The 112586-nt window shown below is 62.8% G+C and carries 107 protein-coding genes, 2 pseudogenes and 1 riboswitch (1 of these 110 only partly in view); of the genes and pseudogenes, 47 read left to right on the top strand and 62 right to left on the bottom strand.

The features are described 5' to 3' along the window. A protein-coding gene (locus ACIPZ5_RS10940; protein WP_261940052.1) for a quinone oxidoreductase crosses the window boundary here: on the bottom strand, positions 1–685 show its 5' portion. The gene continues 296 nt to the left of window position 1, outside the view; the window shows 685 of its 981 coding nt (coding positions 1–685); it begins with the start codon at positions 683–685; the stop codon falls past the left edge of the window. Between the two features lie 219 nt (positions 686–904). Here ACIPZ5_RS10940 and ACIPZ5_RS10935 point away from each other — a divergent pair, with 219 nt between their 5' ends. Then, positions 905–1111 (top strand): hypothetical protein, encoded by a 207-nt coding sequence (locus tag ACIPZ5_RS10935; protein WP_400808521.1) that lies wholly within the window; start codon positions 905–907, stop codon positions 1109–1111. A 63-nt stretch (positions 1112–1174) separates the two neighbouring features. On the opposite strand, the gene ACIPZ5_RS10930 is transcribed toward ACIPZ5_RS10935, so the two are convergent. Then, positions 1175–1600, bottom strand: coding sequence for a MerR family transcriptional regulator (locus ACIPZ5_RS10930; protein ID WP_261940054.1), 426 nt, complete (start codon positions 1598–1600; stop codon positions 1175–1177). Between the two features lie 100 nt (positions 1601–1700). Here ACIPZ5_RS10930 and ACIPZ5_RS10925 point away from each other — a divergent pair, with 100 nt between their 5' ends. Next, positions 1701–2936 carry an NADH:flavin oxidoreductase/NADH oxidase family protein gene (locus tag ACIPZ5_RS10925; RefSeq protein ID WP_400808519.1) on the top strand — a complete coding sequence of 412 codons (1236 nt, stop codon included), beginning with the start codon at positions 1701–1703 and terminating at the stop codon, positions 2934–2936. Positions 2937–2975: 39 nt separating this feature from the next. Continuing rightward, positions 2976–3341 (top strand): osmotically-inducible lipoprotein OsmE, encoded by a 366-nt coding sequence (gene osmE, locus ACIPZ5_RS10920; protein WP_400808516.1) that lies wholly within the window; start codon positions 2976–2978, stop codon positions 3339–3341. A 16-nt stretch (positions 3342–3357) separates the two neighbouring features. Here osmE and ACIPZ5_RS10915 read toward each other — a convergent pair whose 3' ends face one another. Together ACIPZ5_RS10915 and ACIPZ5_RS10910 are read right to left on the bottom strand one after the other, a co-directional pair. Then, entirely contained in the window at positions 3358–3687 is a 330-nt protein-coding gene (locus ACIPZ5_RS10915; protein ID WP_400808514.1) for a hypothetical protein, read from the bottom strand. A 219-nt stretch (positions 3688–3906) separates the two neighbouring features. Then, complete coding sequence (locus ACIPZ5_RS10910; protein WP_400808512.1) at positions 3907–4275, bottom strand: hypothetical protein; 369 nt, start codon at positions 4273–4275, stop codon at positions 3907–3909. Positions 4276–4523: 248 nt separating this feature from the next. Between ACIPZ5_RS10910 and ACIPZ5_RS10905 the strand changes: the two genes are divergently transcribed. Next, a complete protein-coding gene (locus tag ACIPZ5_RS10905) occupies positions 4524–4838 on the top strand; it encodes a hypothetical protein (RefSeq protein WP_400808511.1) in 315 nt (104 codons plus the stop codon). Between the two features lie 64 nt (positions 4839–4902). Here the strand turns inward: ACIPZ5_RS10905 and ACIPZ5_RS10900 are convergent, their stop codons facing one another. Further along, positions 4903–5064 (bottom strand): hypothetical protein, encoded by a 162-nt coding sequence (locus ACIPZ5_RS10900; protein ID WP_261940060.1) that lies wholly within the window; start codon positions 5062–5064, stop codon positions 4903–4905. 498 nt (positions 5065–5562) lie between these two features. Here ACIPZ5_RS10900 and ACIPZ5_RS10895 point away from each other — a divergent pair, with 498 nt between their 5' ends. Continuing rightward, positions 5563–5799: a hypothetical protein gene (locus ACIPZ5_RS10895; RefSeq protein WP_261940061.1), complete on the top strand. Its 237-nt coding sequence runs from the start codon at positions 5563–5565 to the stop codon at positions 5797–5799. Between the two features lie 46 nt (positions 5800–5845). Beyond that, on the top strand, positions 5846–6232 hold the full coding sequence (locus tag ACIPZ5_RS10890) for a hypothetical protein (protein ID WP_400808626.1): 387 nt from the start codon (positions 5846–5848) through the stop codon (positions 6230–6232). On the opposite strand, the gene ACIPZ5_RS10885 is transcribed toward ACIPZ5_RS10890, so the two are convergent. From ACIPZ5_RS10885 to ACIPZ5_RS10855, 7 genes are all read right to left on the bottom strand, one after another. Continuing rightward, on the bottom strand, positions 6186–6341 hold the full coding sequence (locus ACIPZ5_RS10885) for a hypothetical protein (protein WP_400808509.1): 156 nt from the start codon (positions 6339–6341) through the stop codon (positions 6186–6188). The two genes, ACIPZ5_RS10890 and ACIPZ5_RS10885, sit on opposite strands and share 47 nt — an antisense overlap. 181 nt (positions 6342–6522) lie before the next feature. Further along, positions 6523–6789, bottom strand: coding sequence for a hypothetical protein (locus tag ACIPZ5_RS10880; RefSeq protein WP_400808507.1), 267 nt, complete (start codon positions 6787–6789; stop codon positions 6523–6525). Positions 6790–7527: 738 nt separating this feature from the next. Next, the gene (locus ACIPZ5_RS10875) at positions 7528–7911 is read right to left on the bottom strand and encodes a hypothetical protein (protein WP_400808506.1); all 384 of its coding nucleotides are present in this window, start codon (positions 7909–7911) and stop codon (positions 7528–7530) included. A gap of 484 nt (positions 7912–8395) precedes the next feature. Then, entirely contained in the window at positions 8396–9619 is a 1224-nt protein-coding gene (locus tag ACIPZ5_RS10870; protein WP_400808504.1) for an amidohydrolase family protein, read from the bottom strand. Positions 9620–9661: 42 nt separating this feature from the next. Beyond that, positions 9662–9919 carry a DUF2790 domain-containing protein gene (locus tag ACIPZ5_RS10865; protein ID WP_400808503.1) on the bottom strand — a complete coding sequence of 86 codons (258 nt, stop codon included), beginning with the start codon at positions 9917–9919 and terminating at the stop codon, positions 9662–9664. A gap of 61 nt (positions 9920–9980) precedes the next feature. Next, the gene (gene cynS / locus ACIPZ5_RS10860) at positions 9981–10451 is read right to left on the bottom strand and encodes a cyanase (protein ID WP_400808501.1); all 471 of its coding nucleotides are present in this window, start codon (positions 10449–10451) and stop codon (positions 9981–9983) included. A gap of 31 nt (positions 10452–10482) precedes the next feature. Continuing rightward, a complete protein-coding gene (locus ACIPZ5_RS10855) occupies positions 10483–11142 on the bottom strand; it encodes a carbonic anhydrase (RefSeq protein WP_400808498.1) in 660 nt (219 codons plus the stop codon). Between the two features lie 111 nt (positions 11143–11253). Between ACIPZ5_RS10855 and cynR the strand changes: the two genes are divergently transcribed. Continuing rightward, positions 11254–12153: a transcriptional regulator CynR gene (cynR, locus tag ACIPZ5_RS10850; RefSeq protein ID WP_400808497.1), complete on the top strand. Its 900-nt coding sequence runs from the start codon at positions 11254–11256 to the stop codon at positions 12151–12153. A 55-nt stretch (positions 12154–12208) separates the two neighbouring features. Here the strand turns inward: cynR and ACIPZ5_RS10845 are convergent, their stop codons facing one another. Further along, a complete protein-coding gene (locus tag ACIPZ5_RS10845) occupies positions 12209–12493 on the bottom strand; it encodes a hypothetical protein (RefSeq protein WP_400808495.1) in 285 nt (94 codons plus the stop codon). Positions 12494–13010: 517 nt separating this feature from the next. Between ACIPZ5_RS10845 and ACIPZ5_RS10840 the strand changes: the two are divergent. The 3 genes and pseudogenes from ACIPZ5_RS10840 to ACIPZ5_RS10830 all read left to right on the top strand — a co-directional run. Then, positions 13011–13679, top strand: a pseudogene (locus tag ACIPZ5_RS10840) (tyrosine-type recombinase/integrase); the annotation flags it as partial. 20 nt (positions 13680–13699) lie between these two features. After that, positions 13700–15286: an ABC-F family ATPase gene (locus ACIPZ5_RS10835; RefSeq protein ID WP_261940082.1), complete on the top strand. Its 1587-nt coding sequence runs from the start codon at positions 13700–13702 to the stop codon at positions 15284–15286. Positions 15287–15536: 250 nt separating this feature from the next. After that, complete coding sequence (locus tag ACIPZ5_RS10830; protein WP_400808493.1) at positions 15537–16730, top strand: MFS transporter; 1194 nt, start codon at positions 15537–15539, stop codon at positions 16728–16730. Here ACIPZ5_RS10830 and ACIPZ5_RS10825 read toward each other — a convergent pair. Together ACIPZ5_RS10825 and ACIPZ5_RS10820 are read right to left on the bottom strand one after the other, a co-directional pair. Next, a complete protein-coding gene (locus ACIPZ5_RS10825) occupies positions 16701–17735 on the bottom strand; it encodes an alpha/beta hydrolase family protein (protein WP_400808491.1) in 1035 nt (344 codons plus the stop codon). The genes ACIPZ5_RS10830 and ACIPZ5_RS10825 overlap by 30 nt on opposite strands. Positions 17736–17867: 132 nt before the next feature. Further along, on the bottom strand, positions 17868–18479 hold the full coding sequence (locus ACIPZ5_RS10820) for an FMN-dependent NADH-azoreductase (RefSeq protein ID WP_060507230.1): 612 nt from the start codon (positions 18477–18479) through the stop codon (positions 17868–17870). 133 nt (positions 18480–18612) lie between these two features. Between ACIPZ5_RS10820 and ACIPZ5_RS10815 the strand changes: the two genes are divergently transcribed. Both ACIPZ5_RS10815 and ACIPZ5_RS10810 read left to right on the top strand, forming a co-directional pair. Then, positions 18613–19515, top strand: a complete 903-nt coding sequence (locus tag ACIPZ5_RS10815) for a LysR substrate-binding domain-containing protein (RefSeq protein ID WP_313710987.1) — start codon at positions 18613–18615, stop codon at positions 19513–19515. After that, positions 19508–19867 (top strand): MmcQ/YjbR family DNA-binding protein, encoded by a 360-nt coding sequence (locus ACIPZ5_RS10810; RefSeq protein WP_400808489.1) that lies wholly within the window; start codon positions 19508–19510, stop codon positions 19865–19867. Before ACIPZ5_RS10815 ends, ACIPZ5_RS10810 begins: the two co-directional genes overlap by 8 nt. On the opposite strand, the gene ACIPZ5_RS10805 is transcribed toward ACIPZ5_RS10810, so the two are convergent. Both ACIPZ5_RS10805 and ACIPZ5_RS10800 read right to left on the bottom strand, forming a co-directional pair. After that, positions 19868–20296 (bottom strand): DUF1294 domain-containing protein, encoded by a 429-nt coding sequence (locus tag ACIPZ5_RS10805; protein WP_261940088.1) that lies wholly within the window; start codon positions 20294–20296, stop codon positions 19868–19870. Between the two features lies 1 nt (position 20297). Next, positions 20298–21128, bottom strand: a complete 831-nt coding sequence (locus ACIPZ5_RS10800; RefSeq protein ID WP_400808487.1) for an undecaprenyl-diphosphate phosphatase — start codon at positions 21126–21128, stop codon at positions 20298–20300. A gap of 260 nt (positions 21129–21388) precedes the next feature. On the opposite strand from ACIPZ5_RS10800, the pseudogene ACIPZ5_RS10795 reads away from it, so the two are divergent. The 11 genes and pseudogenes from ACIPZ5_RS10795 to ACIPZ5_RS10745 all read left to right on the top strand — a co-directional run. Continuing rightward, a pseudogene (locus ACIPZ5_RS10795) lies at positions 21389–22189 on the top strand (cache domain-containing protein); the annotation flags it as partial. A 138-nt stretch (positions 22190–22327) separates the two neighbouring features. Further along, a complete protein-coding gene (locus ACIPZ5_RS10790; protein ID WP_400808621.1) occupies positions 22328–23062 on the top strand; it encodes a methyl-accepting chemotaxis protein in 735 nt (244 codons plus the stop codon). Between the two features lie 122 nt (positions 23063–23184). Then, positions 23185–23751, top strand: coding sequence for a nicotinamide riboside transporter PnuC (gene pnuC, locus ACIPZ5_RS10785; RefSeq protein ID WP_261940091.1), 567 nt, complete (start codon positions 23185–23187; stop codon positions 23749–23751). Then, entirely contained in the window at positions 23748–24299 is a 552-nt protein-coding gene (locus ACIPZ5_RS10780; protein WP_400808484.1) for an AAA family ATPase, read from the top strand. The genes pnuC and ACIPZ5_RS10780 overlap by 4 nt, the downstream gene beginning before the upstream one ends. Before the next feature lie 298 nt (positions 24300–24597). Beyond that, positions 24598–25029 carry a hypothetical protein gene (locus ACIPZ5_RS10775; RefSeq protein WP_261940093.1) on the top strand — a complete coding sequence of 144 codons (432 nt, stop codon included), beginning with the start codon at positions 24598–24600 and terminating at the stop codon, positions 25027–25029. Between the two features lies 1 nt (position 25030). Then, positions 25031–25609, top strand: a complete 579-nt coding sequence (locus ACIPZ5_RS10770; RefSeq protein ID WP_261940094.1) for an adhesin — start codon at positions 25031–25033, stop codon at positions 25607–25609. Between the two features lie 52 nt (positions 25610–25661). Next, positions 25662–27152, top strand: coding sequence for a heme utilization protein (locus ACIPZ5_RS10765; protein ID WP_400808480.1), 1491 nt, complete (start codon positions 25662–25664; stop codon positions 27150–27152). A gap of 68 nt (positions 27153–27220) precedes the next feature. After that, the gene (locus ACIPZ5_RS10760; protein ID WP_400808477.1) at positions 27221–27901 is read left to right on the top strand and encodes a C39 family peptidase; all 681 of its coding nucleotides are present in this window, start codon (positions 27221–27223) and stop codon (positions 27899–27901) included. A 44-nt stretch (positions 27902–27945) separates the two neighbouring features. Then, entirely contained in the window at positions 27946–28692 is a 747-nt protein-coding gene (locus ACIPZ5_RS10755; RefSeq protein WP_400808475.1) for a hypothetical protein, read from the top strand. Between the two features lie 47 nt (positions 28693–28739). Then, positions 28740–30020 (top strand): hypothetical protein, encoded by a 1281-nt coding sequence (locus ACIPZ5_RS10750; protein WP_400808472.1) that lies wholly within the window; start codon positions 28740–28742, stop codon positions 30018–30020. A gap of 122 nt (positions 30021–30142) precedes the next feature. Continuing rightward, positions 30143–32344 (top strand): LTA synthase family protein, encoded by a 2202-nt coding sequence (locus tag ACIPZ5_RS10745; protein ID WP_400808470.1) that lies wholly within the window; start codon positions 30143–30145, stop codon positions 32342–32344. On the opposite strand, the gene ACIPZ5_RS10740 is transcribed toward ACIPZ5_RS10745, so the two are convergent. Further along, complete coding sequence (locus tag ACIPZ5_RS10740) at positions 32345–33670, bottom strand: sigma-54 dependent transcriptional regulator (RefSeq protein ID WP_261940100.1); 1326 nt, start codon at positions 33668–33670, stop codon at positions 32345–32347. A 344-nt stretch (positions 33671–34014) separates the two neighbouring features. Here ACIPZ5_RS10740 and ACIPZ5_RS10735 point away from each other — a divergent pair, with 344 nt between their 5' ends. After that, a complete protein-coding gene (locus tag ACIPZ5_RS10735; RefSeq protein ID WP_400808468.1) occupies positions 34015–34281 on the top strand; it encodes a hypothetical protein in 267 nt (88 codons plus the stop codon). 116 nt (positions 34282–34397) lie between these two features. On the opposite strand, the gene ACIPZ5_RS10730 is transcribed toward ACIPZ5_RS10735, so the two are convergent. Genes ACIPZ5_RS10730 through cobW form a run of 4 tightly spaced genes read right to left on the bottom strand, consistent with a single transcriptional unit; the run spans position 34398 to position 40904 of the window. Beyond that, complete coding sequence (locus tag ACIPZ5_RS10730) at positions 34398–35030, bottom strand: VWA domain-containing protein (RefSeq protein WP_400808465.1); 633 nt, start codon at positions 35028–35030, stop codon at positions 34398–34400. Between the two features lie 35 nt (positions 35031–35065). Then, positions 35066–36070: an ATP-binding protein gene (locus ACIPZ5_RS10725; protein ID WP_400808463.1), complete on the bottom strand. Its 1005-nt coding sequence runs from the start codon at positions 36068–36070 to the stop codon at positions 35066–35068. 1 nt (position 36071) lies between these two features. After that, on the bottom strand, positions 36072–39833 hold the full coding sequence (gene cobN / locus ACIPZ5_RS10720; protein ID WP_400808461.1) for a cobaltochelatase subunit CobN: 3762 nt from the start codon (positions 39831–39833) through the stop codon (positions 36072–36074). 3 nt (positions 39834–39836) lie between these two features. Beyond that, on the bottom strand, positions 39837–40904 hold the full coding sequence (gene cobW / locus ACIPZ5_RS10715) for a cobalamin biosynthesis protein CobW (protein WP_400808459.1): 1068 nt from the start codon (positions 40902–40904) through the stop codon (positions 39837–39839). Positions 40905–41003: 99 nt separating this feature from the next. Further along, positions 41004–41211: riboswitch (cobalamin riboswitch) on the bottom strand. A gap of 707 nt (positions 41212–41918) precedes the next feature. Here cobW and ACIPZ5_RS10710 point away from each other — a divergent pair. The 3 genes from ACIPZ5_RS10710 (at position 41919) to ACIPZ5_RS10700 (ending at position 43854) form a co-directional block, all read left to right on the top strand. After that, entirely contained in the window at positions 41919–42833 is a 915-nt protein-coding gene (locus tag ACIPZ5_RS10710) for a LysR substrate-binding domain-containing protein (RefSeq protein WP_400808620.1), read from the top strand. Positions 42834–43175: 342 nt separating this feature from the next. After that, positions 43176–43418 (top strand): hypothetical protein, encoded by a 243-nt coding sequence (locus ACIPZ5_RS10705; RefSeq protein WP_400808456.1) that lies wholly within the window; start codon positions 43176–43178, stop codon positions 43416–43418. Positions 43419–43584: 166 nt separating this feature from the next. Next, positions 43585–43854 carry a DUF3077 domain-containing protein gene (locus ACIPZ5_RS10700; RefSeq protein ID WP_400808454.1) on the top strand — a complete coding sequence of 90 codons (270 nt, stop codon included), beginning with the start codon at positions 43585–43587 and terminating at the stop codon, positions 43852–43854. Between the two features lie 218 nt (positions 43855–44072). Here the strand turns inward: ACIPZ5_RS10700 and madM are convergent, their stop codons facing one another. Genes madM through mdcA form a run of 9 tightly spaced genes read right to left on the bottom strand, consistent with a single transcriptional unit; the run spans position 44073 to position 51332 of the window. Continuing rightward, positions 44073–44837, bottom strand: a complete 765-nt coding sequence (madM, locus tag ACIPZ5_RS10695) for a malonate transporter subunit MadM (protein ID WP_099814062.1) — start codon at positions 44835–44837, stop codon at positions 44073–44075. 2 nt (positions 44838–44839) lie between these two features. Next, positions 44840–45262: a malonate transporter subunit MadL gene (gene madL, locus ACIPZ5_RS10690; RefSeq protein ID WP_261940106.1), complete on the bottom strand. Its 423-nt coding sequence runs from the start codon at positions 45260–45262 to the stop codon at positions 44840–44842. Positions 45263–45322: 60 nt separating this feature from the next. Continuing rightward, positions 45323–46243 (bottom strand): malonate decarboxylase subunit epsilon, encoded by a 921-nt coding sequence (gene mdcH / locus ACIPZ5_RS10685; protein ID WP_400808450.1) that lies wholly within the window; start codon positions 46241–46243, stop codon positions 45323–45325. Next, positions 46240–46854, bottom strand: coding sequence for a malonate decarboxylase holo-ACP synthase (locus ACIPZ5_RS10680; protein ID WP_400808447.1), 615 nt, complete (start codon positions 46852–46854; stop codon positions 46240–46242). The genes mdcH and ACIPZ5_RS10680 overlap by 4 nt, the downstream gene beginning before the upstream one ends. A gap of 1 nt (position 46855) precedes the next feature. Continuing rightward, complete coding sequence (gene mdcE / locus ACIPZ5_RS10675) at positions 46856–47647, bottom strand: biotin-independent malonate decarboxylase subunit gamma (RefSeq protein ID WP_400808444.1); 792 nt, start codon at positions 47645–47647, stop codon at positions 46856–46858. Then, positions 47647–48492, bottom strand: a complete 846-nt coding sequence (locus tag ACIPZ5_RS10670) for a biotin-independent malonate decarboxylase subunit beta (protein WP_400808442.1) — start codon at positions 48490–48492, stop codon at positions 47647–47649. The genes mdcE and ACIPZ5_RS10670 overlap by 1 nt, the downstream gene beginning before the upstream one ends. Further along, a complete protein-coding gene (locus ACIPZ5_RS10665) occupies positions 48485–48784 on the bottom strand; it encodes a malonate decarboxylase subunit delta (protein WP_060484751.1) in 300 nt (99 codons plus the stop codon). Before ACIPZ5_RS10665 ends, ACIPZ5_RS10670 begins: the two co-directional genes overlap by 8 nt. Position 48785: 1 nt before the next feature. Next, complete coding sequence (locus ACIPZ5_RS10660; protein ID WP_400808438.1) at positions 48786–49670, bottom strand: triphosphoribosyl-dephospho-CoA synthase; 885 nt, start codon at positions 49668–49670, stop codon at positions 48786–48788. Then, the gene (mdcA, locus tag ACIPZ5_RS10655) at positions 49671–51332 is read right to left on the bottom strand and encodes a malonate decarboxylase subunit alpha (RefSeq protein ID WP_400808436.1); all 1662 of its coding nucleotides are present in this window, start codon (positions 51330–51332) and stop codon (positions 49671–49673) included. A 328-nt stretch (positions 51333–51660) separates the two neighbouring features. On the opposite strand from mdcA, the gene ACIPZ5_RS10650 reads away from it, so the two are divergent. Continuing rightward, entirely contained in the window at positions 51661–52731 is a 1071-nt protein-coding gene (locus ACIPZ5_RS10650) for an enoyl-CoA hydratase/isomerase family protein (protein ID WP_400808433.1), read from the top strand. Between the two features lie 16 nt (positions 52732–52747). Further along, positions 52748–53899, top strand: a complete 1152-nt coding sequence (locus ACIPZ5_RS10645) for an acyl-CoA dehydrogenase family protein (RefSeq protein ID WP_400808431.1) — start codon at positions 52748–52750, stop codon at positions 53897–53899. 6 nt (positions 53900–53905) lie between these two features. Here the strand turns inward: ACIPZ5_RS10645 and ACIPZ5_RS10640 are convergent, their stop codons facing one another. From ACIPZ5_RS10640 to mntP, 4 genes are all read right to left on the bottom strand, one after another. Next, the gene (locus tag ACIPZ5_RS10640) at positions 53906–54862 is read right to left on the bottom strand and encodes an AraC family transcriptional regulator (RefSeq protein WP_400808428.1); all 957 of its coding nucleotides are present in this window, start codon (positions 54860–54862) and stop codon (positions 53906–53908) included. Positions 54863–55540: 678 nt separating this feature from the next. Beyond that, positions 55541–56272 (bottom strand): hypothetical protein, encoded by a 732-nt coding sequence (locus ACIPZ5_RS10635; RefSeq protein ID WP_400808425.1) that lies wholly within the window; start codon positions 56270–56272, stop codon positions 55541–55543. Between the two features lie 225 nt (positions 56273–56497). Then, a complete protein-coding gene (gene hisN / locus ACIPZ5_RS10630; RefSeq protein WP_400808423.1) occupies positions 56498–57289 on the bottom strand; it encodes a histidinol-phosphatase in 792 nt (263 codons plus the stop codon). Between the two features lie 54 nt (positions 57290–57343). Beyond that, positions 57344–57910: a manganese efflux pump MntP gene (mntP, locus tag ACIPZ5_RS10625; RefSeq protein WP_261940118.1), complete on the bottom strand. Its 567-nt coding sequence runs from the start codon at positions 57908–57910 to the stop codon at positions 57344–57346. Positions 57911–58211: 301 nt separating this feature from the next. On the opposite strand from mntP, the gene ACIPZ5_RS10620 reads away from it, so the two are divergent. Together ACIPZ5_RS10620 and ACIPZ5_RS10615 are read left to right on the top strand one after the other, a co-directional pair. Beyond that, complete coding sequence (locus tag ACIPZ5_RS10620) at positions 58212–59102, top strand: universal stress protein (protein WP_261940119.1); 891 nt, start codon at positions 58212–58214, stop codon at positions 59100–59102. 244 nt (positions 59103–59346) lie between these two features. Beyond that, on the top strand, positions 59347–61482 hold the full coding sequence (locus ACIPZ5_RS10615) for a TonB-dependent siderophore receptor (protein WP_400808418.1): 2136 nt from the start codon (positions 59347–59349) through the stop codon (positions 61480–61482). A gap of 31 nt (positions 61483–61513) precedes the next feature. Here ACIPZ5_RS10615 and ACIPZ5_RS10610 read toward each other — a convergent pair whose 3' ends face one another. From ACIPZ5_RS10610 to ACIPZ5_RS10595, 4 genes are all read right to left on the bottom strand, one after another. Then, complete coding sequence (locus tag ACIPZ5_RS10610; protein ID WP_261940121.1) at positions 61514–62035, bottom strand: acyloxyacyl hydrolase; 522 nt, start codon at positions 62033–62035, stop codon at positions 61514–61516. Positions 62036–62216: 181 nt separating this feature from the next. Further along, positions 62217–62963: a phytanoyl-CoA dioxygenase family protein gene (locus ACIPZ5_RS10605; protein WP_400808415.1), complete on the bottom strand. Its 747-nt coding sequence runs from the start codon at positions 62961–62963 to the stop codon at positions 62217–62219. Positions 62964–63018: 55 nt separating this feature from the next. Then, positions 63019–63471: a carboxypeptidase regulatory-like domain-containing protein gene (locus ACIPZ5_RS10600; RefSeq protein WP_400808412.1), complete on the bottom strand. Its 453-nt coding sequence runs from the start codon at positions 63469–63471 to the stop codon at positions 63019–63021. Positions 63472–63531: 60 nt separating this feature from the next. After that, positions 63532–64398 carry a LysR family transcriptional regulator gene (locus ACIPZ5_RS10595; RefSeq protein WP_400808617.1) on the bottom strand — a complete coding sequence of 289 codons (867 nt, stop codon included), beginning with the start codon at positions 64396–64398 and terminating at the stop codon, positions 63532–63534. 107 nt (positions 64399–64505) lie between these two features. On the opposite strand from ACIPZ5_RS10595, the gene ACIPZ5_RS10590 reads away from it, so the two are divergent. After that, entirely contained in the window at positions 64506–65891 is a 1386-nt protein-coding gene (locus ACIPZ5_RS10590) for an aldehyde dehydrogenase family protein (protein ID WP_400808410.1), read from the top strand. A 36-nt stretch (positions 65892–65927) separates the two neighbouring features. Here the strand turns inward: ACIPZ5_RS10590 and ACIPZ5_RS10585 are convergent, their stop codons facing one another. Beyond that, positions 65928–67841, bottom strand: a complete 1914-nt coding sequence (locus tag ACIPZ5_RS10585) for a hypothetical protein (protein ID WP_400808407.1) — start codon at positions 67839–67841, stop codon at positions 65928–65930. A gap of 182 nt (positions 67842–68023) precedes the next feature. Continuing rightward, complete coding sequence (locus ACIPZ5_RS10580; RefSeq protein ID WP_261940126.1) at positions 68024–68923, bottom strand: helix-turn-helix domain-containing protein; 900 nt, start codon at positions 68921–68923, stop codon at positions 68024–68026. A gap of 152 nt (positions 68924–69075) precedes the next feature. Between ACIPZ5_RS10580 and ACIPZ5_RS10575 the strand changes: the two genes are divergently transcribed. The 6 genes from ACIPZ5_RS10575 (at position 69076) to ACIPZ5_RS10550 (ending at position 75457) form a co-directional block, all read left to right on the top strand. Next, entirely contained in the window at positions 69076–70434 is a 1359-nt protein-coding gene (locus tag ACIPZ5_RS10575) for a glutamine synthetase family protein (RefSeq protein ID WP_400808404.1), read from the top strand. A 67-nt stretch (positions 70435–70501) separates the two neighbouring features. Then, entirely contained in the window at positions 70502–71590 is a 1089-nt protein-coding gene (locus tag ACIPZ5_RS10570; protein WP_400808402.1) for a polyamine ABC transporter substrate-binding protein, read from the top strand. A gap of 14 nt (positions 71591–71604) precedes the next feature. Then, a complete protein-coding gene (locus ACIPZ5_RS10565) occupies positions 71605–72900 on the top strand; it encodes an NAD(P)/FAD-dependent oxidoreductase (protein ID WP_400808399.1) in 1296 nt (431 codons plus the stop codon). A 573-nt stretch (positions 72901–73473) separates the two neighbouring features. Then, positions 73474–74151: a DUF3313 domain-containing protein gene (locus tag ACIPZ5_RS10560; RefSeq protein WP_261940132.1), complete on the top strand. Its 678-nt coding sequence runs from the start codon at positions 73474–73476 to the stop codon at positions 74149–74151. 249 nt (positions 74152–74400) lie between these two features. Further along, positions 74401–74982, top strand: a complete 582-nt coding sequence (locus ACIPZ5_RS10555; protein WP_400808396.1) for a DUF1842 domain-containing protein — start codon at positions 74401–74403, stop codon at positions 74980–74982. A 19-nt stretch (positions 74983–75001) separates the two neighbouring features. Then, on the top strand, positions 75002–75457 hold the full coding sequence (locus ACIPZ5_RS10550; RefSeq protein ID WP_400808393.1) for a DUF1842 domain-containing protein: 456 nt from the start codon (positions 75002–75004) through the stop codon (positions 75455–75457). A 48-nt stretch (positions 75458–75505) separates the two neighbouring features. Here the strand turns inward: ACIPZ5_RS10550 and ACIPZ5_RS10545 are convergent, their stop codons facing one another. Continuing rightward, complete coding sequence (locus ACIPZ5_RS10545; protein WP_400808390.1) at positions 75506–76882, bottom strand: L-serine ammonia-lyase; 1377 nt, start codon at positions 76880–76882, stop codon at positions 75506–75508. Between the two features lie 146 nt (positions 76883–77028). Between ACIPZ5_RS10545 and ACIPZ5_RS10540 the strand changes: the two genes are divergently transcribed. After that, a complete protein-coding gene (locus tag ACIPZ5_RS10540) occupies positions 77029–77973 on the top strand; it encodes a LysR substrate-binding domain-containing protein (RefSeq protein ID WP_400808387.1) in 945 nt (314 codons plus the stop codon). Here ACIPZ5_RS10540 and ACIPZ5_RS10535 read toward each other — a convergent pair whose 3' ends face one another. From ACIPZ5_RS10535 to ACIPZ5_RS10480, 12 genes are all read right to left on the bottom strand, one after another. Beyond that, a complete protein-coding gene (locus ACIPZ5_RS10535) occupies positions 77974–79593 on the bottom strand; it encodes a phosphoethanolamine transferase (RefSeq protein ID WP_400808385.1) in 1620 nt (539 codons plus the stop codon). It abuts the gene before it with no gap. Between the two features lie 75 nt (positions 79594–79668). Next, complete coding sequence (locus ACIPZ5_RS10530; RefSeq protein ID WP_261940138.1) at positions 79669–81093, bottom strand: undecaprenyl-phosphate glucose phosphotransferase; 1425 nt, start codon at positions 81091–81093, stop codon at positions 79669–79671. A 184-nt stretch (positions 81094–81277) separates the two neighbouring features. Then, positions 81278–82039, bottom strand: coding sequence for a WecB/TagA/CpsF family glycosyltransferase (locus ACIPZ5_RS10525; RefSeq protein WP_400808381.1), 762 nt, complete (start codon positions 82037–82039; stop codon positions 81278–81280). Continuing rightward, a complete protein-coding gene (locus ACIPZ5_RS10520; protein ID WP_400808378.1) occupies positions 82039–83226 on the bottom strand; it encodes a glycosyltransferase family 2 protein in 1188 nt (395 codons plus the stop codon). Before ACIPZ5_RS10520 ends, ACIPZ5_RS10525 begins: the two co-directional genes overlap by 1 nt. After that, complete coding sequence (locus tag ACIPZ5_RS10515) at positions 83220–84425, bottom strand: glycosyltransferase (RefSeq protein ID WP_400808377.1); 1206 nt, start codon at positions 84423–84425, stop codon at positions 83220–83222. The genes ACIPZ5_RS10520 and ACIPZ5_RS10515 overlap by 7 nt, the downstream gene beginning before the upstream one ends. Before the next feature lie 22 nt (positions 84426–84447). Next, positions 84448–85395 (bottom strand): DUF535 family protein, encoded by a 948-nt coding sequence (locus ACIPZ5_RS10510; RefSeq protein WP_400808614.1) that lies wholly within the window; start codon positions 85393–85395, stop codon positions 84448–84450. A 7-nt stretch (positions 85396–85402) separates the two neighbouring features. Next, positions 85403–86380 (bottom strand): glycosyltransferase family 2 protein, encoded by a 978-nt coding sequence (locus ACIPZ5_RS10505; protein WP_400808374.1) that lies wholly within the window; start codon positions 86378–86380, stop codon positions 85403–85405. A gap of 28 nt (positions 86381–86408) precedes the next feature. After that, complete coding sequence (locus ACIPZ5_RS10500; RefSeq protein ID WP_313710931.1) at positions 86409–86933, bottom strand: serine acetyltransferase; 525 nt, start codon at positions 86931–86933, stop codon at positions 86409–86411. Positions 86934–86941: 8 nt separating this feature from the next. Further along, positions 86942–87898 carry a glycosyltransferase family 2 protein gene (locus tag ACIPZ5_RS10495; RefSeq protein ID WP_400808371.1) on the bottom strand — a complete coding sequence of 319 codons (957 nt, stop codon included), beginning with the start codon at positions 87896–87898 and terminating at the stop codon, positions 86942–86944. Beyond that, positions 87891–88508, bottom strand: a complete 618-nt coding sequence (locus ACIPZ5_RS10490) for an acyltransferase (RefSeq protein ID WP_261940145.1) — start codon at positions 88506–88508, stop codon at positions 87891–87893. The genes ACIPZ5_RS10495 and ACIPZ5_RS10490 overlap by 8 nt, the downstream gene beginning before the upstream one ends. A 127-nt stretch (positions 88509–88635) precedes the next feature. Next, positions 88636–90102, bottom strand: a complete 1467-nt coding sequence (locus tag ACIPZ5_RS10485) for an FAD-dependent oxidoreductase (RefSeq protein WP_400808368.1) — start codon at positions 90100–90102, stop codon at positions 88636–88638. Next, positions 90099–90308 carry a hypothetical protein gene (locus tag ACIPZ5_RS10480; RefSeq protein WP_400808366.1) on the bottom strand — a complete coding sequence of 70 codons (210 nt, stop codon included), beginning with the start codon at positions 90306–90308 and terminating at the stop codon, positions 90099–90101. Before ACIPZ5_RS10480 ends, ACIPZ5_RS10485 begins: the two co-directional genes overlap by 4 nt. A gap of 293 nt (positions 90309–90601) precedes the next feature. Here ACIPZ5_RS10480 and ACIPZ5_RS10475 point away from each other — a divergent pair, with 293 nt between their 5' ends. The 4 genes from ACIPZ5_RS10475 to ACIPZ5_RS10460 all read left to right on the top strand — a co-directional run bounded on the left by ACIPZ5_RS10475 (position 90602) and on the right by ACIPZ5_RS10460 (position 96129). Continuing rightward, on the top strand, positions 90602–92128 hold the full coding sequence (locus tag ACIPZ5_RS10475; protein WP_400808364.1) for an O-antigen ligase family protein: 1527 nt from the start codon (positions 90602–90604) through the stop codon (positions 92126–92128). A gap of 4 nt (positions 92129–92132) precedes the next feature. Then, entirely contained in the window at positions 92133–94733 is a 2601-nt protein-coding gene (locus ACIPZ5_RS10470) for a glycosyl hydrolase family 5 (protein ID WP_400808361.1), read from the top strand. 75 nt (positions 94734–94808) lie between these two features. Continuing rightward, the gene (gene galE / locus ACIPZ5_RS10465) at positions 94809–95771 is read left to right on the top strand and encodes a UDP-glucose 4-epimerase GalE (RefSeq protein WP_400808358.1); all 963 of its coding nucleotides are present in this window, start codon (positions 94809–94811) and stop codon (positions 95769–95771) included. 46 nt (positions 95772–95817) lie between these two features. Continuing rightward, positions 95818–96129 carry a hypothetical protein gene (locus ACIPZ5_RS10460; protein ID WP_400808355.1) on the top strand — a complete coding sequence of 104 codons (312 nt, stop codon included), beginning with the start codon at positions 95818–95820 and terminating at the stop codon, positions 96127–96129. 66 nt (positions 96130–96195) lie between these two features. On the opposite strand, the gene ACIPZ5_RS10455 is transcribed toward ACIPZ5_RS10460, so the two are convergent. The 7 genes from ACIPZ5_RS10455 to ACIPZ5_RS10425 form a co-directional block, all read right to left on the bottom strand. Further along, a complete protein-coding gene (locus ACIPZ5_RS10455) occupies positions 96196–96999 on the bottom strand; it encodes a CpsD/CapB family tyrosine-protein kinase (RefSeq protein WP_400808353.1) in 804 nt (267 codons plus the stop codon). Positions 97000–97010: 11 nt separating this feature from the next. Beyond that, entirely contained in the window at positions 97011–98576 is a 1566-nt protein-coding gene (locus tag ACIPZ5_RS10450) for a GumC family protein (protein WP_400808350.1), read from the bottom strand. Positions 98577–98596: 20 nt separating this feature from the next. Next, complete coding sequence (locus tag ACIPZ5_RS10445; protein WP_400808348.1) at positions 98597–99715, bottom strand: hypothetical protein; 1119 nt, start codon at positions 99713–99715, stop codon at positions 98597–98599. Positions 99716–99740: 25 nt separating this feature from the next. Continuing rightward, positions 99741–100286: a polysaccharide biosynthesis/export family protein gene (locus tag ACIPZ5_RS10440; RefSeq protein ID WP_085679806.1), complete on the bottom strand. Its 546-nt coding sequence runs from the start codon at positions 100284–100286 to the stop codon at positions 99741–99743. Positions 100287–100576: 290 nt separating this feature from the next. Further along, entirely contained in the window at positions 100577–100753 is a 177-nt protein-coding gene (gene eppA / locus ACIPZ5_RS10435; RefSeq protein ID WP_261940155.1) for an EPS-associated small membrane protein EppA, read from the bottom strand. A gap of 234 nt (positions 100754–100987) precedes the next feature. Beyond that, on the bottom strand, positions 100988–102106 hold the full coding sequence (locus ACIPZ5_RS10430; protein WP_400808345.1) for a glycosyltransferase family 61 protein: 1119 nt from the start codon (positions 102104–102106) through the stop codon (positions 100988–100990). A gap of 74 nt (positions 102107–102180) precedes the next feature. Then, on the bottom strand, positions 102181–103338 hold the full coding sequence (locus tag ACIPZ5_RS10425; protein ID WP_261940157.1) for a GNAT family N-acetyltransferase: 1158 nt from the start codon (positions 103336–103338) through the stop codon (positions 102181–102183). Positions 103339–103682: 344 nt separating this feature from the next. On the opposite strand from ACIPZ5_RS10425, the gene ACIPZ5_RS10420 reads away from it, so the two are divergent. Beyond that, on the top strand, positions 103683–107297 hold the full coding sequence (locus ACIPZ5_RS10420; RefSeq protein WP_400808342.1) for a dermonecrotic toxin domain-containing protein: 3615 nt from the start codon (positions 103683–103685) through the stop codon (positions 107295–107297). Here the strand turns inward: ACIPZ5_RS10420 and ACIPZ5_RS10415 are convergent. After that, entirely contained in the window at positions 107294–108895 is a 1602-nt protein-coding gene (locus ACIPZ5_RS10415; RefSeq protein WP_400808340.1) for a putative bifunctional diguanylate cyclase/phosphodiesterase, read from the bottom strand. The two genes, ACIPZ5_RS10420 and ACIPZ5_RS10415, sit on opposite strands and share 4 nt — an antisense overlap. A 138-nt stretch (positions 108896–109033) precedes the next feature. Between ACIPZ5_RS10415 and ACIPZ5_RS10410 the strand changes: the two genes are divergently transcribed. The 3 genes from ACIPZ5_RS10410 to ACIPZ5_RS10400 all read left to right on the top strand — a co-directional run bounded on the left by ACIPZ5_RS10410 (position 109034) and on the right by ACIPZ5_RS10400 (position 112483). Beyond that, complete coding sequence (locus tag ACIPZ5_RS10410; protein ID WP_261940160.1) at positions 109034–110653, top strand: NADP-dependent glyceraldehyde-3-phosphate dehydrogenase; 1620 nt, start codon at positions 109034–109036, stop codon at positions 110651–110653. Positions 110654–110764: 111 nt separating this feature from the next. Further along, positions 110765–111232 (top strand): VOC family protein, encoded by a 468-nt coding sequence (locus tag ACIPZ5_RS10405; protein ID WP_400808338.1) that lies wholly within the window; start codon positions 110765–110767, stop codon positions 111230–111232. Between the two features lie 63 nt (positions 111233–111295). After that, positions 111296–112483 (top strand): hypothetical protein, encoded by a 1188-nt coding sequence (locus ACIPZ5_RS10400; RefSeq protein ID WP_400808335.1) that lies wholly within the window; start codon positions 111296–111298, stop codon positions 112481–112483. The last annotated feature ends 103 nt before the right edge of the window (positions 112484–112586 follow it).

The following is a 112586-nucleotide window of genomic DNA, read 5'->3' as shown; positions in this document are numbered from 1 at the left end:
AATCGAGCGAACCCATGAAGGTGTTCTTGCCAACGCTGTCGAACACCACGTTTACGCCGACGCCATCGGTGAGCGCGCGCACGCGGCTGGCCACGTCCTCGACGCTGTAGTTGATGATGTGATTGCAGCCATGGGCGCGGGCGACCTCGGCCTTGGCCTCGGTGGACACCGTGCCAATCACGTTCAGCCCCAGCAGCCGCGCCCATTGCGCGACGATCAGGCCGACGCCGCCCGCAGCGGCATGCAGCAGCACGGTGTCGCCGGGCTTGAAGGCGTACAGCCGGCGCATCAGGTAGGCCGCGGTCAGGCCACGCATGGTCATGGCGGCGGCGGTTTCGAAGGCGATGGTTTCCGGCAGCTTGATCAGCGCCGCAGCGGGGATCAACCGCTCGGTGCAGTAAGCGCCGAGCGTATTGAGAAACCCGGTGTAGGTCACCCGGTCACCCACCGCCACCTGGGTCACACCCTCACCTACCGCCTGCACCACGCCGGACGCTTCCACGCCGATGCCATTGGGCAGCGGGATCGGGTAGGTACCATTGCGAAAGTAGGTGTCGGCATAGTTCAGGCCAACCGCCACCTGACGCAAGCGCACCTGCCCCGGGCCGGGCTCACCGACCTCGGCATCCTCGTAGCGCAGCACTTCGGGGCCACCGGTCTGATGGAAACGTACGACTTTGGACATGCTTGTCTCTCCAATCATCGATCTGGACGCAAGGCGTCAGTTCTGGGTAATTGGAATGTAAGCGCTCGGGGTACAGGATGCTTCGCATCGGGCGACAGCGGGTTTTCATTTGATGACAGATTGCCGCGCCTGACGCTGCAATCTTTTCTTCATGAGCCGCCTTGATGGCTATCAATGGCCCGACTAATACTTAGGTCTCTGCCTGGGGAGGCACGAAAAATGCAACCGAGATTCGTTATCGTTCCAGCTGTGCCCGTCGAAAAGACGTCCTTTCGCATCGGCAGCCGGTACTACGCGGCGACCGTTTGCGGCGGTTTCGACATCTATGACAATCAGGAAAAGCAGCGGCTCAAACCCAGTTATCCGAACAAGACGGACGCCGAGGCGCAGTGCCGCAGCCTGAACATGGCAGAGCGCGTCAGGTAGCCCGCGACCTTGCCCGCCATGCGTGAGGGCCGGCAAACCGGCTCTCGCTGCAGAACGCCCGCATCAGCACTGCGCCTTGTCGGCCTCTCCTTCCTGCCACCCGGCAATCAGGCGCTGGGCATTTTCGGCGCAATCCATGCCCTGCGGTTTGCTCTGCATGCCTGCGATCACTGCCAGCAATTGCGCACGGTTCTGCGCCAGGCGCAGCTGCATCGCTTCGATCTCGGCCACCTTGCGCTTGAGGCTCGCCAGCAACAGATCATGCCGAGCCGACTCGTCGCCAGAGGCGCTGGTCAGTTTGCGCATTTCCTCGAGGCTGAACCCGGCCTGCTGGCCACAGGTGATGATTTCCAGCGACCTCACCACCTGTTCCGGATAATCCCGATAACCGTTGCCCAGGCGCCGGGCCTCGATCAGCCCGCTGGCTTCATAGAAACGGATGCGCGATGCGCTAAGGCCCGTGCGCCGGGCCAGTTCGCCTATTTTCATGCTCTGTGAAATTCCCTGTTGACCTTAAGGTTTACTTTAACCTTAGCCTTCTCCAAAACCCAACCCGCCCGACGCCTGGCGCTAACTTGGAGAACCCCCCATGTCCCCGTTCCAGCCCCTGCGCTTGCCCAATGGCAGTGTCATCCCCAACCGCATCGCCAAGGCGGCCATGGAAGAAAACCTCGCCAACCAGGATCAGACCCCTTCCGATCAGCTACTGCGCCTGTATCAGGCCTGGGCCGAAGGCGGCGCGGGCCTGCTGCTGACTGGCAACGTCATGATCGACCCCAGCGCCATGACCGGCCCGGGTGGCGTGATGCTCGATGACAGCCAGCAGTTGCAGCGTTTTCGCCAATGGGCCAACGTCGGCCGCGCCCAGGGTGCGCAATTCTGGATGCAGATCAACCACCCAGGGCGCCAGATGCAGGCCAACCTCGGCCAGCCAACCGTGGCGCCCTCGGCCGTAGCGCTGGACATGGGCGGGTTGTCGAAGCTGTTTCCGCAACCCAAGGCCCTGGACGAAACCGAAATCGCCGCGCTGATCCAGCGCTTCGCCAGCACGGCGGCACTTGCCGAACAAGCCGGCTTCAGTGGCGTGCAGATCCACGCTGCCCATGGCTACCTGCTCAGCCAGTTCCTCTCGCCGCTGACCAACCGGCGCCAGGACCGCTGGGGCGGCAGCCTGGAAAACCGAGCGCGGCTGCTGCTGGAAGTGGTCAAGGCCGTGCGTGAGGTGGTGTCACCGGGTTTCAGCGTGGCGGTCAAGCTCAACTCGGCCGACTTCCAGCGCGGCGGCTTCGAACCTGCGGATGCACGCCAGGTCGTGCTGTGGCTCAACGAACTGCCTGTGGACCTGGTGGAGCTGTCCGGCGGCAGCTACGAAGCACCGGCCATGCAAGGTGATGCCCGGGACGGCCGCACCTTGGCGCGGGAGGCCTATTTCCTCGAGTTCGCCCGTGAGATCGCCGCGATCGCCCGCATGCCGGTGATGGTCACCGGGGGCATCCGCCGCCTGCCGGTGGTCGAGCAGGTCCTCGCCAGTGGCGTGGCCATGGCCGGCATCGCCACCGCGCTGGCTGTCGAGCCCAACCTGCCCCGGCGCTGGCAAGCTGGCGAAACCAAGGCCCTGGCCGAGCTGCCGCCGATCCGCTGGAAGCGCAAGGCGTTCGCCGCCCTGGCCTACATGGCGCTGGTGAAGTTGCAGATGCGCCGGCTGGCTGCAGGCAGCAAACCCAAGGCCAAGGCCTCGCCACTGCGGGCACTGCTGCTGGAGCAGTGGTGCACGCTGCGCCGGGTGAAGCAATACAGGCGTATGATGAATAGCCGACTGGATTGATGCTGTTCCGTAACGGCGTTCTCTGACGGGAGCCCTGCCATGAACAAATCAACTTGTGCGCTGATGCTGGTATTGGCAGCGCTCACGGGCTGTTCAAGCAATTCATCGCTCTACCATGACCAACCGTTGGTTGCCAAAGTCGAAACCGGCATGAGCAAAGCGCAAGTACTGAAAATTGGCGGCAAACCGAGCGCCGAGTCCGAGCGCACGGCAGTGCCGGGTACTTGCTTCGATTACATGCTTACCCAGCCTGGGCAAAAGCAACAGCCCTACATGGTCAGCTTCGACCAGGCCGGCAAGGTCGACAAGACCAGCTTCATGACCTGCGCCGAATGGAGCAATGCGCAGCACACGTCCCGGCAAGCGTTGCCCAGCATGGGCGGCATGGGAGGTGCCGGCTACTGATGCCATTGACAGCGGGTTACTCCAGGCACTCTTTAGCGGCCATGCGCAACTTGTCACTCGACAGGAAACTCCCTTTATAGAAAGTTGCGCGGCTGCCTTCGTGATATTCAACGACTTCCAGCACTTCGTCTGAAGTCACCGCACTGGGCGCGGTCAACCGATACCCGTGGTTGATGGACTTTTGCGTGGTCTGGGGGGACAGCGCCTGCCACTTTGGCAGGACACACGCAGCGTAATCTTCCGGGGATTTTGCAGTCAGCTTGCTGGCGGTAGGCTTGCCTGGGTTTGCGCAAGCGGCAAGACTGGCAGCGAGTACAGAACACAACAGGATGCGAAAGGTTGGCATTTGCAATTAACCAGAATGGAACTTGAGCCATTCTAGCCGGGATCGAGCCGCAGAAGTAATCCACCAAGGTCGTGTCCTGGGCTGATGGCGATGGCGCAAGACTTCAGTCGAATGGGCAAGCCGGCTGGTTCCCTTAGAATGAAAAACGCTGATGGATCAGCGCCCATCGCAAAAAGCCCGCTCTCATGTGCGGGCTTTTTGCTCTTGCAGATCAACACGTCAGGCTTTTTTGCACATCAACGCAGCGTCGAGCAGCCTGCCATGGTCGTACCAGGCATCGCGCTGGTAGGCGGTGAACTGGCGCTGGGCTCCCGTGCCGCTTAGTTCGACCAAGCCATCAGCCTTATTGGGGTCGGTACTTTCGACATACAGTTTTACCGAGTTGTCGCCGTCGACTTCATAGGTTTTCACGTTGCCTTGAAGTTCGCCTTTGACGCACCCCAGATAGGCTGGCGTGCTTCTATCGGTGGTGCCAGACGTATAATCATGGCTATTTCGTACATCCGGGTTCTGTGCGCACCCGGCCATGAACAACGTGGCGAAAGTGGTAAACAGTACTGCGCCTGCGACCGATCTTGAGCTCTTCACGCGACACGCTCCTGCTGCCCCATCTGGAACTTAGGAAAGAGTTGCCAAGCACGCGCCCTTTTTTGGTTTTCATTGGCCCATGGTACTGCGCAATCTGCGCAGCACCATAGGCTTGTTTGCTATATGGGAGAGGGTCGGTTACCGGCCGCTTTTTTTGCTTTCGCGTTATTTCTTTAGCCGAGCGGAACGATTTCAACTCGCCATGATTCTGATGCGTATCGACCGTTACAAACGCTCAGGAGACAACCATGGTGTGGTGGCTGGAAATACTCGCCCAGTACGTGACCTCCACCGGCCTCGCCGTGTTTTGCATCTTTGTGTTCTGGGCCTACACGCTGGCGTTTGGCAGGACATACATCAAGTTGCTGTCGGCTGCGCTGGCCGTGGCATTGCTGGGTATTGCCGCCGTTCCCCACGGGGCGAGCTTCGCCTTAAGCCACAAGACACTGCTGGGGGATGGCAGCGAATTCCTGTTGCTGATCGCAGACGCAATGGGTGTGATCAGTGCCGTGATAGTTGCATCGTTCTTTTACGACCCTGGGCGGTTGCTGGATGAAGCATGACTGCCCGGCAGGCTATTCGCCCAACCCTTGGTCGGTGAGCGAATAGCCGTCTATTTCAGTGCTATCAGCGTGGGCCGCCACCGTGCCCGCCACCCATCATGCCTGGGCCGCCATGCCCACCACCATGCCCACCACCGCCACCTGGCGGCATGAACATCCAGCAACCTGCCAGCGTGGATACCAGGGCAACCACCACGGCTGCACGCACTACCTGCTTCAACTTCATACAACACTCCAAAAGGCAAAAACCGGTGCCCTGCCTGATTCCAGGCAGGGCAGCGCCGCCAGTGTAATTTCCCGACCGGCCAGCCTGTGCGAGCTTTTCCATTTCTTTACAGTTGCGTGAAGCCAATGCGGCCTTGCGTCAGTAGCGACGATAGTCCTGGTGCCCCCCACGATCTTCATCGTAGTAATGCCGGTGATGATGGCCTCCGTCGTGCCAGTACGGCCAGCAGCCACTGAGCAACAACAACCCTGACAACACGACAACCCATGCAGTCTTGCGTTTCATGTGCATACCTCCGGCCAGGCGAAGCAAGGCCTTGCATACGTTGGACTGCGCCAGGACGCAAGGTTCGGGCCGGGGGCCGGCCGCTGATCTTGTTTCATGAAGGCATGCCAAAAGCGGTTGGCTGTCCACCCATCCAGCGTGGATAAAAATGCAGATAACAAACCGATTTCGGCGGTAGTACTGTCAGGTCTCGTCCATTCCAGGGAGAGAAACATGAGCATTCGCAGCCTCGCCAAAAACCTTCCAGCAGACCCTGACAATGAGGGCTGTGTGCTTGGCTGGGGTGTTCTACGCGCCGTACATCCGTGGCACTTTGTCGACGTCTATGCCGACCAGAAGACCGCCAGGGCCGAGGCACAACGCCGTGGCGATGGCTACGTGGTGGAATTTGGCTCGCACCGGCTCGGCTCGGATGAATTTGTCTGTGGGGTAACGCTGCCGGAAGGATGACAAGGCGCTCGTCCAGTGCCAGCGCCTTGAAACCTGTGTTGATCTCGTGTTGATTCGTTGTTCAGGCTTCATCTGGCTGGCGGGCATCGCCAGGCGCCCGCGGGGCCCTCAGCAACAAGGTAAAGCTGCCAGTAAGGTGCTGACGCAGCTCTTTGGGCATGAAGAAAGCAAAATGCACAAGCCACGAACCATCGCCCAGCAAGAACGCTTCACGGCGATAAAGAGTGACTTGTTGTTCGGAAACACCGATGCACGCGGCTATAAACGAGTCGCTTGGTTCTTCGTCCACTGGGGAACCCCCGAGCCTGCGCAGTCAATGACGCTGTATGGTATGGCCATGTCCGGTAGCAAGCGCCGGCACTGTTCATCACATCTTTGCTGTTCGCTCATTTTTTCCACTGAACCTTGGAAACGCCATCAGGAGAACCGGTGACACCGGATGCAACGTGCTGAATGTGGCCGCCATGCTGAAGGAAGATTTCGATTTGCTCGCAGAGGCGTTGGTGGGCTTTGTGGGCCGCGCTGGGGTACGTCTGGTACATGTTGGCGTCTCGGTTGTGAGCCACTGAAAGACAGTCACCCGAGCAATGACTATACACCCTGTTTTGAAGTCAGGGGCTGTACCGAGGCAACCCCCTGTGTTTATCGACCAAAGGCAGGTGGGAGATGCACTCCAAGTTCGCTGGTGACAGACCACAGCGCAGACCTGACAAGCAACCAAACTCAAGGTTTGGGCAGGTAATAATGGGGGTACAGCGCCATGTCGCGTTCCAGCTTTTCAGCGTCAGTCACTCGCTTGCGGACCTCGGCATAGAATCGCTGGCTCTGGTTTTGAAAATGCCTGAAATCTTGCTCAGCTGTCTCAATGGCTCCCTTCAGCGCTTGCCCCCTCAGCCCGTCGGTAAGCCGCTGCGATGAGATATACCTCTGCCAGCAGGCCTCGACCTGCAACAGCCCTTGCGCGAAGACTTCAGTGTCGATAGTCGCCATTGGTGCACCCTCTTTGGGCCATTCAAGGCCCGTCGGTGTGAATCGCCAGAGCGACGATAGCTTGATGAAGCTCGGTCACAATCAGCTTCGGCTCGAAGTGTAGTCTATCTCGGGCCAGGCACAGGGCCTCATTGCCTTGAGCGCAAGGCGGGAGCGTTCCCCGTGCTCATGGATCTGACCGGCCACACTCGTGGATCGATGAGCGATCAGCGTCGATGGCTCTTCCGATTGACCCCGTAACCGCAGCGACTTGACCAGCCGACTTGTCGTTGGCCGCCAATCATCACTTTCGTTGTTTGACAGGCAGCGAAATCTACCACCCCTGTGCAACGGTCATGCCTCCCTGGCGAGGGCGATTACCTGGTACTCGGGTGCTTGCTGGCCTCCAAACGCTGCGCATCTCTGGCGAACCATATACCTACCGCAATCACCATCAGGCAAATGAACACCACATCCCATGCCCTGTGCTCGATGGCCGCCAGGATCGCGAAAAATTGCAAGGCGCCAGCCCACCAGAGAAACGGCCTGATTTTTGAGTAGCGCATGACTCACCTCGCAGTCCCCTCCATTCCAATTCTAGTCGAGCCGGCGAACTGGAACAGCGCACGGCGAAGACCCGTCGCGTTAAACCTCAATCGAGGACTGCAACCAGGACGCAACGATTTTGTCGATAAGGAACATTTCAAACTCAGGTTGCCGGCAGCGGTGCGAGGTTTTGTTGTGTCTGGCGCAAGATATTCATCGCTGAAGGCTGAGGCCCTGACCGCAGGAAGCGCTGCCTGATCCTGCCCTTGAACTACCCAGCCTATCGGCTCTAAGGGAGCTGCGATGAGCAAGGGCTGAATGAACCTTTTGACGAATGATCTGGATTCCAATCACTGGGATCAATGCCGACAACGCCACCAAGAACCAATCCTGCTGGTCGCGGGCTAATGTCTCAAGCAAGGTCAGCAATAAACCCATTACTGTTGTTAGGATGCATGCGGTAACCAGGGCCGTCATTTTTTGGCCATTCATCGGGGCAAACAGAATGCTGCGATACCCCATGCAGAGCAGCCAAAAGAGCAGCCACAACACCGAGCCAATCATGTAGAACCCCAGAACCAGCAGATCACCGGCCAACCCTGCTCCATGCATTCGCACATCCCGCCCTGAAAATGTTTATCGTGCTTGTGGCTCCATGCGCCGTGCTTCAGCATCGCCTGCAAACCCACTGAGAGCAATCCCTTCCCCCACTTATCAAGGCCACCGACATGCGCGGGCATGGAGCGCTATTGCCATGTCGCAAGAAGCACTCGCGAGCGTGCCTGCGAAGGTTCGCATTGCGATCGAGGCCAGTTAAGCCACAGCGGCTGCGTTGGGACTGCAGTACCTGGCCTTCGCGCCAGCCAACTGCCGGGGGCTGCCTGGCTATGTACAGAAGAAAAGCCACAACGACGGCGCGGTGTTCACCTGGAGTCGCTTGACCAGGCCAGGGCAACAACCCGCTCAGCGCCGGCGTGCAAGCAATGCACAAGTTGTTGACGGACCAGGGCGTCAACTGCTGATATCCGAGGCTCTGCGAGCGTCTGAAGCGGGTCAATGAGGTCAGCGCTGACTGCGAGCCTCAGAATACAACCGAGCGACGCTGCTCGGATGTCGCCACGACTCTACCGCGCTTGAGCACCATCAGCCGTGCCGGTAGATCGAGAATGACATCACGGACCGCCTGGGTGTCCAGCAGCACCAGGTCCGCATCGTTGCCCACTGCCAGGCCGTATTGGTTCAACCCCAAGGCTTTTGCCGGGTTTGTGGTGAGCATGGGGAGCACCGTGGCCTGATCATCCGCACCGCCCAGATGGCAGACAGGCAGGGCAAGTTGCGCGATGTTCAGCAGATCGCCAGTGCCAAAAGGAGTGAACGCATTACGAATGTTATTGGTTGCCAGGCAGATGTTCACGCCGCCATCGCGCAGTGCCCGCACAGGGGTCAAAGTGCGGCGCACGTTGTGACTGTCGCCGCGGGCGCCCAGATGCAGATCGGTGGCGGGCAGGCACATCACACTGATACCGGCCTTGCGCAGCAACTCGATGATGGCTGCCTGGCGCTCGGGTACGACAGCCGCCAGACTTGTGAGGTGACCAACACAGACGCGCCCTTGATACCCCTCGAGGAGGGTCTTGCGAGCAACATATTCTATGGTCATGTGCTCGGCGTCATCAGCGAAATCCTGGTGGAAATCGATACTCTTGCCGTAGCGCTTGGCCAGGTCGAAAACGAAGTCGATGTGCTCAAGGGGTGAAATATCATTGTAAGGGATGCCGCCAACGACATCGGCGCCCTTTTCCATGGCTTCGACCATCATTTCCTTCATGCCGGGCAGCTTCAAGATCCCTTCCTGGGGAAAGGCGACCACCTGGATATCAATGAAGTCTCGGAACCTTTCGCGCAGTTCCAGCACCACATCCAGGCCGGTGAAACCCTGTGCCGGATCGAACTCGGCGTGGGCACGGACATGAGTGGTGCCAGCCTGCACCAGTGCGCGCAATACCTGGATCGAACGCTCCCGGATGTCTGCGCGGGTCAGCGTGGGCTTGAGTGCTGAAGTCACCGCAATGGCTTCATTCAAGGTGCCCGAGCGATTGGCCCTGCGGTGCATGACATTGGCTTTTTCCAGATGCAGATGGCCTTCGACAAAACCCGGAATCAATACATTCCCGTTGCCTTGGACTTCCTGCCTTGCACGCGCCGCGATGGCAGGGGCAACCGCTGCGATCTTGCCTTGCTGTACACCTACGTCCACCAACGGTTGCGCATCATCGATGCGTACGTTTCGAAAGATGATATCCATGCGCTTGGTTCCTCACACCGGTCTGTGCGATGCAGATTGGGATCAGTTGTTGGAGCACCCATTGCCCAGGACGCGATACTCGAGAACATGTCGATGGCCATGGGAGTCGTCATAGGTCATGCGTGCGGGCACTACTTCACAGACATCTGGAACAGCGCTGATGGAGACCACGCGTGCAATATCCAGGTGTTGGGAGTAGCTGTAGTGCTCAACCGGCGTCTGCACAACATCGGCCGAAGGCTCATCTGCCATTGCGTGTGCGCAAAGGCCGCAGAGAAGAACAGTCAGTAACGCTTTCATCGGTGTCTACCTGAGATCGGGTGCCCGGGCGCCGTCAGGCGCCGGGCCGCTTACCGTGGTCTTAGAAAGGCTTGGTCGGCAGGTACTTGCCATCCAGCGTGATCACCGCGCGGGAGCCGCCTTCCGGATCTTCGACTTTCTTGATGTCCAGCTTGAAGTTGATGGCGCTGATGATGCCGTCACCGAACTTTTCGTGTACCAGCGCCTTGAGCGTGGTGCCGTAGACCTGAAGCATCTCGTAGAAGCGGTAGATCGTAGGGTCGGTCGGCACACCGCGCTCCATGCAGCCGCGCACGGGTACGGTTTGCAGCAGTGCGATGCCATCGACGTCAAGGCCGAGCTTTTCACCGACGACCTGAGCGGCGGTAGCAGGGAGCGGGTGCTGCCCCAGCAGCGCGGCAGTGACGAAGGCTTCGGACAGGCCGGTACCCTCGGTGATCTGGGCATACGACAGGTCTTTGCGAGCTTTGGCCATGAGGATGACTTCGGTCAGGGCCTGGCGAACGCTCTGGGTGGCTTGCGACTGGATCATGGGGATGTCTCCTTGGGTTGAGTAGCCGTGTTCAGGCAACGTTTTTGGGTGGGTGGGAAACAGCATGTACTTGCGGGTTGTCTGCGAGTGACACGAACTTGCCCGTGCTGCCATCGAAAGCGTCGATGCAGCCGCTCTCGATGTCGTAGATCCAGCCATGCAGGGCGACGCGCCCCTCTTCAAGGGCGAGGCGTACAGACGGGTGGGTCTGGATATTGGCCAGCTGGGCAATGACGTTTTCGCGCACCATGGCCCTGACCTTGCTGTGCTGGTCCTCATGCTGGCGGGCTTCATTGACGACCCGGGCAGAGTCGGCGTAGCGCAGCCAGCCGGCCACGGCAGGCATGTGGTCCAGGCATTTGCAGGTGGCAATGGCGGTCATGGCGCCGCAGTCGGAGTGCCCGCAGATCACAATGTCCGCGACCTGAAGCGCCGCGACGGCATACTCGACCGAGGCGGATATACCACCTGGCTCAGGGCCGTAGGACGGCACGATGTTGCCGGCATTGCGGATGACGAACAGGTCGCCTGGCTCGCGCTGGGTCACCAGCTCCGGCACCAGACGGCTGTCCGAGCAGGAAATGAACAATGCCCGTGGGCTTTGCTGGCTGGCCAGGTCCTTGAACAGTTCGACCCGTTGCGGGAAGACGTTTCGCTGGAATTTCAGGAAGCCGTCGATGATCTCTTTCATGGCTGTTGCCTCTGTCTCGCGGTGTGTTGAGGCAAAGGTTACGGAGCGCATTGCATAAGGTAAAAGTCTTATTTATTATCCTGTCGATCAGATAATCTTATGCGACTAGCCATGCTTGCCCGACACATCCAGTACTTCCTCGCGGTGGCGGAGCATTTGAGCTTCACTCGGGCCGCAGCGGCGTTGCATGTATCGCAACCTGCCTTGTCGCAGCAGGTCAGGCAGTTGGAAGAAAGCCTTGGTGCGCAGCTGTTCGACCGCTCGGGGCGAACGACGCGACTGACCGATGCAGGTGAGGTCTACCTGCGCTATGCACGCCGGGCAGCTCAGGAGCTCCAGGAGGCCAAGCGCGCCATCCATGATGTCAGCGACCTCAGTCGGGGTTCACTGCGGATGGCTGTCACGCCAACCTTCACGACCTACTTGGTAGGCCCTCTGGTCGAAACCTTTTACAGCCACTACCCCCATATCACCCTGGACGTGCGTGAGCTCTCCCAGGAGCGCATGGAGGATGAGCTGCTCGCCGATCAGCTGGATGTGGGAATCGCGTTCGAGGATGTACAGGCTCAGGACATTGAAGCCAGCCCGCTGCTGGTCGAAACACTGGCGCTGGTGGTCAACGACCGGCACCCTTTGGCCAAGGCGCAGTCCATCGGACTGGAGGCGCTGAGCGCGCAATCGCTGGTGCTGCTCAGTACTGAATTTGCCACCCGCGAGCAGATTGACCGCTTCTATCGGCAACACGGCATTCAGCCCCAGGTACGTATGGAAGCCAACGCCATCGGTGCGGTGATCGAGATTGTGCGAAGGACCACACTGGCTACCCTGCTGCCCGCGAACGTAGCGCTGGGGCATGAAGGGCTGGCGGCCGTTGCGCTCGATCCTGTTCGTCTCCAGCGCACTGCCGTGCTGATCAGGCGCAAGGGTGCTTACCAGAGCGCCGCGATGCGGGTTTTCATTGAGCAGGCTGTGGAAGTGGCAGCGCAACTGGAGAAGTGTCAGAAAGAATAAGCGACTGCCCACCCGCTCGCTCCCAAACTTGGGGAGGCTGGACTCCAGCCAGCAGTTACCCCTCTCCCACAGGGGAACACTCGTAAGCAACTCGACGCGCTCGACCAATACCCCAGGCTAACGAGCGGTACATCGATTCACCGGGTCTGGTTTCGTAAGCCTCTTCATGCAGTGCCATGCCGGAATGTGCATAGACACCTAGAAAAAGTTGGGTGCCGCCCGTGCGCGAAAGTCTCACCTGGACATCGATGAGGGTGCCGCCCTGCAGGGTCTCTTCGTGGGACCGGTGATGAAGTGTGGGGTCTGACCAAGCCCAGTACACGCCGCCTCGTCTTCGCATAGTGCTCTCCTCCACCGCCGGTGGCTTGTTGGTGAAACCAGGACGGGCAGGCCATTCATTTATAATTAGGCCTATCCAACTAGCTTGACCACCGGTAACGGGCAAAAGCTCCATTTTTGTTTAACCCTCTCCTCTCTAATCATTAGCGCGATATGGCGGCCAGGGGATCAGCTTTACACGCGCTTCACTGCTCCAGCAGCCATGAGGGCGGCGCCGGGTATCCAGAGGCCTGGCATTGAAGTGCCCAAGCCGACAGCAAACAGTGCGATACCAACAGCAAACATAGCGTTCTCCTTAACCGAAAGATCCATTTCGAAACCCCGGCAATTACAGCATAAGCAGGTCCCAGGACCGGCCAAGGAATCGTCATGTCTGAAAAAACTACCCGCTGGAGGTGCAAAAAGTCGACAGCGACACCTACATCGCGATGAGCGAGGGTCACCACGACCATAAAGCGTTCATGGCCGCAGGATGAGAATGCCCAGGCTGGTTCTTGGGCGGGCCGCAGCCCAAAGGTGCAAGTCGGATTCAACTGCACGCTCGCTCAAGGAAAAAGGTCGACCCTTTCACCTGGACGAGGCGAACACGATCATTGCAGAGCTTTACAAGCACCCTCATTGGCCGAGCCAGATCTATGCAGCATTTCACTGGGCTGCGCTTGTCCGAAGGCCTGGCATTGAGATGAGATGCGGTCGACACGACCAAGAAGACCGCCCACGTGCGCAGAACGTTTGCACTCGGGGTGGTAGAGGAAAGGACGAAGACTGGGAAGGATAGGTTCGTGCTGCTCGACGACAGGGCCTTGCACGCCTTGGAGTTCGCCAAGCAGTACGCAGAACGCCGCAGGCTGGGCAAAGGGCAATTCACCTAATCGCCGTTCGTCTTCCCGTCTGGGAAGAATGGGGAGCACGTCAAGCTGACGTCGGATCTGCACCATCAGTGGCGCCCGGTCCTCAAAGGATTGGGGATCAGATACCGCCCCCCGTATAACTGCCGCCACAGCTATGCGACAATATGCTCAATGTCTGGTCTCAACCCCGCATTTATCGCCCAACAGCTCGGGCATAGCGTGCAGATGCTCTTGTCGACTTATGCGCGCTGGATTAACTCGTCCAACGACTGGCAGGAGCTGGAAAAGCTCCAGATTGGTCCGAAATGGGTCCGTAGCTGCGAAGAAGCCACGTAAGTTATTGATAGGTAAGCTCCTTGATCTCCACCGCTAATATCACCATGCAGTTCGGCTCCAAGCCGCTGTTCGAAAACGTTTCGGTCAAATTCAACAACGGCAACCGCTACGGCCTGATCGGTGCCAACGGTTGCGGCAAGTCGACCTTCATGAAGATCCTCGGCGGCGACCTGGAGCCGTCCGGTGGCCAGGTCATGCTCGAGCCGAACACCCGCCTGGGTAAACTGCGCCAGGACCAGTTCGCCTACGAAGAATTCACCGTAATCGACACCGTGATCATGGGCCACGGCCAGCTGTGGAAGGTCAAGGCCGAGCGCGACCGCATCTACTCGCTACCGGAAATGACCGAGGAAGACGGCATGGCCGTCGCCGAGCTGGAAACCGAATTCGCCGAAATGGACGGCTACACCGCCGAATCCCGCGCCGGTGAACTGCTGCTGGGCCTGGGTATTCCGCTGGAACAGCACTTCGGCCCGATGAGCGAAGTGGCACCGGGCTGGAAGCTGCGGGTGCTGCTGGCCCAGGCGCTGTTCTCGGACCCGGACGTGCTGCTGCTGGACGAACCGACCAACCACCTGGACATCAACACCATCCGCTGGCTGGAAACCATCCTCACCGCGCGTAACAGCACCATGGTAATCATTTCCCACGACCGGCACTTCCTCAACAGCGTCTGCACGCACATGGCCGACCTGGACTACGGCGAACTGCGCGTGTTCCCAGGCAACTACGACGAGTACATGACCGCCGCCACCCAGGCGCGCGAGCAACTGCTGTCGGACAACGCCAAGAAGAAAGCCCAGATCGCCGAGCTGCAGACCTTCGTCAGCCGCTTCTCGGCCAACGCCTCGAAGGCCAAGCAGGCCACTTCGCGGGCCAAGCAGATCGACAAGATCCAGCTCGCCGAAGTCAAGCCGTCGAGCCGCGTGAGCCCGTTCATCCGCTTCGAGCAGACCAAGAAACTGCACCGCCAGGCCGTCACCGTCGAGAAAGTGGCCAAGGCCTTCGACGACAAAGTGCTGTTCAAGGACCTGGGCTTCACCATCGAGGCTGGAGAGCGCGTGGCGATCATCGGCCCCAACGGTATCGGCAAGACCACCCTGCTGCGCACCCTGGTCGGTGAAATGAGCCCGGACAAGGGCGAAGTGAAGTGGACCGACAGCGCCGAAGTGGGCTACTACGCCCAGGACCACGCCCACGACTTCGAAGACGACATGACCCTGTTCGACTGGATGGGCCAGTGGACCAGCGGCGAACAGGTGATCCGCGGCACCCTGGGGCGCATGCTGTTCTCCAACGACGAGATCCTCAAGTCGGTGAAGGTGATTTCCGGTGGTGAGCAAGGCCGCATGCTGTTCGGCAAGCTGATCCTGCAGAAGCCGAACGTACTGGTGATGGACGAGCCGACCAACCACCTGGACATGGAATCGATCGAAGCGCTGAACCTGGCGCTGGAAAACTACCCGGGCACCCTGCTGTTCGTCAGCCATGACCGCGAGTTCGTGTCGTCGCTGGCCACCCGCATCATCGAGCTGAGCGCCGATGGCGTGGTGGACTTCAGCGGCACCTATGACGACTACCTGCGTAGCCAGGGTGTCGTGGTCTGAGATAGCTGATCTGGCCCGGCCACCTTGTGGTGGCTGGGCCGGCCTCTTCACGGGTGAACCCGCTCCCACAGGTTCAATGCTTACCTCAAGGCATGCGCAATCCCTGTGGGAGCGGGTTTACCCGCGAAGAATCCACCGCCTACTCCACGGGCAGGCACTCTGCGACGAATAATTCGTTAGCCTGCTTTCATTTCCTTCGCCCAGCGGCCATGATGAGGGCACGCCCAACCGCCCGCCCGCGAAAGAGCCCATGACCGCGCCACAGCCCGCCCCCGCCAGCAGTAACTTCAGCATCACCCTGCAGATCCTGTCGATCGTCTTCTACACCTTCATTGCCTTCCTCTGCATCGGCCTGCCGATTGCGGTGCTGCCCAGCTATGTGCACGACCAGCTGGGCTTCGGGGCGGTGATTGCCGGGGTGACGATAGGCCTGCAATACCTCGCCACCCTGCTCAGCCGCCCCTTCGCCGGGCGCGTGGCGGATACCTTGGGGGGCAAGAAAGCGATTGGCTATGGCCTGCTGGGCATTGCCGGTTGCGGGGTGCTGACGCTGTTCTCGGCCTGGTCGCTGCAACTGCCACTGCTGAGCCTGGCACTGCTGCTCGGTGGCCGCGTGCTGCTGGGGCTGGCCCAGGGGCTGATCGGCGTCGCCACCTTGAGCTGGGGCATCAGCCAGGTCGGCCCTGAACACACGGCGCGGGTAATTTCGTGGAATGGCATCGCCTCGTACGGCGCTATCGCCATCGGTGCGCCGGTCGGTGTGCTGGCGGTCGCCGGGCTGGACTTCAGCGTGCTCGGCCCTGCCCTGCTGGTGCTGGCCGTGCTGGCCTTGCTGGTGCTGCGCAAACGCCCGGACGTGGTGGTGACGCGTGGCGAGCGCCTGCCGTTCTGGTCGGCGTTCGGCCGTGTCGCACCTTGTGGCCTGGGGCTGACCCTGGCATCGATCGGCTACGGTACCCTGACCACTTTCGTCACCCTGTATTACCTGGAACGCGGCTGGGTCGGTGCGGCATGGTGCCTGAGCGCCTTCGGCCTGTGCTTCATCATTTCCCGGCTGTTGTTCGTCAATGCGGTCAACCGCTTCGGTGGCTACAACGTGGCCATGGCCTGCATGGCCACTGAAGTGCTCGGTTTGAGCCTGCTGTGGCTGGCTCCCTCACCGCCCTGGGCACTGGTGGGTGCCGGCCTGACCGGCTTCGGCCTGTCGCTGGTGTACCCTGCACTGGGTGTCGAGGCGATCAAGCAGGTGCCGAGCAGCAGCCGCGGCGCGGGGCTTGGGGCTTATGCAGTGTTCTTCGACATGGCCCTGGCCATCGCCGGCCCGGTGATGGGCGCGGTTGCGGTGCACCTGGGCTATGCCTCGATCTTCTGCGTCGCTGCCCTGCTGGCCTTGGCCGGGGTCGGGCTGACGTTGCTACTGGCGCGGCGCGGCCGTCGCGGCTGAACGCTCGGCCGGTTCTGGGGCGCCCAAGGCCTGGGTAAAGAAGGCCGCCGTGTCGCGCTGCAGCGAATGGTGGATGTGGCGGCGGTCGACGCCATCGGCGTCCTTGCACAATGCCGGCATGCGCGCCCGCTGCTCCTCGTCGCAGCGGGCCATGAACACGAAGTGCCCGGCCCCGGCCAGCAAGCGGTAGTCCGGGGTGATCGGCAGCTTGCGCGCCAACTCCTCGGCATTGCGGTCCACCGCCACCAGTTGGTCGCTGTCGCCGCTGTAGATCAGCGCAGGCACCTTCACACCGGCCAGCGCATGGCGGCCGAACATCAGGCTCAGCGGTGCCATCAGCATCACCGCGCCTACCCGTGAGTCGGCCTTGGGCGCCAGCTCGCTGCGGTCGGCAATCAGCACGCCGTGGGTCTTGCAGGCATCGGCGTCCCCTGGGCGCTCCAGGCAGTAACGGCGCAGGCGGTCGAGGTCAGGCTGGGCGCCAGACAGAATCAATGCGGTTTCGCCACCGGCCGAATAACCGATCACACCGACCTTGCCGTCATTCAAGTAAGGGCCAAGCAACGTATCCTCACGAGCGGCGGTGATCGCCTCGCTGACCTGCAAAGGCCGGCCATAAAGGTTGCTCAGCGTGCCCAGGCGGCTGTGGTCACGGGCGTTGTCGCCTGGGTGCACGACCGCCACCACGACGAAGCCCTGGCGGGCCAGGGAGGTAGCCAGGTAATGCAGCGCCAGCGGGCTGCCGGTGTTGCCGTGGGACAGCACCAGCAACGGAAACTGCCCGAGCGCTACCGGGGCCTCTTCAGCGACGTCGATGGGGTAACCGTCGATGCGGATATTGCGCGGTGTGCCTTGGGACGGATAAAACGCCAGGGCTTGCATCGGCCTGGCATCGACCGGGTCGTCGAGGGTCATGTGATGCAAACCGGCCACCCAGGGGGCGGCCTCGGCATGGGCCAGCAGGCCACCGAGCAGCAATGCCAGCAAACAGCGGGGAGTGTTCATCGGTCAGCTATCGCGCAGCAGGCATCAGAATAGCGTCAGCATAGAACCGGGCCGGCCGCTGGCAGATGAAAACTGGATGAAAAAAACCGGCTGGTGCACGGGGCGCCAGCCGGTTTTCTTGAAGCCAGGGGATCAGGCTGCAGCGAACAGCTCGTTGGCAATCTGCGCCTGGGCGGCATCGATGGCCTGGGTACGGTGCTCTGGGCCATAGGCCAGGCCGTGGGCACGCACGACTTCCAGGTCGGTGATACCGATGAAGCCGAGGAACACCTTGAGGAAGTCCTCGTGGCCAACGCCGGTCGGCTGGCCAGCGTGCAGGCCACCGGCGGTGGACACCAGTACCACTTTCTTGTTGCCGCACAGGCCTTCTGGCCCGGCTTCGGTGTAACGGAAGGTCTTGCCGGCTACGGCAACGCGGTCGATCCAGGCCTTGAGCTGGGTCGGCACGCTGAAGTTGTACATCGGCGCGCCAATCACCACGGCGTCGGCGGCGAGGAATTCTTCGAGGGTTTCGGCACTCAGCTTGGCTTCGAAGGCCTGGGCGGCGTCGCGGGCTTCTTCAGGGGTGCCAGCGGCCACCAGGGTGGCGGACGAGAAGTGGGCGATGGCGTCGGCGGCCAGGTCACGGTAGACCACTTCGATGCTCGGATCTGCGGCTTTCCAGGCTTCGACCACTTCACGGCTCAGTTGGCGAGAGGCGGAATTGTCGCCCAGGATGCTCGAATCGATATGCAACAGTTTCATGGGACTCTCCAGTGAGTGAAGACCGCAGCGGTGGGCGATCACGATGGAGAAAATCCTACCGGGGTGTCGAATGGCTGATAAGGCGGTAAAAATGCGTTAGTTTGTCCCACAGGTAGAACAATGAGACATTTCGATGCAAGACCTCAATGACCTCTTCTATTTCGCCCGGGTCGTCGAAGCCGGCGGCTTCGCTGCGGCCGGGCGCCAGCTGGGCATCCCCAAGTCCCGCCTGTCACGGCGCATTGCCGAACTGGAAGAACGCCTCGGCACCCGCCTGCTGCAGCGCACCACACGCCAGCTCAAGCTGACGGCCGTCGGTGAGCGCTACCTGCACCATTGCCAGGCCATGCTGCTGGAGGCCGAAGCCGCCGACGAAGTCGTGGCGAGCATGAGCAGCGAGCCGCGTGGGCGGCTGCGGGTGTCGTGCCCGGTGGCGCTGGCCCATGCGTTTCTTCCCGATGTGATCAGCCGCTTCCTTGAGCAGTATCCACAGGTGCAACTGGACATGGTCCTGCTCAACCGCCGTGTCGACCTGATTTCCGAAGGTATCGACGTGGCTCTGCGGGTACGTGACCTGGGCGACGAAGACCCGGCACTGGTCACCCGCCGGTTGCGCCAGGCGCAGATGCAACTGGTGGCTGCACCAGGCTTTGCCGAGCATATCCGCGAGCCGTCCGAGCTGGCCACGTTGCCGGTGCTGGGGGCCGCCGAGGCCGACCGCCTGGTGCACTTTCGCCTGTTCGGCCCCGATGGCCGCCAGCAGGAGATCGCCCTTGAGCCGCGGCTGGCGATTGACGATTTTGTCGTGCGCAACGCAGCCGTGCGTGCCGGCCTGGGCTTCACCGCACTGCCCAGCATGTTCTGTGAAGAAGAACTGGAACGTGGCGAGCTGGTGAGGTTGCTGCCCGACTGGTCGTTGCCAGGCGGTTACCTGCAGGCAGTCTACCCTCATCGACGTGGCTTGCTACCGGCGGTACGGGCATGGATAGACCACCTGGCGGCGTCGTTCGAGGCGTGTGGAGAGCGTTATGTCTAGGCAGAAAATGACCGAGGAACAGGTGGCAGCCTTCTGCCTGAGCCTGCCGGGTGCGCGGGAAGACTACAAATGGGGCGGCATCCGGGTGTTTTCCGTGGCCGGCAACAAGATGTTCGCCGTGCTCGACCTGGCCGGTGCGGGGTTGTCGTTCAAGGTCGCCGATGAGCTGTTTCTGGGCTATTGCGACCGGCCTGGCGTGCGGCCGGCGCCTTATCTGGCTCGTGCCAGGTGGATCAGCATGGAGCCGCCCTACCCCATGGGCCGGGATGAACTGTGCGAACTGCTGCAGCGCTCGCACCAGCTGGTGGTGCGGCGGCTGCCGAAACGGCTGCAGGCAGGCCTGCTGTGCTGATCAGTTGAACGGCAAAAATCGGCTGCCCAGGAACAGGTAGTCGAGCCAGAACACCTGATGCAGCAGCACGATGCCCCAGAACACCAGCTGGTAGGACAGTTTGCGCGTCTTGTGGCGCAGCAGCTGCTGAGCGACCAGCGCGCCGGGCCAGCCCCCCAGCAGCTCGCTGGCATGCAACACTTTTTCGGGCGTGCGCCAGGCATCGCCCTGAGCCTGTCGCTTGTCCTGCCAGTACAGCAGCAGGCTGATCAGGCTGACCAGCGGGTACAGCGCCAGTGGCACCCAGGTCTGCCCGCTCCAGCCCATCTGTGCCGCGCCAACCCCGGGCAACAGGCACAGTGCACCCAGCAGCAACAGCTTCAGGCGCGCATTGCGCACGCCCGTTGTGCGTTCGGCGCCGCGTGGCGCCGTGCCCTGTGCGCGCGCCATGTCAGCTGTGCGCCGTCGACCAGTCGACCCAGCCGAACTGCCAGGTCGCCAGAATCAACAGACCAAAGACGATGCGGTACCAGGCAAAGGCGGCGTAGCTGTGGTTGGCGATGAACTTCAGCAGCGCCCGCACGGCGATCATGGCGAAGATGAACGACGTCACGAACCCGATGGCAAACACCGGCAGGTCGCTCGGCTCGAACAGGTGGCGGTACTTGTAGCCCGAATACACTGCCGCACCGACCATGGTCGGCATCGCCAGGAAGAACGAGAACTCGGTGGCCGCCTTGCGCGACAGGCCGAACAGCAGGCCGCCGATGATGGTGGAGCCGGAGCGCGAGGTGCCCGGGATCATCGCCAGGCACTGCACGAAACCGATCTTCAGGGCGTGGGTCCAGCGCATGTCGTCGACATGGTCCACGGCCACGGTGTGCTGACGGCGTTCGGCCCAGAGCATGATCACGCCACCGATCACCAGCGCCGTTGCCACGGTGATCGGGTTGAACAGGTAATGGTGAATCAGGTCGGCGAACAGCACGCCCAGCACCACTGCCGGCATGAATGCCAGCAACAGGTTGCCGGTAAAGCGCCGTGCCTTCGGCTGGCGGGTCAGGCCGAACACCACTTCGAGGATCTTGCCACGAAACTCCCACATGACCGCCAGGATCGCTGCCAGCTGGATGATGATGTTGAACGCCATGGCCCGTTCGCCGCCAAATCCGATCAGGTCGGCGACGATGATCTGGTGGCCGGTACTGGAAATCGGCAGGAACTCCGTAAGTCCCTCGACCACACCTAAGATGATTGCCTGGAAGGCAGTCCAAAAATCCATTCTTCCCCCGATGAAGCACTGCTGCTTGCAGGCCCCTTATTCTTGGTTTGCTTGTGATTGCCGCACGCGGCGCGGCCTTTTTACAGCGACTTCTGGGACCGGCGCCAGTGGAAAAGTTCAGCCTGGCTAAAGGTTTCATCTTGCCCGGCCGAAATCCTATCAAAGCGGCATGGCAAAGGCTCGTGCGGCCTGTGGCAGAGTAGCCAATAACTAGCACTTAGCCATTAGTCGAGTGCCTGCCGCCTGCAAAGCATGCTTGGATGCAGCTTAATAAAAAGAACAATGCGGGAGTGGATTCGATGAAGGCATTGCGGTCAATGTCGATCAGCCGGCGTCTGTGGCTGATTCTGGTGGTTGCGGTGGGCATGCTGGCGGTGCTCGGTTTGCTGATGCTGCGCCAGATCCATGGCGACCTGTACCAGGCCAAGGCGGAAAAGACCCGCCACGTGGTACAGACCGCCGCTGGCGTGCTGGCCTACTACCAGGGCCTGGAGGCTGCCGGCACGCTCAGCCGCGAAGCGGCCCAGCAACAGGCCCTGCAAGTGGTGCGGGCGCTACGCTACGACCAGAACGACTATTTCTGGATCAACGACCTGGGGCCGAAGATGATCATGCATCCGGCCAACCCCAAACTCGACGGCCAGGACCTCTCTGCGATCCGCGATCCGGACGGTTTCGCCGTGTTCAACGAAATGGTCGCCCTCGCCCGCAGCCAGGGCGCCGGCCCGGTCGACTACCGCTGGCCCAAGCCTGGGGCCAGCGAGCCGGTAGCCAAAACCTCCTATATCCAGCTGTTCAAGCCTTGGGGCTGGATCATCGGCTCCGGCGTCTATGTCGACGATGTACAGGCTGAATTCGCCCGCCAACTGCGTGATGCTTCACTGGTCGGCCTGGCCATCGCCGTGCTGATGGCGCTGGTGGTCATGCTCATCGCCCGCAGCATTGCCCGCCCGTTGCAGGAAGCCGTGCAAGCCATGGGCAACATCGCCAGCGGCGAAAGCGACCTTAGCCGGCGCCTGGACACCCACGGCCACGACGAGATCACCCACCTGGGCCAGCACTTCAACCAGTTCAACGGCAAGCTGCAGGGGGTGGTCAGCCAACTCCAGGGCGCAGCCCACGCCCTGGCGCAGTCGGCCGGGCACGTCGGCGACAATGCTGGCGCCGCACAGCAGCACAGCGCCCAACAGTCGCTGCAGATGGACCAGGTGGCGACAGCGGTCAACGAAGTCACCTATGCCGTGCAGGATGTGGCCAAGACCGCCGAACAGGCCGCCACGGAGATGCGCGCCGCGCAGCAGCAGGTCGAGCACGGCCAGCAGGCCATTCACGGCAGCCTGCAGCAGATCGACCGCCTCTCGGTGACCATTGAGCAGGCGGTGCAGGTAATCCGCGAACTGGCTGGGCACAGCACCAAGATTGGCGGGGTACTGGAGGTGATCCGCGCCATCGCCGAGCAGACCAACCTGCTCGCCCTCAACGCCGCCATCGAAGCCGCTCGCGCCGGTGAACAGGGCCGCGGCTTCGCCGTGGTTGCCGACGAGGTGCGCCTGCTGGCGCAACGCACCGCGCAGTCGACTGCCGAAATCCACACCATGATCGAGCACCTGCAAGGCCAGTCCGATGCTGCGGTCAAAGCCATCGACACCAGCAGCGAGGCCTCGCGCCAGACCGTGCAGCAAGCCCGCGAGGCCGGCGCCAGCCTGGATGCCATCAGCCAGGCGCTGCACAGCCTCACCGCCCTCAACGCCTCGATCGCCAGTGCCACCTTGCAGCAGTCGCATGTGGTCGAGGAAATCAACCGCAATGTGCTGGACACCGCCGGGCTGTCGCAACAAACCGCCGACGCCGCACGCCAGTCCAGCGACGCCGGCATGGCCCTGGGCCGGCTCAGCGAGGAGCTTGAACAACTGTTGCGCCAGTTCCGGGTCTGAACCGGCCGTGATCACTGGCCCCCGCGCCGCCAAGCCGGCGCATGGGCCGGTGCAGGTTGCGCGCTACACCTCCTGCCCTGCACAGGCTACAATCGCCGCCCTTTGCCAACCAAGGATCGCCGATGTCCGGCCTCGAACTCATCGCCGCCGTGCTCGGCGTGACCGCCGTGTGGCTCACCGTCAAACAGAACGCCTGGTGCTGGCCGATTGGCCTGGTCATGGTGCTCATCTATGGCTGGCTGTTCTACGAGGTGAAGCTTTACTCGGGCATGCTGTTGCAGTTGGCCTACGCCGTGCTGCAGCTGTACGGCTGGTGGCAGTGGAAACGCCCGGATCGGGTAGAGGACGCTCGCCAGGTCTCGCGCCTGCCAGTACGCTCGCTGCTCGGCGGCTTGGCGGCTGGGCTGCTGCTGAGCGTGGCACTGGGTGCGGCGATGGCCGGCTGGACCGATGCCGCCCTGCCCTGGCTGGATGCCACGCTGACCGGCTTCAGCCTGGTCGCGCAACTGTGGATGGCGCAGAAGCGCGTGCAGTGCTGGCCGCTGTGGATCGTGGTGGATGTGGTCTATGTCGGCCAGTACCTGCACCAACAGCTGTACTTCACGGCCGGTTTCTTTGCCGTGTTGACCCTTATCGCAGTGCGCGGCTGGCTGGAATGGCGCCGTGACCCTGCGCTGGTGCACCCATGAAGGTCCTAGTCCTGTGCGGCCCCGAGTCCAGCGGCAAAAGCTGGCTAAGCGGTGAAATCCAGGCGCATTTCGGCGGTATCGTGGTGGCCGAATACGTGCGCCACTTCATCGACCAGGAGTGCCGCGACACCTGCTATGCCGATATTCCCACCATCGCCCGCGGCCAGTTGGCCTGGGAAGACCAGGCCCGCCAGCAGGCTCCCGAACTGCTGATTCTCGATACCCACCTGCTCAGCAACATGCTGTGGAGTCACGCCCTGTTCGGTGCTTGCCCACCCTGGCTGGAACAGGCTTTGCTTGCCCGCCGATACGACCTGCACCTGCTGCTCAGTCCACAAGGGGTGGGCTGGGTCGCCGATGGTCAGCGCAGCCAGCCGGACCTGGCCGACCGCCAGGTGTTCTTCGAGGACAGCCGCCGCTGGCTGGAGCGCCATGGGCAACCGCTGCAGATCATCGAAGGCGACTGGCCGCAGCGCAGCGCAACGGCCCTGCTTGCCGTGCAGCGCCTGTTGGCAGGCAAAACCCCGGTTTGCCCAACCGAGTGTTAATCCCATGACACACCCAGGTGAGGCCAAGCCCCCGTTTCTGTGGGCTCACATCCAATTGCGGGGGGCAGTGTCAAGGTTATGAAACATTCGTTGAAAAGCCCCTTCGAGTAACGCAAATGCTGGGCCAAACGCCGATTCATTGAAAATTTGTCTCAGCGCTGATACAGCAAATTCACAGTTGGTTCAGACAGTGCGTCCAACGCTCTGATTTAAAAGAAATATCCAAAAACGGCACGGCTTTCGCTCTCCTCCTTCGCAACGCTGAACAAGACCAGCGCATCAAGAAGGAGTAGCCGTCATGGGGAAACTGGATAAAGGCATTTTTCGCCTGCTGCTGGTCGGTTGTGCACTGGGTTCGGCGCTGCCCGTACACGCCGACAACGGCATCATCGTAATCACCCGCGATGTGCAACCGCGCATGGCCATTCGAGCGCCGCTGGCGCCCGACCCCTACCCTACCACCGCCAACGCCAACCCCTCCGCGCAAGTCCTCAAGCAGACCAACGAACTGAGCGACGGCGATTTTGCCAGCATCACCAGCGGCACGGGGATTTCCTCGCTGGTCACCCAGCAGACCGACAACCTGGGCGGCCACATCGGTAACCAGACGCAATTGGCGAACCAGGCTGCCGGCCGTGGCACAGGCTCAGGCAACGGTATTTCCAACATGGTCAACTCAAGCGTCCAGCGCGGTCTTGCCCCACTGCAGATCCTCACGGGAGGCAAATGACATGAGGCAGACGCTGTTCATCCTGGCCCTGCTGGGCAGTGCCACGGCCCTGGCGCAGTCACCGGTTCCGGTGATCAACGACGCCAACATCGACAGTTCCGGCGCGCAGTACCAAGGCAACTTCAGCGTCAACCAGGCCGCCGGTGATGGCCAGCAACAAGCCAACGCCCGGGCGCTCGCCACAGGCCACGAGGCCACTGCAACCACGCTGATCCGTCAGCGCCAGTTGTCCATCGTCGACCCCAACATGGGCGCCAGTGCCAGCATCCAGGGCAACGCCTTCAGCCATGGCAGCGGCGCTCTGGGCGTCAACCAGAGTGCGGGCGCTGCCACCCAGCAGGCCAATGCCCTGCGCATCAGCATCAGTACACAACCGCAAAGCATCGATGACAGCGTCCTTCTGCAACAGAACGTGGCGCTGATCAACAGCTCCGATCCATCTGATACCTCACCCGGCTATCGCCACGTCACCACCGGTGACCAGGCATTCACCGGTAGCCGCGGGGTCATCCAGCTGAATCAGAGCGCCGGGGTGGGTAACCAGACGGCAAACACCCTGAGCGTACGGGTCGCGAACTGACCCAGCAGGTAACAGGTAAGAACAACACTTAACCTAAAGACGGAGAAACACCATGAAACCCTCGATGGCAATCAAGCCTCTGGTTTTCGCAATTGCTGCGGTCATGGCTGTTGCTGCACAAGCGGATCAGAACAATCGTCGTGGTCACGACAACCACAATAACCACCACCGGCAAATGGACAGGGCTGTTTTCACCAGCGCCTCTGCTGAAGCGACTGACTCGCAAAGAAGCACCGGCAATACCATCTACAACGAAGGCACCGTCAACGAAGCTGAAATGAGCAGCTCGGGTGCCGGTGCCAGCGGCAACGTGGGCGTGAACGTGGCGGCCGGTAACGGCAACCAGCAGGACAACGCCGCGGCCATCGCCAACACGTCGTCCGACAATGCCGACATCGACAACAGCTTCGTCTTCGGCACCGCCACTGCGAACGCTGAAGTGACCCAGCGCAGCAACAACAACACCGTCAACAACTGGGCGACCCGCAGCTCCGCCGTCATGAGCGGCTCGGCCGACGGCAGCAGCGGCAACATTGGTATCAACATTGCTGGCGGCGACCTGAACCAGCAGAAAAATACCATGGCGATCGCCAACAACGCCGCGCCTATCGGTAACTCCAGCGCTACGGCTTCGGCCGACCAGAACGGCCCTGGCCTGACGGTGAACAACCGTGCCGACCGGACCTACACCATCGATACGCTGAGCCTGACCGTTTCCAAGAGCGGTTCGGCCTCGCGCAGCGGTTCGTTCGATGCCAGTGTCGACAAGAGCTCCAGCTCGAGCTGGAGCGCGTCGGGCAGCAAGAGCGCCAGTGCCAGCGGCAGCAAGAGCAGCAGCGCCAGCGGTTCAACCAGCATGACCGCCAGCGGCTCCAACAGCAGCAGCTCCAGCGGCAGCAACAGCATGAGCGCCAGCGGTTCCAACAACTACGCAGCAAACGGCAGCGCCAGCAACAACCACAGCTCGTCGTCCAATACCACGGTTAGCGCATCGCTCGATGCCAGTGCCAATGGCAGTGCATCGTCGTCGCAAACCTTCGGCAACTTCACTCGCTCGCGCAGCTCCGACTTCGACGCATCGCTCAGTGCATCGCTGGATGCCTCGATCGACAAGTCCCACGAGTCGGCCAGCAACTCGTCGTTCGACAAGTCGTTCAGCTCGTCCTTCGACAAGGCCTACGATTCTTCGTATGACCGTAGCCATGACTCGTCCTATGACAAGTCTCGTAATACCTCGTACGAGAAGGCCAACCAGTCGGCATGGGAAAAAGCCAGCGCCTCGGCCTACGAGAAAGCCGGCGAGAAAGCTTCGCAATCGTCGGACAGCATCTCGAAGAGCTTCAGCGAGTCTAGCGAGTATGCCCTGAGCAACACCGTGTCGTGGCAAGTGCTGACCCCGACCGGCTGGGCCAACCCTGTGACCAACACCGCCACCCTGAGTGGTTCGGTGAACGGTGGCAGCGGCAACCTGGGCGTGAACGTGGCAGCCGGTGTAGGCAACCAGCAAAGCAACTCGCTGGCCATCTCCAACACCTCGATGTAACAACGGCGGTCTGGAGGCTCCCTTCGGGGAGCCTCTTTCTAACAAGAAAAAGGCAGGGGGCGTCGAACATGCGCATTATCGCCTTGGCATTTCTGCTGTGCATCGCCAGTGTCGGCGAAGCCTCGCAGATGCCGTTGTCCGTGCTGCCAGGTGGTGCAGTGATCTACAAACCGGTCCAGAGCATCCGCGAACGCAAGTTCGCCGACCTGGTCCAGCAGAAAACCGACTTCAGCTGTGGCGCGGCATCCCTGGCGACCATTCTGCGCCAGGCCTACTGGCTGGACGTGGATGAAAACCAGGTGATCGAGGGCATGCTGGCCCACGCCGACCAGGACCTGGTACGTACCCAGGGCTTCTCCATGCTCGACATGAAGCACTACGTGGAAAGCCTGGGCATGCGTGCACGCGGCTACAAGGTAGCCCCCGACACGCTGCAAAGCATCCGCATTCCCGTGGTCGTGCTGATGGATATCCGCGGCTACAAGCACTTTGTGGTGATGCAGAAGGTCGACAGAGGCTGGGTGTATATCGGTGATCCGGTACTGGGACACAAACGCTTCAAGCTCGACGATTTCATCAAAGGCTGGAACGGCATCATCTTCGCCGTCATTGGCAAGGGCTACGACAAGAACAACATCCTGCTCGACCCGCCGCTACCGTTGAGCGCCAGAAACCGCGTCAGCAATTTCACGCCGGTGCCGGATGCAGAGCTGATGGACTTCGGTTTCATTCAAAGCGACTTCTTCTAATGACTTTCTTAACGACGTAGGGCAAGACGCTCCGGGAGAACCCCATGAAGACTTCCCTCTGGCTGGCAGTGGTTTGCCTGGCCGCCAGCCTGCCAACCCAGGCAGAAACGTTCAAGCCGATCGAATTGAAAGACCAGGAACTGGCCGGCCTGCGTGGGCGTTATGTGATGCCAGGGCGGATCGTGAGCTTTGGCGTGGTCATGACCAGCACCTGGCAGAACGCCAACGGCGAAGTGATTGGCGCGACATCGGCGATGCAGATCCAGCAATCGACCATCAAGCCACAGTTCTATGTCTCGATGATCGATGAAAAGGGCACCGGCAGCGCGCAGACTCGCAGCACCGGCACCGGCACCGTCAGCGGCGGTAGCGGCCTCAACACGACCCAGGGCGTGACCCAGGTGGTACGTGCGGCGGGTGACTTCAACGCGGCCAACAACAATGTCGACATCAACGTCACCAAGGGCAACGAGGCGCCATCCGGGCAACCCCAGGGCCAGGCCCTGGCGGCTGGCTCCACCCTGGTGGGGAGCAATGGCGCGGGCTCGTTGAGTGTGTCGTCGACCAGCAGTGGCGTGCAGATGAATATCGTCGCCAACGGCAACCAAGGTAATTCAATGCAAAGCCTGGGCCAGGGCGGACTGATGCAGAACACCACCCTGCTGGGCGCCAGCAACCGTGTCAGCAACCTGACATCCCTCAATGTCGTGCTGCGCGACAATGCGCCGATGGCCGGATCCGTGGGTGCCAATCTCGAACAACTCAAAGGCATTCGCAATCTCGGATACTGATCTACGCTCAAGTCTCATCGTATGTAGTCAGAAGGGACGGCTAATCCATGCACCGTTTGTTGACGTTCAGAGCTATCGTTTGCATTACCACACTGGCCCCGGCCACTCTGCTACAGGCGGCAACCGACCCACAGGTCGAAGCACTCAAACAGGAACTGATTGCGCTGAAACAGCGCTACGAAGCCCAACAGAACGCACTGATGGTGCTGGAACAGCGGCTCAAGCAGGTCGAGGAGGCCCCCGCCCAGCCAGCACCGAAACGCCTGACCAAGTCCCCAGCACAGGGGGTAAAAGGTGGCCAGACCGTTGCCACCGGTACGCCGGGCAGCAGTGGCGCTTCTTACGGGCAGTCACTGCAGGACAACTCGGAACCGGCGCAGAGCGTGTCCAACCTGTATGACGAAGCGAGCGGTTTCTTCGGTGGCGGCAAGTTCAGCGTCGAAACCGGGCTCACCTACACCCACTACGACACCCGCGCCCTGGTGCTCAACGGGTTTCTGGCGCTGGACTCGATCTTCCTCGGCAACATCAACATCGACCGCATCAAGGCAGACAACTGGACCCTGGACCTGACGGCGCGCTACAACGTCGACCAACGTTGGCAGTTCGACATCAACGTGCCCATCGTCTACCGCGACTCCACCTACTCGTCAGGTGGTGCAGGCGGGGCCGCCGGGACCACGTCCGACGCATCGGTTACCCGCGACCCGACCATCGGCGACGTCAACTTCGGCATCGCCTACAAGTTCCTCGACGAGTCGGAGAGCTGGCCAGATGCCGTCGCCACCTTGCGCGTGAAGGCGCCAACCGGCAAAGACCCCTACGGCATCAAGCTGCAACAGGTGGCGGGCAACGACAACCTGTCGGTGCCCGAGGACCTGCCGACCGGCAACGGTGTCTGGGCCATCACGCCTGGCATCTCGCTGGTCAAGACCTTCGACCCGGCCGTGCTGTTCGGCAGCCTGTCGTACACCTACAACATGCAGGACTCGTTCAGCGACATCAGCCCGCAGGTGAACACCAAGGTGCCGGGTGACGTGAAACTCGGTGATTCCTGGCAGATCGGCGGCGGTATTGCCTTCGCCCTCAACGAGAAAATGAGCATGTCGTTCTCGGTCACCGACCAGTTCGCCCGCAAGAGCAAGATCAAGCCCGACGGCGGCGACTGGCAATCGATCACCAACAGCGACTATAACGCGGCCAACTTCAACGTCGGCCTGACCTTTGCAGCCTCCAACAACCTGACGATCGTGCCGAACTTGTCGATTGGCCTGACAGATGATGCGCCGGACTTTTCCTTCAGCCTGAAGTTCCCGTATTACTTCTGACAGCCGGGGCGCATCGCGCCCCCAATTGGTTACCAACCTTGTAGCCAACGGCTTTCCTGGTATCGGCCTGTTATCATCGCGCACAAATATGTGACGATTTCATGGCAAGAAGGAAAGTTTTCGTGAAGAACCTGCAAGGCCCGCCACGCACCCGGCTACTCGCCCTGATTACCCTGGTGCTGGTGATCCCTCTGGTCGTGCGCGCCCTGTTGGGTTGGTCCAACCCTTATGGCTACCTGTCGGACCTGGCGTTGGGCTGCCTGCTGGTGCTGCTGTTGCAGCGCCGCCCGTGGTGGCTGGCGCTGCCGGTTCTGCTGGCCTGGGCCACCCTGTGGGTAGCTTCGGCCGAACTGGTCAGCGCCGTTGGCAGGCTGCCGAACAGTGCCGACCTGGGCTACCTGTTCGACCCGCAGTTCATGGAAAACTCCACCGGTGGCGGTCTGGCCCATGCCTGGCTGCCCGTGTTGCTGGCGGGCGGCCTGCTGGTCTGGCTGGGCAGCGCCTGGCACAGCCGCAGGCAACCCGGAGCGAAATTCGCGCGCAAGGCCTGGGCTATCCCGGCGCTGCTGTTCGCTGCCCACTGGGGCAGCCAGCACCTGGCGCCCAGCGAAGCCGACCAATGGCGCCAATACAACCTGACCCATCAGTTGCTGTCTGCCGCCGCCGGCGACCTGCAACGTCACGTCCAGCACTGGGCGGGCCACGCCCCCACGGTCACGCCACTGCCAAGCGCTGGCCTGACCCAACATGACTTGAGCGGGCAAAAGTTGCTGACAGCGCCAGGCCAGGCCCGCAACCTGCTGGTGATCACCCTCGAAGGCATCCCCGGCGCCTATGTGCGCCCCAACCGCCAGGCCCTGCACAGCCGTTTCGATGAAGACCTGATGCCCAGGCTCAGCCAGTGGGCTGAACGCGGCATGAACACCCCGGACTATGTGTTGCACACGCACCAGACCATCCGCGGCCTGTATGCGATGCTGTGCGGCGACTACGACAAGCTCGCCAACGGCACGCCCAAAGGGGTCGAGCTGCTCACCCAGCACCAGCGCAACCAGGCCTGCCTGCCGGCACAGCTGCGTCAGGCCGGCTTCACCACTCACTACCTGCAAGGCGCAGGCCTGCGCTTCATGGCCAAGGACCGGATCATGCCGCATATCGGCTTCGACTCGGTGCACGGGCTGGAGTGGTTCAGCAACAAGAACTACCTGGAATTCCCGTGGGGCAAGGATGATCGGGCGTTCTTCGAAGGGGCCCTGGATTATGTCGGCCAGCTGCGCCAGCAGGGTCGCCCCTGGATGCTCACCCTGCTGACCGTAGGCACGCACCAGCCCTACTCCGCCCCCGAAGACTACCTGCAGCGTTACGACACCGCCAAGCAGGCAGCGGTCGCCTACCTCGATGATGCAATCGGTGCGTTCCTCGACAACCTCGAGCGCCAGGGCGTACTCAAGGACACGCTGGTGGTGGTCACCTCGGACGAATCCCACGGTATCGATGGCGTACGCCTGGCCTCGTCCTGGGGCTTCAACCTGACCCTGGCACCGGAACAGGCACAACTGCCGCGCATCAAGAACGGCACCTACGGCCACATCGACCTGGCCACCTCCCTGCTCGACTACTTTGCCCTGCCGATCCCGGTCGCCCTCGGTGGGCGTTCGCTGTACCGCGATTACGACAACGGCCGGGAGATGATTTCCTACACCAACGGCATGCTGCGCTACCACGATGGCAAGGGCGTCTTCACCGAATGCGACTTCCAGCAGCGCTGCCGGCGCTACGACAGCCCAGGTTTCATCGCCGACCAGGCCAGGTACCTCGGCCCCGGCGACAGCACCCTCGGCGCACAGATCGGTGCGCTGGCCGGGGTGCTCGACCAGTCTCTGCTGCAAACACCGCTGAACCTGCGTTACCAGTTCGGTAGCCCCTCCGCCATTCAATTGCAGGCGCGCATCCGCGACGACTGGGCAGACAACCTGATCGGCGCCCAGTACCTGGAAATGCCCGAAGGCTCGCACACCCGTGTGCGGGTCAAGGTACGGGCGCTGGACCCGCAGCACGCAGCCTATATCCAGCTCAAGGCCAAGGAGCTGGAGCAGGATGTGCCGCTGGGGTTGCCCGAAGAGATCCGGGTGACAACCGACGAACCGCTGGAGATGGAATTCGGCTTCGATAACCCTACCGTGCGCAAGGCATTCTCCTTCCACTTGCTCGGTTATGGCGGCGGTGAAGTCGAGATCAGTGATTTCAGCGTGATTACCGCGCTACCAGGCGAAGAAGAGCCGTTGGATGACCTGTCTGACGGGCATATCGCTCAATCCAGCTGATCAGCGAATCTGGTGCTTGTGCAGCAGCCGGTAGAACGTCGGCCTCGATACCCCAAGCACCTTCGCGGCAATGCTCATGTTGTTGCTGTGGCGGTCCAGCACATCGCACAGCGCCTGGCGCTCAGCCCGGTGCTTGTAGTCTTCGAGGGTGCCCAGCGGCTGCTCTTCCTGCTCCAGGCCCTGCAGGCCAAGGTCCTGGGCCTCGATCTGGCGCCCTTCGGCCAACACCAGGCCACGCCTTACCCGGTTGGCCAGCTCACGGACATTGCCCGGCCAGTTGTGGCGCCCCATTGCTGCCAGCGCATGGTCACTGAATGACCGTGGCCTGCGGCCGGTTTCCAGGCTGTAGAAGTGCGAAAAGTGGTTGGCCAGCATCGACAGGTCGCCATGCCGGTCACGCAGTGGGGCAGTCACCACCTGCAGCACGTTCAGCCGGTAGTACAGGTCTTCGCGAAAGCGCCCCTGTTCGATGGCTTTTTCCAGGTCCATGTGGGTTGCCGCCAGTACCCGCACGTCGACCGGTATCGGCTGGCTTCCACCCACCCGCTCGATGTGCTTTTCCTGGAGGAATCGCAGCAAATTGGCCTGCAACTCCAGGGGCAGGTCGCCAATTTCGTCGAGGAACAAGGTGCCGCCATGAGCCGCCTCGATCCGCCCCACCTTGCGCTGGTGGGCACCGGTAAAGGCACCTTTCTCGTGCCCGAACAACTCGGACTGGATCAGGTTTTCAGGGATCGCCCCGCAGTTTATGGCGATGAACGGCATTTCGCTGCGCTGTGATTGGCGGTGCAAGGTGCGCGCCACCAGCTCCTTGCCCGTGCCGCTCTCACCGCGGATAAGGACAGGGGATTCGGTCGGTGCCAGCTTGCCGAGCAATTTGCGCAATTCCAGGATCGGCCGGCTGTCACCGAGCAGTTCATGTTCCAGCCCATCCACCCTCACCGCGCCCTTGCCACGCAGGCGGGCCATGCCGAACGCCCGCCCCAGGGTCACCAGCACGCGGGAAAAGTCGAATGGCAAGGTATGAAAATCGAAAAACCACTCACAGACAAAGTCACCGACATTCTGCATGCGCAACTGCTCGGCGTTGAGCACGGCAATCCACTCGGTATTGCTGCGCTTGATCATGTCCTTGACCGCGTCCGGGTGCCGCAGGTGTGATGCCTGCAGGCGCAGCAGGCCGATATCGCATCGGTGCTCCAGGGCCAGGTCCAGCCCACAGCTGTGAACCTCCCAGCCGGCACTCTCCAGGCCGGGTAACAGACGGTGGCAATCGTCGCAGGGATCGACGATGAGCAAGCGACGCAGAGCGGCAGTCTCGTGCATGACCGTTCCTTGGCGCCAATTGTTGGTTTTTTACGTGAAAACAGTAAGTTGCGGCGCCGAATTAACAGTAGCAACGAACTTGACGCTACCCACGACCGTCTGTCTGCCCGATTCTGCCGGGCCGGAGCCGTTCGGGAATTTTTCATATTTATTGGCGTCACAGCCGGCGCTGGAAACAAAAAATCTGTAACCGGCAAAAAAATTTACATTACCTGTGTGACTCCACCCCTAACTTGGAGCATCAGTACGAATAACCCCGCGCTGCGGATCGCGATAAAACCTGAAGCGACGTAGCAGTTAAGCGGACCTTATTTCGATGTTTGGGACCATAGAGAGACCGAACCATGAATGCCCCGCTCCGTGTCAACGAAGCTCTGCTGATTGCCGACCACGCGTTCGAACCGTTCCAGTGCGTTGCCTGGGATGCGCCCAACGGTACCGGTGAACTGAGCCTTGCGGTCATCGACCGGACCAACACCCGCATTGGCAGCAAGCAAGTGTCGTCGCGTATCTATTCGGACCCTGCACAATGGGCCAGCCTGATCGAAGAAGTGCGTGCCGAACTGTGCCAGAAGGGTTACGACCTGCAGCCTTGGTCGATGCCCACATAATATCGCTGCGCCCCTGCAAGTGCGTGCCTGGCACGCACTTGAACAACTTTTTCAATGGCCTGCCAGGCAACTTTCATTATTGCGACAAAGTGTCGCGCCAATCCTTTCCACTGCCCTCACACCAATACCTTGAATAGCTCAAGATGCTGATACTCGGCCCGTAGCTCAGTGGCCAACTGTTGTGCCCGCCCCAGGCGAACCGGTGCCAATTCCATGTCCACCAATACAGTGGCGCAAGGTAGCGGTTGCACGGCAGGCCAGCGCTGCAGGCGACCATCGGTGAATACCAGGCAGCGCTGCAATTCATGAGGGTGGGCTTTGTGCCGGGCCTGCAGCCAGCGCCGAGCCTGTTCAAGCGCCGCGATCAAAGGCGTGCCACCGCCAGCCCCCAGCGCCTGCAACCAGGGCTGCAGGCTTGCCGACGCCTTGAGCCCATGACGCTGCCATTGCGGTACACCACCGCTGGCGGTCAGCAAGGCAAGACGTGCGCGTTGCCGATAGGCCTGGTCGAACAGCTCTGCCAGCAGGCCTTTGCACTGCGCCAGCGCCTGATGGCGCCGGGTCGAAGCCGAGGCGTCAACGATGACCAGCCACAATTCGTTGGCCTGGGCCTGGCGCTGCTGCCAGCAAAGGTCCCGGCGCAGCTTCGGGCGCCCCTTGAGCAAGGTCGGCAGCCAGGCCACCCGGCCCGAGGATGCCTCACGGGCGCGGCCACGACTGGCACCGGCCAGGTTACCAACCCGGGGCATGGCATCCGCCATCTTCAAACCTGATTGACGGATGCTCAGGGCTTTTTTGCCCAGTTCGGCACCTCTCGCCGTGCGCCGCTGCTGACGGGCTGCGCCGGCAGCGCGCCCCAGTCGCCCTGCCCGCCTTCGCTCGGCCGGTCGCGCCCATCCGCTGCAGCTGGCGGCGGCGCAGAGGCTGGCGCATCAGGCGCCGTGCGGCGGCGATGGCGCAAGGCAAACTCCGCCACGGCGTCGACATCACCTTCCTCGATCGCCTGCCCGCCACGCCAGGCACAATGGGCACGGGCGGCGCGCAGCCAGACCAGGTCGGCACGCAGGCCATCAACGCCGGCAGCAAAGCAGCGCTCGGTGATCCAGGCCAGGGCCTGATCATCCAGGGCGATCGCCGCCAGCCCTTGGCGCGCCGCCTGGCAGCGTTCGCGCAGTTGCGCCTGGGCGCTGGCCCACTGCTCACAGAACGCCTGCGGGTCGCTGTCGAAGGCCAGCCGCCTGCGAATGATCTGCTGACGTGCCTCAGGGGCTGGCAGGCCTTCGAGCGCCACATTCAGGCCGAAGCGGTCGAGCAACTGCGGTCGCAACTCGCCTTCCTCGGGGTTCATGGTGCCGATCAGGACGAAACGGGCACTGTGCCGATGGGAAATACCATCGCGCTCGATGCGGTTGGTGCCACTGGCGGCCACATCCAGCAACAGGTCAACCAAGGTGTCAGGCAGCAGGTTGACTTCATCGACATACAGCACACCACCATCGGCATGAGCCAGCACACCGGGAGAAAACTGCGCCTTGCCCTGGCCGAGTGCGGCATCCAGGTCCAGTGTGCCGACCAGGCGCTCTTCGCTGGCACCCAGCGGCAAGGTCACGAACGGGCCCTCGCCCAAAAGGTCGGCCAGGCCGCGGGCCAGGGTGCTCTTGGCCATGCCACGCGGGCCTTCGATGAGCACGCCACCGATCTTAGGGTCGATGGCGGTCAGGCACAGGGCCAGCTTGAGGTCGTCGGCACCGACCACGGCAGCCAGCGGAAATTGCACGGGTTCACTCATTTCAAGCCTGTTCCTCGCCGTCGAGCAACTGCGCCTCAAGGGCCTCGCGGTAGTCACCGGGGGCTTCCCAGAGCCCACGCTGCTGGGCTTCCAGCAAGCGTTCGGTGAGGTCACGCAGGGCCTCGGGGTTGTGCTCGCGCATGAAGTCGCGAGTCGCCGGGTCGAGCACATAGGCATCAGCCAGCGACTGGTAGTGATGGTCATCAATCAGATGCGTGGTGGCGTCGAAGGCAAACAGGTTGTCGACCGTCGCTGCCAGTTCGAACGCACCCTTGTAGCCATGGCGTTTCGCCCCGTCGATCCATTTCGGGTTCAGCGCCCGGGCACGGATCACGCGGTTGAGTTCTTCCTTCAGGGTGCGGATCCGCGGCCGGTCGACCTGGCTGTGGTCGCCGTGGTAACTGGCCACTGCCCCGCCGGACAAGGTCTCCGACGCCGCCAGCATGCCACCCTGGAACTGATAGTAATCATTGGAATCGAGCAGGTCGTGCTCGTGGTTGTCCTGGTTCTGCAACACCGCCTGCACCTGGCCCAGGCGCCGGGCGAACTGGGCACGCGCCGGCGTGCCCTCGTCGCTGGCACCGTAGGCGTAACCGCCATGGTTGAGGTACACCTCGGCGAGGTCGTCGCGGATGTGCCACAGGCGACCATCGATGGCATTCTGCACGCCGGCACCATAGGCACCAGGCTTGGCCCCGAACACCCGCCAGCCGGCCTGGCGCGCCGCCTGCTCGGCATCCACGCCCTGTGCCTGCAGGCTGGCGCGTTCGTGACGCACCCGCGCGGCCAGGGGGTTGAGGTCGTCCGGCTCGTCCAGTGCCGCCACCGCCTGCACCGCAGCGTCGAACAGGCGGATCAGGTTGCCGAAGGCATCGCGAAAGAAACCCGACACACGCAGCGTCACGTCCACCCGCGGGCGATCAAGCAGGCTCAGCGGCAGGATCTCGAAGTCGTCGACGCGCTGACTGCCGGTGGCCCAAACCGGGCGCACGCCCATCAACGCCATGGCCTGGGCGATGTCATCCCCCCCCGTGCGCATGGTCGCCGTGCCCCACACCGACAGGCCCAGCTGGCGCAGGTGGTCGCCATGGTCCTGCAGGTGCCGTTCGAGGATCAGGTTGGCCGAGGCGAACCCCAGCCGCCAGGCCGTGGTGGTTGGCAGGTTGCGCACGTCCACGGTGTAGAAGTTGCGCCCGGTCGGCAATACATCCAGGCGACCCCGGCTGGGGGCACCGCTGGGGCCAGCCGGCACGAAGCGCCCGGCCAGCGCGGCAAGCAGGCCGTTGATTTCTGCCGCGCCGCACGCATCCAGATCAGGCGCTACCTGCTCACGCAGGGCTGTTACCACATCGTGCACCGGCTGCCATTCGGGCTGCTCGGGCAACTGCACCTGCCCCTGCAGCGCCTGCTCGATGATGCGCAACGCCAGCAACTCAAGGCGCTCGCGGGTATCGCCACAGGTGCGCCACGCGCCTTCGCTCACGGCTTGCAACAGCGCCGGACGCGGGCCTGACCAGGCTTCACCGAGGTCGCAATCGAGGGGGTCGAAGCCCAGCGCCAGTGCCTTGGCCAGTGTGCGCAACAGGCTGGCATTGCCACCGCGGCCATCGCCACGCTCCACGCGCAGCAAGGCCAGCAAGGTATCGATGCGCAGGCGTGCCTGCGGCGACTGGCCGAAGACATGCAGGCCATCGCGAATCTGCGATTCCTTGAGGTCGCAGAGGTAAGTGTCCAGGCGCGGCAGCCACACCGCGGCATCGTCCAGTTGGCCTTCCAACTGCAACTCACGATCGATGTGGTTGGCCTTGACCAGCTCGAGAATGTCGCGCTGCAGCTCACGTGCGCGGCGTGGGTCGAGCAACTGGGCTTCGTAGAATTCGTCCGCCAGCTGCTCCAGGTGACGCAGGGGACCATAGGTTTCGGCGCGGGTCAGCGGCGGCATCAGGTGATCGATGATCACCGCCTGGGTGCGGCGCTTGGCCTGGGCACCTTCGCCTGGGTCGTTGACGATGAACGGATAGATGTTCGGCAACGGGCCGAGCAGCGCGTCCGGCCAGCATTGTGCGGACAGGCCGACGCCCTTGCCGGGCAGCCATTCCAGGTTGCCGTGCTTGCCGACGTGGATGACGGCATCGACGGCAAAGGCATGACGCAGCCAGAAGTGAAACGCCAGGTAACCATGCGGCGGCACCAGGTCAGGGTCGTGGTATACCGCGCTGGGGTCGACCTGATAACCTCGCGCCGGCTGGATGCCGACGAAGGTCAGGCCAAAGCGCAGGCCGGCCACCATCAGGCGACCAGCGCGGTACATCGGGTCCTGCTCGGGCGGCCCCCAGCGCTCCAGCACAGCCTGGCGGTTGGCCTCGGGCAGGCGTTCGAACGCCGCCTGATAATCCGCCAGGCTCAGGCTCTGGGCGCAGGGGCGCTGGTCGAGGTGCTCGAGGTCGTTGGTCACCCCACCGAGCAACTGGTGAATCAATTGCGTGCCGCTGCCTGGCAGTTGCGCGAGCGGATAGCCCTCGGCCTGCAGTGCCTCGAGAATATTCAGGGCTGCCGCCGGGGTGTCCAGGCCGACCCCATTGCCAATCCGGCCATCGCGGGTCGGGTAGTTGGCCAGCACCAGGGCCACACGCTTCTGCCCATTGGGCAGGCGCGCCAGCTCGACCCAGCGCCGTGCCAGCTCGGCGACAAAATCCATGCGTTCGGGGTGAGCGCGGTAGCAGACCACGTCGGACTGGCTGCGCTCGCTGCGCCAGGCCATGTCCTTGAAGCTCACCGGGCGGGTGATGATGCGCCCGTCCAGTTCCGGCAAGGCGATGTGCATGGCCAGGTCGCGGGCACCGAGGCCCTGCTCGCTGGCTTCCCAGCCGGGCTGGTTGTCCTGTGCGCAGATGGCCTGCAGCACCGGGATATCCCGGCGAAACGGCCGCAAGTTGGGGCGCTCTGGGCTGGACAGGGCAAAGCCGGTGGTGTTGATCAACACCTCGGCGCCCACTTCGTCCAGCCAGGCCTCGACCTGCTCCAGGCAGGCGCTTTCCTTGAGGCTGGCCACCGCGATGGGCAGTGGGTTGAGCCCGGCCGCCTGCAAGCGCTCGCAGAACACGTCGATGAAGGCGGTGTTGGCGGCCTGCAGGTGCGAGCGATAGAACAGCAACGGGGCTACTGGGTATTCGCTGTGCCACTGGCTGTACCAGTCCTCGAGCAGCGCACCGGGTTTGCCCGGGTGATACACCGACGTGCGCGGCAAAGGCTGCGGTTCGTCCCAGCTGTAATCGCGCCCCAGCCACTGGTTGGCCAGGCATTTGAACAGGTTGACGGCATTGCTTTTGCCGCCCTGGCGCAGGTAGTGCCAGAGCCGCTCGGCCGCCTCGCCGGTGACTGTGCCCAGGTCGGTCAATTCCGGGTCAGGGCGATCATCGCCGGGCACCAGGATCAGCTGCACACCGCGCGCGGCCAGTTCGACCAGCTGCTCGACGCCGTAGCGCCAGTAGCCGACGCCGCCGTGCAGCGACACCAGGATCACCTTGGCATGGCGCAGCACCTCGTCCACATACAGGTCAACCGAAGCATGGTTCTGCACCTGCATCGGGTTGGCCAGGCGCAGGCTGGGGAAGTCGGCCGGCAGTTGCTCGGCGGTTTCGGCGAGCAATGCCAGGTGCGAATCGCCGCTGCAGAGAATCACCAGCTCGGCGGGTGTCTGGCCGAGGTCGGCGATGCTGTCGTCCGGCACGAAGCCGCCGGGCTGGGTCCGCAGCAGGTGCATGGGTCAGGCGCCCAGGGCCTGGCGCAGGCGCATTTCCAGTTGCGCGGCATCGAGGTCCTGGCCAATCAGTACCAGGCGGGTGATGCGTGGCTCGTCGGCGCGCCAGGCGCGGTCGAAGTGCTTGTCGAAACGGGTGCCCACGCCCTGCACCAGCAGGCGCATCGGCTTGCCTGGGATGGCCGCGAAGCCTTTGGCGCGCAGGATGCCGAACTCCACCACCAGCTGGGTCAGGGCATCGAGCAGCAGGCTTTCGTCGGCTTCGGGCAGGTCGATGGAGATCGAGTCGAAGGCGTCGTGGTCATGATCGTCATGATCGTCGCCGTCATGGTGGGAATCGTGGTGGGTGCGGCGGCCGTCGATGTGCGCCTCGGACTCTGCACCCACGCCCAGCAACACCTCCAGCGGCAGCCGGCCGCTGCTGGCCTCGATCACCTTGACCGCAGGCGGCAGCTCTTCGGCCACTTCGGCACGGACCTTGGCCAGGCCTTCGGCGTCGATCAGGTCGGCCTTGTTCAGCACCACCAGGTCGGCGCTGGCCAGCTGATCGGCGAACAGTTCGTGCAGCGGCGATTCGTGGTCCAGATTAGGGTCGAGCTTGCGTTGCGCGTCGACCTGCTCCGGGTAGGCGGCGAAGGTGCCGGCGGCCACGGCCGGGCTGTCGACCACGGTAATGACCGCGTCAACGGTGCAGGCGTTGCGGATTTCCGGCCACTGGAAGGCTTGCACCAGCGGCTTGGGCAGTGCCAGGCCACTGGTTTCGATGAGGATATGATCGAGGTCGCCGCGGCGTGCGACCAGTTCGCGCATCACCGGGAAGAACTCTTCCTGCACGGTGCAGCACAGGCAGCCGTTGGCCAGTTCATAGACGCGGCCGCTGGCTTCTTCCTCGGTGCAGCCGATGCTGCATTGCTTGAGGATTTCGCCGTCGATGCCAAGCTCGCCGAATTCGTTGACGATGACCGCGATACGGCGGCCCTGGGCGTTGTCGAGCATGTGGCGGAGCAAGGTGGTCTTGCCCGAGCCGAGGAAGCCGGTAACGATGGTGACGGGGAGCTTGGCCAGTGTTTTCATGTCGCGTTGCCCTTGGCAGGTTGGCGCGGGCACACGGGACGAAAGCCGCAGGCCAGGCCGGCCGGGCTCGTTCGCCACCGGATCACCCCGCCCGGTTGAAAGTCGAAATCGTCTCGAGGCAGGTCTCCTGGCTTGCACCGTTCCAGCTCTTTGCAAGAGGCTGGCGGGATGACGCCTTCCCGCGCGTTGGCGCAGTGGCTGTGTCGATCCGTTATGGGTGCCTACAGTTGCGGGGGCAGCCGCGGCTTGAACCGCGTTCCCGTCTTAGCTTCGGCCTGGCCGAAGAACCTCGAAGTCGCAAGGCTACGCGGGGGGTGGCGGGGGGTCAACTGTTGCCTGGCAGGTGTTTGCCGAAAGTGTTGCAGCGCCTATGAGATCGAGCGCCGCCCGCGCGGCGCATCGCGGATAAATCCGCTCCTACGGTTTGTTTCGGGCCAATCCCTCCTGGAGGTCACCGCTGTCCGCCTTGGTTGTCCCATTCATAATCGAATGGTGTCGCTGCTGCCGCTCCACCTATCTCCGGCCATGCGCCAAGGGTGCGCGCGCCAATGGCGCAGGAATTACTGGCCCGAAACAGATGTAGGAGCGGATTTATCCGCGATGCGCCGCGCGGGCGGCGCTCGATTTGTGCATCACCAAAAAACTCAAGTCAGACACCCCAAAGCCCACACCTCCAGGCCACCACGTCCCTGCCACAACATCTTCACCGCCTGTGAGATCGAGCGCCGCCCGCGCGGCGCATCGCGGATAAATCCGCTCCTACAGTTTGTTTCGGGCCAATCCCTCCTGTGAGGTCACCGCTGTCCGCCTTGTTTGCCCCATTCATAATCGAATGGTGTCGCTGCTGCCGCTCCACCTATCTCCGGCCATGCGCCAAGGGTGCGCGGGCTTCTGTACAGGCTCGCGCAACCTCGCGCAGTTGCGCCGGGCACGCTTGCTGCCGAGCCACCTGCCACCGCCATGAGGCCTGTTGCTGTGGCATGATCAGTGCCCCCTTCCCGCTGGCGCATCGGCATGCTGATCGACGAAGAACTGACCCTGAAAAAGCTCGAAACCTTCCTCGCCTTCATGCGCAGCGGCAACCTCGGCCGCGCCGCCGCTGAACTGTCCACCAGCGCGGTCAGCGTGCACCGCGCCATCCACTCCCTGGAAAGCGCCCTTCGCTGCCCGCTGTTCAAGCACGAAGGCCGCCAGTTGATCCCGCTGGAAAGCGCCTACGTGCTGGAAAAGAAAGCCCGCCAACTGATCCAGGACGCCGAGCAGATGGTGCGCCAGACCCGCGAAGCCGCCGGTTTCTATGCCGAGCGCTTCCGCCTCGGCGCGTTGTATTCGCTGACCGTCAAAACCGTGCCAAAGCTGGTGATGGGCCTGAAGCTGCGGCGCAGCGAGCTGAACATCGACCTGACCCTGGGCTCGAACGTCGACCTGCTGCAACGCCTGAAGAACCACGAGCTGGAAGCCATCCTGGTGTCATTGGACGAGAGCGTGGCCGACCCGGCCTGCGAACAGCTACCGCTGTTCTCCGACGACATCTTCCTCGCCGTGCCGACCGATTCACCGTTCGCCGAGCAGCAGGAAGTGGACCTGGCCGACCTGGCCGACTCCACCTTCATCACCCTGACCCAGGGCTTCGCCACCCACCGTGATGGCGCACGGGTGTTCCAGCAGGCGGGGTTCGAGCCCAAGGTGGCGATGCAGGTGAACGACATCTTCACCCTGCTGAGCATGGTCAGTTCCGGAGTGGGGTTCGCCCTGCTGCCGGGGCGGATCGCAGCGGTGTACGAGAACCGCGTGAAGCTGATTGCGCTGCAGGCGCGCTATCGCTTGCAGCAGCATATCGGGGTGGTGTTCCTCAAGGCCCGGGAGCGGGAGCCGAATTTGTTGGCGTTGTTGGCTGAGTGCCGGATGTATAGTCGACAAGTTGAGTAAACTCTCCGCCTCAAACGTTACATGCTGTTACGCCTAGCCGGTGAAAAAATCAGATTTAGTCCCTTCCTCGTAGGACGTTTCCCAAAGATACTGCCGACGCCCATTTTTCGTTGCACATGCTCAATGTGGATTCTAGTCTCGGCCGGTCGCTGCCAATTCAGCGATCGGTTTTGACAGACCGTCGATTGTTGTCCGTGTGCACACGCTTATGGCGGCTGTACGTGCGGGCACATTATTGTGCGCCGAGTGCCAACAATCTCGGTCTGTCAACCCGCGTACAGCTGCCACCCTCCCGTTTGACAGCGAGGTGGATCGCAGCTCAACCATTGTTGAAGCGTAAGCATGCTGAAGATAGTTCCAGACCCACCCCATATTCTCCACTCCCTCGAAGACACGCTGATGATGGCGGCTGACTACGCACTTTGTGCGGAAGTCGTTGCCCAGCAGGCTATGTTGATGCAGCCCAAGTCACCCGTGTCGCTGTTGATCATGACCTCAATGCACGAGCTCGAAACCCTGCGCAAATTGCTCGAATCAGCGCTGGTTCAAATTCAAAAGCCAGCCGATCCGCAGACGCTGCATTAATCCGCATCATGACTTGCCTGGCCTGACGCTTTCGTAGGCTAACGCCCTCGCACAGCACCAAGCCTGAGGTTGTAGACGACCCTTAGGCGTGAGGTGAACCTGTGGGATCCCGGCTTGCCGGCGATAGGGCCAGCCCAGGCAGTTACAACTTCAGGGAGATCAACCAATGGCCACAGAAGAAACCAAATTCACAGTCGGCAAAACAACCTTCTACCAAGGTGAAAACCAGTCCCATCCCCTCTTCCGCATCGAACCCGGCATCCCTTGCCAAAGCGCCCGCGAACAGGCCTCTGAACTGATGGGCTACGTCCGCGACCTGACCATCGACGGCCTGATGGAAGACAAACCCCAGCTGCTCTGGGCCTCACACTATCTCAGCGCCCTGGCCAAGGCACTACTCGATGATGCCGAACTGGGCATGATGAAGACGCCTTGAATCTCAGGATTATCACCAGCTTCCAGGCATGCGCTGTACCTGTGGGAGACGCGCTTGCCGGCGATGGGCCGCGAAGCGGCCCCGGCGATATTTGCAACAACCTTGAAGTCTTGGGGCCGATTTGCGGCCCATCGCCGCGGTTCGTCGCCACGACAAGCGCGGCTCCCACAGGGCTGGATCGCGCCAGCTTTGAACATTTAGCCGCGATGAGGCCAGTACTAGCCAACCAATCCCCTGACGCAGAAATACAGCACTGAAGGTCCCATCAAGCACCCAAGCCCAGTATGGAAGGTCGCTGTCAGCGCACCATAGGGCACCAACCTGCGATCCGTCGCCGCCAGCCCGGCTGTAACACCCGACACCGTCCCCGCCAACCCGCCAAACACCATCGCCGAGCGCGGGTTGTCCAACGCCAGCAGCCGCGCCGAAACCGGCGTGAATACCATCACCAGGATCGCCTTGATCAAGCCGGTGGCAATCGACAGTGCCACCACATCCGAACTCGCCCCCAGCGCCGCCCCGGTCACCGGCCCGACGATATAGGTCACCGCCCCGGCACCGATGGTGGTCATGCTCACCGCATCCCGGTAGCCAAAGGCGTAGGCCACCGCGCAACCGACGATGAACGGCAGCACCGTCCCCAGCAGCAGCGACACCGCACCAATCAGCCCGGCCTTGCGCGCTTCGGTGGCCTGCACCTCGAAGGCCGTGGCGACGATGGCGAAGTCGCGCAGCATGGCCCCGCCCATCAAGCCGATGCCGGAGAACAGCGCCATGTCGGCCAGGCCCTTCTGCCCGCCGGTCACGGTGCCACCCACCCAGGCCAGCACCAGGCCGATGACGATGGCGATGGCCGAGCCGTGAACCCGGCCAAAGGTCAGGTACTTCGACAGCAGCACCGACAACCACATGATCCCGCCGACCACCGCAAAGGCAGTGATCAGGCCATTGTGCTCCAAGGCATTGTCAATGATCGGCCACATGATCAGCGCCCTCCTGCAGGGGCGACCTGCGCATTGGAGACTTCTGGCGCATCAGGCGCCGGCAAGGGCTCGCCGCGATGGCTACGGCTGATCACGGCAATGGTCAGCCCGCACACCAGCACCGCACCGATCGCCGCCAGCACTGCCACCGGCCCGCCGTGCAGTGCGGTGACCACGTTCTGCTGGGCGGCCATGGCCACCACCACCGGGATGTACATGGCGCCCCAGAAGCCGACGCCGAACTCGCACTCCTTGCTCATGCCACCCTTGCGGTGCATGTACAGCCGTGCGCAGATCAGCAGGATCATGGCGATGCCAACCCCGCCCACATTGGATTTGACGCCCAGCAGCACGCCCAGGAAGTCGCCGACGATTACGCCGGCCAGCGTGCATACCGCCAGCAGAGCCACACCATAGATGATCATTGTTGTTGTCCTCAGCTTGAGTCGAAGTTGCTTGTTGTTGTTCTTCGAGTTGCAGCGCCGTCATCGGTTGTCGGCCACCTCCTGGCGCAACAGCGCATCGACGGTGTCCCAGCGGGTGGCTTCGAGGGCAACCACCCTGCCCTGTTCGAACACTGGGCGGGCCAGGCCGCTGAGCACGCTGCCCGGCGGCATCTCCAGGTGCAGACGCACGCCGCGTTCATAGGCGTTGCGCAACGTAGCACGCCAGTCGACCAGCCTGGCCATGTTGCCGGCCAGGTCATCGCGCAGGCGTTGCGGGTCGAAGATCGGCCGCGCACAGCTGCCACTCAGGTAGCTGATGCGCGGGCGGCGCAGCTCGACGCTGGCAAAGGCTGCGGCCAGTTCGGCAGCCGGGCCGTCGAGCAATGAGCAGTGCGACGGCACGCTCACCGCCAGGCGCCGGGCCACACCCTGGCCGCGAGCACGCGCCTTGGCGGCGACCGCGGCCATGGCGGTGTCGCTACCCGCGATGACGATTTGGTTATCGCTGTTGAGGTTGGCCAGGTACACCTCACCGCCCACTTCAGCCAGCAAGCGTTCAACACTGCTCAGGTCGAGGCCGCTGAGGGCGGTCATGCCGTAGCCCTGGGGGTAGGCCCGCTGCATCAGTTCGCCCCGCAGCGCCACCAGGCGCAGCGCATCGGCGAACGCCAGTGCCCCGGCGGTGACGGCGGCCGGATAAGCGCCGATAGACAGCCCGGCCACATAATCCGGTGCCGGGCTGCGCTGCAGCAGCCATTGCGCCCAGGCCACCCCGGCCAGCAGCAGGCAGAGCTGCACGGCACGGGTCGACTGCAACGCCTGGGCACTGTCCAGCGCCAGTACCTGTTCGCGCAGCACATCACTGGCCTCCTCCAGCAGCAATGAGCCGCCCTCAGGCAGGTGCTGCAGCATCCCTGGCTGTTGCGCGCCCTGGCCTGGGAAAGCGAACAGGCTGCTCACGCTGCGCACTCCAGCGCGTTCCAGGGGTCAGCGACAAGGCGTGCGCCGTGGGCCGATTTGAGCAAGACCCGGCGCGCCACGCCGGCCCACTCGCGCAGGGCCACCGCGCCCGCCGGTGTCTCCAGCTGCACATCGATACGGCACGGGCCGCAATCGAGGATATCCAGCAGCTCGTGTGCTTTTGCCCGCGTCATGATGAGTGGCGTGCGCACCAGCAGATCGAGGTCACTGGCGCGATGCACGACCTCGCAGCCGGTGGCCAACTGGTAACCCACACTGCCCGTCGGCCCCCAAGCCAGCCCGCAAGCATCGAGCACGGGCGTCACCGAGGCCAGCGCCTGCAGGGCTGGCCAGGGATTCTGCGCCGCCCAGCGCAGTGCCTCTGGGCGCACTTGCCGCTGGATATCCCGCAAGCGCATCAGCACGCCCAGGCGCTGTTCCCGCCCCTGCCCGCGCACGCCTACCGCCACCCAGCCGGGGGCGCAGGCGGCACGTCGCACCACCACCGGCTGCCCGGCAGCCAGTGCCTGCACGGCCCAGGCAGGCGCATCGGCAGGCAGCTCGGCTGCGGGCATGCCCCAAAGCAGGTCATGTGGCTGCGGCAGGTTCATCTCAGGCCTCCTGCCACTGGCTGCGCAAACGTGCGCGCACGTCCCGGGAGGCGCTGCGGTTTTCACCGCCCAGCCGCGATTGCAGGTCAGTCGAATGGCCGATATCGCGCACCGCCTCGGCCAGGCAGGCGCGAACCTGCGCAATATCGCTGGCACTCGGCGCGTCGGCGCTCTCGACCTGGAGGCTCCGCCACAGCAAGCCCAGCGAGGCATAACTGGCGAGGTCATAGGCCATCGGTGGCACCTCGGCGGCCAGCGCCTCGAGCTGTTCGACACTGCGCAAGGTAATGCGCGCCGCCGCCGCCTTGCCCATGGCGTGCACCATCACCCCGCTGTCATCCAGCGCGATCAGCCGTTGCGCCTGGTAGCCATGGGCCAGGAAGGCGCCGGACATGGCCTTGCCGACCAGCAGGCCTATCACTGGGTGCCCCGCCAGGCGCGCCTGGGCGTAGGCCTGCACGGCAGCGGCCAGTGCCTGGTGGATACCCAGGGCTTCTTCACGGCGGCCATAGGCCTGGCTCGGCACATCGATGATCGCGACGATGGCCCGTTTCTCGCCTTCGCGGTCCAGCGCCATCGCATCGCTCACGGCCTTGGCCAGGCCCCAGCCTTCCAGCAGGCCGACCTCGCCCGTACGCGCCCGTGGGAACGGGTTGTGCGCGTCCGGTACCACGGCGATGAAGCGCGCCAAGCGGTTATCCAGTTCGCCGTCGACCACCTGCAACGAGGCGGGATAACCCGCCAGCGGTTCGCCACCGGCCATGCCCGGCAGCCAGTTCAGGGCACGGTTCATCAGGCTTCTCCTTGATAGAGGGCACGCACGGCAGCAGCGTCCAGTTGCGGGCAATCGGCGCCCAGGCTGGCCAGGCGCTCCAGGTACCAGGCATGGCGGCCAGCGCGGTTGGCCGATGGGCTGTCCAGCAGTTGCAGCAACTGCTGGCGGATGCGGTCGACGTCGTCTGCCACATAGGCATCCACCAGGCCGCTGGCATAACGTTGTTCGCCACCGGTCAGGCTCCAGATGAAGGGGCGGTCCTTGGCGTCGTACTCGGCGATACCCGCCTCCTGCTCGATCACTTGCGGGCCGTTGAGGCCCAGGCGTGCTTCACGGGTAACCAACAGGTGGCTGCACAGCCCGGCCGCAATGGACATGCCACCGAAGCAGCCGACCGAGCCTGCGATCAGGCCGATCACCGGTTGATGGGCGCGCAGCTCGACGATCGCTGCCTGGATTTCGGCAATCGCCGCCAGCCCGAGGTTGGCCTCTTGCAGGCGCACGCCACCGGTCTCCAGCAACAGTACGGCGCAGGTGGGGATGCCGTTGCGGTTGTCCTCGATGGCCAGCTCCAGGGCGCCGGCAATTTTGGCGCCGCCCACCTCACCCATGCTGCCGCCCTGGAACGCGCCTTCGATGGCGGCGATCACCGTGTGGCGGCCAGCGAGCAGGCCTTTGCCGATGACCACGCCGTCGTCGGCCTGGGGCACGATGCCCTGGCGCGGCAGCCACGGCGACATCAGGCGGTCGAATGGGCCGAGCAGTTCACGGAAACTGCCTGCGTCGAGCAAGGCGCGGGCACGCTGGCGGGCGCCGAGCTCGACCAAGCTGCGGCTTTGCAGCAGGCGGGCGGTGTCAGTCATGGGCAATCTCCTCGAAACCTTGCTCCAGGCGCAGGCGCACGACCCCCGGGGTGGCGCCAAAGTCGTGAATGTCGATCTTCACCGCGGGCAACGTGCGGCCATCGAACAGGCGCTGAAACAGCTGCTGCCAGCGTGCGCTGCTGCCGTTGACCGAAGTGACCACCTGGATGTCCAGGCGGCCGGCGCTGCCGGGCTCGATCAGCACTTCCAGGTCGCCAGAGCTGACGCAGCCGACCAAGGTGCGGCCACGGCCTGGCTCGGCGGCGGGGAATTGAAAGTTCAAGGTTTCCATTTCACAGGCTTCCGGCTTTGTCGAGGAACAGGCAGGCAGCCAGCAGATCGGCGGCGCCGCCCGGTGAGGCGTTCAGTTGCAGGAGTTGCGCTTCCAGTTGGCGTAGCTGGCGGCGGCCGTCGAGGGTGGCGCTGCCACCGGCATCGAGCACCGCGCGGGCGCCCGCTTGCAGGGTTTGCAGGCCTTGCGGGCCGGCGCGCCAGAGCACGCAGGTGTCGCTGAGCGCGGCCATGATCGCCAGCAAGGCATCCAGCCGAGCATGGCTTTCGCTGGCACCGTTGGCGCGGCTGCGGCGCAGCTGTGGCAGGCCGTGTTCGAGCACGGCGGGGAAGCCTTGCTGGGCCTGTTCGCGGGCACCGCTGGCGCCGTAGCGGTGGCGGACCTGGGTGCCATGGCTGTGCTCGGCAGGCGCCACCGGGTCGTCGATCAAGGCGATGCGCCCGGCACGGGCGGCAACTGCCAAGGGATCGGATTTGGCATCGAGGGCTTGCGCGGCCACCAACAGGCCAAGGGCCCAGATCGCACCGCGATGGGTATTGATGCCGCCGGTGGTGGCGAGCATGGCCTGTTCGCCTTCGCGGCCGATACGACCCAGGTCGGCGCGCAGCAGTGCTGTGATCTCGCCATGGGCCTGCGCGGCCTCGGCCATCTGGCGCAGACAAGGCCACAGGGCCAGCGCCGACGCGTGCATCAGGGCCAGGGTCATGTCGCTGTGGGCGCCACTGCTGCGGCGATCGACCAGGCCGGGCTTGGGCGACAGGTCGGCTTCGTCGATCAGGGCCTCGGTTGCCAGATCGGCCAGGCGCTCAGCCAAGGAGAGCTGGGTTTGCTGGGCTGGCCTTATCGCGGCTGAAGCCGCTCCTACAGGGGTTGCGTAAGCCGTCATTTACCAGCTCCTGAACCGTGCGGGCGGGTTGTAGAGGCCGCCGGACCACTCGACCAGGTCGGCAATGCTGCGCGCGGCGAGCAGCTCGCGGCTGGCGTCGGTGCGGCGGATGCCAAGGTCCTCGGGCAAGGCGATCAGCCCTTGCTGACGCAGGCGCAAGGTGTCCTTGGGATCGTGGCGCAGGCCGATGGCGGTGACGCCGGCCACGGCGGCGATCATCTGTTGGCGCTCCTCCAGGCTGCGCGCCTTGTACAGGTATGCGATGCCTTCCTCGGTGAGCAGGTGGGTGACGTCGTCGCCATAGATCATCACCGGTGCCAACGGCATGCCGGCTTTCTTCGCCACTTCCACCGCGTCGAGGGTTTCGACGAAGGTGGGTTTGCCGCCTTCCTGATAGGTCTCGACCATCTGCACCACCAGCTTGCGGCCACGCTCAAGCAGGGTCTCGGGCACCGTCATGTCGAGCCAGGCCGGGGTTGCATGGCGCCGGCCGCGAGGGTCGTGGCCCATGTTCGGCGCCCCGCCGAAGCCCGCCAGGCGGCCACGGGTGACGGTCGAGGAATGGCCGTCGCCGTCGACCTGCAAGGTGGCGCCGATGAACAGGTCGACCGCGTACTGCCCTGCCAGCTGGCACATCATGCGGTTGGAGCGCAGCGAGCCATCGCGGCCGGTGAAGAATACGTCGGGGCGCTGGGCGATGTAGTCCTCCATGCCCAGTTCGGTGCCGAAGCAGTGCACGCTCTCGACCCAGCCGGTCTCGATGGCCGGGATCAGTGTCGGGTGCGGGTTGAGGGTCCAGTTGCGGCAGATCTTGCCTTTGAGGCCCAGCGACTCACCGTAGGTAGGCAGAATCAGCTCGATGGCGGCGGTGTTGAAACCGATGCCGTGGTTCAGTGACTGCACCCGGTGCTTCTCGTAGATGCCGCGGATCGCCATCATTGCCATCAGTACATGCACCGGCTTGATGTGGCGCGGGTCGCGGGTGAACAGCGGTTCGATGTAGAACGGCTGGTCGGCGACCACCACAAAGTCGACCCAGGACGCCGGAATATCCACACGCGGCAGGTCGTCGACGCGGTCCACCAGCTGGTTGACCTGGGCGATCACCAGGCCGTCGCTGAACGCGGCAGGTTCGACCAGCGCCGGGGTGTCTTCGGTGCTGGGGCCGGTGTACAGGTTGCCCTCGCGGTCGGCCATGAAACCGGCGACCAGGGTGACATTGGGGATCAGGTCGACCAGCAGCCGCGAGTACAACTCGATATAGGTGTGGATGGCGCCGACTTCGAGCAGGCCGTCTTCCAGCAGCTGGCCGATGCGCAGGCTCTGCGGGCCGGCGAAGGAGAAGTCGAGCTTGCGGGCGATGCCGCGTTCGAACAGGTCCAGGTGCTCGGCGCGGCTGACGCTCGGCATGATCATGTGCAGGTCGTGCAGGCGCTCAGGGTCGGCCTTGGCCAGCGAACGCGAGAGGAAGTCGGCCTGCTTCTGGTTGTTGCCTTCGAGTACCACCCGGTCGCCGGGGGCGATCAGCAGTTCCAGGGCTTCGACGATCCGCTCGGTGGGCAGCACCACTCCATCGGCCAAATGGCGGACGCGGTCCAGGCGGCGCTGCTTCTCGGCGCGCCGCCTGGACCATTGCGGCGGTGGATTCTTCGTTATGATCATTGGGTGACTCCACGGGTTCGCTGTCGTGGGGGCACATTAGGGCGGGTGGGAGTGGGGGATCAATCAAGCTGGGGGGGTGATCGTTACGGTCAGGGTAATGAAAGTTAGGCTTCGATGTGTTGGCCTTGGGGTCTTCGGCGCCTTTTAGACCGTGCGCCGCGCGGGCGGCGCTCGATCTCACAGGCGCTGAATGGCTCAAGGCAAAAACGCACGATCCCCCTGCAGATTTGTCCATTGTGCAGGATAATTTCGCATGCCAGGATCCAGCGATCCTCCAGCGCACTCCAGACTTCACTTGGAAAATCAATAACAAAGCAGGGAGAACGCGATGACCGCGCACGCTCATACCTCGGCAACGGCTCATGTACTGGCCGAGGTCCGCAATCAGATTGGCCACCTCACCCTCAACCGCCCAGCAGGCCTCAACGCCCTGACCCTGGACATGGTGCGCAGCCTGCGCCAGCACTTCGACCAATGGGCCGAAGACCCTCAGGTGCAGGCCGTGATGCTGTGCGGCGAAGGGCCCAAGGGCTTCTGCGCCGGCGGTGATATCCGCTCGTTGCACGACAGCTACAAAGCCGGCGAAACCCTGCACGAAGACTTCTTCGTCGAGGAATACGCCCTGGACCTGGCCATCCACCGCTACCGCAAGCCGGTGCTGGTGCTGATGGACGGTTTCACCCTCGGTGGCGGCATGGGCCTGGCCCAGGGCTGCGACCTGCGCATCGTCACCGAACGCAGCCGCCTGGGCATGCCCGAAGTCGGCATCGGCTACTTCCCGGACGTTGGCGGCAGCTACTTCCTGTCGCGCATCCCGGGTGAACTGGGCACCTACCTGGGCGTCAGCGGCACCCAGATCCAGGCCGCCGATGCGCTGTACTGCGGGCTCGCCGACTGGTACCTGACCAGCGACAAGCTCACGGCCCTGGATGAAGGCCTCGACCAGCTGCGCTTCGGCGCCCACCCGCTCAAGGACCTGCAAAACCTGCTGGCCAGGCTCGGCAGCCAGGTGTTGGACAATGCGCCGCTGCAGAAGCTGCGCCCAGTCATCGACCATTTCTTCGCCCAGCCCGACCTGGGGGCGATCATCGAGCAGTTGCGCGCCGTGAGCATTGGCGACAGCCACCCTTGGGCGATAGCCACTGCCGACCAGCTGGAAAGCCGCTCGCCGCTGGCCATGGCGGTTACCCTGGAGATGCTGCGCCGCGGTCGCCATCTGGCGCTGGAGGATTGTTTCGCCATGGAGCTGCATATCGACCGCCAATGGTTCCAGTACGGCGACATCATCGAGGGCGTGCGCGCCCTGATCATCGACAAGGACAAGCAGCCGCGCTGGAACCCGCCGACCCTGGCCGGGTTGTCGCGCCAGCGGGTCGACCAATTCTTCGAAGGCCTGTGAGCCCGGGAGTACACAGATGCAAGACCTGGAACTGAGCGAAGAACAGATCATGATCCGCGACATGGCCCGGGACTTCGCCCGTGGCGAAATCGCCCCGCATGCCCAGGCCTGGGAAAAGGCCGGCTGGATCGACGATGGGGTGGTGCGCAAGATGGGCGAGCTCGGGCTGCTCGGCATGGTCGTGCCCGAAGACTTTGGCGGCAGCTACACCGACTATGTGGCCTATGCCCTGGCAGTCGAGGAAATCGCCGCCGGTTGCGGCGCGACCGGCGCGATGATGAGCATCCACAACTCGGTCGGTTGCGGCCCCCTGCTCGCCTACGGCACGCCCGAACAGCAACAGGACTGGTTGCCGCGCCTGGCCACTGGCGAGGTGATCGGCTGCTTCTGCCTGACCGAGCCCCAGGCGGGCTCCGAAGCGCACAACCTGCGCACCCGTGCCGAGCTGGTCAATGGCGAGTGGGTGATCAACGGGTCCAAGCAGTTCGTCAGCAACGCCCGCCGTGCCGGCCTGGCCATCGTGTTCGCCGTCACCGACCCGGACCTTGGCAAGAAAGGCCTTTCAGCGTTCCTGGTGCCAACCGACAACCCGGGCTTCAAGGTCGACCGCAGCGAGCACAAGATGGGCATCCGCGCCTCCGACACCTGCGCGGTGACCTTCGACAACTGCCGTATCCCGGCAGCCAACATCCTCGGTGAACGTGGCAAGGGCCTGGCCATCGCCCTGTCCAACCTCGAAGGCGGCCGCATCGGCATCGCCGCCCAGGCCTTGGGCATCGCCCGCGCGGCATTCGAGGCTGCACTGGTGTATTCGCGTGATCGCATCCAGTTCGGCAAGCCGATCAACGAGCACCAGAGCATCGCCAACTTGCTGGCCGACATGCAGGTGCAGGTGAACGCTGCGCGCTTGCTGATCCTGCATGCCGCGCGGCTGCGCACAGCGGGCAAGCCGTGCCTGTCGGAGGCTTCGCAGGCCAAGCTGTTCGCATCGGAAATGGCCGAGCGGGTGTGCTCGATGGCCATTCAGGTGCATGGCGGATATGGCTACCTGGAGGACTATCCGGTCGAGCGCTACTACCGCGATGCGCGCATTACCCAGATCTACGAGGGGTCGAGCGAAATCCAGCGCATGCTGATCGCCCGCGAACTCAAGCACTACCCCTTGTAATCCCTCTCAATGGCGCTGCCTGAAGGTTTCCGAAGGCAGCTCGCCAAAGCGCTGGCGATACACCTCGGAGAACCGCCCCAGGTGCAGGAAGCCGTAATCCATGGCCAGCTCGGTGACGCTGCGCACCGCGCAGCTGCCATCGCTCAGGCACGCATGCACACGCTCCAGCTTGCGCTGGCGCACATACTGTTTGGGTGTGGTGCCCAGGTGCCGATCGAACAGTGCATATAGCGAACGCACGCTCATGCAGGCCTGCTCCGCCAGCGCCTCGGCGGCTAGCTCCAGTTTGAGATTGCGGTCGATGTAATCGAGGATCCGCTCCAGGCTCGCCCCCGGCGTACCCAGGCTCTCCCGACGGATATTGGTGCTCATCAGGGTCATCAGCTTGCTGGCGACGATCTGGCTGTAATGGCCCTGTACGCGCGGCAGCGAATCACTGACTTCGGCTTCGTGGCACACCATGGCCAGCAGGTTGACGAAGCCATCCAGCTCGTCCAGCCGGTAGTGGTTGCGCAAGAACCGCACGCCGCCGTCCGGGCGCTGCCAGCGCTGTTCGTCGCAGATGGTGTCGAGCAGCCGAGTCGGCACCTTGAGGATGAATTTCTCGCAGTCTTCGGAATAGGTCAGGTCGACCGGGTCGTCCGGGTTGATCAGCAACAGCTCGCCGGGCACCAGGTGGTGCTCGCGCTGGTGCCCGCGCCACAGGCAGTTGCCGTTGAGCAGCACCTGCAGGTGGTAGATGGATTCCAGCGCCGGCGAGGTGACCCGCACACTGCCGCCGTAGCTGATACGGCACAGGTCGAGTTCGGCGAACTTGCGGTGGCTGAGGCTGGCCTGCGGGTGGGTGGTGCGCGCCAGGCCGATGCAGTGCTGGCCGACGTGCTGGTTGACGTAGTCGGACACCGCATAAGGGTCGGCGTGATGGAACACGCTACTGCGCTCGCTCAGCAGGCGGCTTTCCATAGGCAAGGCACTCGGTATCGTTATTGTTCTGGGCGCCGCTTCCTACTGGCCCCGGGGCCTGTGGATGCGGTCGTTCACGGTCATTCTATCGGGCCGCGGTCGGGAATCTGCGGGCAGCTGACCACTGGCGTACAAGTCACACACTAAGCAAAAAGGCGGGGGTTGGGCAATGAGATGTTCGGATTGGGTGGGCGGATAGCGGACGGCGGCCTAGCATATCCGGGCGATTATCGAACAGCATAAATTTTTTTGTCTTGCATGCAACACCGATATCGAAGGGTACAAACAAGGCGGACACTGTTGGCCTCACAGGCGTAATTGGCCCGAAACAGATGTAGGAGCGGATTTATCCGCGATGCACCGCGCGGGCGGCGCTCGGTCTCACAGGCGCCATAGAACCCAAGGCGTCCACCTTGTCGCCATGATGCAAACTCAAGACAGGCCCCCGGCAGCCCCAACGCAATCTCAATCGCAATCAATCCCCTGTCATCGCACCTTCCCGATTCTTGACTAGCCGCGGCTGTCGGCCATTTGAAGAGGGCCGGCAGGTGCTCGCCGCACCCTGTTCGGCGCCTATGAGACCGAGCGCCGCCCGCGCGGCGCATCGCGGATAAATCCGCTCCTACATCTGTTTCGGGCCATTTATTCCTGCACCTGTTGCGCGCGGCCCCCTTTGCCTCACTGCACCGGCAGGAAATTCATCAACAAAAGGCTCTGCGCGTAATTCAGGCCGATTCGCCGATACCGCTCATCCAGCAGCTCCGCCAGCAGATCCAGCCGCGCCACGATCTTGCCGAATTCCACGGCAAAACTCAGGTTGCTGCCCTCCTCCGATATTTCATTGGAGAACAGCAACAGCACCCCGTTGGCATCCTGGCGCTGGCTGAGCATCCACGTTGCCTTCTCGATATTGCGCGCCGCGTTGTTGACGAACAGCGGGTCGATGGTATCGGTCATGTAGAACTCGGTACGCCCGCCATGCGCGGTGATCAGCATGCTGCCGATGGCGTAGATGAAAGCGCCGACCCGGTCGCCACGAAATTCCGGGCCCAAGGCATAGCTCAGGGCGGCGAGGTCGCGGCGGTTTCCCAGATGCGGCAAGGGCTGGCGCTGTTCGATGGCGATGCGGATCTGCCGCTCGGCCGTGGCGGCGTCGAGGTAGCCGGACATCTTCAACTGGTTGGGGTTGCGCAGGTACAGCTTGTTCATCAGCAGGTACAGGCTCTGCAGGTTGTCACGCATGGCCAGCGTGGCCATACGATCGACACTGGTCTGGAACAGCTCGCTGGGCTTGCCGTCGCCGAACTGGCTGACGATGTCGTGGCCTTGCTGCTGGCTGCAACCAGTCAGGCCTATCAGGGCGCCTGCCAGCAGCAGGCGTGGGAAAAATCGGGGATTGCTTGCAACCATCGGCACCGGGTCGATATTCGGCGGCCGCACCGGGGGTCAGTGCGGCCTGACCAAGCATAGAGCCCGGAAATCGGAAAAAGTGCGGTGATTGGCCATTTGGGATACCTGTGCTGGCCCCTTCGCGGATAAACCCGCTCCCACAGAGACAGCACAGCATTCAGAAACTGTGATGTACCTGTGGGAGCGGGTTTACCCGCGAAGGGGCCAGTACAGCCAACACATCAACTACATGGCGTGACGCAACATCTCCACCACCTGCGCATGCAACACCGGATCACCACAAGCCACCACGCACCCACCATTCTGCGCGCTGCTGCCATCCCAAGCGGTGATCACCCCGCCCGCCCCTTCGATGATCGGCATCAGCGCCTGCACGTCATACGGCTGCAGGCTCGCCTCGACGATCACGTCGACAAAGCCTGAGGCCAGCATGCAATAGGCATAGCAATCACCGCCGTAGCGCATCAAGCGTGCCTTGCCAGCCACGGACTCAAACGCAGCCTTGCGCGCGGCGGTGTCGAACATGTCCGGCGTGGTGCACATCAGCGTGGCCGCAGCCAGGTCGGCGCAGGCACGTGTCTTCAGGGGCGTGCCGCTGCGCCATGCACCTTGCGGGGTGCCCACGAAGCGTTCGCCGGTAAACGGCTGGTTCATCACCCCCACCACCGGCCGTGTCCCATCGTTCAGGGCAATCAACGTGCCCCACAGCGGCAGGCCGGTGATGAAGGCCCGGGTGCCATCGATCGGGTCAAGCACCCAGGTCAGCGGGCTGCTGCCCACCGCCACGCCGGCCTCTTCACCGAGAATGCCGTGCTCCGGGTAACGCGCCTGGATCAGTTCACGCATGGCATCCTCGGCCGCCTTGTCGGCCACGGTCACCGGGTCGTACAGGCGCCCGCCCTTGTCCTCGACCTCCAGGCTGGCCCGGAAGTACGGCTTGATCGCCAAAGCAGCAGCATCGGCCAGCTGCTCGGCGAAGGCTTGGAATTCGCCGATCTGTTCAGCGCTCAGGGACATGGGGCAGGCCTCGTGGAAAATGTCGGGGCTGCATCATACCCGACAACCCGCCAATTACACCGCTGTCAGGTGCTCATAGAGAATGGTCGTACCCACCAGCATCAGCACGATGCCCCCCATGATCTCGGCGCGCTTGCCCACCACCGAGCCCAACGCTCGCCCGAGCATGGTGCCGATCGTCACCATGGTCATGGTTGCCAGGCCGATCGCTGCTGCCGCTACCCAGATGTTCACATCGACGAACGCCAGGCCGATGCCCACCGCCAAGGCATCGATGCTGGTGGCCACAGCGGTCACCGCAAGGATCCAGAACGAGTGCTGGCTCTGTTTCTGTTCCTCTTCGTCATCCGGTTTCAGGCCGGCATGCACCATGTGCGCGCCGAGCAGCAGCAACAGGGTAAAGGCGATCCAGTGGTCCCACTGTTCGACATACTGGCTGGCCGCCTGGCCCAGCAGCCAGCCGATGACCGGGGTGATGGCCTCGATGACGCCAAAGATCAGGCCGGTGCGCAGGGCCTCGGCCAAACGTGGCTTGTGCAGGCTGGAGCCCTTGCCGATGGCGGCCGCGAAGGCATCGGTGGACATGGCGAAGGCGAGAAAGACAAGGGAAATGGGATTCAACGATCAGACTCCAGCCGGGCAACGAGTCAACGACAGACGACCTGCAGGCCCGGCTTGGCTGCAGGAAGGTCGTTGGTCTCGCCAATCCGGGTGGATGCGCTGGCCATGGCAGGTTGCCAAATATGTTGACCAGAGCGCCTTCGCAGGGTGCGAAGGCAGGCTACTCCCCAAAGAGTGGCGCGATGATAGCAGCGCCAGGTGAAAAAAGCATGATGGGTTTTGCCTGGCGCTAGCGGGTCTAGACTGTACAGACCAGATGACATGGCATGAACCGGGGGGCTGCCACACGTGGAGGTGTGCGATGAGCCAGTTCAAGCGTCTGTTCGTCATGCTCGGCCCGCAAATGCGCCATACCCCGGCACTGCAGCGCGCAGCGGCGCTGGCCGAGTCCAGTGGCGCGCTGCTGGATATCAATGTGTTCGTCGACGATGTCGACACCTTCGGCCTGATGAGCGATGGCCACGAGCGTGAGCGGCTGCTCGCCGACAACCGCCAGTGGCTGGCCGACGAGGCCGAGCAGTTGGGCAACGCCGGGCTCGACGTTTCCACCGAACTGCTGCTGACACGCGACCCGCTGGGCAGTGTGCTCGAGCGTATCGAACAGCTGGGTTGCGACCTGTTGATCAAGGACGTGCAGCACGAACCGGTGCTCAAGCGGCTGCTGGTTACCCCACTGGACTGGCAATTGCTCAAGGAAAGCCCGGTGGCCGTGCACCTGGTCAGCGACATCCGCCTGCCACTGCCCCGACAGATTGCGGCGGCGGTGGATCTCAACTGCCACGGTGCGGGCGAACACCTGGACGATCAGGTGATCCACAGCGCCCATGCCCTGGCCCTGCAATGCAATGCCGAACTCCACCTGCTGCATGTGTGTGATGCAGCCAAGACCCATATCGCCGACTTTGGTGCTGGCACCGTCACCATGCCGGGGTTCGATACCAGCGTGCGCACGGCGCAGCGGGCGGCGTTCAACCGACTGGGCGACCACCACCAGATTGCGCTGGAGCGGCGGCATTTTGTGGAGGGTGCGGCGATCCGGGCGATTGCCCAGTTCGTCAGCCACAGCCGGGTGGATGTGATCGTGATGGGCAGCCATCGGCATGATGCGATGCAGACGTTCCTGGGTGGCACCACCGCGCATGTGCTGGAGCATCCGCTGTGCAATGTGCTGGCGATCAAGGGCACCCGCTGAATCTTGCACTGACCGCACTGGCCTTTTCGCGGGTAAACCCGCTCCCACAGGTATACCAACAGCTTGAAGAGCTGCGAGGGCCATGTGGGAGCGGGTTTACCCGCGAACAGGCCGGCAAAGGTCATCACATGGTATCTGGCACACCAGTCCTAATTAAAAAGAATGCATTTGATAATGATTCGTAGTAGTTTTCCGGCGCTTCCCCCACCTTCCTTCAGCGCCCTACTCCAGGATCGTACCGTCGATGCGTCGCACGTTCGTTTCGCTTTGTGTGCTTCAAGCTATCTCCCCGCTGGCCTTTGCCGAGCCTGAACCGCTCCGCGACTCTGCCCAGATCGAACTCCAGGCCCTGAACATCACCAGCAGCGCCGACAGCGAGCGCGCCGATGGCCCGGTGGATGGCTACAAGGCCAGCCGCTCGGCCAGTGCCACACGCACTGACACAGCCCTGCACGAGACCCCGCAATCGATCAGCGTGGTGCCCAAGGATGTGCTCGAAGACACCGGGGCTACCCGCCTGCAGGATGGCCTGGACTATGCCGGCGGCGTCGGCCGCGCCAACAATTTCGGCGGCCAGGGCCTGACCACCTTCACCGTGCGCGGCTTCACCACCGGCGAGTTCTACCGCAACGGCTTCCCGATCAACCGCGGCTACCCCAACGCCCCCGACGCCAACACCGTCGAACGCCTGGAAGTGATCCGTGGCCCGGCCACCAGCCTGTATGGCCGTGGTGACCCCGGCGGCACCTTCAACGTGGTCAGCAAGCAACCGCTGAGCGAGCCCAAGGTCACCCTCGGCAGCCAGTTCGACGACCAAGGCATGCACCGCGCCACCCTCGACGCCACTGGCCCGCTCAACAGCGACGGCTCGCTGGCCTACCGCCTGAACGTGCTGGGCGAAGGCGGCGAGAGCTTCCGCGACGACGTCGAGAGCGAACGCTACGACGTCGCACCGGTGATCAGCTGGCAGGTCAACGATGCCACCAAGGTCATCTTCGAAGGCGATTTCATGCGCAACAACCACCCGCTGGATCGCGGCCTGACCCGCCTGCCTGGCCAGCTCGGCACGGCTTCGCGCGACACCAACATCTGGGAAAAAGGCAGCGACAACCTGCTGCACAACGACAACAACATGGCCCAGTTGCGCTTCGAGCACTTGCTCAATGACAACTGGACCCTGGGCGGCGGCATGCAATGGCTGGACGGCTCGCTCAAGGGCAATGCCGTGGAAGCCAACGGCCTGCAGGCCGACGGCCGCACGCTGGGGCGCAACTTCAACCACCGCAAGCTGGAATGGACCGACCGCGACTACCAACTCAACCTCACCGGCCACTTCGACACCGGAGGCTTCAGCCACACGCTGCTGACCGGCATCGAGTACGAAGACTACGACTACAACTCGATCATCCAGCGTTCGGCCGCAGGCGCCAATGCCTACCCGATCGACATTTTCGACCCAGTTCTGGGCCAGCCACGCCCGGCCCTGACCCGCACCACCACCCATGACAAGGAAAACCTCAAGACCTGGGCGGCTTTCATCCAGGATCAGGTGGCCCTGACCGAGCGCCTGAAAGCCCTCGCCGGGGTACGTTTCGAGCGCTACGAGCATGACTACGACAACAAGCTGAACAATGCCGGTGACTTCAACAAAGGCGAGAACGGCGTCACCCCACGCTTTGGCTTGATCTACGACCTGACCGATACCGTTGCCGTCTACGCCAACACCGCGCGCTCGTTCAAGCCCAACAGCGGCGCCAGCCTGCAAGGCACGGGCTTCGACCCGGAAAAGGGCAAGTCATACGAGTTGGGTGTGAAATGGGAGGCGCTGGACCGTCAGTTGAGCGTGGACGCGGCGATCTACCACATCGTCAAGGAAAACGTGCTGACCCGCGATCCCAACGACCCGAGCGGCACCTACAGCGTCGCTGCAGGCGAAGTGCGTAGCCGCGGCCTGGACATCAACGTCGCAGGCAACCTGACGCCGGAATGGCGAATGATCGGCGGCTATGCCTACGTTGACGCCGAGGTGACCAAGGACAACAGCATCCCCACCGGCACCCACCTGGCGAACATCCCGCGCAACAGCTTCAGCCTGCTCAATACCTATGAGTTCCAGGACGGGCTGGCCAAGGGGTTGGGCCTGGGGGTTGGCGTGAAGTACGTGGATGACCGCGCCGGGCAGACGGCGGCCAGCACCTACACCATGGAGCGCTACAGCGTGGTCGACCTGCTGAGCTTCTACAAGGTCAACGAGCACGTGCGCTTGAACCTGGATGTGAAGAACGTGTTCAACAAGGGGTATGACGAGGGCGCATTCAATACCTACGTCTATCCAGGGGCGCCGCGCACGGTGCAGGCTGGGGTTTCCTACACCTTCTAGAACACTGGGGCCGCTTTGCGGCCCCCCTGCATCAGAAGCCCTTGCTGTAGAACAGCGAGTACGACTCGATGCCGTCGTTCGGCTGTTTGATGCCGGCATTGGAATAGTGAATCACACGCACCCCCACTTTCTGCTCACCAGGCAGCTTCAGGCCAAAGCCGATGCGGTCCTCGAAGTTGACGGCCGAACCCAGGTCATGGTCGCCCACTTCGGTCTTGGAGAAGGCCGCCAGGCCAATGCCCGCTTCGACATAAGGGGTGTAGGTGAAACCACTGAACTCATAGGTGAACACCGGGCTGAACGACAGCGAGTGGGCGCCGCTGGCATCGCCGCCTTCCCAGTAGGTGTAGGCCGCATCCCAATAGCCCGTCACATACCCGATGTCGGTTTGCAGCCACTTCTTGTCCCAGTCGAACGACATGCCAAGACGGTAGGTCATGTCGCCCTGGCCGGTGGCTCCCACGGCACCGGAAACCTGCGCGGCGTGGGCCAGATGGCTGCCGGCGAGGGCCAATAGGGCGGCGGCCAGCGTGCTGGCGAGACGGGTTTTCATCAATGACTTCTCCTGATGGTCAACGCGGGCAAGTGGGGGCTTGGGCCCCTCGATTTTTGCGGTGAACGGTGCATCCAACCGGTCACACGAAGTAATACTTTTCTGATTATTGTCCAGATAATCAGAAAGTTGAAAGTGAATTGCCAGCATTGCTTGAATTTACCCAGCCTAACCAACCGCCTCAGTCGTACTCGGCCTCCTCATGCTCGCCCAACAGCCGCCGCTGCCGCGGCGTAGCCGCCTCCAGTACCCGCGGATTGAACTGCCAATTCAGGTAGGGGGAGAACTTCTGCGCCACCATGCGCCGGCCATAGTGCACCTGCAACATGTCGCGCTCGCGGGTAGTGCTGCAGTTGGCACCGCCGCTGTGCCAGACATCGCTGCGAAACACCAGCACGTCACCCGCCTTGCACAGTACCGGCTGGGCCTTCCGCCCCTGCCATTGCTGTTCGCCGGGTTGCGGCGCACGCGCCGCGCGGTGGCTGCCTGGGACTATCCAGGTGGGGCCGATGTCGAGGTCGATATCGCTCAGGTACAGCTGGGCAGTCAGAATCTGCATGGGCTGACAAAAGTCGTCACGCGCGACCAGCCAGGCCGGCAACGTCATGGGCAGGTGATCCAGGTGCAGCTCCATGCCTGGGTAGCCAGGGTGGCTGCGCCACGCGGTCTGGCCGATCACGTGGCAGTCTGCACCGAGCGCAGCTTCGGCAAGGTCGATCAACGGCGGCAGGTCGAGAAAGGGCAACCACAGCGGGTCACGATTGAACACGCACTTGTAGTGCTCCAACAGCCCTTGATAGTCCCAGTGCAGTGGCTGCAGGTCGTCGATGGCGCAGCGCAGCAAGGCCACGCGCACGCCATCGAGAACACCGCGCAACAGCACGTAGCCCTGCTCCTCCAGCGCTTGCAGTCGGGGGTCGAGGTTCATGCCTGACGGCTCCTGCTCGGGCGGAGTACAGATGTACTCCACCCATCATTGCCGATCAGTGCCAGTTCAGACTCGCGGTGACAGGCGTCTTGCCATTCACCGTGACCTGTTGCTGGACCGTTCTGCCCTGGCCTTGGCCGATGACCTTGTACTGGCCGGGCGGCAACTGGACATACACCAGCGGGCCGGCATCCTGCAGGCTCAGTACCGACTTGCCTTGTGCGTTCTGGATATCGACTGCGGCGCCGCTTTCGAACTGGCCGTGGGCGCCGGTCGACAGTTCGACGTGCAGGTCATAGCCCTTGGTACGGCGCAGGGCATTGGCTTCGTCCTGGCCGATACCGCCCTCGAGGTAACGCACGCCATTTTGTTCCTGCGGCTGCAGTTGCACGGCCTGCATGTCGATGGGGGCGTTGTGGTCGTCCACTTCTGCGGCGGCGGCCAGGGTCCAGGGCAGCGCCAGTGTGATCAGCAGCGTGGCGCCCAGAGCATAGTGATGGTTACGCATGGTCAGCTCCTCCTCAAGGAGATGGCTTACCTAATGTTTGACCCCATATACCGCTGATGTTCACGCCGCGCGGCGCTCTTCAAGCAGTTTCACGAACATGCTCAGGCTGCGTGAAACCGTGCCGCGCCGCCACACCAGCCAGGTCTTGAGGTAGCGGAACTGTTCCTGCATCGGCCAGGCGCAGACCGTGCTGCAGCCGGGCATGTTGTCGAGCATGCTGCGCGGCAGCATGGCCAGCCCGGCACCCGCGCTGACACAGGCAAGCATGCCGTGGTACGACTCCATTTCGTGGATCTTGCCAGGCACCGCCTGATCCTGGACAAACCAGTTCTCGAAGTGGTGGCGGTACGAGCAGTTGGCGCGGAAGGCGTAGATGCTCGCGCCGTTGACGTCCTGGGCACGGGTCACCGGGGCGTGGTTGAGCGGCGAGATGATCACCATCTCCTCTTCGAACACCGGCATGCCTTCGAGCGTGGGATGCAGCACCGGGCCGTCGACAAAGGCCGCCACCAGGCGCCCCGACAACACCCCTTCGAGCATGGTCCCGGAAGGCCCGGTGGACAGGTCGAGGTCGACTTTGGGGTAGAGCTGGTTGTAGGCGGCCAGCAGCGCCGGAATACGCACCGCCGCCGTGCTCTCCAGCGAACCCAGGGCGAAGGTACCCTGCGGGTCCTCGCCGGCCACGGTCAGCCGCGCCTCGTGCACCAGGTCAAGGATGCGCCGGGTGTACTCAAGGAAATTCCAGCCGGCCGGCGACAGGCGCAGGCGGCTTTTTTCGCGGATGAACAGCTCGACACCGAGGTCTTCCTCCAGCTGCTTGATGCGCGTGGTCAGGTTCGACGGCACCCGATGGATATGCTGGGCGGCGGCGCTGATGCTGCCCTGCTCGGCCACGGCCTTGAAGATCTCCAGTTGCACCAGGTCCACAGTCATTCTCCAAACGTGAATGTTTCGCTCATTATTATTCAGTTTTCATTAAAGCCATAGCCCACTAGTCTGGCGTCACTGATTAACAACAACGCGAGTCTCCAGCCATGAGTGCGATCAGCAGCCTGACCCACGCCATCTCCGTCGACCCCTTCAGCGGCGAGCAGATTGGCGCCTACCCCTTCGACACTGACGCTGCACTGGAAGCGGCGCTGCAACGCGCCAAGGCTGGCTACGGCCAGTGGCGCCAAGTGTCGCTGGGTCAGCGCAGCGAGTACCTGCTCGCCCTGGCCAGCACCCTCGAAGCCAAGGCCGAAGCCTTCGCGCAGATGATCAGCCGCGAAATCGGCAAGCCGATCGCCCAAGCCCGCGGTGAAGTCAGCAAATGCGTCGGCCTGTGCCGCTGGTATGCCGAGCACGGCCCAGCAATGCTCGCCGCCGAGCCGACCCAGGTCGAGAAAGCCCGCATCGAGTACCGCCCGCTTGGCCCGATCCTCGCCGTGATGCCATGGAACTTCCCGATCTGGCAGGTGCTGCGCGGCGCGGTGCCGGCGATCCTCGCGGGCAACACCTACGTGCTCAAGCACGCGCCGAACGTGATGGGCAGCGCCTACCTGCTCGGTGAGCTGTTCAAGGACGCCGGCCTCCCAGAAGGCGTGTTCGAGGTACTGAACGTCACCCCGGACGGCGTCACCCGCGCCATCAACGACGTGCGCATCGCCGCCGTGACCCTGACTGGCAGCGTACGCGCCGGCATGGCCATCGGTGCCCAGGCGGGTGCAGCGCTGAAGAAATGCGTGCTGGAACTGGGCGGTTCCGACCCGTTCATCGTGCTCGCCGATGCCGACCTGGATGCCGCAGTGCAGGCTGCCGTCATTGGCCGCTACCAGAACACTGGCCAGGTCTGCGCCGCCGCCAAGCGCCTGATCATCGAAGCCAGCGTTGTCGAGGCGTTCACCCGCAAGTTCGTCGAAGCCACGCGCAAACTGAAAGTTGGCAACCCACTGGAGGACGACACCTACATCGGCCCGATGGCCCGTTACGACCTGCGTGACGAGCTGGATGGCCAGGTCCAGGCGACGCTGGCCGAAGGCGCTACCCTGCTGCTGGGCGGCAACAAGGTCGAAGGCGTGGGCAACTTCTACGCACCGACCGTGCTCGCCAACGTCACGCCGGACATGACCGCCTTCAAGCAGGAGCTGTTCGGGCCGGTGGCGGCAATCATCACCGCCCGCGATGCCGAGCATGCGGTGGAACTGGCCAACGACAGCGAGTTCGGCCTGGCGTCGACCATCTACACCGCCGACTATGCGCTGGCCGAGCGCATGACCGCGGCGCTGGATACCGGTGGCGTGTTCATCAACGGCTACTGCGCTTCCGACCCCCGCGTGGCGTTTGGTGGCGTGAAGAAGAGCGGTTTCGGGCGCGAGCTGTCGCACTTTGGTGTGCGCGAGTTCACCAATGCCCAGACTGTCTGGCTGGATCGTAACTGATTCAATGCCCTGGGGCCGCTGTGCGGCCCCAGGCGCTCAATCCCGGACCTGGTCCTTGACCCAGTCCAGCATCCCCCCCGGCACGATCAGCTCATGCCGCGCCCGCGAACAGGCGGTATACAAGCCCGCCAGCATCCGCGCCCGCTCGTTGCGATTGCCCGTCGTGGTCGGCGCTACCATCAGCTCCGGCGACACCATCACCCGGGCGAACTCCATGTTCTTCACATCCCGCACCCGCCCAAGGAACAGCTTCGGCGCCTTGTCCCAGCGGTAACGGCTCTTGGCCTTGGCAAAATGCTCCGGGGTGTAGCCCTTGCGCAGCATGCCAGCCACGGCGGCAAAGGCCTTGTCGTCGCCCTTGTCCTGCTCCAGCGCCTGCCAGCTGGGGTAACGGAACAGCATCGGGTGGCGTGCCCGGGTGCCGTAGCGGTACAGCTCGATGCAATCCTCGACGAACAGCTCGAAGTCCTTGCGCGCGCTTTGCAGCAGCACGAACGGCACCCCTTGATGAGTCAGGCGCTGGAACCAGCCGAACAGGCCCCATTCATCATCGACGATCAATGCGGTCGGCTGTTCGGGCACCGTCACCGTGTCGAAGAAACTCACCCGCGTGTAATGCTCTGCACTGCCGCTGAAGGCGGCCTGGATGGCCGCCGGGTGCGCCTGGATCAACGGGTTGAGCACGCCGTCCATGGCCGGGCCGGCACGCAACGAATGGTCGATGTAGCGCTGGCGGATGAAATTGCCATGGTGTGGGCTGAGGCCATTGAGGTTCTGCAGCTCGTCGCCCAGGGCGATGACCGACTGCGGGCTGCGGTCGAGCACCGCGAGCATGGGCGCGGACAACTCATGGGCTTCGTCGACGATGATGTGGCTGTAGCGGCTATCGATCACTTCGGCGGTCAACGACAACAGCTTGACCCGGTGATAATCGCGTACCGGCAGCTGGATCTCCCGCGCCGAAGGACGGATCAACTCCTGCCAGTACAGGCGGGCCTTTTCCAGCAGCACTTGCTGGTCCAGTGGCGTGGTCCCCGGCCCGGCCCAGGGCAGGTGATGCAGCTGCAACTGGCTGTCACCGCTGCGGCAGAAGCTGCGCACGGCTTTGATGCACAAGGCCACCACATCGCGCGCGGCGAGCGGGCCGATGTCGGGGATGTTCAGCCAGCGCACCACCTGCGCCTCCTGCGGGCGCCAGGACAGTTTGGTGCGGTACGGGTCGCGCAGCCGCCAGCCATTGCTGGTCAGGTCTCGATTGAGGATTTCGTCGGCCAGCTGACCGAAGGTCAGCGCGGTGTAGGCCTGGGCATCTTTCACCCGCGCCTGCAATGCCCGCAGCTGGCCTTCGGTGAGGGCCAGCAGCAAGGTGCGCTGAGGGTCGAGCAGGCGCGCGAACTGGTGGATCAGGAAGGTCTTGCCGGTGCCGGCGAACCCCTGCACGGCAACCGATTCGTCAACGCCGCACAGGAACTCGCGCAGCAGGCGGTTCTGTTGGTCACTGAGCATCAGGTCGCTGGCCAGCGACGGCAGGTACACCGGGTGCAGCGGCGTCACGCGCTGGCGGTAGTTGTCGGCGAACTGGAAATTCCACTGGCCTTCGGCGTCCTGGAACTCGTCGGCCTGGTACTCGGTGTCGGCCGATACCAGGGCAACACCGTTCTCCCCCAGCATGCCCAGCCCCATGGCGAATGCTTCACGGTCGAAATGCTGCGCTACCTGCCCCTGAAAACGGCCCGGAGCAGCGCCTTCGACTTCATTGGCGATGCGCACGATCTCGGCGAAGCGGCGCTCCTGCGCATCCGCCGAAGCGCTGGCCGGCTGGCGCGGCAGGTTCTGCACGAACAGCACGGCGGCCGCCTCCAGCAGGCTGGCGGTCGGGAAGAAGGCGGTGGCGGTGGGCGCGCTGGCCAGGCGGTCGGCCTGGTCGCTGGGCAAAGGCAGGTAGAACATCGGGACCTCGGGTGGAAACTGCCGGGCACGATAGCAATTTTCCAGTGGGATTGCTGGGTTGTCTGTACCGGCCCTTTCGCGGGGCAAGCCCGCTCCCACAGGATCACCACAAAGCTGAACAAGGTGTGGGTCCTGTGGGAGCGGGCTTGCCCCGCGAAGAGGCCCGAGCAGGCAACAAAAAATCAGCCCCTGCCCCGCTTGAGCGTCTCGCTAGGAAACTCCTTGAACAACTGCCGGTAACTCTCTGAAAACCTTCCCAAATGCCAGAACGACCAGCGCATCGCCACCTCGGCCACGGTCACCTCGCCGCCGCGCAACAGATCCCGCCGGGCACCATTGAGCCGACGCAAGCGCAACCAGTGCGCCGGTGGCATTCCGGTGAACGCCTTGAACGCCTGCTGCAGCTGGCGCAGCGACACACCGGCCACCTCGGCCAACTCCAGCAGATTGAGGGTTTCTTCCGGGCAATCTGCCGCCCATTCGCTGACCCGTTGCATGATCGCCCGTTCCTCGCCGCGCCGCCCGAGCGCCCCGCCCTGCAAGCGCTGGCAGGCGTTGTCGAGGATGAACAGGCAGTCCTCCAGCAACTGCTCGGCCAGTGCCTGCCCTTGCACCGGGCAATCCGCCTGGCCAAGGCGGGTCAATGTGGCGCTCAGCCAGCTGCCGAACAACGCATTCTGCCCGCTGCCCAGCGGCACCATGAACAACCCTTCGAGCCGTTGCGGGTCCAGGCCATGGCGGGCAAGAAACGCCTGGTCGAACACCACCGCCACTTCCTGGTAGTTCTCCGGTGTGATCCAGATGTTGCGGCTCTGCTCGTTGAGCAGGTACAGGCTGTTTTCGCTCTGGTCGAAACAGAACGCCAGCGAACCACTTGGCGCACGGAAGAACTGCTCAACCCGGGTATTCAGGCGCTCTTCGTACACGTCCACGCCATCGAGCCCCAGGCAGCGCAGCTGGCCGCTGAAATGCCCGGGCGACATCTGCCGGTATTGCTGCTGCCAACCGGGGGTGGCGCGCACCTGTTCGGTGACATCGGTGGTGTGGAAAGCCTGGACCTGCAAGGCATTGGGCGTTGTCACGCTTTGTCCTAGTTGCACTCTTTTGGTGCATTCATTGCCGAAGAAAGTGGATAGATGGCTTAGCGGGCCTGCGCCCAAGATAGTCTCCAGCGCGCCACCTGGGAAGTCACCGGCACCTGCCGCGCACACAAAAACCCAACCAAGAGGTCTGTATGAACGCCCCCTTCGATCAGCTGTCCACCTGGCTGAAAGAACACCGCATCACCGAAGTCGAATGCGTGATCAGTGACCTGACCGGCATTGCCCGCGGCAAGATCGCACCGACCGCCAAGTTCCTTCACGAGCGCGGCATGCGCCTGCCCGAAAGCGTGCTGCTGCAGACCGTCACCGGCGATTATGTCGATGACGAGATCTACTACAGCCTGCTCGATGCGGCCGATATCGACATGGTCTGCCGCCCCGACCCAACGGCGGTCTACCAGATTCCGTGGGCCATCGAACCTACCGCCATCGTGATCCACGACACCTTCGACAAGCAGGGCAACCCGATCGAGCTGTCGCCACGCAACGTGCTGAAGAAGGTGCTCAAACTGTATGCCGACAAAGGCTGGCAGCCAATCGTTGCGCCGGAAATGGAGTTCTACCTGACCCAGCGCTGCGAAGACCCGGACTTGCCTCTGCAGGTACCGCTGGGTCGTTCGGGCCGCGCCGAAAGCGGGCGCCAGTCGTTCTCGATCGACGCCGCCAACGAATTCGACCCGCTGTTCGAAGACGTCTACGACTGGTGTGAACTGCAAGGCCTGGACCTGGACACGCTGATCCACGAAGACGGCCCGGCGCAGATGGAGATCAACTTCCGCCACGGCGACGCGCTGGACCTGGCCGACCAGATCACCGTGTTCAAGCGCACCATGCGTGAAGCCGCGCTCAAGCACAACGTCACAGCCACCTTCATGGCCAAGCCGATCACCGACGAGCCGGGCAGCGCCATGCACCTGCACCAGAGCGTGGTCGACATCGCCACCGGCAAGCCGGTGTTCGCCAATGACGACGGCAGCATGAGCGAGCTGTTCCTGCACCACATCGGCGGCCTGCAGAAGTACATCCCCAAGCTGCTGCCGATGTTCGCGCCGAACGTCAACTCGTTCCGCCGCTTCCTGCCGGACACTTCGGCACCGGTCAACGTCGAGTGGGGCGAGGAAAACCGCACCGCCGGCCTTCGCGTACCGACCTCCAGCCCGGATGCCATGCGGGTGGAAAACCGCCTGCCGGGTGCCGACGCCAACCCTTACCTGGCGATCGCCGCCAGCCTGCTGTGCGGTTACCTGGGCATGGTCGAAAGGATCGAGCCGAGCGCGCCGGTACAGGGCCGGGCCTATGAGCGGCGCAACCTGCGGCTACCGATCACCATCGAGGATGCCCTGCAGCACATGGAAGATTGCCAGACCGTGCAGCAGTACCTGGGCAAGCAGTTCGTCCAGGGCTACGTGGCGGTCAAGCGCGCCGAGCACGAGAACTTCAAGCGCGTGATCAGTTCCTGGGAACGCGAGTTCCTGCTGCTGAGCGTGTGATCCCCCCGGGGGCGCCAGGCGCCCCCCTTGCATCGAACTCAAAGAACAAGACCTATGAGGTGTCGACATGCGTCATCTGCAAGCCCTGATCCCCGCCACATTCGCCCTGCTGTTCGGCGCCACCGCTCAGGCCACGCCCAGCGTCAGCGTCTACAACTGGACCGATTACATCGGTGACACGACCCTGGCCGACTTCCAGGCCAGCAGCGGAATCAAGGTCGTCTATGACGTGTTCGACTCCAACGAAACCCTGGAAGGCAAGCTGCTTGCCGGCCGCACCGGCTACGACGTGGTGGTGCCGTCCAACCACTTCCTGGCCCGCCAGGCACAGGCCGGTGCGTTCCTGCCACTGGACCGCAGCAAGCTGCCGAACTGGCAGCACCTGGACCCGAAGCTGCTCAAGCAGCTTGAGCAGAACGACCCAGGCAACCAATATGCGGTGCCGTACCTGTGGGGCACCAACGGCATCGGCTACAACGTCGAAAAGGTCAAGGCCGCGCTGGGCGTCGACCATATCGACTCCTGGGCGACCCTGTTCGAGCCGGAAAACCTGAAGAAGCTCAAGCAATGCGGCGTGGCCTTCATGGATTCGCCAGACGAACTGTTCCCAGCGATGCTCAACTACCTGGGCATGGATCCGCGCAGCGAAAAACCCGGCGACTATGCCAAGGCCGAAGCACGCCTGCTCGAACTGCGCCCGTACATCACCTACTTCCACTCCTCCAAGTACGTCTCGGACCTGGCCAATGGTGATATCTGCGTGGCCTTCGGCTATTCCGGCGACGTGTTCCAGGCGGCCAACCGGGCCGTGGAAGCGAAGAACGGGGTGAAGATCGCCTACAGCATTCCCAAGGAAGGCAGCAACCTGTGGTTCGACCTGCTGGCGATCCCCAAGGACGCCAACAACCCCGAACAGGCCCTGGCCTTCATCAACTACCTGCTCGACCCGAAAGTGATCGCCAAGGTCAGCGCCACGGTCGGCTATGCCAACGCCAATCCTGATGCCCAGGCCTACATGGACAAGTCGCTGGTCGACAACCCCGAGATCTACCCACCCCAGGCGGTACTGGACAAGCTGTACATTTCCAGCACCCCAAGCCCGAAGATCATGCGCGTCATGACCCGCTCCTGGAGCAAGATCAAGTCCAACCGCTGAACCGAGAACGCGCCATGCCTTTCGATACCCAACATACCGCGTCGTACTACGCCGCCACGGCGCGCAACGCGGCACCCTACCCCTGCCTCGACGGCGAACTGACGGCCGACGTGTGCGTGGTCGGCGGCGGCCTGACCGGGGTCAACACCGCGCTGGAACTGGCCGAACGCGGGCTCACCGTGGTGCTGCTGGAGGGCCGGCGCATCGGCTGGGGCGCCAGCGGGCGCAACGGCGGCCAGCTGATCCGTGGCATCGGCCATGATGTCAGCGGCTTTGCCCGTTACGTCGGCCAGGACGGCGTGCGCTACCTGCAGCAGGCCGGCATCGAGTCGGTGGCCCTGGTGGCTCGCCGTATCGAACAATATGCGATCGCCTGCGACCTGCGCTGGGGCTTCTGCGAGCTGGCCAACACCCCCGCGCAGTTCGCTGCGTTCAAGGATGAACAGGAAGAACTGGCCAGCCTTGGCTACCGCCACGAAACCCGTCTGGTCGGGCCCGAGGGCATGCACGAGATCGTCGCCAGCGACCAGTACGCCGGCGGCCTGGTGGACATGGGCTCAGGCCATCTGCACCCGCTCGACCTGGTCCAGGGCGAGGCGCGCGTGGCCCACGGCCTGGGTGTACGCATCTTCGAGCAAAGCCCGGTGCTGCGCATCGAACATGGCCCCACCGTGACCCTGCACACGGCACGGGGCAAGGTGCGGGCGCAGAGTCTGGTGCTGGGCTGCAATGCCCACCTCGATGAACTGGAGCCGCGCCTGAGCGGCAAAGTGCTGCCCGCCGGCAGCTATGTGGTGGCCACCGAGCCGCTGCCGGAAGCACTCGCCAGCCAGCTGATCCCGCAGAACATGGCCATGTGTGACCAGAAGGTCGGCCTGGACTACTACCGCCTCACGGCCGACCGCCGCCTGCTGTTCGGTGGCGCCTGCCACTACTCCGGGCGCGACCCCAAGGACATCGCTGCCTACATGCGGCCGAAGGTGCTCAAGGTGTTCCCTCAACTGGCCGATGTGCGCATCGACTACCAGTGGGGCGGCATGATCGGCATTACCGCCAACCGCTTCCCGCAAGTCGGGCGGCTGAGCCAGCACCCCAACGTGTTCTATGCCCAGGGCTATTCAGGGCACGGCTTGAACGTGACCCACTGGACGGCGAAGTTGCTGGCCGAAGGCATCGCGCTGGGGCAGAGCCAGGGGCTGGATGTGTTCAGTGCCGTACCCCACCTGACGTTCCCGGGCGGCAAGGCACTGCGCTCGCCGCTTTTGGCACTGGGGATGTTGTGGTACCGGTTGCGCGAGGTGTTGGGCTAGCGAGGTGCATGCCTCAAGGGGTGCATGCCTCAAGAGATGCAGCGCCTGCGAGATCGAGCGCCGCCCGCGCGGCGCATCGCGGATAAATCCGCTCCTACATTTGTTGCAACGTGCCGAACCTGTGGCGCCATGGTCGCCTGCCTGGCGCATGTCTCAAGTCATGTGAGGCGGCATCAATGCACACCTTCACATCCCGTCATGCCAACAAGGCTGACAACCATGGCCTCACAGGCATGGCCACGTTGCAACAAATGTAGGAGCGGATTTATCCGCGATGCGCCGCGCGGGCGGCGCTCGATCTCACAGGCGCTGCATCTCTTGAGGCATGCACTAAAGATACACTTCACCTCAACTTAAACTCCTAATATATTGTTTTTAAACAATATGTATAAACTAGAATCTACATTAACAGCGCGTAAAATTGCGGTTCTCAGTCATTGGCTCAGCACTCCCCACGCCTTGAGTTAAGTTCGACATGAAGTTGAATCAGCCAGCTTTTACAGCGACCACTGGCCAACTGCCAAGCACCTGCTAGCGTTGTTCAAGCCGACCCATCATGGATGCCTGACCATCATGAAATCATTGCCCCGCGTTACCCTGTTGTGCGCCGCTTTGCTTGCTGTGGCTGCCTGCTCCAGCAACCGCGTGGACCCCAAGGACTATTCCGGCTTCCTCAAGGACTACAGTCGCCTGCAGGAAGCGAAGAGCCCATCCGGCGCACCGGTGATGCGCTGGATCGACCCCAAGGTCAACGTCAACCAGTACTCGCAGGTCTTCATCGAGCCAAGCCAGTTCTACCCCAAGCCGCAAGCGACTGCGGTCATTTCCCAGCAGACGCTGAGTGAAATCACCCGCTACTTCAACGATGCCCTGCGCCGTGAACTGGGTAGCGTGCTGCCCCTGGCCAAGGCGCCCGGCCCAGGCACCCTCGTGGTACGCCCGGCAATCACCGCGGTGTCTACCAGCAATGAAGGCCTCAAGCCTTACGAATTCATCCCGATCGCCCTGGTTTCGGCAGGCGTCAACACCGCCATGGGCGGTCGCGACCAGCAAGTGGATGTCGGTGTCGAAGCGGCCTTCCTCGATGGCGGCAACCAGAAGGTGCTGGCCCAGGTGGTGCGCAAGGGCACGGGCAAGGAGCTGGAGAATGACAAGACCAAGCTGACCCTGAACGACGTCAAGCCAGTGCTCGATGGCTGGGCCAAGGACATGCGCGCCAGCTTCATTACCCTCAAGAACAAGAGCAAATAAGCCAAAGCCGCTCCGCTCGTCGGAGATCATTGAAAAACGCCATCACTGCCTGTCAGCCCTGCTTTACTCAAGCGGGCTGCCAGGCAGGTGGCACCGCAGACCAGGGACTGGTTGCACAAGCAGGCTGACAACAGCCGCTCGCTCCGGGCAAGCATCAGCACCGCCCGGTTCCCTCTTCTTCCCGCCTTTTCCGCCCGCCTTCGCAGCTGTGTATCGGTTTTTCATTCATCGAATGCAATGGAGGCAATCATGTCTGATTCACTGCTCGCACCTTCGGTAGGGCTGTTCCCGGTGTCCTACCAGATCGGCAACAACGCCGCTGGCGCCCCGCGCCTGCAACTGGACCTGCTGGTCTACACCCCGGACCGTAGCCTCAGCGGCACAGCGCAGATCACCCAGGCCATCAACCCACCACTGGACCTGCACCTGGACGTCTGGGGCAGCTACACCTACCTCAGCGTCCAGCCACCGAGCGAAGGCAGGATCCTGATCACCGCCCAGGGCAACCACGGTGGGCCACACGCCAACTCGCCGGTGCAGTTCAAGTTCAGGGCATTGCTCGACCCAAGCTGGCAGCGCGGCGTGGCCGACTACGAGTACTTCAATGGCCAGCGCTGGGTGAGCGTGGACAACGTCCCGGTCACCCTGGAAGGCCAGCGCATCCAGCAACTTGCCAATGTCGACCTGCACAGCGAACTGCACAACGCCACCCTGGAGGCAGTGATCGCCAACGGCGATGTCGCGCAGCTCAAGCAGCTGGCCACCAGCGGCCTCGACCAGGCCATCGCAGCGACCAAGTCCCCGGCCACCAAGGCCGCCAAGAAAGCCTGAGCAGGCAAGGAGATACACCATGGCAATCGGACTGTTCCATGTTCGCCTGAACGTCAGTAACGGCTTGCTCGGCGCCCCGGTCCTGACCCTCGACCTGCTGGTCAACACGGTGACCAAGAAGGTTTCGGGCAAGGCCCGCGCCAGCCAGGCCACCTACCCGTTGCAGCAATTCCAGGCCAACGTGTGGGGTGACTACAGCGAACTGCAATTCGCGCCGGCCGGCGCGCCATCGATCGTCCTCAGCCTGGACGGCAGCTCCAGCGGCCCACTCAGCCAGATCGCGCAGACCTTCCACCTGCACGGCCTGCTGGAAACCGGCTGGAGCAGTGGCTCGGCCAGCTACCGTTACTTCAGTAACGGCCACTGGGTCGATCAGCACGGGCGGGTGCGCAAGGCGCCGGATGTGACCCACCAGGGCCGTCCGCAACTGGCGCAGCGGCTGAAGGCAGCCATCAGCCAGCTGGAAAGCGTGTAACCCGCAAGCAACGTTCGCCGGCAAGGCAACTTGCCGGCGCAACGCCCATCAGCACTCGACGAACGCCACCGCCAGGCCGCCGCGCGAAGTCTCCTTGTAGTTGGCATGCATGTCGGCGCCAGTGTCGCGCATGGTACGGATTACCCGGTCGAGCGAGATGAAATGCTCACCGTCACCGCGCAGGGCCATCTGCACGGCATTGATCGCCTTCACCGCGGCAATCGCATTGCGCTCGATACACGGCACCTGGACCAACCCGCCGACCGGGTCGCAGGTCAGCCCGAGGTTATGCTCCAGGGCAATCTCGGCAGCGTTTTCCAGTTGCGGTGGTGTGGCGCCCAGCACTTCGGCCAGGCCCGCAGCGGCCATCGAACAGGCCGAACCGACCTCCCCCTGGCAGCCGACTTCGGCCCCGGAAATCGACGCATTCTTCTTGCACAGGATGCCGACTGCAGCAGCGGCCAGCAGAAACGCCACCACATCATCGTCGCAGGCGCTTGGGTTGAACTTCATGTAGTAGTGCAACACGGCCGGGATGATGCCAGCCGCGCCATTGGTGGGCGCGGTGACCATACGCCCGCCAGCGGCGTTCTCTTCGTTGACCGCCAGGGCAAACAGGTTGACCCACTCCATGGCGCTCAGGGTCGAACCGATCACGTTGGGCTGCCCGGCCTCCTGCAGGCTGCGGTGCAACCGTGCGGCACGGCGCTTGACGTTGAGCCCACCGGGCAGGATGCCTTCGTTGCGCAGGCCATTGTCAACGCAATCGCGCATCGCCGCCCAGATCCGCAACAGGCCTTCACGCACCTCGGTTTCCGGGCGCCAGGCGCACTCGTTGGCCAGCATCAATTGAGCCACGCTCAGCTGGTTGGCCTTGCACAGGGCCAGCAGTTCGGCGCCGCTGGAAAATTCGTACGGCAGCTGAACGGCGTTGGCCTCTACTTGCGGCGCATCGATCTCGCCCTGCTCGACGATGAAGCCGCCACCGATGGAATAGTAGGTCTGCTGCAACAGGCTGCCCTGCCCGCCCAATGCCTCCAGGGTCATGGCGTTGGGGTGATAAGGCAGGCTTTCGTCCAGCAGCAGCATGTCGCGGTCATACTGGAACGCCAGCGGATGGCTGCCGTCGAGCATCAGGCACTGCTCCTGCAGCAGCTGATGGATGCGTGGTTCGATGGTGGCCGGGTCGATGCGATCCGGCCACTGCCCCATCAGGCCAAGCAGGCAGGCGCGATCAGTGGCATGGCCTACCCCGGTGGCTGAAAGCGAGCCGTACAGGCGCACTTCGATACGCTGCACCTGGGCCAACAGGCCTTGCTCACGCAACGCCTGGGCAAAGCTCGCCGCTGCCCGCATCGGGCCTACGGTGTGGGAACTGGACGGGCCGATGCCAATCTTGAAAAGGTCAAAAACACTGATAGCCATACTAATGCCTGACCGTGTCGGCGCTTTACGCCCGCGCACGGCTGTCTGAGAAAATTGAACGGTATTGCCAATTTGCGCGATACTGCCGTGCTCATCGGCAGATGACCAACGAAACTTCCTAAGCAAGGCTTTAGCGGTACTAAACGATGCGACGGCAACTCAATGGCCAGATGTTTGTCTGGCTGCATGTCTTTTCCTGTGCGGCGCGGCACCTGTCGTTCACCCGCTGCGCCGAAGAACTGCACATCACCCCCGGTGCGGTCAGCCAGCAGATGCGTCAGCTCGAAGAACGCCTGGGCTACAAACTGTTTCTGCGTCGGGCGCGGGGTGTGGAGCTGAGCGCCGAGGGCCAGCGCCTGGCCCAGACAGTGACAGAGGCCTATGGCAGCATCGAAGCCGAACTGCTGCGCCTGGACGCCGGCGAAATCCGCGGCACCTTGCGCCTGCGCTCGATCCCGTCGTTCCTGGCCAAGTGGCTCACCCCGCGGCTGCCGCGCTTCCAGCAGCGCTACCCGGACATCGAGCTGCGCCTGGTCGCCGAAGACAGCGCCCAGGCCTTGCACCCTGGCGACTTCGACCTGGCCATCGACCTCAACGACGGCAGTTACCCCGGCATGCTGTCGACCCCGTTGCTGGACGAACAGATCTTCCCGGTCTGTTCACCCACGCTGCTGCGTGGCCGCCCGCCGTTGCATGGCCCGGTCGACCTGGCCCATTACCCGCTGCTGCATGACATCACCGCCTGGCGCGGCAGTTCGGAATACGCGGAATGGGAGTTCTACCTGGAGGGGATCGGCGCCACAGGGCTGGACGTGCGCCGCGGGCATACCTTCAACCGCAACCACCTGACCATCGAAGCGGCGATCGCGGGCATCGGCGTGGCCATTGCGCGGCGTACGCTGCTCAATGACGAGCTTGAGCGCGGTGCCTTGATCGTGCCGTTCGGCCACCCCATCGCCAATCACAAGCGCTACATGGTGCACTACCCGCCGGGTGGGTTGAATCAGCCTGGCGCCCGCGCGGTGCATGACTGGCTGGTGGAAGAAGCACAAGGCTTTCGCGCCCTGCACCCATTGGCGCTGTCGGCCTGATCATTCGGCGGCAATGTGCTTGATGTCGAAATTGAACGACGGCACATACCCGGTAGCGAGCAGATGCGGGCATTCCGAGGCCTTGAACTCATCGCTGAGCAAGTCCTGCGCGCTGTCATACCCCGGCATCGATATCCCGGCGATGTTCAGCAACGTGTGTGGCAACGAAGCGACGCTGACCTGCTGATCCTCCCTGGCCTTCAACTTCTGCAGCTTGCCCGATTGTTCCGGCGAGAGGTTGCCGCTGGACCAGACAAACGCCGAGGTCGACAGGTCATATTCATTGCCGATGCCATGGCCCAGCAGTGCCCGGCTGTCATCCAGCAGGTTCTCGCCATGGTCCGATGCGTAGACCAGCAGCGCTTTTTTCTGGCTGGCCGTCAGTTGTTGCATGATCGTCGACAGTAGCCAATCGGTATACAGGACCGAATTGTCATAATCGGCCGTGACCCGGTCTTTCTGGCTTGCGCTTGCAGGCTTGAACTGCGCAAAGTCGCCGGGGAAACGCCGCGCGTATTCGAAGTGGCTACCCTTGATATGTATGAATATCGCCTGCCGGTGGCCATTGGCCTTGCCCAGCACCTCCTGTAACACCGGTATCAGCGCGCCGTCATAGCTGCGCTCCAGATACTGGCGGTATTGAGCTTCTGCGGCGATCTGCGGAATGATCCCGCCAAAGCTGTCCACCTCCTGTGAAGACAGCCAATACGTGTCGTATCCGGCCGCACGGAAGATCCCTACCAACGATTTGTTCGAGGCGATCAGATCCCAGTCGCGGATGGGTTCCAGGCTGAGCAACGAAGGTACGGCAACCGAGGTATAGGGCGCGGTCGTGCACATGCGGTTGAACTTGAACAACCCCGGCTGCTGGTCGAGATAGGGCGTGGTCCTGTTGTTGTAGCCGTACAACGACCAGTTGTGCGGGCGCGAAGATTCACCGATGACGAACACCAGGGTCTCGATGTCGGCCTGGTCGGAGATGCTGGTGATCTTCACCTGCGACTCCATGCGCTGCTTGATATAGCCCTTGGATTCCACATACAAGGTCACCGTCAGGCCGATCTGCGACAGGTAGCCGACCGGCGTGCTCTGGTCTTTGGCCATCAGATCCAGCACTGCACCTTTACCGAACGCGTTGAGCTTGACGGTCTGGTAGAAATAAGCGCCATAGCCCAGCAGCAAGCCGCCAAGGGCCAGTGCAAAAATGGCCTTGTTGCGGTACAGGCGGCGCCCATGCAGCCCGGCCAGCCCTACCCCGTAGCACAGTGCAAACAAGGCCAGTATGCCGACGATCGAGCGCCAGTAAGTCGCGAGAAAGTCTGTCGCTTCCTTGTAGTTGGTCAGGGCTATGAACAGGTAGGCCGCCGTCAGGCGCGAACCGAAGTTCAGCACCACGAACAGGTCGATGCTCGCCAGCAGATAGAAGGGCATCAGCAGCACGTGCACCCTGAACTGATTGGCCGATACGAAGCGGATTGCCACCAGCCACAAAACTGAAAGGGCAAAGGTGTACAACACCAGCAAGTCGATCTTCGCGCATTGGCAATCCGCCAACAGCCTGGCGAACAGCGGCGACAACAGAAACGCCCATAGCACCAGCGAGGGCCACTCGGCTTTCAATAGCCTCGCGGCTCCTGCCCCTCCCGCTGACACGCTGCCCATGCCTCCCCCTGAACGCCACCCAGGTTTGCGGCGTCAATAAGCCTGCTTGCCGGTGAAGGCATTGACCGTTCGCACCAGGATCACGAAGTCGAGCCACAACGACCAGTTGTTGATGTACTCGATGTCGGAATTGACCCGCTGGATCATCTGCTCGAGGTCCTTGGTTTCGCCCCTGTACCCGCGCACTTGCGCCAGGCCGGTCATGCCGGGCTTGATGTTGTGGCGGGCGAAGTAATCGACAATGTCCTGTGAATACAGCGTGTCGTGTTGCAAGGCATGGGGGCGCGGGCCGACCAGCGACATGTCGCCGGTCAGCACGTTGAACAGTTGCGGCAGCTCATCGAGGCTGGTGCGCCGGATGAATGCCCCAACCCGGGTCAGCCGTGGGTCATTGCGCTGTGCCTGTTCGACCACGCCGTTTTCCGGCTGGTGCACATGCATGCTGCGGAATTTCCAGATACGGAACGACTCCCCGGTCCAACCCGTACGGTCCTGGCGGAAGAACACCGGCCCGGGGCTGTCGAGCTTGATGATCAACGCGACCGCCAGCAACACCGGCGAGGCGCACAGCAGGATGAGCGCGGCCAGCACGCGGTCCTCGAGGTTCTTCAGGAACAGGCTGGTCCCGGTCAGCGGCGTTTCCGACAGGGTCAGCACCGGAATCCCGGCAATTTCGCGCACGCTGTGGTTGATCAGACGCAGTGAGAAGATGTCCGGCACCCAGTTGACCGCGATGCACTTGTCGAGCAACTTGAGGTAAACATCCTGAATGACGGCAGAGCCCCCCAGAGGTGTAACCAGGTAGACCGTGCGGATGCCATGTTGGGCGATGATCTCGTCAAGGTCGGCAATGCTGCCCAACACCGGCAGGCGCTGCTTTGCATCTTGCTGGCCCTCGCGCCCCTGATCGTCTTCCTGATCGACCCAGATGCAACCCATCACCCGCTCGCCGAACCACGGGTTGTTGCTGATCTTCTGATACAGGAAGTTGGCCAGGTCGCCATTGCCGATGATCAACGCGTTATCCAGCCGCGCGTGGGCCGTGAAGCGCTTTTGCAACTCGCGCACGGCCACATGCAGGAACAGCTGGACGAAATAACCAATGACAAACAGTTGAACGACCAGCAGCCGTGAATAGGTTTCGCTCTGCTTGGTCAGGAAGGCGATGACCACCAGGAAACAGAAGGTCGCCGACCAGGCCTTGAACAACCTGAAGGCCTTTACCGAAAGCCCCACGTTGCTGCGGTAGATGGCGTAGTGGTCATAGATGACCGCCAGCGCACCGATCAGCAGCAGGAGCATGATCACGTAGTCGGAAGTGATGTAGCCGAACTGGTCGTAGATCAGGTACCACGCAACGCTGGTGACGGCGATCCCGTCCAGGCCCGCTTGAACGGCGTTGCTGACGCTACTTCTACGCTGGAGCAACGACCGACTGCTTCTGGGTTCGAAAACCATCGTAAGGCCTCACTGATCTGTGTGTGGCAAATGCCTGACCATCACAACGAAGCGATGGAAACTCACCTCAGGTACCTGAAAAACCTTTGAAATTTTGCAGCACGGCGTTTCGCGTCAATTGATATCACTGTAGCAGCACCCGGCGCTTGCTGCGGGGCAGATCGAGCGCCCCGACAGGCAGCACTCAGCTGCGCCGCTGCACGCGCTGCGCGGGCGCCCTCACATAAACCAACGCTCGCAGCAGGAACAGCGGATTACCCAGTACATAGCGTGCGAACAGGCGCTTGGGTTCCTTGAGCAGCCTGAACAACCACTCCCCGTTCAGCCGCCGCACCCAGTGCGGCGCTCGCGTTACCTTGCCGCCCAGAAAATCCACGATGGCCCCACCGCACACGATCAGGCAGGGGCTGTCGAGCGCCGCCAGCCGAGCCGCCAGCTGCTCCTGTTTGGGCATCCCCATGCCCAGCACGATCAGCTCGGGCTGTTGTGCCTGGGCGAGCCCGAGGTAAGTGTCGGCCTCGGCAAAACCATCGTGCCGTGACACCACCTGCACGCCATACCGCGCTTCGCAGCGCTGGGCGGCCTCGGACAAATACGGCTCGCGCGTGCCCCAGAACGCCACGCGCCTGCCAGTGAAGGCCGCCAGCAGCTTGGGGATGAAGTCCGTGCCGTTCATGTTGAGCCCCGGGGCCAGCCCCAGGCGCCGCAGCAATATCGCCATGCCGGCGCCGTCACGCAGCAGTACGTCAGCGGATGCCAGTGCCTGGCAGTAATCCGCCTTGCCGGCCACCAGGTTCATGGCATGGGCATTGACGAACCCCAGCACGGTTACCCGCTGCGCTGAACAAAGCGACGCCAGCAGCCGTTGCTCATGCGCCGCATCCTGAACCAGGTGCAGTTTGCCCATGATCGTCTTCCAGCGTTGCAGCCAGGCCCAGTCTCCCATCAGCTGTCATCCCGTTTCGAACGCACCCAGTCGACCTGGCGCTTGAGCAGGAACCCCAGGTACAGGGGAATTTTCCTCGCCGCATAGAACGGCGCGTACATCAGCACCGAAAACGGGATCAACGCCCGCGCAAAACGTGCCCACGCCAGCAAGACGGCAGCGCCCAACAGGCCCAACGCCAGCGTGGCAAGCCATGCAGGCCACAGCACACCCAGTAACCCGAATGCCAGCCAGCTGACCACGAAAAGCGCCATCAGCAGCATTGACAGCAAGGCCAGCGGCGGAACCAGCAGGTCGATGGCCATACCCAACAATGGCCAGTTACGGTGCACCAGAGCGCGCGCCAGAAGCTTGGGGCCCTCAGCCAGCACCACCCCCAGGTGCCCATGTTCCCAGCGCTTGCGCTGGATGCTCAGGCCTTCCTGGCTGGTGGGGAAGTGACTGTTGACTACAGCGTCCGGGCAGAACAGCGGCGGTTTGCCGAGCGCGGCACACTCCAGGCCCAGCTTCAGGTCCTCGACCAGATGCCCGGTTGCCAGGTTGACGGCCGACACGTGTTGCCAGGCAAATGCCATGCCCGCGCCCATCAACTGGCAGGGCAGACCCGCCCGTGCCCAGCCGCGCGGGCGGACCAGGTTCTTCACACGCCAGGCAAAGGCGGCGACCTGCACCTTCAACCCTGCACCGGCAGGGGCATGCATCAGGTACAGCGCTTGTGCGGGCCGGGCGTTGTCGACGCAACAGCGCGCCAGGTGCTCCAGCGCACCCGCGCCTACCTGGCAGTCTGCGTCAATGATGATCAGCACCTCGGGGGGTGACTGGCGCAGATGCTGCACCCCGAAGTCCAGGGCGTAGCCCTTGCCCCGCCGCTGCTGATCCTGGCGCTCGACCACTTGCGCGCCCGCCTCGCGTGCCAGGCTGGCGGTCTGGTCCGTGCAGTTGTCGGCGACCACCAGCAGCTGGTCGCCTTCGCGCAATTGCGGCCGGATGCTGGCGAGCGTGGACGCGATAAGCGAGGCCTCGTTGTGCGCGGGCACGAGCACGGCTAACCGCGCCCGTTGACCTTGCCGGGCAACCCGCGCCGGCTCAGGCAGGCAGGCCAGCACCACCTGGGCGAACAGCACCAGTGTCGGCAACAGCACCAGCAGCGCCGCCAGCCCCAGCAACCCGCTCAACAAGGTCAGCATGTCGGCGCCTTGAAATGGCTGACCAACCTGGCCGCCTGTGTATCGATGTCGTGGCGCTCGAGCACACGCTGGTAAGCCGCCTCGCCCATGCCCTGCAAAACCGTCACGGGTTGTTGCAGGCAGTCGAGCATGGCCTCGGTCAACGCTTGCACCGAACCTGCCGGGAACAACCAGCCGTTCTCACCCTGACGCACCAGTTCAGGAATGCCTGCCACGTAAGTAGTAAGCACCGGCCTACGCAACGCCATGGCCTCCATGATCACCACCGGCAAGCCCTCGGCAAAGCTGGGCAAGACCAGCGCGCGCGCGGCGAGGATTTCGTCGCGCACCTGCGCGCTGCTGATCCAGCCGGTAATGCGCACCTGCCCCTGCAAGCCGTGCCGGGCGATCAGCGTCTCGATCGCCCCCCGCAACTCGCCATCGCCGGCCAATACCAGTTCAAAGGCCACGCCCCGGCTCGCCAGGACGCGCGCGGCCTCGATCAGCAGCAACTGGCCCTTCTGCTCGCACAATCGCCCGACGCAAACCAGCCTTGGCGCCGCCGGTAGCGCAGGCGCAGCGCCCTCGTGGAAACTGGGTTCCAGGCCACAATGCACCACCTTGACCTTGCCCCAGTGCTCGTGCGCCACCCAGCGGAACAACTGGCTGCGCCCGAAGGAGCTGACGGCCGCAACGAACGCGGCCCGGCGCACCTTTTCGCCCAGGTGCAGGCGCTGTGCCTTGTCGAACTCTTCCGGCCCATGCACGGTGAAACTGTAGGCAGGCCCACCCAGGGCGTTGGCCAGCATGACCACCTCTGCCGAGTTGGTGCCAAAATGCGCGTGTACATGCTCGTCAGCGGAGGCCTGCAACCACTGCACCACCCGGCACGCTTCGGCCAGGTAGACCAGGTGATAGGGCCATGGGCGATCAGCGCGCCAACCCAGGCGAAGCGCCAGGCGCAAGGCGGCAAGAAACGCTTTGGGTCGCGCTCGTACCACTTCGAACAGCGGTTTCAGCAAACCCCGTAACCCCTCCTGCAGCACATAGCGGGTCTTGCCCCGTTCTGCCAGGTCTTCGGCGTCGTGCAGTTCGGCATCCCAGCCGCGCAAGGCGATACGTTGAACCTCGATGCCCTGGCGCTCCAGCGCCAGTATTTCGCGGCGGATGAAACTGTGACTGACCTTGGGATACTGATTGATGAAATAAGCAATGCGCATAGTGCCCCGAATCTGAGTCCGTTTACTGGATGGCCAGGTCTGCCGTGCTCTGCTGTACAGAGCTGCCAGCCAGGGCGGCTTGTATCTGGGCAAACACGTCATCCAGCAACGCATGGCGCCTGCGATACATCGCCCGCTTCTTGGCCGCGACTTCCTCTACCGCGCGCTGCGCGGGTGCCAGCGGAATGGTGAAAAAGTCCTCGCGGTCCGATGGCCCGGCGCCGTTCTCCTGCCAGATCACGTCGTAGTTGGCCGCCAGGTCCTGGTGCTTGTCGGTGCCAAAATAGGGGTGGCGATGGTGGCGATACTCATCCCCCACCGCATAGATGCGCACGGTCCCCAGCGTTCTTGCCACGCACTTGATCGCCTCGATCAGCAGGCTTCTGGGGCGCAAGCCCTCGAAGTCCTTGGTCAGGTCGCGGTAGATCGTCAGCGAGGTTTCGCTGTCCACCCCCTTGTGAATGCCCTGCACTGCGCCGATGTACAGGCACAGGCCCGCCGCTTCGCGGCACAGGGTGAAGGCCAGCGAGGCCACGCGCAGCTCGCCCTGGAACAGGTTGATCACCAGCTCGCCTTCGCGCTTGAACCAGATGGGCCGGTCGAGCACCAGGCGGCATCCGCTGGAGTACGCCGACAGGTCGCACAGCAGTCGGTGCTCGTCACGCTGCAACAGCAGCAACGGGGCACAGTGCGCCGCGACCACTTCATAGTGCGACGCCACCGCTTCAAGCCGCTGTGGGGCGCTCCAGCACTTGCTGATGTAGGGCCACTGCACGACACCAATGCAGTCGACGCCCAGCCGCTCGAAGCGGTCTTTGCCCAGTGCCCGTGACATGCGCAGGGCGAAAGCCTGCAAGCCGGGCCACTCGCGGGCCATCGATACCGTCAACTTGAACTTGTTGTTGAGCGCGCGCAGCGAATAGCCGGGCTGCAAGGTGAGCACACTCTTGGCTAACGACCTGAATGTCATCGACATGTCATTTGTACTCGATCAGCAGCGCCTTGCCGGACGCATACCTGTTAAGCAGGAACTTTGCCTGGCCGAGCATCTCGGGAAACTTGCCCAGCACCAGAAACACCGCCTGCCACCAGTTTTCCCGCGTCGAACGCTCGCCGCGGCGGGCCAGGCGCACGATCTGCAACGGATAGAGCAGCAACAACCACAGCCCCCAACCGCCCGACAGCAGGCTCACGGCCAGGATCGCCAGTGGCAGGTTGAGGCCCCATAACCAGGCGCGCCGTGATTCGCGCAGCCAATGGCGTTCCGGTGTCTGCCCATGCAGGTAGGCACCTTCGGCATAGGCATAACCCGCCCGCAGACTGCGCCGCCACCATTGCCCGAAACGGGTCATGGCGGCATCGTGCAGGGTCATTTCATCCGCCAGGCGCCAGACCTTCCAGCCACCAGCGCGCAAGCGCACGCAGAGCTCCGGCTCTTCGCCGGCAATCAGTTCCGGGCGAAAACCGGACACCGCCATGAACGCGTCGACACGCATCAGTGCATCCCCCCCGCAGGCCTTGGCTTCCCCCACTGGTGTGTCCCACTCCAGATCGCAGAGCAGGTTGTACACCGAGCGCTGCGGGAAGCGCTCGCGGCGCCGCCCGCACACCACTGCCACGTCCGGGTGCTGGTCGAGAAATGCCTGGGCCTTGCCCAGCCAGCCGGCATCCACTTCACAGTCGCCGTCGACGAACTGCACATGGCGGATGCCGGGCACGATGCCTTGCAGGCAGGCAAAGCCTTCGTTGCGCGCCCGAGCCGCGGTAAAGGGTTGCGTCATGTCCAGCGCCACCACTTCGACGCCAAGCCGCTTCGCCAGCTGCACCGAGCCGTCGGAGGAGCCGGAGTCGACGTACACCAGCTGGTCCGCACGGCCCGTCAGGGACAACAGGCAGCGCTCCAGGCGCTGGCCCTCATTGCGGCCGATCACCACCACTCCAATGCCTGTTTCCATGGGCCTCACTCCTCAGCTGCGGGCTGAGTCACGTGTACTGCATCGCATCGCTGTGCTTGCGCACCTTGATGGTCGCGGGCACCCCCACTGCCAGGCAGTTGTCCGGCACATCGGTCAGCACCACCGCGTTCGAGCCTATCGCCACGTTGTTACCGATGCGTATGTTGCCCAGCACCTTGGCCCCGGCGCCGATATCCACGTTGTTGCCGAACACCGGGGCGATGGGTTCGTCGACATTCTTCAGGCCCACCACCACACCATTGCGGATCCGGCAGTCATCGCCAAAACGCGCATAGCCACTGATGACGATGCCGCCGAAGTGGTCGATGACGAAGTTGCGGCCGATCACCACCTCACAGGGCAACTCCACCCCGGTGATGATCTGTACGAACTTGAACAGCACCTTGTAGACGAAGGAGCACACCTTGCGCAGCAGGGCCGGGCGTACGCCATAGCGCCAGCGACCGAAGCGGTAGACCAGCAGCACCCAGAACCCCTGGGCGCCCCAATCACCACCGTGAGCGCGCAAGTCCGCGCGGATGTTATCGAACATGGTTTCACCTACCGTGTGGGTTGGCTGGCAAACTGGGTCTTGAACAACAGCGACCAGGTGGCGCGAGTGTGCCGCCAGCATGCCTTGATCGCAGCCAGGCCGCGGCCCTTGAGCAATGCCTTGAGCGCCAGCACCAGGTCGCCCAGGCTCACCAGCAGCATGTGCAAGGCCAGCCCCGCCGCGCCGTGATGCTTGCGGAAGTACAGCAGTTCGCTCTCGATCTGATAACCGGATATCTGCCGGCTCGCCGCTTCAAGTTCGGCCACTGACTTGGAGCTTTCACCGCCGATGTGCACCACGGTGGTACCGGGGAAGTACACCACTTTCCAGCCGGCCGCCTTTACCCGCTTGCAATGGTCCACCTCTTCGTAATAGAGGAAGTAACGCGGGTCGAACAGGCCCACCTGGTCGAGCACTTCACGGCGCACCAGGTAGAAGCAACCGGGCAGCCAGTCACACTCACGCACCGAGGCGTGGTCCCAGTCCATTTCATCGACCATTTTCAGGCCCGGGAAGAAACGCCCGAGCCCGGTGCGCCCGACAAATACGTTCAAGGGTGTCGGGAAATAGCGGCAACTCGGTTGCAGGTCACCGTCACGGCCCACCAGGCGCACACCGAGAATGCCGCAATCCGGGTGGGCTTCCATGTAGTCGATGGTTTTCTGCAGGCTGTCGGCAGCCACGAAGGCATCGGTATTGAGCAGCAGCGCGTACTTGCCTTGCAGGTGCGCCAGCAGCTGATTGTTGGCGCGGCCGAAACCGACATTGGCCTTGTTGCTCAGTAACAGGGCTTCAGGGCAAACCTTGCCCAGGCGCTCGACCGAGTCATCAACCGAGGCATTGTCCACCACCAGGTAGCTGGCCAGGGCTTCGCCTCCGGCGGCGCGCAGCGCATCGAACATCGGCTGCAGCAACGAAGCGGTGTTGAAGTTGACCACCATCACATCGACCGGCTTCTTATCCATTGCTGCCGTCCCCGAAGAAATAGCGACGCCTGTGCATCGCCAATGTTGCCTCCAGCGAAGGGTCGAAGGAGCCTTTGCGTTGCTTGATCAGGTCTATCCAGGGGTAGGTGTTGCAGCGTTCCTCGACCCGCTTGATCAGGTCGGCAGTGGTGCAAATGAACTTGGCCGGGTTGCCGCCGACTACGGTACCCGGAGCTACGTCCTTGGTCACGACAGCACCGGCAGCCACCACCGAATCAGGCCCGATGGTAACCCGCGGCATGACGATCGCGCCGTGGCCGACAAAACTGTTGTCCTTGACGTCGATGACACCGACCGAGTCCAGCTTCCCGCCGTAGCAGATTTCGATCAGCGCCACCACGCCGTCATGGCCGATCAGGGTGCAATCGGACAAGCCGACGTTATTGCCGATGCGTACCAGTGCCGGGTCGGTAACGTTGCAACCGACGTTCATGTGAAAGTTGCTGCCCACCGAATAGAACTTGCCCCATCGGCACTGAAATTCGCCCCACTGCCTCGGTGTGGGTTTGCACAGTTTCAGGTAGGCGGTAACGCCTCGCCCAGTGGTGTTGGCATAATGCGCCACTGCATTGCGTATCCATCCAAACATATGGCAAGCCTCGCAAGTCAAGCGATCCTGGACTGTCCCTGAGGCGAACAAGGTCTCGTTCTTGTGGGTGCTGACCCTGTTGCACTCAACCCTTACACACCGCTACTTCAGTTTCAGTTCAACCGGTTCAGGCCGCTGCCCCGTTTGCCGAGCGCATTTTCTCGTTGAGGTGGTCGGCCAGCCTCAAGGCGAACTGCAGCAGCGGCATTGTCGGGTTCGAGGCCCCGCCGGTGGCAAACACACTGCTGCCGGCGACATAGAGGTTTTCGATGCCGAACACCTTGCAGTTGATATCCACCACCCCGTCCTTGGCACTGGCCGCCATCCGCGTGGTCCCCATGTGATGTGCATGCGGCGACAGCATCAGCGGCAGGCTGGTGTCGTAGACGTAATCGCTGAGCTTGATGAAACCCAGGCCCATTTCGGCGAACTGCTTGGCCAGTTCGTTGCCGATGCACTTGATGGTGTGCCGGTCATCGGCGCTCAATACCCAGTTGACATTGACCTTGGCCACACCCAGTTCGTCCTTTTCATCCAGCAGCGAGATACGACTCTGAACGTTGGGGAACTGCTCGATCAGCGTGGTGATCACGCCATCGCCCGGGCAGCTGAACTTGGCTACGAATTCGATCTTGCTGGCCACGCCCATTTCACAGGCCAGGTTTTCCAGAAAGCGCTTTACTTCGGCCGTGCGGCCGTAGGTCCGCACATCTTCCAGCACAGACGCCAGTACATTGCCCTTGCCGGCGTGGTATTCGGCGACGAAGGCATCGGTGGTGAAGTACTGACGCGGCTCGGTGTCCTCCCCGCTGCGCAGGATGAACTTGCCCATGTCGATATTCAGGTGCTCCATGAAGCAGCGACCGACCAGGCCGTCCTTGCGAACGATGCCCGCGTCGGCCAACGACTGGCTGTTGAGCAGCTGCCTGGCGTTTTCAATGGCGCCCATGGCCAGGATATAGTTGCGCGCGATGACCGGCTGACGCTTGCCGTCGTAATCGGACACCTGAACAGCTTTCAGTTGGCCTTTGGCCTGATCGAACAGGAGGTCGACGCAGTTGCAGTTGATGAACACATCCAGCCCAGGCGTTTCCTCGAGCTCCGTGGCGTATTTCTGCGCAAAACGTGTTGGCGGGCTGAGCAGGAAACGGTCGGCGTCGAAATCGCCACCTTTCAGGCCCGGATTCACCGCGCGAAACTCAGCGCCCTGGGGCAGGTCGACGATCTCCATGGCGCCCGGCAGATAGCGCTCGATTTCAGCATAAGGGATCGGCCAACCGGGCATGTCGCCTGGCGGTGGCACGGCAAAATCAGATTCGGTGAAGGGCCGGCAACGCCCCATCCAGTGATTGGAGGTGCCGCCCAGGTAACGCAGGCGGGCTTCCCCGGGATATAGCTCGAGGCCGGTGGAGGTGCACTTGTACAGCACCTGCGAGCGCGGTGTGTATTCGCGCCCGCCCCCTTCGAGCAACGCCACGCTCCATCCCGCACCCGCCAGGCGCAAGGCCAGCGTGATCCCCGCAGGGCCTGCACCGATGATGCAGAAGTCGTAAGCGTGACGCAGGGTCTTGTCGGCGTCGTAATCCTTGATCATGAGCGTCCGTCCTGGCCGTCCTGGAAGTAGCCAACCGGCAACACCCAGCCATTGATGATGACGAAGCCACCCTTTGCCGCAGGTTTGCGCGCAGCATTGGCATTGTCATTCAAACCGAACAAGGCCGCTCCGGCACCCAACAGGACACAATTGCGAATGAAGCCTCTGCGCCCCAGCAACGGCGTACAAAACTGCAGCTTCCCCATGATCACAGCCCCATACCGTTGATTTTATTATGCCCCGCGCTCTGCTGCGGGCCTTGTCGGGCGACCATCAGGGTCAATCGAAAAAGCGCGTCAACCGAGCGGCACAGAGTGCCCCTTTGGCAATCATAGGCATAACCAGCGCCACGCGCCTGTGCTGGAAACTTCGCATCGCCACAACTTCAATCGACTGCATGACGTCAATCTCTGACCGAATGGCTAGAAGTCACTATAGTTTCATTTAGCCACGATGCTAGCCTCCATCCAGCCCACCGAGGGATAGGTGCCTACAACCCATGCCAGAACATCTACGAGCCCTGGTCGTCATTGTGTTTGTGGCCAGTGTGGTTTTCTTCATGGCCCGGCGTCCGGCAACGGACCTGATCCCCCTGACGGACTACAAGCGACGCCGCAACCTGTGGTTTGCCTTGACCCTGGTGGCATTCTTTGCCCACAGCTTCTGGCTGTATGCCGCCGCCGCCACGGTCATCCTGCTGGTCGCCAGGCGCCGCGAGCACAACCCGCTGGCGCTGTTTTTCCTGCTGTTGTTCCTGATCCCGCCGGCTATGACCGAAATACCCGGTTTTGGCGTGATCAACTACCTGTTCGACATCAACCACCAACGCGTCCTGACCCTGTGCGTGCTGCTGCCGGCCGCCTTGGTGCTGAGCAAGCAAAGCGAGAGCATTCGCTTCGGCCGCCTGCTGGCCGACAAGCTGTTGCTGGCCAGCCTGGTGCTGACCAGCGCGCTGGCGTTGCGTGAGACCACCGTCACCGACACGCTGCGCCAGGTGCTGAGCCTGTATATCGATGTGTTCCTGCCCTACTACGTGGCCAGCCGTGGCTTGCGCGAGCTCAGTGACTTCAAGGATGCCATGCTGGCATTCGTCCTCGCTGGCTTCCTCCTGGCGCTGCTCGGGGTTGCCGAGTATGTCCGTCACTGGCTGCTGTACAACGCCCTGCTCGATGCTCTGGGCCTGCAATGGGACATGAAGGCCTACCTGAGCCGCGGCGGCTCGTTGCGCGCCAGTGTCACCACCGGGCAAGCCATCGTGCTCGGCTACGTGATGGCCGTTGCCATGGGCCTTTTCCTGTTCGTGCAGCACTTCGTGCAGAAACCTGCGCACCGTTATCTGGGCGCCCTGTTGCTGGCCGCCGGGCTGTTCGCCCCGCTCTCGCGCGGCCCGTGGATAGGTGCCGGCGTGATCGTGGTGGTGTTCATCGCGTTGGGCAGGCACGCCGTGTCGCGCCTGGCGTTGCTGGCCCTGGCCGGGGTGCTGGCGATTCCCTTGCTGAGCGTCATGCCTGGTGGCGACAAGGTGCTCGACCTGCTGCCGTTCATTGGCAAGGTCGATACGGAAAACATCACCTACCGCCAACGCCTGCTCGACAATTCATGGATCGTCATCCAGCGCAACCCGCTGTTCGGCTCCTTCGATTACCGCAGCACACCGGAAATGCAATCGATGATCCAGGGCGAAGGCATCATCGACATCGTCAACACCTACGTCGGCCTGGCTTTGCGCGTCGGCCTGGTGGGGTTGGGGCTGTTCCTGGGCTTCTTCGCCTGCATCCTGCTCGGTATCCGCAACGCGATGCGCACGCTCACCGACAACACCGACCCGTACCGCCTGTTGGGGCGGGTATTGCTGGCGACCTTGCTGGGGATCCTGGTGACCATTTTCACCGTCAGCAGCATCACGGTCATCCCGATCGTGTACTGGTCGCTTGCCGGACTCAGCGTCGCCTACATCCAGATGATGCGCCGACAACCCGCGACGGAGCTCAGCCAGGTAACCGCCGTCAGCCTTCAACCGAGGTAGTTCGATGCCCAGTCTTGCCCTGTGTACATGGACCCGCACATCGCTCCTGGTCGGCCTGCTGGCTTTGCCGGTGAGCAGCTGGGCAGCGGAATGGATCGTGCGTGTCGACGAGCAGAACGGCTTGCCGACATTGACCCACGGGGGGGGCCCGGCCTTCGTATCCAGTTTCGACTTCTGGGGCGCGAACTGGGGCTGGACCGGGTTCTATCCAACGCTCAAGGTAGAGGGGCCCTACCGCTACACACTGACTGGCAGCAACAAGGACCTGGACTTCGACCTGAAGGCCGACATCCAGAAGCCCCAGGCGCAAACCCTCACCTGGGACTTCGACCTGCAGGCACACAGCAGGCAGAGCAACGTGATGGGTGGCGGCATCGTCTGGCGCTTCGACCCCACGTTGATTGCCGGGGAAATGGGCGACCCGGTGCTGTTGCCTGATAATCGCGGCTGGGCGTGGGGCAAGAACCCCCAAGGGCCACACGTCGAAATGCGCTTCGAGCCGCCGCTGGCCAAGGTTTATTTCGAACGGGGCAACACCGACCAGATACGCACCTTCTTCTACGCCGACCCGATCAAGGCCGGGCAACAGCGGATCAAGGCGCAGTTGAGCGTGACCGGCGATATCACCCTCGGCCAGACCGCCACGGAACGCTTTGGCATCACCGACCCCACGACATGGCCGGATGACCAGCTCGACTGGCGCACCTCACCGGTCGACCTGTCGTTCCTCAACGCGCCGGAGAAACCGGCCGGCAAGCGCGGCTTCGTCAAGGCCGATGGCGAGCAGCTGGTGTTCGCCGACGGCACCCCGGTGCGTTTCTGGGGGACCAACCTGTCGGCCTATTCGCTGTTCCGTACGCCCGACGAGGAAATCACAGCACAGGCCAAGCGCCTGTCGGCCCTGGGCTTCAACCTCGTGCGCCTGCACCACCACGACTCCCCCTGGGTAACGCCCAACATTTTCGGTGACCTGCAGAAGATCAAGGACACCCAAACGCTCAGCGCCGAGTCGCTGAAGAAGATCGACCTGTGGATCAAGAGCCTCAAGGACGAAGGTATCTACGTCTGGCTCGACCTGCATGTGTCGCGGCCCGTCACGGCCGCCGACAACATCTACGGTTTCGACGAGCTGCCTAAGGACCATGGTGTCGCCGGCCTCAAGGGCTACCTGTTCGTCAACGTCACCCTGCAGCAAGCGCTGAAGCGCTTTGCCGAGCAATACCTGACCCACGTGAACAGTTACACCGGGCTCGCCTACAAGGACGACCCGGCGATTGCCGCCGTGCTGATCACCAACGAAAACGACGTCACCCACCACTTCGGCAACGCACTGCTGCCCGACAAGGATGTACCGAAACACAGCCGGCTCTACATGGACCAGGCCAAGGCCTTCGCCCAGCGCCACGACTTGCCGGCGGACAAGACCTGGCGCGCCTGGGAGCACGGCCCCTCGAAGCTCTTTCTCAATGACCTGGAGCAGCGCTTCTACGTCGACATGATCGGCTACCTGCGCAACCTCGGGGTCAAGGTACCAATCGCCACCACCAGCACCTGGGGCCTCAATGGCCTGTCCTCGCTGCCAGCCCTGACTGCTGGCGACGTGGTCGACGCCCACAGCTACGGCGGGCTCGGCCAGCTGGAGAAGAACCCGCTGAGCAGCGATGGCATGATCAACTGGCTGGGTGCGGCCCAGGTGCTGGGCAAGCCGATGACCGTCACCGAGTGGAACGCCGAGCCCTTCCCCCTGCCCGATCGCCACTCACTGCCGCTGTACGTGGCCGGCACCGCCAGCCACCAGGGTTGGGATGCGATCATGCAATACGCCTACAGCCAGCAGGCATTCTTCGAACCGTGGCGCCGGGCCGACAACTGGAATGCCTACAACGACCCGGGGCTGATCGCTACCCTCCCCGCCGCCGCCCTGCTCTATCGGCGCCAGGACGTGCACCAGGCCAAGACCCGCTACGTGTTCGCGCCCACAGCGGCGACCCTGTTCAACCAGGACATCTCACCGGCCAACTCGGTGATGCTGCGCACGGCTATGGAGAAGGGCCGGCTGCAGATCGCCATGCCGCAAACCCCAGAGCTGCCGTGGCTGCAGGCCGGCGCGATACCCGCCGATGCGCAGGTGCTGAAAGACCCTGGGCAATCGCTGATCGATGGCGATGCCAGCGAAGCGGTAACCGACACCGGTGAGCTGCGGCACAACTGGCAGCAGGGCCTCTACACCATCGATACGCCCATGACCCAAGCGGCGACCGGCTGGTTGGGCGGCCAGTCGCTCACCGTGGGTGACCTCCAGCTCCAGCTGAAAACCGCCTATGCCAGCGTCGTGGTGCAGAGCCTGGATGCCAACCCGCTCAAGCAGTCGCGCAACCTGCTCATTTCACTGGGCAGCCGCGCCGTGCCCAGGCCCGACGACGTAACGCCATTCCATGTCGAACCCCTGCAAGGCAGCCTGAGCATCAAGGCACCGGCGGGCCTGAAACTCTATAGCCGCAGTGCCGATGGCAAAGAAAATCCCCTGCCTGCGAGCTACAAGGATGGGCGCTACCTGATCACCTTCGATGGCCAGCACATGGCCAATTGGCTGTTCTTGAAATAGGGCATATCGCCATCTACAGTCATTGAAGCCCTGTATTCCAGGCATTCGACGCTGCGTCTGCTCCAGGAGGATTGGATGAAGTACTTGGTTGTCGGTGGTGCAGGTTATATCGGCTCACACATGGTCAAGCACCTGCTGCGTGCCGGCCACGAGGTGGTGGTGGCGGACCTTCAGGCGCCGGCATCCGGCATCGAATGGGTATGCCTGGACATCGCCGACGGCCACGCGCTGGACGCCCTGTTCAGCGACTATCACTTCGATGCGGTATTCCATTTCGCCTCGTTCATCCAGGTCGGTGAGTCGGTGGCAGACCCCGACAAGTATTACCTGAACAACGTCTGCGCGACCCTGAGCCTGCTCGAGGCCATGGTGCGGGCAGGCATCAAGCGGCTGATCTTCTCTTCAAGTGCCGCCGTATACGGCGACCCTCAGTACGTGCCCATCGACGAGCAGCATCCCAAGGTGCCGATCAACCCCTACGGGCGCAGCAAGTGGATGGTTGAACAGATGCTCGAAGACTTCGACCGGGCGTATGGATTGCGTTCGGTGAGCTTGCGTTATTTCAATGCGGCCGGTGCTGACCCAGACGGCGAACTGGGTGAATGCCATGAGCCCGAAACCCACCTGATCCCGCTGATCCTGAAGGCGGCCTCTGAGAGGCGCGAGACCGTGACGGTGTTCGGCCATGACTACGACACTCCGGATGGCACTTGCATGCGTGACTATATCCACGTCGCCGACCTGGCTTCGGCGCACGCGCTGGCCGTGGATTACCTGCTGGCCGGGGGGGCGACCACTGCGTTCAACCTGGGCAACGGATTAGGGTTTTCGGTGCAGGAAGTGATCGAGACTGCACGGGCGGTTACCGGGCGGCAGATCACTGTCATTGAAGCGCCACGTCGGGCTGGCGACCCACCCCGGCTGGTGGCGGATGCTGAAAAAGCCAGGTCAGTGCTGGGCTGGCAGCCGGCGCTCACCGCACTGGATCAGATCGTGCGCCATGCGTGGGAGTGGGAGTTGAAGTATCCCTGGAAGTAATTTTACTGTTAAGGAAAGAAACTTTCGCCCACCCCCGGAAACCTGCATGAACCTCGATGCACTAAAACTTGCGGCCATCAAGCTACGCAGCCTGCTGGAGCAGCATGAGTACGATGAACCGGCTGCAGCCTTATTGCTCCAGGCCTTGAGCGGGCTGATCGAGCAAGCAGTCAATCATCAGATCACGTCACCCATGGAAGCTCGAGACATCCCTGGCCATCGGTACTTTACCGAAACGCCTTTGGGCGGCTATCACGAGCTGGAGCATGCATTCGCCACTTTTTACATAGAGCTCATCGATGGCCGAAGCTCGAAAGCCTTCCAGAAATTAAAGGCGAACATGAACGCGTCGAAGTAGCGGCGACATCGACGCGGGCTGCAGCCGCGCATAGCGCTGACAAGCCTTTCGGCTCAGGCGAGGTCGTCAGTAATACGTCCGCGGTTGCTCATCCGCCTTGTTCAATACCGCCCCGACCAGATTCGACGACGCCAGGTGATACAGGCAATCCTCGATGTCCTTCTTGCTGTTCATGCCATTGGCCACCACCAGCAGCACGCAGTCGAACTTCGGCAGCACGGTGATCGCGTCATCCGAACTCAGCAGTGGCGGCAGGTCGAAAATGCAGATCCGCGAGTCATAGCGGTCGCGCAGCTCGCCGATCAGGGTGTTCACCTTGGGCGACGACAGTACCTCGGTGGACATCGGTACCGGCTCGCGCGTCGGCAGCACGACAAAGCGCGGCAGCGTCGGGTTGACAAGCGCCTCTTCGAGCCAGGCCTTGCCATTGAGCACATCGTTCAGGGCTTTATCCATCGGCAAGCCGAGGGTGCGACCAACCCTGGGGCGGCGCAGGTCGAAGTCCACCAGCAAGGCGGTCTTGTTGGTGTGGTGGGCGATGCTCATGGCCAGGTTGACGGCCAGCACCGTCTTGCCCGCCTCGGGCGTTGGCGAGGTGATCGCCAACGTGCGCCAGCCATTGTCCTCCATGGCCTGCAGCACCTGGGTACGCAGCAGGTCGATCGCCCCGCTCATGTTCGAGTTCTTGTTGAAGGAGACGATCCGGTTACGCTCCAGGTGTTCCGCACTCAGCGGCACCACCTTGGTCTGAATGTAATCGAATTGCCCGAGCTCCCCGGGCTTGTCCATTACCGAAGGTACCTGCGCCGTCTCGGACGTGGCAGGCGAAACCTGGTGAATGTTCTTACCAGCCGGCGTAATTCTGTCCATCGCTGCGCTCCCTATTCAAACCGAGCCATAGCTTTGAAAAGCAGGAGGTCCAAAGGCATGTAGAACATATGGACGACCACCAACAGGATAGCTACCAGCAGCAAACCAGCACCGATCATCATCGACAGCAGCTTCTTGCGCCTGGCCTTTTCTTCGTTGGTCGAGATGTACGGCACCGCCACCAGCACACGCCGGCCCAACACGCTTTCCAGGGCACCGACACCGCGCACGCGCTGATTGAGCATTTCCAGCAGCATCACCAGGCCACCGCCAGCGGCCGGTGCCAGGACCAGGCCGAGGGCGACGATTTTCTTGCGGTTGGGCTTGACCGGTTTCTCCGGCATCAGCGGCGGCTCCAGCAGCACGAAGCGCTCGGCCTTGTTTTCCTGCTCGAGGCTTTCGGTGATCTTCGCGCCCATCTGCTTGTTGCGGATTTCTTCGTATTTCTTGCGTGCGTTGTCATGGTCACGCAGCAGCGTCACCAAGCCGCGCTCGACTTGCGGCGCCTCGAGGATGTCAGCCTCGTAGCCTTCCATCTTGGTGGTCAGCTGGCGCTTCTGATCGGCCAGCGAGGCGATGCGCGACTGCGCAGCAGCCATCTTGGTCCGTACGCGCGCGGCGTCGAGGTTGCCGCCGGCTGCTGCGGCAATGCCCTGGTTATCCGATGCCTTGAGCGCGTCGATCTTGCGCTTGATCGCCACCACGTCCGGATGCGCTTCGGTGTATTTGGTCAGCAGTCGGGCGTACTCGGCCTTCAACCCAGGCAGATCCTGAGGGTCTGGGGCAACGGCCCTGCCATTGGCCGCCTGAGTCGGCACGCCGGAATTGGCCGCCGCCAGTTCCAGCTCCAGATAACGCAGTTCTTCCTGCGCAGCCTTGTAGTCACGGTCCACCTCACGGAACTCAAGTTCCGAGCGCGACAACATGCTCATGCGCAACTGCTGGTTTTCAGGCAAGGCATTAGAATGCGCCTGCTTGAAGTCCGCCAGCTTGTTTTCCAGGTCGGCCAGTTCGGCGCCGAGCTTGTCGGCTTCCTGTGAGAGGAATTCGGTGGTTTCGGTGGCGCGCTCGGTGCGCTGCTTCATGTTCTCGTTGAGGAACAGCGACACCAGTTCGTCGGCCACCTCCTTGGCCACGTCCGCGCGCTTGTCTTCATAGGAAACGGTGAAGGCCACGGTGGCCTCGCCGCGTCCCTTGACGTAGGTGCTGAGCGTGGCGACCACGATCGCACTGCGCATCTGCTCGACCTTGTCGGTTTCGCTGAAGCGGCTGCCACGGTCGGCAAACAGGTTGTACTTGTCGATGATCCGCATCAGGTTCTCGCGGGTCATCACCCGCTGGCGGATGACCTCGATACGCTCATCGGCAAAGGTGTTGTTGCCGGCCGAGACCAGGTCCGGAGAGATCTGTTGCGACTCCACCAGAATGGTCCCGGTCGACTGATAGATCGGCGGCACGCTGATTGCCACGCCGATGGTCGCCGCCAGCACGACCACTATGACGATCCCCAGCAGCAAGGCACGGTCCTTGATGATGGCGATGTAATCTTTGATAGAAAGCTCGTACTCAGATTTCATAGTGGCCACCAATCCGATAATCAGATGTCGGGGTATCTATACGTCAGCGTCAAGCCAGCGATGGTAGCGTCGGCATCGGGCAGGCCATCCTGTTGGCGCTCCTTGTACAGCAACGAAAACCGCAGGTCCCAAGCCGGCGAAAACGCTCGGCTGGCCCAGACGCTGTAGGTCTGCAGGGTGTTTGGGTTCTGTCCTTTGCTGTCCTGCCACCAGGCATCTGCACCGACCCGGGTGGTTTCAGTGAGCAGGTAGCTCCAGCTGCCACGCACCATGTCCATCTCGGCAGCACCGCCCTGGGCGTTGGACATCGTGCTGCGGTCGGCACTGAAGCTGGCCTCGGTGCGCGCACCGCGGTAAGTCAGCGATGCGCCGCCTTCACCACGGCGCTGGGTACCGGTACCGTCAGTCTGGTTGACGCCAACATGCATGGCGCCGACCAGGCTGTCGGAGAACTGATACTTGACGCCAATGCTGGGGACGTAGCTATTGGTGGCGACCGCCGCGCTGGTGTCATCGGGCTCGTAACGCCGGGCTTCGAAACCGGTAATGATGTCGGTGCGCTCGCTCCAGGCATAGGTCCAGGTGAAGTCGTTGGCGTACTCGTCGTAACCGGTCAGCGTGCTGATGTCGTAACTGGCATGGGAGTAACGAAGTTCGTTGGCCAAGGTGCTGCGCTCGGTCACCGCGCTGCTCCAGTTGCCCGAAAGCCTGGACATCTTCTGGGTGCCATCGGTGGTGGTCACCACGCCGGTATCCTGCACCGCACCCGAAAGCGTCGAGCTCTCATCGTATTGCGCCAGCAAGCCAAAACCGCCGCTTTCGGTTTCGCGCTGCCAGCCCAGGCTGAGGTTGGGGTCTTCACGGTCATCCATCACCGAGCGGTCGGATGAGCGCAGCACATGCATGCCCACGCCCATGCGCAACTGATCGCGATCGAACTGACCTACCAGGGTGTAATCAGGCGCAATGATGGTACGCGTCACACCTTTCTCCTTGGACGTCAGGAGCAATGGGTTGCTGTCGTACTCGACAGTCGTGGGAACCTCGACTGAAGACTGCCAGCTGGCGGCATCAACCATTCCGGAGAACGGCATCATCATGATTGCCGTTACAACACTCGTCGTTTTATTGATAGGCACAAGTCGTTCTTAGTTATTAGGAGAGTCAGGGTACGACCAGCGTATCGCCAGCCTGAAGTTGGAAGTTAGTGGACATGTCACGCCCAGAAACCAGATCCTTGTAACGCACCGGCATGACCTTTTGGCCGCGAATGACCTTGATGGCGCTTTCGTCGGCGAATTTGTCCATTCCGCCCGACATGCTCAGGGCCTGAAGCACCGCCGTAGGGCCTGCCATCGGTACCGGGCCGGGCTTGATCACTTTGCCTTGAACATACACCAGATTGCCAGCGGTGCTGGTGACCACCACGCTGACATTCGGCTGGGCCAGATAAGGCTTCAGCGCGGTCTCGATCTTTTTCGCCACGGCGGTGGCTTCGAGGCCTGCGACATCCACCCGACCCGCCAGCGGGAAGGTGATACTGCCATCGGGAAGGACCACGGTTTCCTGACGCAGGGTGTCTTCCTGCCAGACCGAGATCATGACTTTGTCACCGGGGCTTAACAGGTAGGCAGAAGAGGAAGTGTCGGCAGCGGCGGTACCAGACCAGGCCACCAGGGCGCAGAGAACGGACATCAGCAAACGTACCATGAGGGATCCCTCCGGCCGGTCGGCCCAGGTTAAGAGCACTGAATGAGTACAACGACGAACCTCTCGCTCCGCTTCGCAGCTTGCTTGAGTGCTGCGACGGCCCCACCCATCCTGGAGGCCCTTTACCGCGATGCCGCCCTGCCTGCTTTTTTGCCGCTGTTCGCGCCGAGGACGCTGGCTACTGGAATATAGCAACAGCTGTAAAATTCACAAGCATGGACCACCCGGAAAAACGTAAACATCCACACTTTAGCGTCAAGGCATTGGCATCGCGATAAAGCGGGAACAACTTAGATCTTCTTTCTACCGGCCACCGCGATAAAACCGATCACGGCAGACGCAAACAACCACCCCGCCGTGGAGAGCGGAACAATGGTATTTTCGGTCAAATAAGAGTCAGCCGCTCGCGCTGCACCAGTCAACAATACCAACAAGAAGAAAGACTTGATGAGCAGAGTCGAGCGCATAGACGCCTCCTGCAAAGAGGAAAGTTGTTATTGATTTGGCGGAAGACTGGATCGCTGTTGATTTGAGCTTATGGGCACAATGACATTACGTCAATGATCCGACACCATAATAAATCTCAATGGGATACGGCTGGCTTCGTCAAAATGCCGTCAGCATGAATTTGCTGGGTTCGACGCCCTGCCAAGGCTGCATGGCGGCGCGCAGCCTGGCAGTGGATTGCCGGCACATCGGGATCAATAAGGGAACAGATCCAGCGTTCGCTCCACTTCATCGATATCGATGGTGAAGCCTTCGCCTTGCGGCATCCCGACAACGAAACCGAAGTGCTGGTGATCGCGATCCGTCAGGTATTTGTAATAGCTCACGAACCGGTTTGGTGGCTGCAGGGCCAGTATCGAGCCGCCAGGCTGCAATACATTGACGCCATGCACCAGCTGACTGCCCTCGACCCCAATCACTGTCCTGGCCCCCGCGCAGGCAGCGACGATGCCTGGCACATCCGTTTTCATCGGGTCGATGATACGAAAGCCGCGGTATTTCTGCAGGTGCGCGGCAACTTCCAGCTCATTGCGCATCAGGCGCAAGTCGCCATCGCTGCCGCGCAGGATGAACACGCCGGGGTGGGGCGCCGCGTCGACGTGCGACAGCAACTTGTCACCCATGGCGCGGTAGCGTGCGTACCGGCTGCGGTTGTTGCTGAGGTCATCGAACAGCACCAGTTCATGGAAGAACGCGCCTCGCGTGCGCAATGGCTGCATGCCCAGCCAACGTTCATACGCCGGCCCTTGAGTGAACAGTGGGTAACGGGCCGACGGCGCCGTGGTCACCGGCACGCCTTCGTCGCAGGCCAGGGCGTAGGTCGGGCAGTCTTCCATCAGCCAGGTGCCGAACCAGGTATTGCCATTCTGGGTGCAATAGATGGCCCCACGGTCGATTTCATGGTCCACCGCAACGCCTGGGAAGCGGCTCGGCTTCAATGACAACCAGTGGCTGGCGCTGCCTTTGTACAAGGCGCCGTCGATCAGCCAGACATCCTTGAGCAGGTAGCCGCGGGTGGGGCCTTGCTCGACCCTGATCCCGCCTTCCATGGTACGGGCGGGATGCACATACGGATAAAAGCGCTTGGCCTCCCAGCCCGTCACCCGCTCCAGCTGATTGGGCAGATAGAAGGCCGGCGGCGACACCGTGGTTTCTCCAGGGGCGATATCCCAGGACTTCTCGGCGATGCGTTTGATATCGATGTCTGCCTTGCGCGCCAGCCGCTTTCTCGCGATGTGCCGGTAGGCCGCCAGGGTCCAGGTGTGCTGGCTGGCGGCCGAAGAGCCACTGAAATTCGAAATGCCGCTACCCATGAAGCGCCCCTCCCGATGTGACAGGTCTCTGGCCTGATGCAAGGCACGCACTCCAGGCTTGCCTTGCAGGCGGTTCAGCTGGAAACGACGACCCTTTCCATCATGGGCGGGGACTGCACGGTGGCATAACGGCTGCGCAGCGTCTGCAGGAATGACTCGGCGCTACTGCTGGCGCCATAGAGGTAGATCTTGTGCAGCCCACCGAACACCATCTCGTGGTAGCGGCTGGCGACCTCATCATCGCTTGGCCCTTCCGGCAGCCCCAGGTGAAGCGTCAATTTGTCGCCCTCGATGGCAAACAAGGGTGTGTCCCAAAGGAACTGTGCAGTACCTGTGCGGGGCAGGCGGATGAACATATAGGCATGGTTGCCCAAGGCATCGATATCACCGCCGCGCCGGCGCTTCCACTTCAGCAGGCCGTCGTCCGGCCGGGCCAGGCAAAGGCCGATATCGTAGTAGTCGTAACCGTTGGCCAAGGCCCATTCGAGGGCCATGAAGGTGGTGATCGAGTTGACCTCGCGCAGCCTTTTCGGGTCTGAGAACACCGCTTCGCAATAGCCGAAACGCAGGGTGCTCCAGTAGCGTTTGCCGTCGCGGGTGATCTCGCAGCCCAGGTGGCAGCCAATCACCTCGTCGCCGCAGGTGATCAGATCGAGGCGCCCTACCCCCTTGGCCAGCCGAAACACCTCGTCGGTTGGAAACTGCGCCGCATGGATACCCTGTCGGGCAGTGGCATACGGCCGCAGAAATTGTTGATCGGCCATGGCGATCTCGTCATCGGCCAGCGTCTGGCGCATCTGGTAGAGCGGGCGGTTCTTGCGAATGCTGCGGCGCAGTTCGCTGTCGTAGCGGGCGGTGATGTCTTCGAGCGAACGGCCCAGGGGCACCACGGCGCTCAGGTAATGGGGTACGGTCAACGAACCGGACGTGGGCATCTCGCTCACCAGCACAACATGCCGGGTCGAAGCTGGCGCAGCCCCATCGGCGGCTTCAGCCGCTTGCTGCTGGCCCTTGCCGCCAATCAGCAGCTTGGCCATTTCGCGCTGCTGCTTCCTGCCGATGTAAAGGATTTCGTACGGGCTGGCCTGCTGTAGCCGGAAACGCGAGATTTCCCAGCGCCAGAAGCAGTTACGGGCCAGCAGCTCGCGTAACTTGCTTGAAACAGTCCGGATCTCGTAGCGCAGGGAAGGCGAGATCACTTTTCGCGCCACAGCCGCCAAGTTCTCTTTCATGTCTTCTTCGACGTCCTTTGATGTTGTCAACGGGGCTGATCGGAAAACAATAGAGCGGAGCTTGAAAGCCTGCATAACGCGTTGATTTATATACTATCAACTTCGGATGCTGCCTTCGCATTAAGTAACAATTTAAGATGCAGGTCTGCTGCTTGGCAAGCGGCATTTTGACAGTATTGCTCGGTAATTAATGGCGCCAATTTTTCTCGCGCGCAGGCGCCTCAAGTATTGCTTTTGCTATATATCAGCCGTGTATCAAGGCATTGCAACTTGCGCTATTCCACTACCACCGCAAGCGCTTGCCCATACTGCTTGATGGCCCCTTTCACCGAAGGAGCCTCGGCATGGACAATCCAACTACCGTTTCGCCCCATGAAGAACTGATCGCAACGCAACTGCCCGTCTGGTCCCACCACAACACACCCGCACATTGGCAAGCGCTGCGCCAGAGCCTGCGCCTCGAAGCCTTTGATCAGGACTGGTGCAACAATGCCGCGCCTGACCTGCGAGAAGCCGTGCAGGCCAGCCACACTCGCCTGCTGCACTCGCAAGCCAGGCTGGCTCGTCTGCTCCAAGGCCTGCAGCAGATCACCGAGTTCGCCGAACCGATCCTGCAAGCACGCCTTGCCGAACTCGGCTTCACGGCACCGCTGCGCGGCAGCGAACTGCTACGCGTCGAACGCAGCTGGAGCTGGAGCGCGCTGGGTTACCTCTACAGCCACCGCCGTGACAACGTGCTGCAGGCCGCATTGCAGAACTTTGCCGATGACGAGACGTTCACCCGCGAAAGCGCCATCGCCCTCAGCGACGCCATTCATGTGACGCCCATCACGGTCCATGGCAGGGTCGTGACTGGCCCGCAGACGCCGACCGCGCAAGTTGAGCTGGCATCGGAGCAGTATCAGGTCGAGCGCCTGGCGCTCACGCCCGAGGCATTTGCCCAGGCCTGCCGCGAACTCGACCTCGGAGGCGCTTACCAGGCCCACCTGCAGCGATGTTTCACTGCGCCCCAGGTGCGTACCCAGGGCATTACCGTCCAACAGGACCGTTTGCGCCTGGCAGCGGACCTGGGCTACCTGCGCCAGGAACTCAACGGCCCGGCACGCGATCAGATCGACCTCCTCCTGCAAGACGGCCCGGTGCCGTGTTGGCAACTGACCCTGTTCGGCATCTTGCTGTACGAAGTGATGCTGATCGATGCCGGCAACGCCGGCTGGCTGCTCTACTTGCCCGGCTACACCCCTGCCCTGCATGCCTGCGCCGATCTGGGTGCCCTCAATCAGGTGCTGGCAACCCTGCTGCGGGAGCCAGAAAACCGTCAGCGCTTCCAGGCCTACCTGAGCCAGGCTGACCAGCCGCGCTTGCTCGACCTGCTGCAACAGAACCTGGACAGCAGCAACCCGGCCAACCTGCACATCAAGCTCCAGGCCATCAGCGGCGAACCCTTCGGTTTCTATCAGGACCTGCACCTGGCCCGCCTGAAAAGCGAAGCCGAACACCTCGCGGTGCCCACTGCCACCGCCGACGCCGAGGCCCGCGCCAAACGCATTGAACTATCAAAAAGTCTTGGGCTGGACGTGCTCACCGTGGCAGGTTTCTTCATCCCGGCAATCGGCACCTGGATGTTGGCCGTCACCGCCTGCCAATTGCTGGGTGAAGTGTACGAAGGCTATGAAGCCTGGCACCAAGGCGACCGCCAGTTGGCCTTGCAGCACCTCGAAAGCGTCGGCCTGAACCTGGCCGTGATCGGCGCCCTGGGAACGGCGGGCCGCATCGTGCCGAAGCTGTTCAAAAGCCCCTTGCTGGAGAACCTGCAGGAAGTGCGCAGCAGCGACGGCCGTTACCGCCTCTGGCAACCAGACCTGAAACCCTATCGCAGCCTCCGGCAACTCCCAGAAGGGCTGCAACCTGATGCGCAGGGCCAATACCTGCATGACGGCAGCCATTACATACGCATGGCAGGTGAACTCTACGAACACCGTTTCGACCCCAATATCCAGCAATGGCGAATTGTCCATCCCGATGCACCGGATGCTTACCAGCCGCCGCTGGAGCACAACGGTCAGGGCGCATGGCGCGCTGCCCATGAACAGCCGCAGCAGTGGCCATTCACGGTGCTGGCAAAACGTCTGGGCGAAGCTTACGCAGTCTATACGCCGGAGCAACTGGAGTTGGCCGGGCGCATCTGCGGTGTCGACGCAGCCAGCTTGCGCCAGGTGCACCTTGAAGGCCAACCGGCTCCAGCGCTATTGCTCGGCACCTTGAAACGCATTGCAACACGCAAGGTCGCGCCCCTCCTGGACGAAGCCGCACAACAGCTGCTGCAGCGTCACCGCGAATGGCCGCTGGTAAGCGCGCTGGAAGAATTGATGGTGCCCCTGCAGGCGACAACCGACAGCGAGCGGCTGTTGTTCAGCTGCCTCGATGACCTGCCTGACTGGCCTGCGGACCTGCGCCTGGAGCTGCGCGCCGGCAGCCCCCAAGGCGCGCTGCTCGACAGCAGCGGAAGCAGCCTGGCCGGCAGGGTCTGCCGGGTCATCAAGTCCGCCGAGGGTTATGAGGCCGACCTGGGTGAGCGCCCCGTCCCGGCGCCCCAGGATCAGGACCTGTGCCGGGCGATTGAACAGGCACTGCCAAGCGCCTATCGCAAGGCGCTGGGTTTCTCGACCACCGATGGCAACACCCTGCGTCAGCGCGTGCTGGCCTGGACCGAACCACGGCGCAGTGACCTGCTTCAGCGCTTCTGGGGCACAGGTGCACGGCGTCGGGTTGCCCCTGCGGGGCTGCGAGGCGGTCGCGAAGCAGTGCCCAGCGGCCGCTTTCTGCAAGTTTCTCTGGCGACCCGCTACCGCCGCCTGTACCCCACCGCAACCGATCAGGAATTCGCCCGCGTCATGGAAGACTGGCGACTGCAAGGGCGCTCACCCACGTTGGAGATGCGCAACCTCGAGCGGCGCCTGGAGACCCTGCGCCGAGACCTCGGCGAGTGGGCAAGGCCCGACCCGCACTACCGGCATCGACGCCAGGAGGCCATTACCCGCATCGTCAATGCCTGGCGACGCCTGTCCAGGTTGCCGCTGGGTCACGATGCCGAGATCTACAGCCTGGACCTTTCGCGCCTTGGCCTGGAGGACCGCGACCTGACCAGCCTGGCCCTGCCGGATGATTTCACGCACATTGAACATGTGTCGCTGGAAGGCAACCGCAACCTGAGCCAATTACCCGCCGAGTTCTACGAACGCTTCCCCAGGCTCAAGCGTCTGCTTCTGAGTCATTGCCGCTTCAATCGCCTGCCTCGCCTGGCCAATCCCCAGGCACTGGCCTGGCTGGACCTCGACCACAACCGCATTACCTGGGATGACAACGCCCAGCAGATGCTCGACCAATTTACCAACCTGGGCGTTCTGGACATGGGGAGCAACCCGCTGCTGCACGCTCCCGACCTGAGCCGGCTGACGCGGCTGTACACGCTGTTCCTCGACAACTGTTCGCTGACCGAATTGCCGCGCGGACTGGAAAGCATCACCCTCACACCCGTGACGATCGACCTGGCCGATAACCAGCTGCAACAGCTACCTGCCAATTTTCAGGTAGCGCAGCAAGTCGCCCAGGCCATGCATCTTGAGAGCCCATGGCTCAGCCCGCGCATGCTCGATGAAATCGAAGCCTACAACGCGGCGCATCAGGTGGACCTGCTGGTGGACAACAGCGATTATGATGAATTTTTCGAGGGCACCGGCCCCGGTGAACAGGCGCTCTGGCAGCGTCTGCCCCTGCAGTACCGACGGGACCTGAGGCAACTGCTCGACCTCGAACCGTTCGCTTCCCGCCCGCGGCGGGCCCGTGCGGAGTTCTGGCGCCGCCTGACCGTGATCGACGTTGACCCGTCAGTACGTCAACAGGCCTTCGAGCGACCGGCTCATGAGCTGTTCAACCTGGCGATCGAGCGCCCGGCCTAACGCGGCAAGCGCGCCCTGAGCGGGTTGCCCACCACCCACTTCTGCAACTCGGCGGCCGGCATCGGCCGCCCCAGCAGGTAGCCCTGGCCCTGGTCACACCCGGCATTGCGCAGGAAGTCATACTGCTGCTGGGTCTCGATCCCTTCGGCAGTGATGCGATAGCCCAGGGCATGCCCCAGGTCGATGATCGCCCGGGCGATGGCCACCGCATCGTCGTCATCCGGCAGGTCCTTGATGAACGCCCGGTCGATCTTCAGGTGGTCGATGGGCAAGGCGCGCAGGTAAGCCAGCGATGAATAGCCGGTGCCGAAGTCGTCCACCGCCGTGGCCACGCCCATGGCCTGCAGCTGGGCAAGCGCCGCGCACGCCTGTTGCTGGCTTTCCATCAGCAGGCTCTCGGTGATTTCCACTTCCAGCAGATTAGGTGCCAGCCCATGGCGCTCCAGGGCCATGGCTAGACTTGAGACATAGTCGCTACGCTCGATCTGCAGCGCCGCCACGTTCACCGCGAGGGGCCCCGGCAGGCAATCGGCGGCGCGCCAGGCGGCCAACTGCGCACAGGCCAGTTCGAGCACGCGCTCACCCAGCGGGATGATCAGGCCGCTGCGCTCGGCAAGCGGGATGAATTCGCCAGGGGGTATCAGACCATGCTCCGGGTCACGCCAGCGCAGCAAGGCCTCGACCCCTTCCAGCTGCCCGCTGAACAGGTCGATTTTCGGCTGGTACCACAGTTCGAACTCGTTATCCTGCAACGCCCGGCGCAAGTTGCGCTCCAGCTCCAGGCGCTGGTGCAGCCGTGCCGTCATGTCCGGGTGATAAGGGCGCCAGGCGTTGCGGCCACCTTCCTTGGCCGCGTACATGGCGGTGTCGGCATGGCGCAACAGGCTACCCACATCTGCACCATGTTGCGGGCACCAGGCCAGGCCGATGCTGCCCGTCACCAGCGCGGCATTGCCATTGAGGTCAAACGGCCGCTGCAGGCAACGCAGCAGCTGGGTCAGCTGATGGCTGACCTGGCCCTGGGTGCCCTGGAGCATGAACACGAATTCATCGCCGCCCAGCCGGCACACCCGGTCGCCGGTGTCGAGCTCCTGCAGAAAGCGCGCGGTCGCCTGCTGCAGCAGCAGATCGCCCATGGCATGGCCCAGGCTGTCGTTGACCTGCTTGAAACCGTCGATATCCAGCAGCAACACGGCCAAGCCATGGCCTCCGGCAGTGGCTTCGGCCAACTGCTGCTGGAACAGCACCCGGTTCGGCAAACCTGTGATGGTGTCGTAATGCGCCAGGCGTTCCAGCTGTGCCTGCGAACGCTGCAATTCGAAATTACGCTGCTGCAGCTGGCGCTGCTTGCGGTTGATCTGCGCGATGAACAGGCTGAGCAGGCCGCTGCAGGTCAAGGCGAACCAGAACAGCGGCGAGTGGAACAGGCTCGCATCCTGCGGGCCATGCTGACGCAGGATGTCCACCTGGCCCAGCACCATGGACACGCCGATACCGGCCAGGGAAACCCCGACCGGCAACAGGCGGCGGAGGGCGCGGCGCAGCGTGCCGGTAGTCGGTATCTGTTCGTGGGTCATCGGAGAATTGGACGGGGTCATAAGCCTGCAGGCGTGCGCGAATGCCTCTGTATCGGCGCGGTGCGCGCAATATTGAGCCAGACTGGTGTTTTTCTTGCTCAGGGTGCATGCTCGAAGCTGAAGCGTTTCACCTACCCAGACACGTGAGGTGCAGTATCCATGGAACATCTGCTCGATTCGCTGTTTCCTGTCGCCGGCGACATTCCCGAACACTGGCGTCTCGGGAACCCGCTGGAACAACGCGACTACCTCGTGAACGGTGAGCTCAGGCGCTGGGACGGGCCACTGGCGACGGTGCGCAGCCCGGTCTGGCTGAAGGAAGCGGACGGCGAGCGCCAGGTCGTGCTCGGCAGCGCGCCGCTGCTCGACGCCGACACCGCCCTCACCGCCCTGGACGCGGCAGTCAACGCCTACGACAAAGGCCGCGGCGCCTGGCCGAACATGCGCGTGGCCGAACGCATCCAGCATGTGGAACGCTTCCTGGCGCGCATGCGTGAGCAGCGTACCGCCGTGGTCAAGCTGCTGATGTGGGAGATCGGCAAGAACCTCAAGGATTCGGAAAAGGAATTCGACCGCACCTGCGACTACATCGTCGACACCATCAACGCCCTCAAGGACCTCGACCGCCGCTCCAGCCGCTTCGAGCTCGAACAAGGCACCCTTGGCCAGATCCGCCGTGCGCCGTTGGGCGTGGCGCTGTGCATGGGCCCTTACAACTACCCGCTGAACGAAACCTTCACCACGCTGATCCCGGCCCTCATCATGGGCAACACCGTGGTGTTCAAGCCGGCCAAGTTCGGCGTGCTGCTGATCCGGCCACTGCTTGAAGCGTTCCGCGACAGCTTCCCGCCGGGAGTGATCAACGTCATCTATGGCCGTGGCCGGGAAACAGTCAGCGCGCTGATGGCCAGCGGCAAGGTCGATGTGTTCGCCTTCATCGGCACTCACAAGGCGGCCAGCGACCTGAAAAAACTGCACCCCCGCCCGCACCGGCTGCGCGCGGCCCTGGGCCTGGACGCGAAGAACCCCGGCATCGTCCTGCCCCAGGTGGACCTGGACAATGCCGTGGAAGAGGCCGTGACCGGCGCGCTGTCGTTCAATGGCCAACGCTGCACGGCGCTGAAGATCCTGTTCGTCCATGAGGACGTGATCGAGCCCTTCCTCGACAAGTTCCAGCGCAAGCTCGCCGCGCTCAAGCCAGGCATGCCCTGGGAGCCAGGCGTTGCATTGACGCCGCTGCCGGAACAGGGCAAGGTCGATTACCTCGACCAGCTGGTGGCCGATGCCACGGCCAAAGGCGCACGGGTACTCAACGAAGGCGGTGGGCAGAGCCGCGGCTCGTTCTTCTACCCCGCCCTGCTCTACCCGGTGAACCGTGACATGCGCGTCTACCACGAGGAGCAGTTCGGCCCGGTGGTGCCGGTGGTGCCTTATCGCGACCTGCAGACCGTGATCGACTACGTGCTCGACTCCGACTACGGCCAGCAGCTGAGCCTGTTCGGCAACGATCCTGCGACCATCGGCAGCCTGGTCGACATCTTTGCCAACCAGGTCGGCCGCATCAACCTCAACGCCCAGTGCCAGCGCGGCCCTGACACCTACCCGTTCAACGGTCGCAAGAACAGTGCCGAAGGCACCCTGTCGGTGCACGATGCCTTGCGCGTGTTCTCCATCCGAACCCTGGTCGCGACGCGCTTCCAGGAGGCCAACAAGGAATTGATCAGCGAGATCATCCGCAACCGCCAATCGACCTTCCTGACCACCGACTACATCTTCTGACGGCTGCGCTTATAGGAAATAGATCTAGCAACCCTGTCGATTTTCCATCAGCGCAAACGACTCTAAGGCAACAGGGCGCCAACCGGCGCCCCAAGCAAAGGAGAGTCGACCATGGCAGCCAAACCCATTCCCGATGGCCAGCACAGCATCACCCCGTACCTGGCCATCAACAACGCCGCCAAGGCCATCGAGTTCTACAAGCAGGCCTTTGGCGCCACCGAGATGTTCCGCCTCGAAGGCCCGGACGGCAGCGTCGGCCACGCCGAACTGCGCATCGGTGATTCTTCACTGATGCTGGGCGACCCCTGCGACCGCGAAGGCGGCCTCACCGCCAGCCAGAAACTCGCCGGTGCCGGCGTCGGCCTGCACCTGTATGTCGAAGACTGCGATAAGGTCTACGCCCAGGCCCTGGCGGCAGGCGGCACCCAATTGCACCCGGTAACGGACCAGTTCTACGGCGACCGCAGTGGTACCTTGAAGGACCCGTTCGGCAACATCTGGTTCGTCTCCACCCACAAGGAAGACTTGACCCCAGACGAAATCCGCGCCCGCGCCGCCAAGATGTTCAGTGGTAGTTGAGCGACGAGTTGAAAGCGCGGCGCGTTTGCCTGAAGCTTGAGGCTCGTAGCTTGGAGCTGCCTCATGCGAATCATCGACAAAACCGCCGCGCAGGTGCGCAGCCTGACCCCGGCCGAAGAAGAACTGCTGGTCGGTTTCGCCACCGGCAGCCTCGCCGGGCCGCGCCTGCTGCAGGCCAACCAGCTGCTGATGAAGGTGCGCAGTGCCAACCAGTGGCTGGCCTGCGATTGCCGCAAGGATGCCCTGCCGGTGCTCAATGTCACCCTCAATGGCAGCACCGGCACGCTGTTCCTGAAGAACAACCCGGGCACTGCCGAGCATGCGCCCGGCTGCCCGTTCACCAAGGACGAGCGTGAAGCCAGCGAACGCGAGGATGAACCCGTAACGCCCGCTGCCTGGCTGGCACCCGACACCCCGCTGCGCCTGATCGGTGATTACCGCAGTGCCAGCGATGTCGGTACTGGCGCGGCCGACGGCAACGAGCGCCGCGAACAACAGCGCCTGCTGTCGCTGCTGCTGACCTGGATCGAAACCAGCGGCCTGAACCTGTATGCCACTCACCTGAAGAAAGACCTCACCGGCCAGTTCGCCGAGCTGCGCAGTGTCGCCAGCCGTTACCCGTTGCTCGAACGAGTGCCGGCTGGCAACTACCTGGAAACCCGCCTGGACATGAAGCACATGCTGATGCTCAAGTCCCGCCTGCGCGAGGCCACGGTGTTCGGCAACCATCGCCGCCATGGCCTGATGCTGGACTGCGTCGACCAGATCAAGGGGCGCAAGCTGTTCAACAACCGCAGCGAAGATGGCTTCGATTTCCAGGGGCATCATCTGTACTGGGGCGGCAGCCGAACGTCAGGCCCGCTGCTGGCGCTGGCCCTGTACTCACCGACCACGGCGGGCAGCAGCTTCTATGAACTGATCCACGTGGCCAGCGTGCCGGTGCTGTCGCGCGCGCACCTGTTCCCGGTGTACCGCGACGAAGAGCGTGAACCACTCAAGGCGCTGGTGTCGCTGATCGACTGGATGGCCAGCAAAGGCGTGAAAGTGCAGATGCGCCGACCGGTGATCGGTGGCCAGGTGATGGATGAGCTGGTGCTGACCTCGGATCAGGACCGGGTGCTCTCGGTATCGCTGCTGGAGAAACCGATCGGGCCGGAGCCCGACGCCGAGAACTTCAAGCGCTATGCCGACTTCAAGAGCCTGGAGACATTCCGCAAGTATGTGGCCGGGTTCTTCATGCGTGAGCGCTGAGCACTGCGTCGCCTGCTTCGCGGCTGAAGCCGCTCCCACAGGGACCGCGCTGAATCTGAAGCGGGCGCTTTACCTGTGGGAGCGGCTTTAGCCGCGAAGAGGC

The organism is Pseudomonas sp. NPDC089428 (genome assembly GCF_044749325.1).
Lineage (GTDB): Bacteria > Pseudomonadota > Gammaproteobacteria > Pseudomonadales > Pseudomonadaceae > Aquipseudomonas.
Note: the sequence above shows the minus strand (reverse complement) of the source record. Positions and strands in the feature narration are given on the sequence as shown.

Coding starts and splice junctions, on each gene's coding strand:
- ACIPZ5_RS10935 (WP_400808521.1), top strand. CDS start 905: ATGCAACCGAGATTCGTTATCGTTCCAGCTGTGCCCGTCGAAAAGACG.
- ACIPZ5_RS10930 (WP_261940054.1), bottom strand. CDS start 1,600: ATGAAAATAGGCGAACTGGCCCGGCGCACGGGCCTTAGCGCATCGCGC.
- ACIPZ5_RS10925 (WP_400808519.1), top strand. CDS start 1,701: ATGTCCCCGTTCCAGCCCCTGCGCTTGCCCAATGGCAGTGTCATCCCC.
- osmE (WP_400808516.1), top strand. CDS start 2,976: ATGAACAAATCAACTTGTGCGCTGATGCTGGTATTGGCAGCGCTCACG.
- ACIPZ5_RS10915 (WP_400808514.1), bottom strand. CDS start 3,687: ATGCCAACCTTTCGCATCCTGTTGTGTTCTGTACTCGCTGCCAGTCTT.
- ACIPZ5_RS10905 (WP_400808511.1), top strand. CDS start 4,524: ATGGTGTGGTGGCTGGAAATACTCGCCCAGTACGTGACCTCCACCGGC.
- ACIPZ5_RS10900 (WP_261940060.1), bottom strand. CDS start 5,064: ATGAAGTTGAAGCAGGTAGTGCGTGCAGCCGTGGTGGTTGCCCTGGTA.
- ACIPZ5_RS10895 (WP_261940061.1), top strand. CDS start 5,563: ATGAGCATTCGCAGCCTCGCCAAAAACCTTCCAGCAGACCCTGACAAT.
- ACIPZ5_RS10885 (WP_400808509.1), bottom strand. CDS start 6,341: ATGTACCAGACGTACCCCAGCGCGGCCCACAAAGCCCACCAACGCCTC.
- ACIPZ5_RS10880 (WP_400808507.1), bottom strand. CDS start 6,789: ATGGCGACTATCGACACTGAAGTCTTCGCGCAAGGGCTGTTGCAGGTC.
- ACIPZ5_RS10870 (WP_400808504.1), bottom strand. CDS start 9,619: ATGGATATCATCTTTCGAAACGTACGCATCGATGATGCGCAACCGTTG.
- ACIPZ5_RS10865 (WP_400808503.1), bottom strand. CDS start 9,919: ATGAAAGCGTTACTGACTGTTCTTCTCTGCGGCCTTTGCGCACACGCA.
- cynS (WP_400808501.1), bottom strand. CDS start 10,451: ATGATCCAGTCGCAAGCCACCCAGAGCGTTCGCCAGGCCCTGACCGAA.
- ACIPZ5_RS10855 (WP_400808498.1), bottom strand. CDS start 11,142: ATGAAAGAGATCATCGACGGCTTCCTGAAATTCCAGCGAAACGTCTTC.
- cynR (WP_400808497.1), top strand. CDS start 11,254: ATGCTTGCCCGACACATCCAGTACTTCCTCGCGGTGGCGGAGCATTTG.
- ACIPZ5_RS10845 (WP_400808495.1), bottom strand. CDS start 12,493: ATGCGAAGACGAGGCGGCGTGTACTGGGCTTGGTCAGACCCCACACTT.
- ACIPZ5_RS10830 (WP_400808493.1), top strand. CDS start 15,537: ATGACCGCGCCACAGCCCGCCCCCGCCAGCAGTAACTTCAGCATCACC.
- ACIPZ5_RS10825 (WP_400808491.1), bottom strand. CDS start 17,735: ATGAACACTCCCCGCTGTTTGCTGGCATTGCTGCTCGGTGGCCTGCTG.
- ACIPZ5_RS10820 (WP_060507230.1), bottom strand. CDS start 18,479: ATGAAACTGTTGCATATCGATTCGAGCATCCTGGGCGACAATTCCGCC.
- ACIPZ5_RS10815 (WP_313710987.1), top strand. CDS start 18,613: ATGCAAGACCTCAATGACCTCTTCTATTTCGCCCGGGTCGTCGAAGCC.
- ACIPZ5_RS10810 (WP_400808489.1), top strand. CDS start 19,508: ATGTCTAGGCAGAAAATGACCGAGGAACAGGTGGCAGCCTTCTGCCTG.
- ACIPZ5_RS10805 (WP_261940088.1), bottom strand. CDS start 20,296: ATGGCGCGCGCACAGGGCACGGCGCCACGCGGCGCCGAACGCACAACG.
- ACIPZ5_RS10800 (WP_400808487.1), bottom strand. CDS start 21,128: ATGGATTTTTGGACTGCCTTCCAGGCAATCATCTTAGGTGTGGTCGAG.
- ACIPZ5_RS10790 (WP_400808621.1), top strand. CDS start 22,328: ATGGACCAGGTGGCGACAGCGGTCAACGAAGTCACCTATGCCGTGCAG.
- pnuC (WP_261940091.1), top strand. CDS start 23,185: ATGTCCGGCCTCGAACTCATCGCCGCCGTGCTCGGCGTGACCGCCGTG.
- ACIPZ5_RS10780 (WP_400808484.1), top strand. CDS start 23,748: ATGAAGGTCCTAGTCCTGTGCGGCCCCGAGTCCAGCGGCAAAAGCTGG.
- ACIPZ5_RS10775 (WP_261940093.1), top strand. CDS start 24,598: ATGGGGAAACTGGATAAAGGCATTTTTCGCCTGCTGCTGGTCGGTTGT.
- ACIPZ5_RS10770 (WP_261940094.1), top strand. CDS start 25,031: ATGAGGCAGACGCTGTTCATCCTGGCCCTGCTGGGCAGTGCCACGGCC.
- ACIPZ5_RS10765 (WP_400808480.1), top strand. CDS start 25,662: ATGAAACCCTCGATGGCAATCAAGCCTCTGGTTTTCGCAATTGCTGCG.
- ACIPZ5_RS10760 (WP_400808477.1), top strand. CDS start 27,221: ATGCGCATTATCGCCTTGGCATTTCTGCTGTGCATCGCCAGTGTCGGC.
- ACIPZ5_RS10755 (WP_400808475.1), top strand. CDS start 27,946: ATGAAGACTTCCCTCTGGCTGGCAGTGGTTTGCCTGGCCGCCAGCCTG.
- ACIPZ5_RS10750 (WP_400808472.1), top strand. CDS start 28,740: ATGCACCGTTTGTTGACGTTCAGAGCTATCGTTTGCATTACCACACTG.
- ACIPZ5_RS10740 (WP_261940100.1), bottom strand. CDS start 33,670: ATGCACGAGACTGCCGCTCTGCGTCGCTTGCTCATCGTCGATCCCTGC.
- ACIPZ5_RS10735 (WP_400808468.1), top strand. CDS start 34,015: ATGAATGCCCCGCTCCGTGTCAACGAAGCTCTGCTGATTGCCGACCAC.
- ACIPZ5_RS10730 (WP_400808465.1), bottom strand. CDS start 35,030: ATGCCCCGGGTTGGTAACCTGGCCGGTGCCAGTCGTGGCCGCGCCCGT.
- ACIPZ5_RS10725 (WP_400808463.1), bottom strand. CDS start 36,070: ATGAGTGAACCCGTGCAATTTCCGCTGGCTGCCGTGGTCGGTGCCGAC.
- cobN (WP_400808461.1), bottom strand. CDS start 39,833: ATGCACCTGCTGCGGACCCAGCCCGGCGGCTTCGTGCCGGACGACAGC.
- cobW (WP_400808459.1), bottom strand. CDS start 40,904: ATGAAAACACTGGCCAAGCTCCCCGTCACCATCGTTACCGGCTTCCTC.
- ACIPZ5_RS10710 (WP_400808620.1), top strand. CDS start 41,919: ATGCTGATCGACGAAGAACTGACCCTGAAAAAGCTCGAAACCTTCCTC.
- ACIPZ5_RS10705 (WP_400808456.1), top strand. CDS start 43,176: ATGCTGAAGATAGTTCCAGACCCACCCCATATTCTCCACTCCCTCGAA.
- ACIPZ5_RS10700 (WP_400808454.1), top strand. CDS start 43,585: ATGGCCACAGAAGAAACCAAATTCACAGTCGGCAAAACAACCTTCTAC.
- madM (WP_099814062.1), bottom strand. CDS start 44,837: ATGTGGCCGATCATTGACAATGCCTTGGAGCACAATGGCCTGATCACT.
- madL (WP_261940106.1), bottom strand. CDS start 45,262: ATGATCATCTATGGTGTGGCTCTGCTGGCGGTATGCACGCTGGCCGGC.
- ACIPZ5_RS10680 (WP_400808447.1), bottom strand. CDS start 46,854: ATGAACCTGCCGCAGCCACATGACCTGCTTTGGGGCATGCCCGCAGCC.
- mdcE (WP_400808444.1), bottom strand. CDS start 47,647: ATGAACCGTGCCCTGAACTGGCTGCCGGGCATGGCCGGTGGCGAACCG.
- ACIPZ5_RS10670 (WP_400808442.1), bottom strand. CDS start 48,492: ATGACTGACACCGCCCGCCTGCTGCAAAGCCGCAGCTTGGTCGAGCTC.
- ACIPZ5_RS10665 (WP_060484751.1), bottom strand. CDS start 48,784: ATGGAAACCTTGAACTTTCAATTCCCCGCCGCCGAGCCAGGCCGTGGC.
- ACIPZ5_RS10660 (WP_400808438.1), bottom strand. CDS start 49,670: ATGACGGCTTACGCAACCCCTGTAGGAGCGGCTTCAGCCGCGATAAGG.
- mdcA (WP_400808436.1), bottom strand. CDS start 51,332: ATGATCATAACGAAGAATCCACCGCCGCAATGGTCCAGGCGGCGCGCC.
- ACIPZ5_RS10650 (WP_400808433.1), top strand. CDS start 51,661: ATGACCGCGCACGCTCATACCTCGGCAACGGCTCATGTACTGGCCGAG.
- ACIPZ5_RS10645 (WP_400808431.1), top strand. CDS start 52,748: ATGCAAGACCTGGAACTGAGCGAAGAACAGATCATGATCCGCGACATG.
- ACIPZ5_RS10640 (WP_400808428.1), bottom strand. CDS start 54,862: ATGGAAAGCCGCCTGCTGAGCGAGCGCAGTAGCGTGTTCCATCACGCC.
- ACIPZ5_RS10635 (WP_400808425.1), bottom strand. CDS start 56,272: ATGGTTGCAAGCAATCCCCGATTTTTCCCACGCCTGCTGCTGGCAGGC.
- hisN (WP_400808423.1), bottom strand. CDS start 57,289: ATGTCCCTGAGCGCTGAACAGATCGGCGAATTCCAAGCCTTCGCCGAG.
- ACIPZ5_RS10620 (WP_261940119.1), top strand. CDS start 58,212: ATGAGCCAGTTCAAGCGTCTGTTCGTCATGCTCGGCCCGCAAATGCGC.
- ACIPZ5_RS10615 (WP_400808418.1), top strand. CDS start 59,347: ATGCGTCGCACGTTCGTTTCGCTTTGTGTGCTTCAAGCTATCTCCCCG.
- ACIPZ5_RS10610 (WP_261940121.1), bottom strand. CDS start 62,035: ATGAAAACCCGTCTCGCCAGCACGCTGGCCGCCGCCCTATTGGCCCTC.
- ACIPZ5_RS10605 (WP_400808415.1), bottom strand. CDS start 62,963: ATGAACCTCGACCCCCGACTGCAAGCGCTGGAGGAGCAGGGCTACGTG.
- ACIPZ5_RS10600 (WP_400808412.1), bottom strand. CDS start 63,471: ATGCGTAACCATCACTATGCTCTGGGCGCCACGCTGCTGATCACACTG.
- ACIPZ5_RS10590 (WP_400808410.1), top strand. CDS start 64,506: ATGAGTGCGATCAGCAGCCTGACCCACGCCATCTCCGTCGACCCCTTC.
- ACIPZ5_RS10585 (WP_400808407.1), bottom strand. CDS start 67,841: ATGTTCTACCTGCCTTTGCCCAGCGACCAGGCCGACCGCCTGGCCAGC.
- ACIPZ5_RS10575 (WP_400808404.1), top strand. CDS start 69,076: ATGAACGCCCCCTTCGATCAGCTGTCCACCTGGCTGAAAGAACACCGC.
- ACIPZ5_RS10570 (WP_400808402.1), top strand. CDS start 70,502: ATGCGTCATCTGCAAGCCCTGATCCCCGCCACATTCGCCCTGCTGTTC.
- ACIPZ5_RS10565 (WP_400808399.1), top strand. CDS start 71,605: ATGCCTTTCGATACCCAACATACCGCGTCGTACTACGCCGCCACGGCG.
- ACIPZ5_RS10560 (WP_261940132.1), top strand. CDS start 73,474: ATGAAATCATTGCCCCGCGTTACCCTGTTGTGCGCCGCTTTGCTTGCT.
- ACIPZ5_RS10555 (WP_400808396.1), top strand. CDS start 74,401: ATGTCTGATTCACTGCTCGCACCTTCGGTAGGGCTGTTCCCGGTGTCC.
- ACIPZ5_RS10550 (WP_400808393.1), top strand. CDS start 75,002: ATGGCAATCGGACTGTTCCATGTTCGCCTGAACGTCAGTAACGGCTTG.
- ACIPZ5_RS10545 (WP_400808390.1), bottom strand. CDS start 76,882: ATGGCTATCAGTGTTTTTGACCTTTTCAAGATTGGCATCGGCCCGTCC.
- ACIPZ5_RS10540 (WP_400808387.1), top strand. CDS start 77,029: ATGCGACGGCAACTCAATGGCCAGATGTTTGTCTGGCTGCATGTCTTT.
- ACIPZ5_RS10530 (WP_261940138.1), bottom strand. CDS start 81,093: ATGGTTTTCGAACCCAGAAGCAGTCGGTCGTTGCTCCAGCGTAGAAGT.
- ACIPZ5_RS10525 (WP_400808381.1), bottom strand. CDS start 82,039: ATGGGAGACTGGGCCTGGCTGCAACGCTGGAAGACGATCATGGGCAAA.
- ACIPZ5_RS10520 (WP_400808378.1), bottom strand. CDS start 83,226: ATGCTGACCTTGTTGAGCGGGTTGCTGGGGCTGGCGGCGCTGCTGGTG.
- ACIPZ5_RS10515 (WP_400808377.1), bottom strand. CDS start 84,425: ATGCGCATTGCTTATTTCATCAATCAGTATCCCAAGGTCAGTCACAGT.
- ACIPZ5_RS10510 (WP_400808614.1), bottom strand. CDS start 85,395: ATGACATTCAGGTCGTTAGCCAAGAGTGTGCTCACCTTGCAGCCCGGC.
- ACIPZ5_RS10505 (WP_400808374.1), bottom strand. CDS start 86,380: ATGGAAACAGGCATTGGAGTGGTGGTGATCGGCCGCAATGAGGGCCAG.
- ACIPZ5_RS10500 (WP_313710931.1), bottom strand. CDS start 86,933: ATGTTCGATAACATCCGCGCGGACTTGCGCGCTCACGGTGGTGATTGG.
- ACIPZ5_RS10495 (WP_400808371.1), bottom strand. CDS start 87,898: ATGGATAAGAAGCCGGTCGATGTGATGGTGGTCAACTTCAACACCGCT.
- ACIPZ5_RS10490 (WP_261940145.1), bottom strand. CDS start 88,508: ATGTTTGGATGGATACGCAATGCAGTGGCGCATTATGCCAACACCACT.
- ACIPZ5_RS10485 (WP_400808368.1), bottom strand. CDS start 90,102: ATGATCAAGGATTACGACGCCGACAAGACCCTGCGTCACGCTTACGAC.
- ACIPZ5_RS10480 (WP_400808366.1), bottom strand. CDS start 90,308: ATGGGGAAGCTGCAGTTTTGTACGCCGTTGCTGGGGCGCAGAGGCTTC.
- ACIPZ5_RS10475 (WP_400808364.1), top strand. CDS start 90,602: ATGCCAGAACATCTACGAGCCCTGGTCGTCATTGTGTTTGTGGCCAGT.
- ACIPZ5_RS10470 (WP_400808361.1), top strand. CDS start 92,133: ATGCCCAGTCTTGCCCTGTGTACATGGACCCGCACATCGCTCCTGGTC.
- galE (WP_400808358.1), top strand. CDS start 94,809: ATGAAGTACTTGGTTGTCGGTGGTGCAGGTTATATCGGCTCACACATG.
- ACIPZ5_RS10460 (WP_400808355.1), top strand. CDS start 95,818: ATGAACCTCGATGCACTAAAACTTGCGGCCATCAAGCTACGCAGCCTG.
- ACIPZ5_RS10455 (WP_400808353.1), bottom strand. CDS start 96,999: ATGGACAGAATTACGCCGGCTGGTAAGAACATTCACCAGGTTTCGCCT.
- ACIPZ5_RS10450 (WP_400808350.1), bottom strand. CDS start 98,576: ATGAAATCTGAGTACGAGCTTTCTATCAAAGATTACATCGCCATCATC.
- ACIPZ5_RS10440 (WP_085679806.1), bottom strand. CDS start 100,286: ATGGTACGTTTGCTGATGTCCGTTCTCTGCGCCCTGGTGGCCTGGTCT.
- eppA (WP_261940155.1), bottom strand. CDS start 100,753: ATGCGCTCGACTCTGCTCATCAAGTCTTTCTTCTTGTTGGTATTGTTG.
- ACIPZ5_RS10430 (WP_400808345.1), bottom strand. CDS start 102,106: ATGGGTAGCGGCATTTCGAATTTCAGTGGCTCTTCGGCCGCCAGCCAG.
- ACIPZ5_RS10425 (WP_261940157.1), bottom strand. CDS start 103,338: ATGAAAGAGAACTTGGCGGCTGTGGCGCGAAAAGTGATCTCGCCTTCC.
- ACIPZ5_RS10420 (WP_400808342.1), top strand. CDS start 103,683: ATGGACAATCCAACTACCGTTTCGCCCCATGAAGAACTGATCGCAACG.
- ACIPZ5_RS10415 (WP_400808340.1), bottom strand. CDS start 108,895: ATGACCCCGTCCAATTCTCCGATGACCCACGAACAGATACCGACTACC.
- ACIPZ5_RS10410 (WP_261940160.1), top strand. CDS start 109,034: ATGGAACATCTGCTCGATTCGCTGTTTCCTGTCGCCGGCGACATTCCC.
- ACIPZ5_RS10405 (WP_400808338.1), top strand. CDS start 110,765: ATGGCAGCCAAACCCATTCCCGATGGCCAGCACAGCATCACCCCGTAC.
- ACIPZ5_RS10400 (WP_400808335.1), top strand. CDS start 111,296: ATGCGAATCATCGACAAAACCGCCGCGCAGGTGCGCAGCCTGACCCCG.